The sequence below is a fragment of the Caulobacter sp. DWR1-3-2b1 genome (assembly GCF_049895765.1).
Classification (GTDB): domain Bacteria; phylum Pseudomonadota; class Alphaproteobacteria; order Caulobacterales; family Caulobacteraceae; genus Caulobacter.
Map to the genome: position 1 here is coordinate 54,971 of NZ_JAFCSZ010000010.1, position 90,970 is coordinate 145,940.

The 90,970-nt window shown below is 65.6% G+C and carries 88 protein-coding genes and 1 pseudogene (1 of these 89 only partly in view); 48 read left to right on the forward strand and 41 right to left on the reverse strand.

Going from position 1 to position 90,970, the window contains the following annotated elements; translation table 11 throughout:
- Together ACP69S_RS11330 and ACP69S_RS11335 are read left to right on the forward strand one after the other, a co-directional pair.
- A protein-coding gene (locus tag ACP69S_RS11330; protein ID WP_425997231.1) for a DEAD/DEAH box helicase crosses the window boundary here: on the forward strand, positions 1–1,325 show its 3' portion. 484 nt of this gene lie to the left of the window's left edge; 1,325 of the gene's 1,809 nt are visible here — the last part of the coding sequence; the start codon falls outside the window, past its left edge; its stop codon occupies positions 1,323–1,325.
- Positions 1,326–1,420: 95 nt separating this feature from the next.
- The gene (locus ACP69S_RS11335; RefSeq protein ID WP_425997233.1) at positions 1,421–1,711 is read left to right on the forward strand and encodes a hypothetical protein; all 291 of its coding nucleotides are present in this window, start codon (positions 1,421–1,423) and stop codon (positions 1,709–1,711) included.
- Positions 1,712–1,733: 22 nt separating this feature from the next.
- Here the strand turns inward: ACP69S_RS11335 and ACP69S_RS11340 are convergent, their stop codons facing one another.
- The gene (locus ACP69S_RS11340) at positions 1,734–3,191 is read right to left on the reverse strand and encodes a coniferyl aldehyde dehydrogenase (protein WP_425997235.1); all 1,458 of its coding nucleotides are present in this window, start codon (positions 3,189–3,191) and stop codon (positions 1,734–1,736) included.
- Between the two features lie 187 nt (positions 3,192–3,378).
- On the opposite strand from ACP69S_RS11340, the gene ACP69S_RS11345 reads away from it, so the two are divergent.
- Positions 3,379–4,440 carry a GGDEF domain-containing protein gene (locus ACP69S_RS11345; protein ID WP_425997237.1) on the forward strand — a complete coding sequence of 354 codons (1,062 nt, stop codon included), beginning with the start codon at positions 3,379–3,381 and terminating at the stop codon, positions 4,438–4,440.
- Positions 4,441–4,575: 135 nt separating this feature from the next.
- Positions 4,576–5,379 (forward strand): enoyl-CoA hydratase/isomerase, encoded by an 804-nt coding sequence (locus tag ACP69S_RS11350; protein WP_425997239.1) that lies wholly within the window; start codon positions 4,576–4,578, stop codon positions 5,377–5,379.
- Here ACP69S_RS11350 and ACP69S_RS11355 read toward each other — a convergent pair.
- Positions 5,376–5,771: a DUF6165 family protein gene (locus ACP69S_RS11355; protein WP_425997241.1), complete on the reverse strand. Its 396-nt coding sequence runs from the start codon at positions 5,769–5,771 to the stop codon at positions 5,376–5,378. The two genes, ACP69S_RS11350 and ACP69S_RS11355, sit on opposite strands and share 4 nt — an antisense overlap.
- Before the next feature lie 5 nt (positions 5,772–5,776).
- Positions 5,777–6,745, reverse strand: a complete 969-nt coding sequence (locus ACP69S_RS11360) for a glycosyltransferase family 9 protein (RefSeq protein WP_425997243.1) — start codon at positions 6,743–6,745, stop codon at positions 5,777–5,779.
- Between the two features lie 98 nt (positions 6,746–6,843).
- Here ACP69S_RS11360 and ACP69S_RS11365 point away from each other — a divergent pair, with 98 nt between their 5' ends.
- Both ACP69S_RS11365 and ACP69S_RS11370 read left to right on the forward strand, forming a co-directional pair.
- Positions 6,844–7,404, forward strand: a complete 561-nt coding sequence (locus ACP69S_RS11365; RefSeq protein ID WP_425997245.1) for a TetR/AcrR family transcriptional regulator — start codon at positions 6,844–6,846, stop codon at positions 7,402–7,404.
- Between the two features lie 13 nt (positions 7,405–7,417).
- Positions 7,418–8,209: a lysophospholipid acyltransferase family protein gene (locus ACP69S_RS11370; protein WP_425997246.1), complete on the forward strand. Its 792-nt coding sequence runs from the start codon at positions 7,418–7,420 to the stop codon at positions 8,207–8,209.
- On the opposite strand, the gene ACP69S_RS11375 is transcribed toward ACP69S_RS11370, so the two are convergent.
- Genes ACP69S_RS11375 through ACP69S_RS11425 form a run of 11 tightly spaced genes read right to left on the reverse strand, consistent with a single transcriptional unit; the run spans position 8,206 to position 15,947 of the window.
- Positions 8,206–8,430: a hypothetical protein gene (locus ACP69S_RS11375; protein WP_425997248.1), complete on the reverse strand. Its 225-nt coding sequence runs from the start codon at positions 8,428–8,430 to the stop codon at positions 8,206–8,208. The two genes, ACP69S_RS11370 and ACP69S_RS11375, sit on opposite strands and share 4 nt — an antisense overlap.
- Position 8,431: 1 nt before the next feature.
- Entirely contained in the window at positions 8,432–8,824 is a 393-nt protein-coding gene (locus ACP69S_RS11380) for a HesB/IscA family protein (RefSeq protein WP_425997250.1), read from the reverse strand.
- Positions 8,825–8,838: 14 nt separating this feature from the next.
- Positions 8,839–9,195: an SUF system Fe-S cluster assembly protein gene (locus ACP69S_RS11385; protein WP_425997252.1), complete on the reverse strand. Its 357-nt coding sequence runs from the start codon at positions 9,193–9,195 to the stop codon at positions 8,839–8,841.
- A gap of 7 nt (positions 9,196–9,202) precedes the next feature.
- A complete protein-coding gene (locus tag ACP69S_RS11390; protein WP_425997254.1) occupies positions 9,203–10,429 on the reverse strand; it encodes an aminotransferase class V-fold PLP-dependent enzyme in 1,227 nt (408 codons plus the stop codon).
- Positions 10,429–11,463 (reverse strand): Fe-S cluster assembly protein SufD, encoded by a 1,035-nt coding sequence (gene sufD, locus ACP69S_RS11395; protein WP_425997256.1) that lies wholly within the window; start codon positions 11,461–11,463, stop codon positions 10,429–10,431. The genes ACP69S_RS11390 and sufD overlap by 1 nt, the downstream gene beginning before the upstream one ends.
- Entirely contained in the window at positions 11,460–12,209 is a 750-nt protein-coding gene (sufC, locus tag ACP69S_RS11400) for a Fe-S cluster assembly ATPase SufC (protein WP_425997258.1), read from the reverse strand. Before sufC ends, sufD begins: the two co-directional genes overlap by 4 nt.
- Positions 12,202–12,504, reverse strand: a complete 303-nt coding sequence (locus tag ACP69S_RS11405) for a hypothetical protein (RefSeq protein WP_425997260.1) — start codon at positions 12,502–12,504, stop codon at positions 12,202–12,204. Before ACP69S_RS11405 ends, sufC begins: the two co-directional genes overlap by 8 nt.
- On the reverse strand, positions 12,501–12,863 hold the full coding sequence (locus ACP69S_RS11410) for a VOC family protein (RefSeq protein WP_425997262.1): 363 nt from the start codon (positions 12,861–12,863) through the stop codon (positions 12,501–12,503). Before ACP69S_RS11410 ends, ACP69S_RS11405 begins: the two co-directional genes overlap by 4 nt.
- Positions 12,863–14,332, reverse strand: a complete 1,470-nt coding sequence (sufB, locus tag ACP69S_RS11415; protein WP_425997264.1) for a Fe-S cluster assembly protein SufB — start codon at positions 14,330–14,332, stop codon at positions 12,863–12,865. The genes ACP69S_RS11410 and sufB overlap by 1 nt, the downstream gene beginning before the upstream one ends.
- The gene (locus ACP69S_RS11420; RefSeq protein ID WP_425997266.1) at positions 14,332–15,471 is read right to left on the reverse strand and encodes a cysteine desulfurase family protein; all 1,140 of its coding nucleotides are present in this window, start codon (positions 15,469–15,471) and stop codon (positions 14,332–14,334) included. The genes sufB and ACP69S_RS11420 overlap by 1 nt, the downstream gene beginning before the upstream one ends.
- A complete protein-coding gene (locus ACP69S_RS11425; RefSeq protein ID WP_425997267.1) occupies positions 15,468–15,947 on the reverse strand; it encodes an Rrf2 family transcriptional regulator in 480 nt (159 codons plus the stop codon). The genes ACP69S_RS11420 and ACP69S_RS11425 overlap by 4 nt, the downstream gene beginning before the upstream one ends.
- A gap of 185 nt (positions 15,948–16,132) precedes the next feature.
- On the opposite strand from ACP69S_RS11425, the gene ACP69S_RS11430 reads away from it, so the two are divergent.
- The gene (locus tag ACP69S_RS11430; RefSeq protein WP_035046771.1) at positions 16,133–16,783 is read left to right on the forward strand and encodes an alpha/beta hydrolase; all 651 of its coding nucleotides are present in this window, start codon (positions 16,133–16,135) and stop codon (positions 16,781–16,783) included.
- Positions 16,784–16,834: 51 nt separating this feature from the next.
- Here ACP69S_RS11430 and ACP69S_RS11435 read toward each other — a convergent pair whose 3' ends face one another.
- Positions 16,835–17,938, reverse strand: coding sequence for an anhydro-N-acetylmuramic acid kinase (locus ACP69S_RS11435; protein ID WP_425997270.1), 1,104 nt, complete (start codon positions 17,936–17,938; stop codon positions 16,835–16,837).
- A gap of 184 nt (positions 17,939–18,122) precedes the next feature.
- Here ACP69S_RS11435 and tyrS point away from each other — a divergent pair, with 184 nt between their 5' ends.
- The 4 genes from tyrS (at position 18,123) to ACP69S_RS11455 (ending at position 21,843) form a co-directional block, all read left to right on the forward strand.
- Positions 18,123–19,451, forward strand: a complete 1,329-nt coding sequence (tyrS, locus tag ACP69S_RS11440; protein ID WP_425997272.1) for a tyrosine--tRNA ligase — start codon at positions 18,123–18,125, stop codon at positions 19,449–19,451.
- A 67-nt stretch (positions 19,452–19,518) separates the two neighbouring features.
- The gene (locus ACP69S_RS11445; RefSeq protein WP_425997274.1) at positions 19,519–19,983 is read left to right on the forward strand and encodes a peroxiredoxin; all 465 of its coding nucleotides are present in this window, start codon (positions 19,519–19,521) and stop codon (positions 19,981–19,983) included.
- Between the two features lie 248 nt (positions 19,984–20,231).
- A complete protein-coding gene (locus ACP69S_RS11450; protein ID WP_425997276.1) occupies positions 20,232–21,383 on the forward strand; it encodes a peptidoglycan DD-metalloendopeptidase family protein in 1,152 nt (383 codons plus the stop codon).
- Complete coding sequence (locus tag ACP69S_RS11455) at positions 21,364–21,843, forward strand: bactofilin family protein (protein WP_425997278.1); 480 nt, start codon at positions 21,364–21,366, stop codon at positions 21,841–21,843. Before ACP69S_RS11450 ends, ACP69S_RS11455 begins: the two co-directional genes overlap by 20 nt.
- A 71-nt stretch (positions 21,844–21,914) precedes the next feature.
- On the opposite strand, the gene prfB is transcribed toward ACP69S_RS11455, so the two are convergent.
- The 3 genes from prfB to ACP69S_RS11470 form a co-directional block, all read right to left on the reverse strand.
- Positions 21,915–23,028, reverse strand: a protein-coding gene (prfB, locus tag ACP69S_RS11460) for a peptide chain release factor 2 (protein WP_425997280.1) whose coding sequence is annotated in 2 segments (ribosomal slippage) — positions 21,915–22,958 and positions 22,960–23,028 — 1,113 coding nt in all. Because the reading frame shifts where the segments join, the coding sequence is not laid out codon by codon here.
- 76 nt (positions 23,029–23,104) lie between these two features.
- On the reverse strand, positions 23,105–25,486 hold the full coding sequence (locus ACP69S_RS11465) for a penicillin-binding protein 1A (protein WP_425997282.1): 2,382 nt from the start codon (positions 25,484–25,486) through the stop codon (positions 23,105–23,107).
- 159 nt (positions 25,487–25,645) lie between these two features.
- A complete protein-coding gene (locus ACP69S_RS11470; RefSeq protein WP_425997284.1) occupies positions 25,646–26,833 on the reverse strand; it encodes an N-acetylmuramoyl-L-alanine amidase family protein in 1,188 nt (395 codons plus the stop codon).
- 373 nt (positions 26,834–27,206) lie between these two features.
- On the opposite strand from ACP69S_RS11470, the gene ACP69S_RS11475 reads away from it, so the two are divergent.
- The 4 genes from ACP69S_RS11475 (at position 27,207) to ACP69S_RS11490 (ending at position 32,381) form a co-directional block, all read left to right on the forward strand.
- Complete coding sequence (locus tag ACP69S_RS11475; RefSeq protein ID WP_425997286.1) at positions 27,207–27,425, forward strand: hypothetical protein; 219 nt, start codon at positions 27,207–27,209, stop codon at positions 27,423–27,425.
- Positions 27,349–30,054 carry an Rne/Rng family ribonuclease gene (locus tag ACP69S_RS11480; RefSeq protein WP_425997288.1) on the forward strand — a complete coding sequence of 902 codons (2,706 nt, stop codon included), beginning with the start codon at positions 27,349–27,351 and terminating at the stop codon, positions 30,052–30,054. The genes ACP69S_RS11475 and ACP69S_RS11480 overlap by 77 nt, the downstream gene beginning before the upstream one ends.
- Before the next feature lie 144 nt (positions 30,055–30,198).
- Positions 30,199–31,614: a M48 family metalloprotease gene (locus ACP69S_RS11485; protein WP_425997290.1), complete on the forward strand. Its 1,416-nt coding sequence runs from the start codon at positions 30,199–30,201 to the stop codon at positions 31,612–31,614.
- Between the two features lie 26 nt (positions 31,615–31,640).
- The gene (locus ACP69S_RS11490; protein ID WP_425997292.1) at positions 31,641–32,381 is read left to right on the forward strand and encodes a DsbA family protein; all 741 of its coding nucleotides are present in this window, start codon (positions 31,641–31,643) and stop codon (positions 32,379–32,381) included.
- On the opposite strand, the gene ACP69S_RS11495 is transcribed toward ACP69S_RS11490, so the two are convergent.
- On the reverse strand, positions 32,378–33,184 hold the full coding sequence (locus ACP69S_RS11495; RefSeq protein ID WP_425997294.1) for a thiazole synthase: 807 nt from the start codon (positions 33,182–33,184) through the stop codon (positions 32,378–32,380). The two genes, ACP69S_RS11490 and ACP69S_RS11495, sit on opposite strands and share 4 nt — an antisense overlap.
- A 98-nt stretch (positions 33,185–33,282) precedes the next feature.
- Positions 33,283–33,483, reverse strand: coding sequence for a sulfur carrier protein ThiS (gene thiS / locus ACP69S_RS11500; protein ID WP_425997296.1), 201 nt, complete (start codon positions 33,481–33,483; stop codon positions 33,283–33,285).
- A gap of 78 nt (positions 33,484–33,561) precedes the next feature.
- Here thiS and ACP69S_RS11505 point away from each other — a divergent pair, with 78 nt between their 5' ends.
- Genes ACP69S_RS11505 through aat form a run of 4 tightly spaced genes read left to right on the forward strand, consistent with a single transcriptional unit; the run spans position 33,562 to position 36,582 of the window.
- On the forward strand, positions 33,562–34,005 hold the full coding sequence (locus tag ACP69S_RS11505; RefSeq protein ID WP_425997298.1) for a type II 3-dehydroquinate dehydratase: 444 nt from the start codon (positions 33,562–33,564) through the stop codon (positions 34,003–34,005).
- Between the two features lie 53 nt (positions 34,006–34,058).
- The gene (gene accB / locus ACP69S_RS11510; protein WP_425997300.1) at positions 34,059–34,565 is read left to right on the forward strand and encodes an acetyl-CoA carboxylase biotin carboxyl carrier protein; all 507 of its coding nucleotides are present in this window, start codon (positions 34,059–34,061) and stop codon (positions 34,563–34,565) included.
- A gap of 5 nt (positions 34,566–34,570) precedes the next feature.
- The gene (accC, locus tag ACP69S_RS11515; protein ID WP_425997302.1) at positions 34,571–35,914 is read left to right on the forward strand and encodes an acetyl-CoA carboxylase biotin carboxylase subunit; all 1,344 of its coding nucleotides are present in this window, start codon (positions 34,571–34,573) and stop codon (positions 35,912–35,914) included.
- A 17-nt stretch (positions 35,915–35,931) separates the two neighbouring features.
- On the forward strand, positions 35,932–36,582 hold the full coding sequence (aat, locus tag ACP69S_RS11520) for a leucyl/phenylalanyl-tRNA--protein transferase (protein WP_425997304.1): 651 nt from the start codon (positions 35,932–35,934) through the stop codon (positions 36,580–36,582).
- Here aat and ACP69S_RS11525 read toward each other — a convergent pair.
- Both ACP69S_RS11525 and ACP69S_RS11530 read right to left on the reverse strand, forming a co-directional pair.
- Positions 36,519–37,154, reverse strand: coding sequence for a DUF2155 domain-containing protein (locus ACP69S_RS11525; RefSeq protein WP_425997306.1), 636 nt, complete (start codon positions 37,152–37,154; stop codon positions 36,519–36,521). The two genes, aat and ACP69S_RS11525, sit on opposite strands and share 64 nt — an antisense overlap.
- A 5-nt stretch (positions 37,155–37,159) precedes the next feature.
- Complete coding sequence (locus ACP69S_RS11530) at positions 37,160–37,555, reverse strand: NADH:ubiquinone oxidoreductase subunit NDUFA12 (protein ID WP_425997308.1); 396 nt, start codon at positions 37,553–37,555, stop codon at positions 37,160–37,162.
- Positions 37,556–37,772: 217 nt separating this feature from the next.
- Here ACP69S_RS11530 and ACP69S_RS11535 point away from each other — a divergent pair, with 217 nt between their 5' ends.
- From ACP69S_RS11535 to ACP69S_RS11545, 3 genes are all read left to right on the forward strand, one after another.
- Entirely contained in the window at positions 37,773–40,478 is a 2,706-nt protein-coding gene (locus ACP69S_RS11535; protein WP_425997309.1) for a ribonucleotide reductase, read from the forward strand.
- 71 nt (positions 40,479–40,549) lie between these two features.
- Complete coding sequence (locus ACP69S_RS11540; protein WP_425997311.1) at positions 40,550–41,056, forward strand: pentapeptide repeat-containing protein; 507 nt, start codon at positions 40,550–40,552, stop codon at positions 41,054–41,056.
- Positions 41,057–41,150: 94 nt separating this feature from the next.
- Positions 41,151–42,095 (forward strand): pentapeptide repeat-containing protein, encoded by a 945-nt coding sequence (locus tag ACP69S_RS11545; RefSeq protein WP_425997313.1) that lies wholly within the window; start codon positions 41,151–41,153, stop codon positions 42,093–42,095.
- A gap of 64 nt (positions 42,096–42,159) precedes the next feature.
- On the opposite strand, the gene aspS is transcribed toward ACP69S_RS11545, so the two are convergent.
- Positions 42,160–43,998, reverse strand: coding sequence for an aspartate--tRNA ligase (gene aspS / locus ACP69S_RS11550; RefSeq protein WP_425997315.1), 1,839 nt, complete (start codon positions 43,996–43,998; stop codon positions 42,160–42,162).
- Positions 43,999–44,913: 915 nt separating this feature from the next.
- The gene (locus ACP69S_RS11555) at positions 44,914–45,678 is read right to left on the reverse strand and encodes an EcsC family protein (RefSeq protein ID WP_425997317.1); all 765 of its coding nucleotides are present in this window, start codon (positions 45,676–45,678) and stop codon (positions 44,914–44,916) included.
- 9 nt (positions 45,679–45,687) lie between these two features.
- On the opposite strand from ACP69S_RS11555, the pseudogene ACP69S_RS11560 reads away from it, so the two are divergent.
- The 7 genes and pseudogenes from ACP69S_RS11560 to ACP69S_RS11590 all read left to right on the forward strand — a co-directional run bounded on the left by ACP69S_RS11560 (position 45,688) and on the right by ACP69S_RS11590 (position 52,656).
- Positions 45,688–45,923 (forward strand): annotated as a pseudogene (locus ACP69S_RS11560) (hypothetical protein).
- Between the two features lie 171 nt (positions 45,924–46,094).
- The gene (locus tag ACP69S_RS11565; RefSeq protein ID WP_425997319.1) at positions 46,095–46,964 is read left to right on the forward strand and encodes a hypothetical protein; all 870 of its coding nucleotides are present in this window, start codon (positions 46,095–46,097) and stop codon (positions 46,962–46,964) included.
- 171 nt (positions 46,965–47,135) lie between these two features.
- A complete protein-coding gene (locus tag ACP69S_RS11570; protein WP_425997321.1) occupies positions 47,136–47,828 on the forward strand; it encodes a chromosomal replication initiator DnaA in 693 nt (230 codons plus the stop codon).
- 220 nt (positions 47,829–48,048) lie between these two features.
- Complete coding sequence (locus ACP69S_RS11575) at positions 48,049–50,292, forward strand: RNA degradosome polyphosphate kinase (protein WP_425997322.1); 2,244 nt, start codon at positions 48,049–48,051, stop codon at positions 50,290–50,292.
- Between the two features lie 10 nt (positions 50,293–50,302).
- Positions 50,303–50,695 (forward strand): hypothetical protein, encoded by a 393-nt coding sequence (locus ACP69S_RS11580; RefSeq protein ID WP_425997324.1) that lies wholly within the window; start codon positions 50,303–50,305, stop codon positions 50,693–50,695.
- 64 nt (positions 50,696–50,759) lie between these two features.
- Positions 50,760–52,247 (forward strand): Ppx/GppA family phosphatase, encoded by a 1,488-nt coding sequence (locus ACP69S_RS11585; RefSeq protein WP_425997326.1) that lies wholly within the window; start codon positions 50,760–50,762, stop codon positions 52,245–52,247.
- A gap of 151 nt (positions 52,248–52,398) precedes the next feature.
- Complete coding sequence (locus tag ACP69S_RS11590; RefSeq protein WP_425997398.1) at positions 52,399–52,656, forward strand: hypothetical protein; 258 nt, start codon at positions 52,399–52,401, stop codon at positions 52,654–52,656.
- A gap of 348 nt (positions 52,657–53,004) precedes the next feature.
- On the opposite strand, the gene rnd is transcribed toward ACP69S_RS11590, so the two are convergent.
- On the reverse strand, positions 53,005–54,183 hold the full coding sequence (gene rnd, locus ACP69S_RS11595) for a ribonuclease D (protein ID WP_425997328.1): 1,179 nt from the start codon (positions 54,181–54,183) through the stop codon (positions 53,005–53,007).
- A 114-nt stretch (positions 54,184–54,297) separates the two neighbouring features.
- Between rnd and purM the strand changes: the two genes are divergently transcribed.
- The 3 genes from purM (at position 54,298) to ACP69S_RS11610 (ending at position 56,688) form a co-directional block, all read left to right on the forward strand.
- A complete protein-coding gene (gene purM, locus ACP69S_RS11600; protein WP_425997330.1) occupies positions 54,298–55,323 on the forward strand; it encodes a phosphoribosylformylglycinamidine cyclo-ligase in 1,026 nt (341 codons plus the stop codon).
- 44 nt (positions 55,324–55,367) lie between these two features.
- Positions 55,368–55,955 carry a phosphoribosylglycinamide formyltransferase gene (purN, locus tag ACP69S_RS11605; RefSeq protein ID WP_425997331.1) on the forward strand — a complete coding sequence of 196 codons (588 nt, stop codon included), beginning with the start codon at positions 55,368–55,370 and terminating at the stop codon, positions 55,953–55,955.
- A 94-nt stretch (positions 55,956–56,049) separates the two neighbouring features.
- Positions 56,050–56,688 (forward strand): DedA family protein, encoded by a 639-nt coding sequence (locus ACP69S_RS11610; protein ID WP_425997333.1) that lies wholly within the window; start codon positions 56,050–56,052, stop codon positions 56,686–56,688.
- 29 nt (positions 56,689–56,717) lie between these two features.
- Here the strand turns inward: ACP69S_RS11610 and ACP69S_RS11615 are convergent, their stop codons facing one another.
- Together ACP69S_RS11615 and ndk are read right to left on the reverse strand one after the other, a co-directional pair.
- The gene (locus tag ACP69S_RS11615; RefSeq protein ID WP_425997335.1) at positions 56,718–57,791 is read right to left on the reverse strand and encodes a sensor histidine kinase; all 1,074 of its coding nucleotides are present in this window, start codon (positions 57,789–57,791) and stop codon (positions 56,718–56,720) included.
- 165 nt (positions 57,792–57,956) lie between these two features.
- Positions 57,957–58,376 (reverse strand): nucleoside-diphosphate kinase, encoded by a 420-nt coding sequence (gene ndk, locus ACP69S_RS11620; RefSeq protein WP_425997336.1) that lies wholly within the window; start codon positions 58,374–58,376, stop codon positions 57,957–57,959.
- A gap of 96 nt (positions 58,377–58,472) precedes the next feature.
- Between ndk and ACP69S_RS11625 the strand changes: the two genes are divergently transcribed.
- A complete protein-coding gene (locus ACP69S_RS11625) occupies positions 58,473–60,344 on the forward strand; it encodes an ABC-F family ATP-binding cassette domain-containing protein (protein ID WP_425997338.1) in 1,872 nt (623 codons plus the stop codon).
- Between the two features lie 46 nt (positions 60,345–60,390).
- Positions 60,391–61,125, forward strand: a complete 735-nt coding sequence (locus ACP69S_RS11630) for a hypothetical protein (RefSeq protein ID WP_425997339.1) — start codon at positions 60,391–60,393, stop codon at positions 61,123–61,125.
- Here the strand turns inward: ACP69S_RS11630 and ACP69S_RS11635 are convergent.
- From ACP69S_RS11635 to ACP69S_RS11650, 4 genes are all read right to left on the reverse strand, one after another.
- Positions 61,052–63,481, reverse strand: coding sequence for an MASE1 domain-containing protein (locus tag ACP69S_RS11635; protein ID WP_425997341.1), 2,430 nt, complete (start codon positions 63,479–63,481; stop codon positions 61,052–61,054). The genes ACP69S_RS11630 and ACP69S_RS11635 overlap by 74 nt on opposite strands.
- Complete coding sequence (locus tag ACP69S_RS11640; protein ID WP_425997345.1) at positions 63,472–63,810, reverse strand: peptidase inhibitor I78; 339 nt, start codon at positions 63,808–63,810, stop codon at positions 63,472–63,474. The genes ACP69S_RS11635 and ACP69S_RS11640 overlap by 10 nt, the downstream gene beginning before the upstream one ends.
- Positions 63,807–64,268, reverse strand: a complete 462-nt coding sequence (locus ACP69S_RS11645; protein WP_425997347.1) for a DNA polymerase III subunit chi — start codon at positions 64,266–64,268, stop codon at positions 63,807–63,809. Before ACP69S_RS11645 ends, ACP69S_RS11640 begins: the two co-directional genes overlap by 4 nt.
- A 116-nt stretch (positions 64,269–64,384) precedes the next feature.
- On the reverse strand, positions 64,385–65,866 hold the full coding sequence (locus ACP69S_RS11650) for a leucyl aminopeptidase (RefSeq protein ID WP_425997349.1): 1,482 nt from the start codon (positions 65,864–65,866) through the stop codon (positions 64,385–64,387).
- Positions 65,867–66,109: 243 nt separating this feature from the next.
- Here ACP69S_RS11650 and lptF point away from each other — a divergent pair, with 243 nt between their 5' ends.
- The 6 genes from lptF (at position 66,110) to rsmA (ending at position 74,029) form a co-directional block, all read left to right on the forward strand.
- Positions 66,110–67,252: an LPS export ABC transporter permease LptF gene (gene lptF, locus ACP69S_RS11655; protein WP_425997351.1), complete on the forward strand. Its 1,143-nt coding sequence runs from the start codon at positions 66,110–66,112 to the stop codon at positions 67,250–67,252.
- Positions 67,249–68,355 carry an LPS export ABC transporter permease LptG gene (lptG, locus tag ACP69S_RS11660; RefSeq protein WP_425997352.1) on the forward strand — a complete coding sequence of 369 codons (1,107 nt, stop codon included), beginning with the start codon at positions 67,249–67,251 and terminating at the stop codon, positions 68,353–68,355. The genes lptF and lptG overlap by 4 nt, the downstream gene beginning before the upstream one ends.
- 22 nt (positions 68,356–68,377) lie before the next feature.
- The gene (locus ACP69S_RS11665) at positions 68,378–70,732 is read left to right on the forward strand and encodes an LPS-assembly protein LptD (protein WP_425997354.1); all 2,355 of its coding nucleotides are present in this window, start codon (positions 68,378–68,380) and stop codon (positions 70,730–70,732) included.
- Positions 70,733–70,812: 80 nt separating this feature from the next.
- A complete protein-coding gene (locus ACP69S_RS11670; protein ID WP_425997356.1) occupies positions 70,813–72,165 on the forward strand; it encodes a peptidylprolyl isomerase in 1,353 nt (450 codons plus the stop codon).
- Positions 72,162–73,163 (forward strand): 4-hydroxythreonine-4-phosphate dehydrogenase PdxA, encoded by a 1,002-nt coding sequence (pdxA, locus tag ACP69S_RS11675; RefSeq protein ID WP_425997358.1) that lies wholly within the window; start codon positions 72,162–72,164, stop codon positions 73,161–73,163. The genes ACP69S_RS11670 and pdxA overlap by 4 nt, the downstream gene beginning before the upstream one ends.
- Before the next feature lie 41 nt (positions 73,164–73,204).
- Positions 73,205–74,029 (forward strand): 16S rRNA (adenine(1518)-N(6)/adenine(1519)-N(6))-dimethyltransferase RsmA, encoded by an 825-nt coding sequence (gene rsmA / locus ACP69S_RS11680; RefSeq protein ID WP_425997360.1) that lies wholly within the window; start codon positions 73,205–73,207, stop codon positions 74,027–74,029.
- On the opposite strand, the gene ACP69S_RS11685 is transcribed toward rsmA, so the two are convergent.
- The 9 genes from ACP69S_RS11685 to fabD form a co-directional block, all read right to left on the reverse strand.
- Entirely contained in the window at positions 74,026–74,598 is a 573-nt protein-coding gene (locus ACP69S_RS11685; protein ID WP_425997362.1) for a DUF6886 family protein, read from the reverse strand. The genes rsmA and ACP69S_RS11685 overlap by 4 nt on opposite strands.
- 13 nt (positions 74,599–74,611) lie before the next feature.
- The gene (locus ACP69S_RS11690) at positions 74,612–74,773 is read right to left on the reverse strand and encodes a hypothetical protein (protein ID WP_425997364.1); all 162 of its coding nucleotides are present in this window, start codon (positions 74,771–74,773) and stop codon (positions 74,612–74,614) included.
- 87 nt (positions 74,774–74,860) lie between these two features.
- A complete protein-coding gene (gene gmk / locus ACP69S_RS11695) occupies positions 74,861–75,502 on the reverse strand; it encodes a guanylate kinase (RefSeq protein ID WP_425997365.1) in 642 nt (213 codons plus the stop codon).
- Positions 75,495–76,376, reverse strand: coding sequence for a YicC/YloC family endoribonuclease (locus tag ACP69S_RS11700; protein ID WP_425997367.1), 882 nt, complete (start codon positions 76,374–76,376; stop codon positions 75,495–75,497). Before ACP69S_RS11700 ends, gmk begins: the two co-directional genes overlap by 8 nt.
- Before the next feature lies 1 nt (position 76,377).
- On the reverse strand, positions 76,378–77,454 hold the full coding sequence (gene mltG / locus ACP69S_RS11705; RefSeq protein ID WP_425997369.1) for an endolytic transglycosylase MltG: 1,077 nt from the start codon (positions 77,452–77,454) through the stop codon (positions 76,378–76,380).
- Positions 77,451–78,731 carry a beta-ketoacyl-ACP synthase II gene (gene fabF, locus ACP69S_RS11710; protein ID WP_425997371.1) on the reverse strand — a complete coding sequence of 427 codons (1,281 nt, stop codon included), beginning with the start codon at positions 78,729–78,731 and terminating at the stop codon, positions 77,451–77,453. The genes mltG and fabF overlap by 4 nt, the downstream gene beginning before the upstream one ends.
- Positions 78,732–78,902: 171 nt before the next feature.
- Positions 78,903–79,142 carry an acyl carrier protein gene (locus ACP69S_RS11715; RefSeq protein ID WP_007672577.1) on the reverse strand — a complete coding sequence of 80 codons (240 nt, stop codon included), beginning with the start codon at positions 79,140–79,142 and terminating at the stop codon, positions 78,903–78,905.
- A gap of 230 nt (positions 79,143–79,372) precedes the next feature.
- Complete coding sequence (gene fabG, locus ACP69S_RS11720; protein WP_425997374.1) at positions 79,373–80,113, reverse strand: 3-oxoacyl-[acyl-carrier-protein] reductase; 741 nt, start codon at positions 80,111–80,113, stop codon at positions 79,373–79,375.
- Positions 80,114–80,231: 118 nt separating this feature from the next.
- Positions 80,232–81,176: an ACP S-malonyltransferase gene (fabD, locus tag ACP69S_RS11725; RefSeq protein ID WP_425997376.1), complete on the reverse strand. Its 945-nt coding sequence runs from the start codon at positions 81,174–81,176 to the stop codon at positions 80,232–80,234.
- Positions 81,177–81,344: 168 nt separating this feature from the next.
- Between fabD and ACP69S_RS11730 the strand changes: the two genes are divergently transcribed.
- The 3 genes from ACP69S_RS11730 (at position 81,345) to ACP69S_RS11740 (ending at position 83,943) form a co-directional block, all read left to right on the forward strand.
- Positions 81,345–81,887, forward strand: a complete 543-nt coding sequence (locus tag ACP69S_RS11730) for a peroxiredoxin (protein WP_425997378.1) — start codon at positions 81,345–81,347, stop codon at positions 81,885–81,887.
- A gap of 67 nt (positions 81,888–81,954) precedes the next feature.
- The gene (locus ACP69S_RS11735; protein ID WP_425997380.1) at positions 81,955–83,070 is read left to right on the forward strand and encodes a helix-turn-helix domain-containing protein; all 1,116 of its coding nucleotides are present in this window, start codon (positions 81,955–81,957) and stop codon (positions 83,068–83,070) included.
- Positions 83,071–83,139: 69 nt separating this feature from the next.
- Positions 83,140–83,943, forward strand: a complete 804-nt coding sequence (locus ACP69S_RS11740) for a sterol desaturase family protein (protein WP_425997382.1) — start codon at positions 83,140–83,142, stop codon at positions 83,941–83,943.
- Here the strand turns inward: ACP69S_RS11740 and ACP69S_RS11745 are convergent.
- A complete protein-coding gene (locus ACP69S_RS11745) occupies positions 83,918–84,589 on the reverse strand; it encodes a hypothetical protein (RefSeq protein ID WP_425997384.1) in 672 nt (223 codons plus the stop codon). The genes ACP69S_RS11740 and ACP69S_RS11745 overlap by 26 nt on opposite strands.
- Before the next feature lie 278 nt (positions 84,590–84,867).
- Between ACP69S_RS11745 and rpsF the strand changes: the two genes are divergently transcribed.
- The 5 genes from rpsF (at position 84,868) to ACP69S_RS11770 (ending at position 90,456) form a co-directional block, all read left to right on the forward strand.
- Positions 84,868–85,263: a 30S ribosomal protein S6 gene (gene rpsF, locus ACP69S_RS11750; protein ID WP_425997386.1), complete on the forward strand. Its 396-nt coding sequence runs from the start codon at positions 84,868–84,870 to the stop codon at positions 85,261–85,263.
- Between the two features lie 15 nt (positions 85,264–85,278).
- Entirely contained in the window at positions 85,279–85,557 is a 279-nt protein-coding gene (rpsR, locus tag ACP69S_RS11755; protein ID WP_425997388.1) for a 30S ribosomal protein S18, read from the forward strand.
- Between the two features lie 13 nt (positions 85,558–85,570).
- Positions 85,571–86,155, forward strand: a complete 585-nt coding sequence (rplI, locus tag ACP69S_RS11760; protein WP_425997390.1) for a 50S ribosomal protein L9 — start codon at positions 85,571–85,573, stop codon at positions 86,153–86,155.
- Positions 86,156–86,355: 200 nt separating this feature from the next.
- On the forward strand, positions 86,356–88,782 hold the full coding sequence (locus tag ACP69S_RS11765) for a TonB-dependent receptor plug domain-containing protein (RefSeq protein ID WP_425997392.1): 2,427 nt from the start codon (positions 86,356–86,358) through the stop codon (positions 88,780–88,782).
- Positions 88,783–88,935: 153 nt separating this feature from the next.
- A complete protein-coding gene (locus ACP69S_RS11770) occupies positions 88,936–90,456 on the forward strand; it encodes a replicative DNA helicase (protein ID WP_425997394.1) in 1,521 nt (506 codons plus the stop codon).
- Positions 90,457–90,970: the final 514 nt, after the last annotated feature.

Genomic DNA, 90,970 nt, shown 5'->3' on the forward strand with positions numbered 1-90,970 from the left:
TGGGCTTCATCCCGGACATCGAGCGCATCTTCAAGATGACGCCGCCCAAGAAGCAGACCCTGTTCTTCTCGGCGACCATGCCGCCGGAAATCACCCGCCTGACCAAGCAGTTCCTCAAGGATCCCGTGCGGATCGAGGCGACACGTCCGGCGACGACCAACGTCAACATCACCCAGCTGCTGGTGAAGGTCCCCTCCTCCGATCCCAAGGCCAAGCGACTTGCTTTACGGGCTTTGATCGAGAAGGCCCAGATCGAAACCGGCATCGTGTTCTGCAACCGCAAGACCGAGGTCGATGTGGTCGCCAAGTCGCTGCGCTCGCACGGCTTCGACGCTGCAGCCATCCACGGCGATCTGGACCAGAGCCAGCGCATGAAGACCCTCGCGGCCTTTCGCGACGGCTCGCTGAAGATCCTGGTGGCCTCCGACGTCGCCGCGCGCGGCCTGGACATCCCGGCCGTCAGCCACGTTTTCAACTATGACGTCCCGCACCATGCCGATGACTATGTGCACCGCATTGGTCGCACCGGCCGGGCCGGTCGTTCGGGCATCACCTACATGCTGGTGACGCCGGGCGACGACAAGGGCTTCGACAAGGTCGTCAAGCTGATCGGCTCGACGCCCGACGAAGAGAAGCTTGACCTCGACTACTCGCAGGCCGTTACCGTCCATCGCGACGGCGACAAGAAGCGCGGCGGCCGTGGCGCGCCCAGCCGTGATCGTGGCGGTGAGCGCGAAGTCGGCGAACGTTCGGCCCGTGGTGGTCGCGGCGCTCGGACCCGCGACGCCGAGGCTGCTCCGGTCGGAGCCGTCGTTCCTGTCGAAGGTGCGGTCGAAGTCGCGCCTGTGGAAGCCCGCGGAGATCGTCCCGCCCGCAGCCGTAGCGAGCGCAAGCCTCGCGAACGTAGCCCCCGCGCTGATCGTCCCGAACGCGCCGCCGGGCCGGAAGCGGCCGAGGCCGTTGTCCAGGTCGAAGTTGAAGCAGAAACCGCAGCGCCTCCGGCGCGTGAGCGCAGTCGCGACCGTGGTCGTGGTCGCTCGGAAGGCGGTCCGCGCCCAGAACGCGTCGAAGCCGCTCCCGAAGTCGAATCCGAAGCTCCGCGCGAACGCGGTCGTGACCGGAGCCGCCCCGAGCGAGCCGCCGCGCCCGAGCGTGCAACTCCTCTTGAACGCGAAGCCCGCCCGGCTTCGCCCGTGCGCGGCGTTCAGCCGGTTCGTGGTCGTGAAGACGAAGACGACCGCCGGGTCGTGGGCTTCGGCTCCGACACACCGGCCTTCCTGATGCGCGCCCCGCCCCGCCTCCCCAAGGTCTCTTCCGACGACTGATAGGGACGGCGGCACCAAAGCTTTGCCATTCCTTTGAAAAAAGTGCATGATAGCGGCGTTCTCGGCTCTGGCCGGGGCGCCGTTCACGCGACGCCGTGGCCGATCCGAGCCCCTCGAAGGTCTTTGGCATGCAATTCGGGAACGACCCTGAAATCTCACGGGACCTTTTAGCCCACGAGCGCACTTTCCACGCGTTCAACATGCTGCTGCGCTGGTCGATGCTCGGCCTGGCAACCGGCCTGACGATGCTGACCATTTGGTTCGCCACGCCGATCGGTTTCTTCGGCGCGCTGATCACCGGGATCATCGTCTGGCTCGCGGGGTATTACGGGCTCGTTCGCCATGAGGCGCGGCAGCCGCTGGATCCCTGGGCGATGGGACGCTGAACCGCCATCGCCTCGGTTCTGATCAGCGCTTGATCTGACCTGCCAGATACTTGCGGATGCCCTCGCCATAGGGCGGCCGCAGGCCCAGCATCGGCGCGATGTCTTTCTTCAGCTGCTGAAACACAGCCTTCCTGTGGCTGAACTCCAGGAAGCCGTCATATCCATGATAGGCGCCCATGCCGGCCGGTCCAATGCCGCCGAACGGCAGCTCTTCCTGGGCGACGTGAAAGATCACGTCATTGACCGTAACCCCGCCGCTGGTGGTGCGCTCCAGCACCCGGTCCTTCTCGGCCTCGTCGGTTCCAAACCAGTAGAGCGCCAGCGGCCGGTCGTGGGCGTTGATGTAATCCACGGCCTCCTCGACCCGCTGATAGGTCTTCACCGGCAGCACCGGGCCGAAGATTTCCTCACGCATCACTGCCATGTCGTCGGTGGGATTGAGGATCAGGGTCGGGGCGATCTTGCGATGCGGCTGCTGCGACAAATCTTCGCTGGCCGGATTGATCTCGATGATCGTGGCGCCCTTGGCGCGGGCATCCTCGACATAGCCGGTGATCCGGTCGAAGTGGCGCTGAGCGACCACGGCGGTGTAGTCGGGATTGTCCTTCAGGGTCGGAAAATAGCGGCCGACGGCGGCCTTGGCCTCGGCCACGAAGCTGTCGACCTGATCGGCCGGCGCGAAGACATAGTCTGGCGCCAGGCAGATCTGGCCGGCGTTCAGGGTCTTGCCGTTCATGATCCGGGCGGCGGCGGTGGCCATGTCGGCTCCGCGCGACAGGATGACCGGGCTCTTGCCGCCTAGTTCCAGCGTCACGGGCACTAGGTTTTCGGCCGCCGCACGCATCACGTGCCTGGCCACTGAGGTTGCTCCCGTGAAGACCAGGTGGTCGAAGGCCAGGCCCGAGAAAGCCTGTCCAGCCTCGGCGCCGCCGACGAACACCGCGACCTCTTCTTCGGTGAAAGCCTTGGCGAACATCGCCTTCATCAGATCAGACGTCGCCGGTGTGAATTCGGACGGCTTGATCATCGCCCGATTGCCGGCCGCGAGAATGCCGGCCAGGGGCGCGAAAGTCAGGTTGACCGGGAAGTTCCAGGGACTGATCACTCCGACCACGCCCTTGGGCTGATACTGCACGCTGGCCTTGGCGCCGAACAGGCCCAGGATGGCCGGCGTCGTCTTGCGCTTCTGCGGCTTCATCCACTTGGTCAGATTGTCGCGCGCGAACTTCAACGGCCCGATGGAGCCGGCCACGTCGGTCAATGCGGTGGCTTCAGGCGAGCGAGACCCAAAATCGGTACTGATGGTTTTTGCGATCTCGGCCTGATGGCCGACCAGCAGATCGATGCAGCGGTTCAGACGCTCGATGCGTTGGCCGGCGGACCAAGGTCCATCGCGCAAATGCGCCGCCTTCTGGCATTCAAGCACGTGATTCATCTCGAACTTGTGGGCGTCGAGCGTCAGATTCGTGGTTGCGTTCATGGTCGCGATCCTCCCCGGCGGCCCGCTGCGGGGCTCATCTTATCACTGTTCACAATGATCGGCCGAGAAGCGAAGCGCAAGAGAACCTTGTTCGCTCTTAACGCCTCGTTCGAACTCTCCGGGCTAGAGTGTTTCTCCAAGCGGTCGGCATTCTCGCTACGAGAACACGCCGGCGGGGGAAGAAAAGATGTCGGACGTCGAAACCACGCTGCGCGGCCCCGAGGCCTACAAGATCGCCAAGCGCGCTCTGGAACTGATGGAGCGCCATCAGGTTTGGCCCACTGCGCTGAATTTCGAACTCTGGACGCACTATGTCGCCGATCCTGAAGGCGCGCTGGCGCGCGAACTCACTCGGCTGATCTCGCTCGGCGAACCGATGACCGAAATGGTCAGCGAGGAACTGGCCGCGGCGTACCTGCCCAAGGCCAAGCTGAACGAACAGATTCGCGACGCCGGCGACCTGCTGAGCAAGGAACTGGAATCGGTTTCCAAGGCCATCCAGAACGCCCAGAAGACCAACGCCGCCTTCGGAAAACAGCTGGACGGTGTCACAAAAGATCTCGGCGCGGACGCCGACGTCGCCACCATCAAGTCGGTTGTCACCAACCTGGCTCAGGCCACCCGCCGCGTTCACAAGGAAAACCAGTCGCTGGAAACCCGCCTGGCCGAATCGACCGCCGAGGTTGATCGCCTGCGCGAACACCTTGAGCAGGTTCGCCGCGACGCGACGACCGACGGCCTGACCAATCTCGCCAACCGCAAGGCCTTCGACGAAGAGCTGGACCGCGCCTGCTCGGAAGGCGACGAGGCCGGCACCAGCCTCTGCCTAGCTGTGCTGGACATCGACCATTTCAAGGGCTTCAACGACACTTGGGGCCACCAGACGGGCGACCAGGTCATTCGTTACGTCGCTTCGGTCATCGGGCGCGTCGCCGCCATGCCCCGCTTCGCCGCCCGCTACGGCGGCGAAGAGTTCGCGATGATCTTCCCCAGAGAATCCTCGGCCATCGTCGCCGGTTGCCTGGAAGAGATCCGCGTCGAGGTATCATCGCGCATGCTCAAGCGTCGCTCGACAAATGAAGACCTGGGCACGATCACCATCTCGTCTGGTTTCGCTGAGCGCGCCAAGGCCGAAAGCAGCCACTCGCTGATGGAACGCGCCGACGCTGCGCTCTACGCTTCCAAACGCGGTGGCCGCAACAAGGTCAGCTCCGCCGAGGGCAAGCCGGCTTCGGCCAACGCCGCCTAGGCTTTTGGTTTCAAGACTATCGAGCGCCGCCGTTTTCGCAAACGGCGGCGTTTTCGTACGAAAAACCTTCTGGCCTTCCCCAGGGTTAGCGGCGCCTAGCTACTCACCAAGAGCGCCAAGCCTTGGGAGGACGCCATGGACTATGAAAAAATCCGCCTGACCGCCGAGGACGGCGTCGCGACCATCACCCTAGCCGATCCGACCACCCTCAACGCCGCTAGCCCCGCCGTGGCCAACGAAATTCGCCACGCCTTGGCGTCCATCGCCTTGGGCAAGGTGGAGGCCCGCGCCTTGATCCTAACTGGCGAAGGTCGCGGCTTCTGCTCCGGCGCCAATCTCTCGGGCGGGGGGGCCTCGACGCGCGACATGGACGTCGACGGCAAACCCGACGCCGGCGCGGCCCTCGAAGCGATCTACAATCCGATGATGACAGCGCTCAGGGACTTTCCCTATCCGATCGTCACCGCCGTCAATGGCGTAGCGGCGGGCATTGGCTGTCCCCTCGCCTTGATGGGCGACATGATCGTGGCGGGCGAAAGCGCCTATTTCCTGCAGGCCTTTCGCCGGATCGGCCTGGCTCCGGACGGCGGCTCCTCCTATCTGCTGCCGCGTCTGGTGGGCAAGGCGCGGGCCATGGAAATGATGCTGCTGGGGGAAAAGATCCCGGCCGCCAAGGCCGTGGAATGGGGCCTGATCAACCGCTGCGTCCCCGACGCGGACCTGCTGGGTGTCGCGACGACCCTGGCCAGGGAACTGGCCAAGGGTCCCGCCTCGCTGGGGGCGATCCGCAAGCTGGTCTGGGAGAGCCTCGACGCCGACTGGAACGGTCAGCTGCATGCCGAGCGCAAGGCGCAGAAGATGGCTGGCAAGACCGAGGACTTCATCGAGGGCGTCAGCGCCTTCCTTCAAAAGCGCGTCGCGGCGTTCAAGGGGCGCTAGCCGGCCAGATACGGCTTGTAGCTCTTCTCCTCGACGATATCGGAACCGGCCGCCGCGTTGATCGCCCGCTTGATCGCGGCGCGCTGGTCGTTCTCGATATAGACGCGGCGGGCCAGGGCCACGAAGTCGGACCCGAAGTCCTGGCGGCGCTCGCAACCGCGCTTGCCGTCCTCGACGTCCCAGAGGGCCGCGTTTACGGCAGTCAGCTCGGCGGTCAGGCGGTCCATGTCGGCGCTAGGCGAGATGTGCGAGAGCGCGGTGGCTTCCAGAAGGGCCAGTTCCTTTCGGACATTGGCTTCCTTAACCGGATCGCCGATGCGCTGAGCCTTTACGCGCAGGATGGTGATCTTGTCGATCAGTTCACCGGCGGAGATGGGCGCCAGAATAGGCATTCAGTTTACTCCGACATCAGGCGAGCAAGCGCCGCCTCGACCGCTTCGCTGGGCAAGGCGGCCATGACATCTCCGTAGTCGCCAGCGACCAGCATCTCAAGTCGCACGGCGGCCGGGCGGAATTTGACGGCCTTCCGGGCGTCCTTCTGAAGCGACAGCAATGGCGCCCCGCCCGCGGCCATCATGTGGCCCGGGCCAGCGTCGTTGGCGACGGCCGCGCTCAGCCGGCTAGCCAGGGCGATGACGAGAAGCGGGCCCTTCACGTGCGGATAGGCGTCGCGGCGGTCATGTTCCGGGAAGCGCGCGGCTGGAACCTCGCGCCGCGTTCGGGCGGCGTCCTCGACTTCATCGGGACCAAAGAAGAACACCGGCGTCGCCCCGGTCTTCTCCACGTGATGAGCCAGGGCGATGTAGCGCTCCAGCGGCCAGCGCTTGTCCTGCCCGCCCGCGCCTGGCGCCAGCCCAACATAGGTCGGCCCCTCAGGCAGCAGGGTCCTGGCCGCTTCGAAGGCGTCAGGATTGGCCAGGATGATCGGCTTCGGCGCGCCCTGCCCGTTCGACGCCAGCGCTAGCAACCTGGCCAGCCTGTCGGTGACGGCCTCCGGCCAATCCTTGACCCGCGCCAGAGCCGCAGCCGAGACGAACGCGCCAGTCGTCGCGCGACGGGCCACGGCGCTGCGGCGCAGGTTTTCCTGGGTGTCGATGACCAGGTCGAAGCGCCGCCCCCCGAATGGCTGGACCCAAGGCAGAATGTCGAAGGCGCCGGCGCCGGTCGGCCTCACGGTCAGGATCTCGTCGACATAGCCTTCAATCACCGCCTTCAGCGCCCCCGCATAGACTGTCTCGCCCTTGGCCGCGCACCAAGTAATCCGGGTGTCCGGAAAGGCCGCGCGCAGGCCGGCGATGAAAGGCAGCTTGATCAACCCATCGCCGATCACCTCGCCCATCGAATAGACCAGAACGGTTTTGACCATGGGCTGGATTAGGCCGGCGGAAAGGACCCGGTCAATGTTCACGAAAATGTATGTGAGCGTTCACTTGCAAAAACATGGTCCTGGGGTAACGTCGCCTCATGAGCGCCAAACCTCGCATCGAGCGCGCCGCCCTCGAAGTCTTCGTCAGCGAAGGCGTCGATGCGGCGACCACCAAGGCCATAGCCGCCAAGGCCGGGGTGTCAGAAGGCGCGATCTACCGCCATTGGAAGAGCAAGGATGCACTGGCCCTGGGCCTGTTCCTGGCCACGCACCGCCGGCTGTCGGACCTGATCGCGACCAACGCCGAAGCCAGTCGGTGCGTTCACGCCAAGGCCGCCGCGCTCGTATCGGCCTATTGCACGGTAGCAGACGAGGACTGGCTTCTGTTCTCGTTCCATCTGCTGCACCTGCACCACTTCCTGCCCTACTATCAGGAAGACGGGCAGGACCCGGTGACCTTGGTTGAGGGCGTCATCAAGCGCGCCATGCTGGCCACTGAACTGCCGCCGGGCGATCCGCGCGTCATCGCCGCCATGGCGATCGGGGTGATCGCTCAGACCGCCCAGAACAAGGCCTATGGCCGGCTTGGCGACGACGCCCTTTCTGCCCACGCCCCCCTGATGACCGCGGCCGTCCAGGCCGTGCTCTTCGCCCGCTAGAGGATCGCAAGACATGCGCAGCGCGCTGTTCAACGCCTACTACTGGGTTCTCTCGATCTTTTACGGCCTGTCAGCGGCCCTCTCCGCCCTGCTTCCGGGCCGCCGGCCGGTCGCCTTCGCCCTGCGCCTGTACAGCCAGCGAATGCTATGGGCGCTGCGGACCTTCGCCGGTATCAGGATCGACCTGAAGGGCCAGGAGAACCTGCCCAAGGGCGCCTTCATCATCGCCGCCAAGCATCATAGCTGGGGCGATGGCTTCGTGATGTTCGCCAATGTCGAGAACCTCAGTTTCGTAACCGGCGACCACCTGGAGAAGTTTCCGCTGGTCGGCGCGATCCTGAAAAAGCTCGGCGCCATCGTGGTCGACAGCTGCGGCGGTCCCGAAGCCCGCAAGGCCCTGTCCGAAAACGCCGCCCAAGTCGCCGCCGAAGGCCGCCGCATCCTGATCTATCCGGAAGGCCGCCTGGCCGCGCCCGGCGAGCGGTTCCGCTACCGCACCGGCGTCTACTATATGAGCCAGGACTTCAACCTGCCGGTCGTGCCGGTGGCGACCAATCTGGGCTGCTTCTGGAAGCAGCAGGAAAAAGCCAAGACCCCCGGCCAAGCGACCATCGAATTCCTGCCGCCGATCATGCCGGGGCTCGCCAAGGAAGCATTCATGGAGCGGCTCGAGGATGTGATCGAGACGCGAACCAACGAACTCATCGCTCAGGCGACCGGTAAACCCGTAAGGACTTCGGCTCTGGTGGAGTGGAACGGACGCGACAACGTGGCGGCGACCGCTGTCGAGCTCCCCGCGACCTAAGCCTCGACTTCGACCGGACAATCCAGCGGAATGGCGATGTAGCTTCGGTCGGCCTTGCGCTTGCGGAAATGCTCCGACGCGCAGCCCACCGAGCACAGGATCCCCCGATCCGACCAATAGGCCGGCCCGTGCTCGCGAATGCCCGCATGCGCCGTGAAGGCCGGCGAGGTCCCCGGCAGACCACATTCCAGACAGACGGCCTTGGGCGTGCGGGCCAGCACGTCAGTGCTCGGTCTCAATAGCGGGCTGGATCGTAACGCTCTCGCCGCAGCCGCAGGCGTCGGTTTCGTTGGGATTGTTGAACACGAACTTCGACGACAGTTTGGTGGTTTCGTAGTCGATCGTTGTGCCGATCAGAAAAAGCACCGCCTTGGGGTCGATCAGGATCGTGACGTCCTTGTCCTCGACCACCTCGTCCAGCGGGTTTTGCTCGGCGGCATACTCGAAAATGTACTCCGAACCGGCGCAGCCGCCGTTCTTCACGCCGACGCGCAAGCCCGCATAGGGCTTGTCGGCGCGCGCCATGATCTCCTTCACGCGCGCGGCCGCTGCGTCGGTCAAGGTGACGACCTTGGGACGGGGGCGGCGGGCGCGGGGCGTGAGGGCGATGTCCATGGCGTTTGAACCGATCAGAACATGTTCAGTTGCAGCTTGGCCTCGTCGCTCATGCGCGAGGCGTCCCACGGCGGTTCGAACACGAGGTCGACCGTGCAGGACTTCAGGCCAGGAATCTCCATGATCGCATCCTTGACCCAGCCCGGCATCTCGCCGGCCACCGGGCAGCCGGGAGCGGTCAGGGTCATGTCGATGGCGATGTCCTTTTCGTCGGAGACATCGACCTTGTAGATCAGGCCCAGCTCATAGATGTCGACCGGGATCTCAGGGTCATAGACCGACTTCAGCTTCTCGATCAGCAGATCGGTCAGCTTGGCCAGCTCTTCCTTCGGAAGAGCTGAAACGGTCTCGGGAACGGCGGCGTCGGTCATTGCGGGCTCAACTGAAGAAACTGCGGGCCTTGGCCAGCGCGTCCACGAACGCGTCGGCTTCAGCCTCGGTATTATATAGGGCGAACGAAGCGCGAGCGCTCGACGTCACGCCAAAGCGTCGCATCAGGGGTTCGGCGCAGTGGGTCCCGGCGCGCACCGCGACGCCGTAGCGATCCAGCACTTGGGCGATGTCGTGGGCGTGAGCCCCCTCGACGGTGAAAGACAGCACCGCGCCCTTGCCGGGCGCCTCGCCGAGGATCCGCAGCCCTTTGACCCCGCGCAAGCACTCGGCGACCCGCTCATAGAGGGCGTGCTCGTGGGCGAAGACAGCGTCGCGATCCAGGCCGTTCAGCCACTCGATCGCCGCGCCCAGGCCGACGGCTTCCAGGATCGCCGGAGTGCCGGCCTCGAACCGATGCGGCGGGTCGGCATAGGTAATGGCGTCCATCGACACCGACCCGATCATCTCACCGCCGCCTTGGTAGGGCGGCAAGGCGGCAAGACGCTCGGCCTTGCCGTAGAGCACGCCGATGCCAGTCGGGCCGTAGAGCTTGTGGCCGGAGAAGACGTAGAAATCGACGTCCATGGCCTTCACGTCGACCTTGGAGTGCACGATGGCTTGGCAGCCGTCGAGCAGCACCTGCGCACCGGCCGCGTGGGCCAGGCGGACGATCTCGGCCACGTCGTTGACCGTACCCAGTACGTTCGACATGTGGGTGATGGCGACCATCTTGGTCTTCTCGGACAGCAGGCCCTTGAAGGCCTCCATGTCGAGCCGGCCGTCGTTGGTTACCGGCACGAACTTCAGGACCACGCCCTTGCGCTCGCGCAGGAAGTGCCACGGCACGATATTGGCGTGGTGCTCCATCTCGGAGATGACGATCTCGTCGCCAGCGTTCAGCGATTGGCCGAACGTTGCGGCGACCAGATTGACGGCTTCCGTCGCGCTCTTGGTCCAGACGATTTCGCTCGGCTCGGCGTTGATGAAACGCGCGACGGTTTCCCTCGCCTTTTCATAGGCTTCCGTCGTTTCGTTCGCCAGCGTGTGAAGGCCACGATGGACGTTGGCGTAGGAGGTGCGGGCCAAACCCGTCATAGCGTCCAGCACCGCGTCGGGCTTCTGGGCGCTGGCGGCGCTGTCCAGATAGATCAGCGGCTTGCCGTGCACCGTCCGTTGCAGGATCGGGAACTGGGCGCGGATCGCCTCGACATCGAAGGGCGCGTCGAAAGCCATCAGATGGCGCTCCGTCCGAGGCGCTGGGCGACCCAGGCGCGGGCAACCCCGCGGGCGGCGTCGTGTTCGATGCGCTCCACCACTTCGCCGACGAAGGCCTCGGTCAGCATGGCGCGGGCTTCCAGCTCGGGAATGCCGCGCTGGCGGGCATAGAAGATCGCCTGCTCGTCCAGGGCGCCGATGGTGTTGCCGTGGGCGCAGGAGACGTCGTCGGCGAAGATCAGCAGCTCGGGCTTGGCGTCGACCTCGGCCCTGTCCGACATGATCAGGGCGTGGTGGCCCATGCGGGCGTCGGTCTGATCCGCGCCGGGCTGGACGATGATCCGGCCCTGGAACACGCCGCGCGCCTGATCGGCGACCATGCCCTTGGTCAGTTGCGAGGTCGTCCCATCGACACCGCCGTGGGTGACCTGGGTGGTCAGGTCGGCATGGCGCTGCTTGTCGAGCAGATAGATCCCGTCGAGGCGCAGGTCGGCATGGGCGCCCGGGTGGGCGACCCGGGTCTCGATGCGCTGGCGGCGCGCGCCAGTGGTCAGGATGGTTTGGGCGTACTTCGCGCCGGCCGCCAGGACCACCTCGGCGTCGACTACCGAGACGGCGTCGGCGGTGTCGGAGGCCAGCACGACGCGCTCGACGACGGCGTTGTTGGCCAAGCGGATGTCCAGCGCGATCTCGGACAGATAACCGTCGGCCTGGCCTTCGTGGCTTTCCAGCAGGGTCAGGCGCGCGCCCTCGCCCACCATGATCCTGACGCGACCGGCATGGGCCGTAGTCGCGGTGGATGAGATCAGGCGCAGAGCGACCACGCGGGTTTCGCCAGCGTTGATCGTCAGATCGATCGCGCCCTGGCCGTTCACCACGGTCAGGGTCTCGTCGGTCAAGAACGGTCCGGCGCCGACCTCGCCCTCAAACCTGGGCGAGACCGGCGGCAGAGTCCGGATCAGCCCGCGCAGGTCGGTCCAGCGCCAGTCCTCGTCACGGCGCGAGGGCAGCTCGGTCAGGTCGCCGGTCTTGAGGGCGGAGGCCAGGCTCATGCCGCAGCGCCCGCATATTTGTCGTAGCCTTCGGCTTCCAGTTGCAGCGCCAGTTCCGGACCGCCCGAGGCGACGATGCGGCCGACGGCCAGCACATGGACGCGGTCAGGTTTGATGTAGTCCAGCAGGCGCTGATAGTGGGTGATCACCAGCATGCCGCGCTCGGGCGAGCGCAGGGCGTTGACGCCTTCGGAGACGATCTTCAGGGCGTCGATATCCAGGCCGCTGTCGGTTTCATCAAGGATGAGAAACTTCGGCGAAAGCATCGCCATTTGAAAGATTTCCATCCGTTTCTTCTCGCCGCCCGAGAAGCCGACGTTAAGGCCGCGCTTGAGCATCTCGAAGTCGATCTTCAGCGAGGCGGCCTTCTCACGGGCCAGCTTGAGGAAGGCCGGGGCGGCGACCTCGTCCTCGCCCCGCGCGCGGCGCTGGGCGTTAAGGGCAGTGCGGATGAAGGTCAGGGCCGGAACGCCCGGAATTTCAAGCGGATACTGGAACGACAGGAACAGGCCGCTGGCCGCGCGCTCGTTGGCGTCCAGCGCCAGCAGGTCCTCGCCGTTCAAGCTGGCCGAACCCTCGGTGACCTCGTAACCGCCGCGGCCGGTCAGCACGTAGGACAGAGTCGACTTGCCCGCGCCGTTCGGTCCCATGATGGCGTGGACCTCGCCGGCCGGCACGTCGAGCGTGACGCCCTTCAAGATGGCCTTGTCTTCGACGCGGGCGTGCAGGTTTTGGATATTAAGCATTGAAAGCCGTGATCTTTTCGAGCGTCTGGATAGCGAACGTGGTCGGCTTGCCGGTCAGGGCCGGCGCCTCCCATTCATGTTCTGGGCTGTAGGCGGCGAGTTTCAGCAGTTCCGTCAGCAGGGCGCGCTCGGCGGCCGCGTCGGCATTGCCGCCCGACAGCAGCTTGGCGCTGCGGTCGATCAGCGGGGCTTCGTCGCCATAGGGATTGATCCACGTGCCATGCGCCGCCTGATAGGCTAGCTGGCGGGCGTATTTGTATTCCTTGTCGTTCAGCCCGAAGCGGACAGGGATCATGTCACGGGCTCCATCAGCTCGAGCCGGTTGCCGAAAGGGTCGTCCACATAGATCCGGTCGTAGCCTTCAAGCGGTTCATCGTCCCGCAGCGAACAGCCGCCGTCCATAAGCGCAGCCGTGAGCGCCCCCAAGTTGGAGACCAACAGGCCCGGGTGCGCCTTGCGCGCCGGCCGAAAATCGCTCTCGACGCCGAGATGGATTTTCAGCGCGCCGCGCTCGAACCAGCAGCCGCCTCGCTTGGCGAGATGTGGCGGCTTGGGCGTTTCCGGCAGGCCAAGGAGGTCGCCGTAGAATCTGCGAGCGGCGGCCTCACCGCCAGCCGGCATGGCCAACTGTATGTGGTCGATCGCCAGCAACATCAGCCCACCGAGCCTTCCAGACTGATAGCCACCAGCTTCTGGGCCTCGACGGCGAACTCCATCGGCAGCTTTTGCAGCACGTCGCGGACAAAGCCGTTGACCAGCAGGGCCACTGCCTCTTCCTGCGAGAGACCGCGCTGCTGGCAATAGAACAGCTGGTCGTCCGACAGGCGGGTGGTGGTGGCCTCATGCTCGAATACAGACTGGCCGTTGCGGGCCTCGATATAGGGGATGGTGTGGGCCGCGCAGGTCTTGCCGATCAGCAGGCTATCGCACTGGGTGAAATTGCGCGCGCCCTTGGCCTTGGGGTGGGCCGAGACCAGGCCGCGATAGGTGCTGGTCGACTTGCCGGCGCTGATGCCCTTGGCGACGATCCGCGAGCGGGTGTTGGCGCCCAGGTGAATCATCTTGGTGCCGGTGTCGGCCTGCTGGTGACCGTTGGTCACGGCGATCGAATAGAACTCGCCCGAGCTCCCCTCACCGCGCAGCACGCAAGACGGATATTTCCAGGTCACGGCTGAGCCTGTTTCCACCTGCGTCCAGCTGACCTTTGAACGGTCGCCCCGGCAGTCGGCGCGCTTGGTGACGAAGTTGAAGATGCCGCCCTTGCCGGTTACGGGATCGCCCGGATACCAGTTCTGGACGGTCGAATATTTGATCTCGGCGTCGTCCAGCAGGATCAGCTCGACCACGGCCGCATGCAGTTGGTTTTCGTCGCGCATCGGGGCCGTGCAGCCCTCAAGATAGGAGCAGTAGGCGCCCTTGTCGGCGATGATCAGGGTGCGCTCGAACTGACCGCTGTCCTTGGCGTTGATGCGGAAATAGGTCGACAGCTCCATGGGGCAGCGCACGCCCGGCGGAATGTAGACGAACGACCCGTCGCTGAAGACTGCGCTGTTGAGGCAGGCGAAATAGTTGTCCGAGGTCGGTACCACGGTGCCCAGATACTGCTTCACCAGATCGCCGTGCTCGCGGATCGCCTCGCTCATCGAGCAGAAGATCACCCCAACCGCCGCCAGCTCTTTCTTGAAGGTAGTGACGACGCTGACGCTGTCGAACACCGCGTCCACGGCGTAGCGCGGCGCGCCCTCGACGCCGGCCAGGACCTCCTGCTCGCGCAGCGGAATGCCCAGCTTGGCGTAGACGGCCAGGATGTCGGGATCGACCTCGTCGAGGCTCTTGGGCCCCTCCTTGGTCTTGGGCGCGGCGTAGTAGTAGGAGTCCTGGTAGTCGATCTTGGGATAATTGACCTTGGCCCAGTCGGGTTCTTCCAGCTCAAGCCAGCGGCGATAGGCGTCCAGACGCCAGTCCAGCATCCACTGGGGCTCGTCCTTTTTGGCCGAGATGAAGCGCACGATGTCCTCGGAGAGACCCTTGGGGGCGAACTCCTGGTCGATATCAGTCGTAAAGCCGTGCTCGTACTTCTCGAGCGCCGCTACGGTTTCGACAGTTTCCTTGACCGCGGCCATTACGCCATCTCCCGACGCCGAGCGTCGATACGCTTCCAGGCGGCGATCCAGGCGTCGCCGCATTTAATCCAGTCGTCTTCCGTGCTCGCCCAACCCCCGCTGACCCGCAGGGCAAAGGGGGCTAGATCAGACCGACCCATGGCCTCCACCACCCGGCTGGCCTTGACCTTGCCCGACGAGCACGCGCTGCCGGCGCTGGCCATCACGCCCGCCAGATCCAGGTTCATCACCTGGATCTCGGAGCCGAAGCCCATCCCGGCGAAGCATAGGGTCTGGGGCAGGCGATCAGCGCCCTCCCCGAGCACGACCGCGCCTTCCGCCATGACGCGTTCCGCGAGGGAGTCGCGCCAAAGGCCCAGTTTCGCCATCGAGGCAAGATCGCGGACGGCCGCATCGGCCGCCGCACCGAAGGCGGCGATGCCCGCGACGTTCTCCGTGCCGGCTCGGCGCCCGCGCTCCTGACCGCCGCCGTGTTGGCGACGATGCAGGGTCGCGCGCGTGCCGGCAACGAGAGCACCGACGCCCTGAGGGCCGCCCAGCTTGTGGGCAGATAGGGCCATGGTGTCTGCGCCGAGGGCGGAGAAATCGATAGCGATCTTGCCGCCCGCCTGCACCGCATCGACATGCAGCCAGCCGTCGGCGGCGCGAACCAAGGCGGAAGTCTCGGCGACAGGCTGAATGACGCCGGTCTCGTTATTGGCCAGCATTAGGCACACCAGCGCGCGGCCAGGGGCCTTCAAGTCGGCTTCCAGCCAGGCCAGATGCGCGACGCCGCTGGCGTCGACGGGCCAGGTCTCGACCGGCAGACCGCTGGCCTTGGCCGTCTCGATCACGGCGTCATGCTCGGTGGCGCCGACCACAATGCGAGAAAATCCAGCGGCTTTGGCGCTCTCGATGGCCAAGGCGTTGGCTTCGGTGCCGCCGCTGACGAAGGTCACCGAACCCGCCGCGACGCCGACCAAGGCAGCGACCTGAGCGCGAGCTTTCTCAACCACGTCACGCCCGGCACGACCGGCGGCATGAACCGACGACGGATTGGCCGGAGCCTCCAGGGCGCGCAGCAGCGCGTCGCGCGCTTCCGGACGGATCGGTGCGGTGGCGTTGTAGTCGAGATAGGCGGAAACGCGGGACATGGTCACTCCGCCGCGATCTCCAGAGCCTTGGACCCCAAGGCCGGAGATTGGGGACGCAGACGGCCTTGCAACACGTCGGCGACGGAGACCGACGCCAGATAGCCATGGATCTGACGGCCCATCTCTTCCCAGAGGTCGTGGGTCATGCAGCGCTCGCCGCCGGCCATGCAGCCCTTGGGACCGCCCTTGGTCAGGCCGCACCGGGTGGCCCGCAGGGGCTCATCCACCGCCAGCACGATATCGGAGATCAGGGTCTTTTCGGCGTCCATTGCGAGGCGATAGCCGCCGCCGGGCCCACGGGCGCTCTTGACCAGACCCTTGCGGCGCAGGCGCGCGAAAAGCTGCTCGAGGTAGGACAAGGATATCTGCTGGCGGGCCGCGATCTCGGCCAAGGCCACGGCGCGGCCCTCCCCGCCGTCCTGGCATTTAGCCAAGTCGGTCATGGCCATGACGGCGTATCGTCCCTTGGTGCTCAGGCGCATGCGCCTTACTCCTTGCAGATTCCGCGCGCATCGGCTTTTGCGTGTGCTACAAGCCGCGACTTCGCGCCGGACCCCAGGGTCCGCGTCGCTTGTTGCGATTTAGGAAGACCAAGCGCAGCGGTCAAGTATTCTGTCGGTCGAAAGGCCCGGAATCGTCCGCCGCTTCGAAAACCGATGGGGACGATATGCCTGATGTGATTTTGACCGGCGCGTCCGGGCGGATCGAAGGTCGCTACTCGCCGGGCAAGACCGAGACGGCGCCGATCGCGCTGATCCTGCACCCGCATCCGAAGGCCGGCGGGCACATGAACCACCCGGTCTCGGTGCAGCTCTACCACCTGTTCATGAAGCGGGGCTTTGCGACGCTGCGCTTCAATTTCCGCGGCGTAGGCCGCAGCCAGGGCGAGTTCGACGCCGGCATCGGCGAGTTGGCCGACGCCGCGACGGCGCTGGACTGGCTGCAGACGTCCAACCCGGCCGCCAGCCAGACCTGGGTCGCCGGTTTCGACTTCGGCGCCTATATCGGCATGCAGCTTTTGATGCGTCGCCCGGAAACGGACGGCTTCATCAGCGTTTCGCCGCCCACCAACATGTACGATTTCAGCTTTCTGGCGCCCTGCCCGGCCTCGGGCCTGTTCCTGACCGGCTCGGCCGACAGCATCACCCCGCCGGTCGAAGTCGAGCGCGTGGTCTCCAAGCTGCGCACTCAGAAGGGCATCGTCATCGACTACGAAGTCATCGACAAGGCCAGCCACTTCTGGACCGAGCATCTGCCCTTCGTGGAAAAGAGCGTCGGCGACTATCTGGACAAGCGGATCGAGATGAACCCGATCTAGCCTTCCCGATCCGCACGTTGAAAGGCCTCCCTTCGGGGAGGCCTTTTTCGTTCAGGGATAGGCGATCCGCCCGCCCGTCATCGGCGCGGCCACGCCGGTGGTTCCCGGGAAGCTGATCGGGAGAGCCTTGGCGGTGCGCGCCGCCAGGTAGGCGAAGGCCTCGGCCTCGATGGCGTCGCCGCGCCAGCCATAGTCCTCGGCAGTCTTGACCGGCACCGGCGCGCGTTCCGCGAGGGCGCGCATGATCTGCGGGTTGTGCCGCCCGCCGCCGCAGACAATCAGGGCGGCCGGAAGCGCGCCAAGCTCGAACGCCTTGACGACGGCCTCGGCGGTGAAGGCCACCAGGGTGGCGGCGGCGTCCTCGGCCGACAGGGATTCCACCAGATCGAGGGGGAAATCGTAGCGGTCCAGCGACTTGGGCGCGGGGCCGGCGAAATAGGCGCTGGCCAGAAACACGTCGAGCACCGTCTGGTCGACAGTCCCGGCGGCGGCGAGACGCCCCTTGTCATCGAAACGCCCGAGGCCGCGCGACTGCAACATCAGGTCAATCATGCCGTTGCCCGGGCCGGTGTCGAAGGCCAGGAGGTCGTCGCCCTCGCCGATCAGAGTGATATTGGCCACGCCGCCGATATTCAGCGCGGCCACCGGCGCGGCGAGGCCTGAAGCACGGGCCCGCGCCGCGTGGTAGATCGGAGCCAGAGGCGCGCCCTGCCCGCCGGCCGCCACGTCGGCGGTGCGAAAGTCGAAGGCGACGGGCCGGCCGCAGGCGCGGGCCAGACGTTCGGCATCAAGCAGTTGCACCGTGCGGCCGATGCGGCCGGGCTCGGGCCGTTCGTGCAGCACGGTCTGGCCATGGACGCCCAACAGGTCGAACTCCGACCACGACAGCCCATGCTCGGCCAGGAAGCTCTCGGCGGCGTTGAAGTGCTCGTCGGCCACGGCTTGGGCGGCTTCAGCAAAAATGTCCGGAGCCGGCTTGTCACGCGGCCAGCCTCGGGCGACCTCGGTGGCGACCAGCAACAGGTCGCGCGTCTCCTCGCGCAGCTTGCGCTCGCCCGCCGGGCCAAAGGCCTGGATGTCTTCGCCGTCGGTCTCCAGCACCGCCATGTCGACGGCGTCGAGCGAGGTGCCAGTCATGAATCCCAGTATGCGCATGAGCGTTGACTGCCATGCTCGCGGGCCTGTAGCTAGGTCCCATGATCGACGCTCGTTTCCTCGTCCGCGCTCATTACCGCCCGCTCAAATAGCGGGAGGCCGGCCTGACACGTCGATACGCCCCCGTCCTGCCGGGTCGCGTCTCACCAGATCAAGCGCTCCGGCCCCTCCGGAGACCGCGCTTATGAAACCCTCGCCACATCCGCGCCTGCCCGTGCTAGACGCCGCATCGTCCAATTCAGAAAGTCGATCCATGTCCGCGCCCGCCTCGTTCAAGTCGGAATTCCTGCAAACCCTGCAGGCGCGCGGCTACATCCACCAGGTCACGCATCCGGACGAGCTGGACGCGGCGGCGGCCGGCGGCGTGGTCACGGCCTATGTCGGCTTCGACGCCACGGCCTCGTCCCTACACGTCGGCAATCTGATCTCGATCATGATGCTTCGTCGATTGCAGCAGACCGGCCACAAGCCGATCGTTCTGATGGGCGGCGGCACCACCAAGGTGGGCGATCCTTCCGGCAAGGACGAGAGCCGCAAGATGCTGACCGAGGATGGTATTAAGGCCAACATCGCCAGCATCAAGCGCGCCTTCGAGAACTTCCTGACCTTCGGCGACGGCCCCACCGATGCGGTGATGGTCGACAACGACGAATGGCTGAGCAAGCTCGGCTACATCGAATTCCTGCGCGAATACGGCACTCACTTCACGGTCAATCGCATGCTGGCGTTCGACTCGGTCAAGTTACGGCTGGATCGCGAACAGCCGCTGACCTTCCTCGAATTCAACTACATGCTGATGCAGGCGACCGACTTCCTGGAGCTCAACCGCAAGCGCGGCTGCGTGCTGCAGATGGGCGGCTCGGACCAGTGGGGCAACATCCTCAATGGCGTGGAATTGATCCGTCGAGTCGATCAGAAGCCCGCCTTCGGCCTAACCACACCGCTGCTGACGACTGCGTCTGGCGCCAAGATGGGGAAGACGGCCGCCGGCGCCGTTTGGCTGAACGCCGACGCCCTGAGCCCCTACGACTACTGGCAATTCTGGCGCAACACCGAGGACGCCGATGTCGGACGCTTCCTGAAGCTGTTCACCGACCTGCCCTTGGATGAGGTCGCCCGCCTGGAAGCGCTACCCGGCGCCCAGATCAACGACGCCAAGAAGGTGCTGGCCGACGAGGCTACCCGCATGGCTCACGGTCAGGATGCCGCCAAGACCGCGCGCGACGCGGCCGAGAAGGCATTCGAGCAAGGGGTGACCTCGGCTGACTTGCCGACGTTCGAAGTTCCGGCCGCGGATCTGAAGGCCGGGATCATTCTTGCCAACCTGTTCGCCGACGCCGGCTTGGCCGCTTCGCGCGGCGAAGCCCGTCGCCTGGCTCAGGGCGGCGGCGTGAAGCTCAACGACAGGGCCGAGGCCGACGCCAACCGCGTCGTCACCGAAGCCGATCTGATTGATGGCGTGGTCAAACTGTCAGCCGGCAAGAAGAAGATCGTTTTGGTCAAACCGGTCTAAACTAAACGTCGTCCCGACTCGGAGCCGCGCTCTGGTCGGGATGCACTGCGAGTTGAGGAGAGAGACCATGCTTCAAGCCGGCGACAAGGCTCCCGCGTTCGACCTGCCGACCGACACCGGCCGGGTCAGCCTCGCGAGCCTCAAGGGCAAGAAGATCGTCCTCTATTTCTATCCCAAGGACGACACCTCGGGCTGCACGTCCCAGGCGCTGCAGTTTTCGTCCGAGGTCGAGGAGTTCGCCAAGATGGGCGCCGTGATCGTCGGCGTCTCCAAGGACAGCGCCGCGTCTCACGCCAAGTTTCGCCTCAAGCACGACATCACCGTTGAACTGGCGGCCGACACCACCGGCGAGATCGTCGAGACCTACGGCGCCTGGGTCGAAAAAAGCATGTATGGCCGCAAATACATGGGCATCGACCGCTCGACGTTCCTGATCGACGCCGAAGGCATGGTCCGCGAGGTCTGGCGCAAGGTAAAGGTGCCCGGGCATATCAAGGCGGTGCTCACCGCGACCAAGGCCCTAAAGAACTAGACGGGCCAATTTTCGCCAAAGGCGCGGAACAAGCCGTGCGCGGTGGTGTTGTATTTGCGCCGCGTCCTAGGCCCAACTGGCGTCTACCCGACTCTCGGCCTTGCCGATCACGTTCAGGTGGCGTTAACGCTTGTGGCCGCATGCTCAGTTTCCTCGAATCGCGCTCCCTTCGGGCGGGAAGAGCCTTGCGCGACTGCGTAAAGTCGTTGCATATCCCCGGTGTTCTGAAAACGGGGGTTTCGTGAGCAATGGCGATCAAACGCTTCAAGCGACTGAGGCAATCCCTCGAAGGTCTTTTTCCTGAAAGGCATCTCTATATCCGTTCCGGCGGCGAGATGCGGGGCTACGTTTTCTCCACCAACAAGCAACTGCTGGCCGCCACCGTCGTGGGTTGCGCGGCCCTGTGGATGGGCGTCTGCACCGCCGCCATGATGGTCAACGCCCTCGCCGTCAGCTCGACAGACCAGCAGGTCATCAAGCAGCGAGCCTACTACGAGCGCCTCAACGCCGACCGCCAGGCGCGCCTGAACAGCGCCGTCGCCCAGCTGTCGGCAACCAACGGCTCGCTCGACGAGCTGGCCGCCTCGGTTGAAAAGCGCCATTCCGCCCTGGCCATGTTGGTCAGCGACTTCAAGGGCGTGCCCGGCGCCGCCGACGCCCTGAAGACCGACTCGCCTCGCCTGCTTGCGGCGTCGCCCGTTCAGCGCATCCAGGCGACCCGGATGGATCAGGAGCGCCTGATCGACAATGCCGAGACCTTCGCCAAGAGCCGCGCCGAACGCCTTCGCCTGGCCATGCGCATGGCCGGCCTCGACGCCGGAAACTATACCGGTCGCGGCGCTTCGCTGGGCGGCCCCCTGATCGAGGCCAAGGATCCTCGCGCCCTCGCCGCCGTGCTGGACGTCGATGAAGAATTCGCCACCCGTATCCATCGCGCGGCCACCGACATGTCGGACATGCGCTCGCTGAACGCCGCAGCTCAAAAGCTCCCCTTCTTCCGCCCGACCAGCAACCCGGCGATGAGCAGCAGCTACGGCGTCCGCTTCGACCCGTTCACGCGCCGCCCCGCCTTCCACTCAGGCCTGGATTTCCCGGGTGCGTTCCACACGCCGATCATGTCGACGGCGCCGGGCGTGGTGTCGTTCACCGGGGTGCGTTCGGGCTACGGCAGCACCATCGAGATCGACCACGGCGGCGGCTTCAAGACGCGTTATGCGCACCTTCAAGCGATTTCAGTGCGCGTTGGCGAACGGGTCGCGATTGGTCAACGCGTCGGTGCAATGGGCTCGACGGGCCGTTCCACCGGTCCGCACCTGCACTACGAAGTCTGGGCCAATGGTAGGGCCCAGAACCCAAATCGCTTTTTGAAGGCTGGTGAGTATGTTCAGCAAGCAAACTAAGGCTCCGGCTCGCGGTCCGGCCAAGATCGAACCCCTGCCTACCCCCGTCGCTTCCATCGATCAGACGCGCAAGACGCCACCAAAGGTCGCCTCGCTGATTTCGTCCGACATCACGATCGAAGGCAATGTCACAGGCGACGGCGAGCTGCAGGTCGACGGCGTGGTTCGCGGCGATGTCCGAGTGGGTCGCCTGACCGTCGGTGAAACCGGCCATATTGAAGGCTCGGTCTTCGCCGAGGCCGTCGAGGTTCGCGGCCGGGTGGTTGGCGCCATTACCTCCAAGCAGGTCCGCCTCTACGGCACCTCCTATATCGATGGCGACATCACCCACGAGCAGTTGGCGATGGAAACCGGCGCCTTCTTCCAGGGCCGTAGTCTGAAATTCCAGCGCCCGGCGCAGCAGCAGACCCCGACGCCCGTTCTGGCGGCTCCAACAGAGGCCCAGGCCAAGCCGGCCTGATCCTAGCGACAGCGAGACAGAGAAAAACGCCCCGGATCGCTCCGGGGCGTTTTTCGATTCAGCGCACCCTGTCAGGCGTCGCGCGTGGCCCCGACCCGCTGAGCCAGGGAAGCCCCCATGAACGCGTCCAGATCACCGTCCAGCACCCCTTGGGTGTCGGAGGTCTCGACGCTGGTCCGCAGGTCCTTGACCATCTGGTAGGGCTGCAGGACGTAGCTGCGGATCTGGTGGCCCCAGCCGATGTCGGTCTTCTGGTCTTCCAGCGCCTGCTGGGCGGCTTCCCGCTTTTGCAGTTCGGCTTCGTAGAGCCGGGCGCGCAGCATCTTCCATGCTTCCTCGCGGTTCTGGTGCTGCGAACGGCCGGCCTGACAGGCCACCGCAATGCCGGTCGGAATGTGCGTCAGACGAACGGCCGAGTCGGTCTTGTTGATGTGCTGACCACCAGCGCCGCTGGCGCGGTAGGTGTCCGTCCGCACGTCGGAAGGATTGATCTCGATCTCTATGGTGTCGTCTACCACCGGATAGACCCATGCCGAGGCGAAGCTGGTGTGACGCTTGGCGGCCGCGTCATAGGGGCTGATGCGCACCAGACGGTGGACCCCGGCCTCAGTCTTCAACCAGCCATAGGCGTTTTGGCCCTTGATCAGCAGGGTGGCCGACTTGATCCCGACCTGATCGCCCGACGTCTCTTCGACCAGCTCGACGCTCATCTTATGGGCGTTGGCCCAGCGCGAATACATGCGCAGCAGCATGCCCGCCCAGTCGCAAGACTCGGTGCCGCCGGCGCCGGAATTGATTTCGACATAGCAGTCATTGCCGTCAGCCTCACCGGACAGCAGGGCTTCAAGCTCGGCGCGGCCGGCACGGTCCTTCAAGTCCTTCAGCTGGGCGCGGGCGTCCTCCAGCAGGGCGTCGTCGCCCTCCATGTCGGCCAGCTCGGCATATTCCAGAGCATCCTTGAGACCCTGGTCGAGCGCCTGCACCGCCTCGACGCGCGCCGACAGGCTGGCGCGCTCCCGAGAGACGGCCTGGGCCTCGGCGGGTTTGTCCCAAAGGGTCGGGTCTTCGACCCGGGCGTTCAGCTCATCGAGCTTTCGAAGTGCGGCATCCCAGTCAAAGACGCCTCCTGAGCAGTCCAACGGACTGCTCGATGTCGGCCGCGGAGGCCTCAACATCCGGTCGCATCACGTTACTCCGTGACAATAAAGAAAGGGCGCGGGAGATACCCCGCGTCGGCTACCGGCGCAACGCCGATGATGGATCAGTAGAGCCCGCTCAGCGGATCGGGCGCCCTGGGCGGCGGCTTGGCGGCTTCGGCGGCGTTGGGAGCGCCCGTGGGCACGCCATTCGGCCAGGCGTTCGAATAGGGCTGCGGACCCGCAGGAGCGGCAGGCGCTGAGACCTTGGGCTCAGTCCCCGGACGGAAAGCTTCGCGGATGCCGCGCACCGAGGCGAACTTGGCCGTCTTGGGTGGCTTGAAGTCGACTACGGGCTGGCCCTTCAGCGCTTCGCGCATGAAGTCCATGAACACCGGCACTGCGTCCGTGGCTCCGGTCTCGCCCTCGCCCAGCGAGCGGTTGTCGTCGAAGCCGACGAAGACCCCGACCACCAGGTTCGGCGAATAACCCACGAACCAGGCGCTGCGATACTCGTTGGTCGTGCCGGTCTTGCCCGCCAAGGGGCGGCCGAGGGAGCTGACCGACGCGGCGGTGCCGCGCTGGACCACGCCCTGCAACATCGAGGTGATCTGATAGGCGGTGACCGGATCCATGACCTGTTCGCCCGGCGCGTCAAAGCGTGGGCTTTCATCGCCATTGAAACCTGCGGTACACCGCACGCAGTCGCGCTTGTCGGCGCGGAAGATCACCTTGCCCTCGCGGTCTTGAACCAGCTCGATAAGGTGAGGCTCGACCCGGCGGCCGCCGTTTACGAAGGGAGCGTAGGCCGAGGTCAGCTTGAAAGGCGTGGTCTCCCCCGCCCCCAGCGCCATGGCCAGCACCGGCTGCATGTCGCGCACGACCCCGGTGCGCTTGGAGAATTCGATGATCTTCTTCATGCCGACGCTTTGGGCCAGACGTACAGTCATGGCGTTGATCGACTGTTCCAGGCCCCGACGCAGCGGCTGGGCTCCGTAGAACTCCTTGTGATAGTTCTCCGGGCTCCAGTCCTCGCCGTTCGCGCCCTTGAAGGTGATGGCGCTATCGACGACCACGCTGGCTGGCGTGTAGCCATTTTCTAGGGCGGCGGCGTAGACGAACGGCTTGAAGGCCGACCCCGGCTGACGCATCGCTTGGGTGGCGCGATTGAAGTTTGACAGCGAGAAGCTGTAGCCGCCGACGAGGGCGACGACGCGGCCGCTATAGGGCTCGATGGCCACCAGCGCGCCGTTGACGGCGGGCACCTGGCGCAGGCGATAGGTGGACGCACCCTCGACCTTCTCGACGAAGATCAGGTCGCCGGGCTTCAGACCCTTGCCCGCGCGGGCCCAAGCCACGTCTTCGCCAACGATGGCGCCCTCGCCCTCGTTCTTGATCAGACGGACTTGGCCATCCGTCGAAATAACAACGGCGGCGCGCCAATCTTGGCGTTCGGATGGCGGGCTTTTGGCGCGCGCGGCTTTTTCCCAATCGGCGTCGTTGGCCTCGACATGGCCCCAGGCGCCGCGCCAGCCGTGGCGGCGGTCGTAGTGCTCAAGACCATCCATCAGCGCCACACGGGCGGCGGTTTGCATGCGAGGGTCGAGCGTCGTGCGCATGTAATAGCCGCCTTCGCTCAGGCGGGGGCCAAGGGTGGCGACGCCGCGCTGGCGCACTTCCTCGACGAAATAGTCGGCGTCGCGATACGAGGCCCGTTTGGGGGCGGCCTGGACCACAAGGTCCTCGGCGATGGCCTTGTCGGCGTCAGCCTTGGACACCCAGCCCAGGTCGGCCATCTGGCCCAGAATCCAGTCGCGACGGGCCTTGGCCTTCGCCTTATTCCGGATCGGATGATAGTTGTCGGGTCCCTTGGGCAGAGCCGCGAGATAGGCGCTTTCAGCCAGGGTCAGCTCGGGCAGGGACTTGCCGAAATAGTTGTACGAGGCCGCGCCGACGCCGAACGAGCGATAGCCGAGCCAGATTTCGTTCAGGTACAGTTCAAGGATCTGCTGCTTGTCGAGCGACTGCTCCAGGCGGTGCGCCAGGATCGCTTCCTTGAACTTTCGACCGACCGTGGCGTCGCTGGTCAGCAAGACGTTCTTGGCGACCTGCTGGGTAATGGTCGAACCGCCCTCAAGGCGGCGCCCCCGCGCGGCATTGCTAACGTTCTTGACCATTGCGCGCGAGAAGCCGCCGACATCGACGCCGCTGTGGCGGAAGAAGTTGCGATCCTCGGCGGCCATGAAGGCCTGGGCCAGCTGAGGCGGGATCTGGTCGTAGGGAACGAAGATCCGGCGTTCCTTGGAATACTCACCGATCAGGGTGCCGTCCCACGCATAGACGCGCGTCGCCGTCGGCGGACGATAGTCCTGAAGCTCGCCTGCATCGGGCATGTCGTGGAACAGCCACGCGGCATAGATCGCGATCGCGAAGCCCGCCACGGCGATCGCGGAAAGCACCGCCACGCCTGCGATGGCCATCCATCGTTCGGTGGGTTTCAGATCCACGCGGCCTCCGTCGGACGACGCACACTCGCCCGCCCCTGCACTCATCCTCTAGAGCCCGTTCCACAAAAGTGTAAGCGGTTTTGCGGTCGCACCGTCGCGCCCGGGCTCTACCTCAAGCCTCTAACCTGCATCGCCGCAGGCGCCAACGGCGCGCACGTCTCAGGATTTTCGGACCTGGGTGGCGAAGTAAGATTCGATGGCGTCGCCAACCGCATTGACCACCCGGCCACGGCTGCCGGCATTGCTCAACAGGCGCTCATCCTCGACATTAGTGATGAAGCCCATCTCCAGAAGTACGGCCGGAACATCTGGTGCCAGCAGCACGATGAAGCCCCCGTCGCGATGGCTACGGCGCAGCAGTGGCGTCTCCTCGCCTACCCGTTCCAGAAGCAGTTGGGCAAAGGCGGCCGACCGGTTCTTGGTGGCGCGCTGGGAGAGGTCTAGGAGGATCTGGCTGACGGCGCGATCACGGCCCGGCAGACTGGCTTTCATCAGCCAGTCGTCCTTTTCCAGCACGCGAGCCACGCGCTCGGCGCCCTTTTCCGACAGCGTGTAGACGCTGGCCCCGCGCGTCGCGACATCAGGACCCGAGTCGGCGTGCATGGAGATAAAAAGGTCGGCATCGGCGCGACGGGCGATCTGCACACGCGCTTCCAACGGAATGAAGGTGTCGGTCTCGCGAGTCATCACGACCTGATAGCGACCGGATTTCTCCAGGCGAGCCTTCAGGGCTTTGGCCGCGAGCAGGGTGACGTCCTTTTCGTAAACAGACGCGCCCAGCGAGCCGGGATCCTTGCCGCCGTGGCCGGCGTCGATGACGATCACTTTCTTCAAGCGCAACGGCGAGGCTTTGACCGGGCTGGAGACCAGAGTCAGTCTCGGCGCGGGCGCTGGCGTGGCGCTATCGGTCGCCTTGAGGTCGATGACATAGCGATAGGCCGTCGCGCCGTCGCCCGGCGGCAACAGGAAGCGTCGGCGGACCTCTGCACGGGCGGAAAGGTCGAGGCGGAGGCGGGCGCCGCCGCCAGCCTCGTCGATGACCCAGCGCTTGACCAGACCCTGGCCAGCGCCCTGCAGGTCGCCGGAGACCGAAACATTGGGCAGGCCGATCACCACGCGCTGATCCAGAGAGCCATCGGCGATCAGCCGGCCTACGGCCGCGCGGTCCAGATCGATGACGACACGGGTTTCGGAGCGATCGCCGCCAAAGCGGACTTTCTGAACGCCGGCTGCTGGAGCGGGCCCCTGAGCAGTAGCCACAGCGACGCCAGCCACGGTCAAGCCGCCGACGATCAACGCCGCCTTTAACCAGCCTGTTCGAGCTAACCCGATGAGAACTCTACGCATCCCTCGCCCAAGCATTCCGGAGCCGGTGAACCGGCCGTCAATATCCGCCAGGCGCGGTAGCGAAAGCGTTAAATCTGACCTTGTTGTCGAGCGCTTTCCTTTTGCCTCGCGATGTTGCTACAATTCCGATGCGTGCGAGCGACGTTATCGTCATGGAAGCTCGCGCGGGCGTCTCGCGCCGAAGGAAGCCTTGCGCCTCTTTCGTCTCATGGGTCGCAGACTAGATAGTGATCAAGGACCAATCCTTCGTCCGCAGGCCTGACGCCTGCCTCGATAGCGGTCCGAGGAGCCCGCGTCGGGCTCTGCGCCTTCCCGGCGACGACGCGCCATCCGATCCGCGCCACTCCGGCGCGACAAGGAAAACCGAAACCTCATGGGCTGCGCCGCACCCGTCCGCCATTGGCATCCGACCTCTCGCAACCGCACTGGCGGAGCGACGGACGGTGACGCGCGCGCCTGTCTTTCATATCGGCGACCGGGCCAAGAGCCCGCCGTGCGCCGTGGAGATTCCCTTAATGTCGAAGAAGATGCTGATCGACGCAGCGCACGCCGAAGAGACGCGTGTGGTCGTCGTGGACGGAACCCGGGTTGAAGAATTCGATTTCGAAAGCCAGACCCGCAAACAGCTTCGCGGAAATATCTATCTCGCCAAGGTGACCCGTGTTGAACCCAGCCTCCAGGCTGCGTTCATCGAGTATGGCGGCAACCGCCACGGGTTCCTCGCCTTCAACGAGATCCATCCCGACTATTATCAGATCCCGGTCGCCGACCGCGAAGCGCTGATGCGCGACGATTCGCACGATGACGAGGACGACCACGTCGCCACGCGTCGCGGCGATGACGACGACGGTGATCACGTCGATGACGAGGAAGACGCCGTCGAGGAAGAGCTGGCGCGCCGCAAGCGTCGCCTGATGCGCAAGTACAAGATCCAGGAAGTGATACGCCGCCGGCAGATCATGCTGGTTCAGGTCGTCAAGGAAGAGCGCGGCAACAAGGGCGCGGCCCTGACCACCTATCTTTCGCTGGCTGGCCGCTATGGCGTCCTGATGCCAAACACCGCCCGTGGCGGCGGCATCAGCCGCAAGATCACCACGGTGACCGACCGCAAGCGTCTCAAAAGCGTCGTCCAGAGCCTGGACGTGCCGCAAGGCATGGGTCTGATCATCCGCACGGCCGGCGCCAAACGCACCAAGGCCGAGGTCAAGCGCGACTACGACTACCTGCTGCGCCTTTGGGAAAACATCCGCGAGACCACCCTGCATTCGGTGGCCCCGGCGCTGATCTACGAGGAAGAAGACCTCGTAAAGCGCGCTATCCGCGACATGTACGACAAGGAGCTGGAAGGCATCTGGGTCGAAGGCGAGGCCGGCTTCAAGGAAGCGCGCGACTTCATGCGCATGCTGATGCCCAGCCAGGCCAAGAAGGTCTTCCACTATCGCGAGCCGGCGCCGCTGTTCGTCAAGCACCGCATCGAAGACCACCTGGCGCAGATCTATTCGCCGGTCGTGCCTCTGCGTTCCGGCGGCTATCTGGTGATCAACCAGACCGAGGCGCTGGTCGCCATCGACGTCAATTCGGGCAAGGCGACGCGCGAGCGCAATATCGAAGCGACCGCGCTGAAGACCAACACCGAAGCCGCCGAGGAAGCCGCGCGCCAGCTGCGCCTGCGCGATCTGGCCGGCCTGATCGTCATCGACTTCATCGACATGGATGAAGGCAAGAACAACCGCGCCGTCGAGAAGGTCCTCAAGGACGCTCTGAAGGATGATCGCGCCCGCATCCAGATGGGCAAGATCAGCGGTTTCGGCCTGATGGAAATCAGCCGCCAGCGTCGCCGCACCGGCGTGCTGGAAGGCACCACCCACGTCTGCGAACATTGCGAAGGCACCGGCCGGGTTCGCTCGGTCGAGTCCAGCGCCCTGGCGGCCCTGCGTGCTGTCGAGGTGGAAGCCCTCAAGGGCAGCGGCGCGATCACCCTGAAGGTCTCGCGCGCCGTCGGCATCTACATCCTCAACGAAAAGCGCGCCTATCTGGTGCGTCTGCAACAGACCCATGGTCTGTTCGTGACGGTGCTGGTTGATGAGAGCCTGCACGCCGCCGAGAACGAGATCGAGCGCACCGAGCTGGGCGAACGCATCGCCACCACGGCGCCGCCAGTGTCGGACGACGACTTCGAAGACGAGGTCTATGACGACGAGGATGAGGACGAAGACGAGGAGATCCTCGACGACGAGGCCCTCGAACGCGAAGACACCGACGACGACGCCTCGGCCGTCCGCGCCGCGCCACGTGGCAAGCCACGCGCTGAAGCTTTGGAAGACGAAGGCGATCGCAATCGCAAACGCAAACGCCGCCGTCGCGGACGCCGCGATGACGTCGACGCCGCGCCGGAGGGCGAAGCTGTCGACGAAGCCGAAAGCGACGAGGACGGTGACGCCGATCGCGGCGACTTCCCTGCCCTCGAAGGCGAAGACGAGGAAGCCCGCCGCCGCCGCCGCCGCCGTGGACGTCGCGGCGGGCGCCGTGGTGGTCGCGAGGATGGCGATCGTCCGGCCGACGCCTTCGTCTGGACCCGTCCCCGAGTCCCGTTTGGCGACAGCGCCTTTGCCTGGCACGACCCGGCCGCACTGGATGGTCGCGGCGGCGAGCCGCGCCGTCCCGCGCCCGAACCGGTTGCCTCGACGCCGCAAGCCGAGCGCCCGGAACGCGCCGAACGACCCGAGCGGGCCGAACGGCCCGACCGGTCGGAAGGACGTTCGAGCCGCAGCCGTGGTCGCGGCCGAGGCGAGCGTGAAGCTCGTCCCGCGCCAGTAGAGGCCTTGGCCGATGTCGCGCTGCCCCCTATCCCGGCAGTGGCGGCTGAAGCTCCGCCCAGCGACATCTGGGTCGAATTGCCGGCCCCTGGCGACGAAGCTCCCAAAAAGGCTCGCCGTCCCCGGACACGCGGTCGCAAGGGTGACGCTCCGGCCACCGACGCGGTGATCGAACCCGCCGTCGAGGAAGCCGCCGTCCCTGAAATGGTCGCCGAACCGGTTGCGGTCGAAGCGCCCATTGAGATGGAGGTCGTCGCGCCTGCGCCGGTCGTTGTCTCCAAGCCTCAGCCCGCTCCCGAGCCGGAACCGGTCGCGGAAACGCTCTTGGCGCCCGCCGAACCCGATCCGGCCGAGATCACCGCTCCGCCGACCAAGCCGCGCGGCGGCTGGTGGCGCCGAGGCTGATAATAGATCGTGGACGGTCGGCCTCTGGTCCGGCCGTCCACGACGCCTATATGCAGATGGAGCCCGATGACGGCGGTGGTTCACACGCCGCCAGGTTCCACGCTACACTTGCCTGGACTGCGGGGGCGGGACTGGAGACGTTCGATGACCTCCCGCACGCGGTGGGCTGAAAAAAGGTTTCGCGCCTTCTGCTCCGTGACCGTGGTCGCGGCGCTCAGCCTTTCAACATTGATCCCTGCTGCCGCCCAGGAGGGCGCGTCGCTCATTCGCGACACCGAGATCGAGGAAATCCTCCTCAAGGACTCCACGCCGATTTTTCAGGCCGCCGGTCTCGATCCAAAATCCGTGCGTATCCTTCTGGTCGGCAGCAAAGATCTGCAGGCCTTCGCCGCGCCCGGCACCATGGGCATCTATACCGGCCTGATCCGTCAGTCCGAAAACCCGAACCAACTGCGCGGCGTCATCGCCCACGAAGTCGGCCACCTGCAGGCTGGCCACTCGTTTCGTTCCGGCGACATGATGAGGGCTGGCCTGAAGCCCATGATCCTGACCATGGGCCTGGGCGTCCTGGCTGCCTTGGCCGGCGCGCCAGACGCGGGCGCGGTATTGCTGGGCAACGCCAGCTATTTCGGCCAACTTGGCGCATTGGGCTACAGCCGCGAACAGGAAGGCCGCGCCGACCAGGCAGGCGCCACCCTGCTGGAAGCGACAGGCCAGTCAGGCCGAGGTCTGGTTGAGTTTTTCGATAACTTCCGTTACCAGGAGGTCTTCGATCAATCGCGGCGCTTCGCTTATTTCCGCAGCCATCCGCTTTCATCGGAGCGGATCGAGACTTTACGTAGCCGGGTGGAGCGACTCCCCAACTATGAGCAGGTTGATAGCCCAGACGACCTGGCCCAGCACGAAATCATGAAAGCCAAGCTGGAGGGTTTCATGAACCCTCAGTCGGCTCTCATCAAATACAAGGAAAACGATCGCAGCTATCCGGCCCGTTACGCCCGCGCCATCGCCTACTACCAGATGAAGGAACCAGATCGGGCCCTCAGCCAGATCGACGCCCTTCTGACTGAACAGCCGGACAATCCATACCTGTGGGAGTTGAAGGGCCAGATTCTGTTTGAGTTCAACCGCGTTCATCTGGCCGAGGAACCTCAGCGTCGCTCGGTGGCGCTCAAGCCCGACGCTCCGTTGCTGCGGATCAATCTGGGCCAGACCTTGATTGGCCAGAAAGAGCCCGCCAAGGTCGAGGAAGGCGTGCGCGAACTGAAGCGCGCGCTGTTGAACGATACCGACAACGCCGTTACCTGGCGCTTGCTCGCCCAGGCTTATGACCAGCAGGGCAAGGATGGCGACGCCCGTCTGGCTACGGCCGAGCAGTATTTCTCCATGGGCGCGGCCCAGGAAGCGCGGGTCTTCGCCATGCGCGCTCGTGAGCTTCTGACCAAGGACACGCCTGAATGGCGGCGCGCCACCGACATCGTCCTGGCCTCGCGTCCCAGCAACCAGGACCTCAAAGATTTGGCCAAGGAGGGCGCGACCCAGTCCGTCTTCCGTCGCTGATTCAGCACCCCGATTTCGAGACAGTCATGACTCTGCACCGCCGCGCTGGCGCTCTCGCCGTTTCGCTCGCCCTGTCGGGTATCCTCTTGGGCGCCTGCTCGCCTGCCAAGCCTGATAAGGAATTTGGCGAAAAGGTCCGCGCCTATCTGCTGGAGCACCCCGAGGTGCTGCTGGAAGTCAGCGCCAAGCTCGAGCAGAAGCAGGCGGCCAAAACGGCGGAGACCGGGCGCAAGGTCATCGGCCAATACCGCCAGGCCATCGAGCGGGATCCGCGCGACTTCGTCGCCAATCCCAACGGCTCGGTCACCGTCACCGAGTTCTTCGACTACAAATGCGGCTATTGCCGCGTCGCCACGCCCGAGTTGCTCAAGCTGATCGCCGAGAACCCGGACGTGCGCTTCGTGTTCAAGGAGTTCGTGATCTTCGGCCGCGATTCCGAAGCCGCAGCGCGACTGATGTTGGGCTCCAGGGAACAGGGCAAGACGCTGCAACTGCACCAGGCGCTCATGGCTGAGAAGAGCCTGGACGAAGCCGGGGCGTATCGCATAGCCGCAGGGCTTGGCGTCGACGTGGCAAAGGCTCGCGCCGTCGGGGCGTCAGCCGCCGTCACGCAGCATCTGGCCGACACCCATGACCTTGCGCAGTCGTTGTCCATCGAGGGCACGCCAGCCTTCATCGTCGGCGACACCATGATTCCCGGCGCCGATATGCAGGCTCTGAAGCTGGCCATCGCCAACACCAGGGCGGCGGCGCTCAAGAAAAGCTAGATCAGCCCCGCCAGTGGCGAGCTGGGATCGGCGTACATCCGCTTGGGCATTCGACCGGCGAGATAGGCCTCCCGGCCCGCGATGACCGCATGTTTCATTGCCCGGGCCATGCGGATCGGATCCTTGGCCTCGGCGATGGCAGTGTTCATCAGGATGGCGTCGCAACCCAATTCCATGCCGATCGCGGCGTCCGATGCCGTGCCGACGCCAGCGTCGACCAGGACCGGCACCTTGGCGTTCTCGATGATGATCCGCAGATTCACACGGTTCTGGATGCCGAGGCCCGAGCCGATCGGCGCGCCCAGCGGCATGATCGCCACGGCGCCGGCTTCTTCCAGCTTGCGACAATAGACCGGATCGTCCGAGCAATAGACCATCACCTGGAAGCCCTCGGTCACCAGCAGCTTCAGCGAGCGCAGGGTCTCTTCCATATCGGGATAGAGGGTCTTGGGGTCGGACAGCACTTCCAGCTTCACCAGGTCCCAGCCGCCGGCCTCACGGGCCAGGCGGAGGGTCCGCACGGCGTCCTCACCGGTAAAGCAGCCCGCCGTGTTGGGCAGATAGGTAAAGCGGTCCTGCTTGATATAATCGACCAGCAGCGGCTGTGTCGGATCGGTCAGGTTCACGCGGCGCACGGCCACGGTGACGATCTCGGCCCCGGCGGCTTCCGCGGCGGCGGCGTTGGTCGCGTAGTCCTTGTATTTGCCCGTGCCGACGATCAGCCGCGAGCGGAAGGTGCGGCCCGCGACGGTCCAGCTATCGTCGGACGTCAGGGCGGGGTCGGGGGAAACGTGCGCGTTCATAAGGTTGGTTTACGCCCCGTCCGGCGCAGTTTCAAACCCGTAAGAGCCTCAATACGCCCTTCGCGACTGGGCGATGTCTCGCGCTCCAGGCAACGAGACTAGCCGCCACCGATAAATGTCACGATCTCGATGCGGTCGCCGTCGACCAGAACCGTATCGGCATAGGTCGAGCGCGGCACGATCTCCAGATTGCGTTCGACGGCTACCTTGCGCGAGTCGAGGCCCAGCGCGGACACCAGATCGGCGACGCTGGAGACATCGGCGATCTCCCGCTCATCGCCATTCAATAAAAGCCTCATCTCACCTCCTGAGCGAGCGCTGCTTGTGACCCGGCGGAACCGGCTATACAAGACTTTCGGAATCGACGGCGGAGCCGAATGGTAAACCCGATCCATGTGCTGAGCGGCCCCAATCTCAACCTGTTGGGAACGCGTGAGCCCGAGATCTATGGCAAGGACACGCTGGACGATGTCCGGGCGCGCTGCGATGCGCGTGCGGCTTTGCATGGCCACTCCGTGGTCTTCCGGCAGTCCAACCATGAAGGCGAGCTGATCGATTGGGTGCAGGAGGCGCGTGTGTCTGCTTCCGCTCTGATCATCAACCCGGCCGGCTACGGCCACACCTCGATCGCCCTGCTGGACGCGCTCAAGACCCTGAGCATTCCAGTGATCGAGTGCCACCTGTCCAACCCGGCTGCGCGGGAGGAATTCCGCCGCCACACCTACGTCTCGCTGGCGGCCACGGGGATCGTCTCCGGCTTCGGCGCGGCGAGTTATGAACTGGCGATCGAGGCCGCTATCGGCCTGATCGGCGCGAACTAGGTCCAGCCCGCTGGCGTTTCAACGCCGCGAGCCAAGAGAACAAGGTAGCTTCAATGTCCAATCCCAAGGCTTCCGCCGATCCGGTCGAGACCCCGTCGATCGACGCCCGCCTGGTCCGCAAACTCGCGGACATCCTGAAGGACACCGGCCTGAGTGAAATCGAGGTCGAACACGCAGGCCTGAAGATCCGCGTCGCCCGCGAACTGACCCTGACCGCTGCCGCCACCACCTATGTTCAGGCCCCGCAGGCCTACGCGCCACAAGAGCCCGCTCCCGCTGCCCCTCCGGTCGTCGAAGCCGCCGCCGCTCCGGCCGCGCGCGCCGCTGGCGACATCGTCAAGTCGCCGATGGTCGGCACCGTCTACATGTCGCCCCAGCCCGGCGCCGACAACTTCGTGAAGGTCGGCGACACAGTGGCTGCGGGTCAGACCCTGCTGATCGTCGAAGCCATGAAGACCATGAACCCGATCGCGGCCACCAAGGCCGGTAAGGTCGTTGAAATTCTCGTCGGTGACGCCCAGCCCGTCGAGTTCGGCGAGCCGCTCGTCGTCATCGAGTAATGATCATGTTTGACAAGATCCTGATCGCGAACCGGGGCGAGATCGCGCTGCGGGTTCACCGGGCCTGCAAGGAAATGGGCATCGCCACCGTTGCGGTCCATTCCGAGGCCGACTCCAACTCCATGTGGGTCCGACTGGCCGACGAAAGCGTCTGCATCGGCCCCGCCCCCGCCGCCAAGAGCTACCTGAACATCCCGTCGATCATCGCGGCCTGCGAGATCACCGGCGCCCAGGCGGTTCACCCCGGCTACGGCTTCCTTTCGGAAAACGCCCGCTTCGCCGAGATCGTAAACGCCCACGGCTTCACCTTCATCGGTCCCAAGCCCGAACATATCCGCCTGATGGGCGACAAGATCACCGCCAAGCAGGCCGTCAAGGAAGCCGGCATTCCGGTGGTTCCCGGTTCGGATGGCGGACTGGCCACCGAAGAAGAAGCCTTCGCGGCCGCCGACGTCATCGGCTTCCCCGTGCTGATCAAGGCCGCGTCCGGCGGCGGCGGTCGCGGCATGAAGGTGGCCCAGACGCGCGAGGATCTGGCCGAGGCCGTCTCGACGGCGCGCTCGGAAGCCCGCGCGGCTTTCGGCGACGACACGGTCTATATGGAGCGCTACCTCCAGAAGCCGCGCCATATCGAAATCCAGGTCATCGCCGACAGCCACGGCAACGTGGTGCATCTGGGCGAGCGCGACTGCTCGCTGCAGCGTCGACACCAGAAGGTGCTGGAAGAGGCCCCCTCGCCCGCCCTCGGCGCCGCTGATCGCGCCAAGATCGGCAGGATCGTCGTCGATGCCGTCAAGGCCATCGGCTATCTCGGCGTCGGCACCATCGAGTTCCTGTGGGAGAACGGCGAGTTCTTCTTCATCGAGATGAACACCCGGCTGCAGGTCGAACATCCGGTCACCGAGGCTATCACCGGCATCGATCTGGTGCGCGAGCAGATCCGCATCGCCGCCGGCCTGCCCCTGTCGTTCACGCAAGCCGAGGTGGTTTTCGAAGGCCACGCGATCGAATGTCGGATCAACGCCGAGAACGCGCGGACCTTCACGCCCTCACCCGGCACGATCACCGACTTCCACGCTCCCGGCGGCCTGGGCGTTCGCCTGGATTCGGCGATCTACACCGGCTACGCGATCCCGCCCTATTACGACAGCCTGATCGGCAAGCTGATCGTCCACGGTCGCGACCGCCAGGAGTGCATCGCGCGCCTGAAGCGCTGCCTGGGCGAGATGGTTGTCGGCGGTATCGAGACCACGATCCCGCTGTTCCAAGACCTGCTGGTCCAGCCCGACATCCTGGCCGGCGACTACGACATCCACTGGCTGGAACGCTGGATCAAGGCGCAGGGCTAAGCTGGGCGGAGGCGCGGATGGACGCCTTCACGGTTGACGATTTGATCGCCTGCTATCAGCGCGGGGTCTTCCCGATGGCCGATGCGCGCCACGATGAGAGCGTCTTCCTGATCGATCCCGAACGACGGGGGGTGTTGCCGCTGGAAAGCGTCCACATCTCCCGCCGACTGTCTCGCACCGTTCGTTCCGACATCTTCCAGGTTCGCATAGACAGCGCCTTTGACGCCGTGGTCGAGGCTTGCGCGACCTCACGGCCCGGCCGTCTGGAAACCTGGATCAACGCGCCGATCCAGCAACTGTACGGCGAACTCTTCGCGCGGGGACTAGCCCACTCGGTCGAATGCTGGCGCGATGGTCAAATGGTTGGCGGCCTCTACGGCGTCTCCCTGGGCGCGGCGTTCTTCGGCGAAAGCATGTTCTCCACCGAACGCGACGCAAGCAAGGTCGCGTTGGCCCATCTGGTCGGACGGCTAAGGTTCGGCGACTACCGACTACTCGACACCCAGTTCATCACCGATCATCTGCTGCAATTCGGGGCTGTCGAAATAACGCGCTCCGACTACCGGCGCCGGCTGGTCAAGGCTTGGCCGGCTCAAGCCGATTTCTATCGCTTCTCAGCCGGAGCCACCGGAGCGGACGTCTTGCAGGCGATCAACCAAGCGTCATAGACCGGGTGCTGTAGCGGGTTCATGCCCGGCGAATTGGCGTACATCCAGCCCTTGTAGACCTGACGTCCCGGAGGCGCGACGCGGCCGGCTACGGCCTTGGGCTGGGTATCGACCACGAGATACGCCGTGGACTCGGGCGCGACCTCATCTACCGCTGAGGTTTCGCAGGCCCTCACGGTGAAGATCAGGGTTTTGTAACGGATGGGCTGACCAACCGGCGCCTCGAAGCGCATCGTCTCGGTAGTCACCTTGTCGAGCGCCTGGATGATGGCTACGGAGGAACGGCCGCGCTTGGCCGGTTCTGCCGGCTTTGCAGGTGTCGTAGCCTTGGCCGGCGCCGGCTTGGCCACAGGTTTCTCAACCGCTGGCGCAGGTTCTGGAACCGGTGTCGCAACGCGGGGCTGAGGCGTAGGTGTCGTAGTGCGAGGCTGCTGTGTTTCGGGCGCCGGCGCAACCGGGGCCGTTGGCGGCTGCGGAGCGACCGGGGCTGTAGATTGCCGCGCGGACGCAACGCCAACCATCGTCAGACCGATGGCCAGCACCGACACGGTGGTGATCACTCGGCAACGCATCAGGCCTATTCCGGCTTCCAGGGCTGGTAATCGCTGGTCGCGACAGCGCGTTCACCGCCTCGAGCCAGAGAGCCTTTCGGACGCCAGGCGTGAACCGTACCGGTCAGGTTGGGGATGTGGTCCTTTTCCCAGCTGCGACGCGGCAGCGGGTTGGTGGTCGGCGGCTCGTCGAACGTATAGTGCAGCCAGCCGCTCCACTCGGCTGGAACCTTCGAGGCCTCGGCATAGCCGTCATAGATCACCCAGCGGCGCTTGTGGGCGTCGTAGCTATCGCTGGCGTCGCGAGCTTCGAAATAGCGATTGCCGAAATCGTCCTGGCCCACGAATACGCCGCGACGGCCGATGTGGAACCGCTGACCCAAGGTCGCGCCGTTCCACCACGTGAAGATCGCTTTCAGCACTACGTTTGCACCCGAATTTGCAAGCACTTCCCGGTCGCGAAGAGCGCGACGAAGCAGCCGGACTATAGGGCGGCCGGTCCTTAGCGTCCAGCATCTGCCCGGCGATCGGAATTCAACATCTTGTGGACCATATGGCCCGAGGCCCCAACATCTATTGAAGGGCGGTTGGGGGCGATCTAGATTAGTCGTCTCTTGGCGCTTAGCCGCGGAATCGCCCATGCGCAGTCAGTCCGGATATGTCGATCAGCCCCCCGGGGCGGAACGACGCGAACTCGAGCGCAGCAACGCCGTCGTCGAGGTCCTGGCCCCGCCGACCTGGACGGATGCGCGCGTCGAGTCCTGGCTGGACTGGGCCGGCGAGTCACTCGACCCCGAATCGTTGCTTGGCGGCGGTCCCGCTCGCTATGCTGATCGCTTGGCCAAGGCCGGACTGGCCAAGGGTCTGTTCGCCGATGCCACTGATGCGGGCGCTTTCCGCGACGCGCTACTCGCGACAATGTTGACCGGCGTCGCTACGCCGACGGGATCGCGGCCAGCGCTGGATCATCTGCCCGACATCGCCGAGATTGAATTCCGCCAAGTCGTCAAGGGTCAATTGGGCCGTCGGCGCAGCCATGCGCTAGCCAGCAAGGCCGCCTCTCGCCTGGACGCCGCTCTGGCTCAGGTTTCAGACGCTGTCCAACGTTGCCATGGCGACGCCAAGGCCTGCGCCGATCCCCGCAAGAACAGCGCCTTGGCCCGGGCCGCCCGTCGTGCTCGCGATCTGGGCGCTGACGATCGGATGATCTCGGACGCTATCGCTCTGGCCGGTGCGCCTCGCACCCCGCTGATCGACAGCATCGCCACCCCGGCCACCGCCATGGTCGCCTCGGGCTCGCGAGCGACCGTGTCGGCCGGCGACGACAACGCCAGTTTCGCGGCTCAGGTCGGCTGGGAGACCAGCGCTCTAACCGTCACACTATCGCCTGAGGACGCCGAAGCGCTTTCCCGGGGCGGGGCAGTGGGCGCGGCTATCGACGCTTCCGCTTTCCAGTCCGAAGACGCCTTCGACGTTCAGGGTTTCACCTACGCTGTACATATCTGGGCGACTGCCCTTGACATCGAGCGCGGCGACCAGCCCGCCACTATCGGTCTGGCCGGCGTGGGCGACTGGCTGCTCGCCCAAGGCCTGTCGCTCACCAGCAGCGACGGGCGCGACGGCGCCTCGGCGCTATGGGCCCTCACCGTCGGCTCGGCGCTGGCCGCCAGCGCCGAGGCCGCGGCCACCTTGGGCGCGGGGGCCGTTTTTACCCAGGACCGTCAAACGGTGCTGCGTAGCCTGGCCGAACGTCGCGTGCGCGCCGCCGCCTTGCGATCCCCCTTGGCCTCCGAGGCCGCCACGGCCTTGGCCATGGCTCACGGCTTGGCCAAGAAGCACGGCCTGCGATCCAGCGCCTTGGTCGCCGCCTTCGACGACCCGGAAGCCGCCCTTCGGCTCGGCGGACGGCCGATGGGCTGGGCCGGCGCCGCTTCCCCGGTTTCGACGGTCCAGACGGCCGACGGTCTGTTGGTGCCTTCGTTCAGCGCCGCAGCGTTCAGTTGCCTGTCGAGCGCAAAGTGCGAGATCGACGCCGCCCGTCGCCACGCGCTCGGCCACGGCTCGCTGACCGACGCACCCGCTATCGACCACGCCGTCCTGCATGCCCGAGGCTTTACCGCTCACGAGATCGAACAGGTGGAGGACGTGCTGCGCTCGGCCAAAAGTCTGCGCCAGGCTTTCGCCCCGGCTGTTGTCGGCGCCGGGTTCCTCAGCGACGTGCTCGGCGCGCCGTCCAAGGCTTTGTCCCAACCCGATTTCGACACCTTGGCCTTCGCCGGCTTCTCCCCCTCCGAGATCCTAGCGGCAGAGCAGCATGCTTTGGGAACGGGCCTGCTCTCTGATTGCGGGGCCCTGAGCGCCGAGGTTCGGACCGTGTTCCTGTCGGTCGAGGCGCCGGTCCTAGCTGACCGCTTGGCGATGATCGCCGCGGTCGAGACCTTCACCTGCCTGCCGGTTCCCGTCGTTCTGCCCTTGCCGTTCGATGCCCGGCCGGTGGATGGAACCCGCTTGCAAGCCGCCGCGGCCCGGGCCGGAGTGCGCGCCCTGCGCCTGCACCGCGCCGATCCGCCGGCCGGGTTCCGTCTGGACCTGCCAGAGCAACCTGCCGAGGCGCCGCGCCAGCCGATCCGTGAACCCGTCATCACCGAACGGGTGATTGAGAAGATCGTTGAGCGCGACCGTTCGCGCCGCAAACTGCCGGACCGCCGCAAGGGCTACATCCAGAAGGCCGCGGTAGGGGGGCACAAAGTCTATCTGCACACGGGCGAATATGACGACGGCGAGGTCGGTGAGATCTTCATCGACATGCACAAGGAGGGCGCCGCCTTCCGCAGTCTGATGAACAATTTCGCTATCGCCGTATCGCTTGGCCTGCAGCACGGCGTGCCGCTGGACGAGTTCGTCGACGCCTTCGTCTTCACCCGTTTCGAGCCGGCCGGGCCGGTGACGGGCAACGACTCGATCAAGTCGGCGACCTCGATCCTCGACTATGTGTTCCGCGAGCTGGGCGTCTCGTATCTGGGCCGCGACGACCTGGCCAACGCCGACCCGCAGGAGTTCAACGCCGATGGCTTGGGCCACGGCAAGGCCGATGCGCCCGGCGTCGAGCCCGAGCCCCTGCCCGCCAGCAAGTTCATCTCCAAGGGCTTCTCGCGCGGCGCGGCGACCGACAATCTGGTGTTCCTGCCGTTCGGCGGCCGCAAGACCGAGGACGCAGTGCAGATCGCCAGCAGCCAGGCAGACTTCTGCCCGGCCTGCGGCGACATCGCCCTGACCCAGCGTGGAGCCATAACCGTCTGTGACAGCTGCGGCGTGCAGTCCCACCGCTCCGAGCCCGCGACCTGACGTCGTTCGTCTGGCCTTAAACTTCCGGTGTCACCCTGCTGGCGTCGATATTCGCCAGGATGCGTTTCAGAATGACCCCGACCGCCCGCTTCGCCGCCCTGGCCTTGAGCTTCGCCGTACTGGCGAGCGCCGCGCCGGCTCTGGCCCAGAGCGCCGGCCAGATCGCCCGCGTTCGAGGCGGCGCCAGCTGCCCGGGGTGCAACCTCTTTCAGGCTGACCTGTCCAGCCTGACCCTGCGCAGCGGCCTTAACCTGTCGAAAGCGCGCCTCCGCCAAGCGGATATGTCGACGGTGGTGATGAACCGCGCCAGCTTCGCCGGCGGCGATCTGCGCGACGTCAACGCCTATGGCGGCGTGTTCGGCGGCGCCAGCTTCGCGCGGGCCGACCTGACCAATGCCAGCTTCGTTGGCGCCTTCCTCGAAGGGGCCAATTTCGCCGGAGCCAATCTGACCGGCGTGAACTTTTCGGGGGCCGAAATGGACCGCGCCGCCGGCCTGTCGCAAGGTCAGCTGAACCGGGCTTGCGGGGACGATTCCACGCGTTTGCCGCGCGGGCTCTCCATCCCTGGTTGCCGTTAAGTTCCTGTCATTACCGCGATTTAAGTGGCGCCCTGCGGCTCGCGGGGCCAAATCGTAACTCGTGCAGTCGCGTATTGGCTGGTAGGAGATTTCGATGTCCCGCATGGGCGTTTCACTCGCGGTTCTGACGCTGGCCCTGACGGCCCTGGCCGGACAGGCCCAGGCCGGTCCCGAGGACAAGGACGTCGCCCGCCTGGTGTCGTTCGGCGGCATGTGCGTCAACTGCGAGCTGTCGGGCCGCAAGCTGACGGGCGCCAAGTTCACCGGCGCCAATTTCGACCGCGCCGTCCTGATCGGCGCCGACCTGCGGGGCGCGGCCTTCTATGGCTCCAACTTCTCCAGCGCCGACCTGACCCGCGCCGATCTGCGGGGCGCCGAGATGCGCGGCGCCAATTTCGTCAACGCCAATTTCACCGACGCCCGTCTGTCGGGTGTCGAGAGCAGCGGCGCCAATCTGGCCAACGCCAATCTGACCCGCGCCGACTTCTCATCGTCCGAGCTGCACGGCGCCAACATGGTCGGGGCCAATCTGAGCAAGGCCAATTTCTCCAACGCCGAGCTGACCGGCTCGAACCTGATCTCGGTCAACGCCCGGGGCGCCGACTTCCGTAACGCCGAGCTGAATCACGCCAACCTGACCGGCGCGCGGTTCGACCAGGCCAATATGCGCAATGCGGAGCTGACCGGCGCCACCCTGCGCGGCGCGATCTTCCACGGCGCCGACTTCAACGGCGCCGACCTGTCGGGCGCCGTGCTCGGCGGGGTCGACCTGTCGAACGTCCGGGGCCTGGACCAGGACCAGCTGGACGAGGCCTGCGGCGACAGCTCCACCCGCCTGCCGCGCGGCCTGACGGTTCGGTCCTGCCACGGCGACCGTCGCCAGATCCGCGTGGACATCGATTTCCACCGCGCCCAGGCCGAGGCCCATCGCGTGGCCGCCGAAGCCCGGGCCGCCGCCCACGCCAGCGTTCCCAGGCCGCCAAAGCCGCCCAAGGCCCCGCCAGCGCCGCCGGCCCCGCCCAAGCCGCCGAAATACTAGTCTCGACGCGTACCCTGAAAACTTCAAAGGCCCCGGTCGCGAGACCGGGGCCTTTTTCTGTGTCCTAGACCTTGATCGGAGGCGCCGAGCGGATGTGCAGTTCTTTGTACTGTCGCTCTGCGGCCTCGGCCGGAGCGTTCATCAGCAGGTCCTGGCCCTGCTGGTTCAGCGGGAAGGCGATGACCTCGCGGATGGCGACCTGCTCGGCCAGCAGCATGACGATCCGGTCGATGCCGGGGGCCAGACCGCCGTGCGGCGGGGCGCCGAAGCGGAAAGCGTTCAGCATGCCGCCGAACTGCTCTTCCACCACCTCGGCGCCATAGCCGGCCACTTCGAAGGCCTTGAGCATGATCTCGGGCTTGTGGTTCCGGATCGCGCCCGAGCACAGCTCATAGCCGTTGCAGACGATGTCGTACTGATAGGCGCGGATGGTCAGCGGGTCCTGGGTCTCCAGGGCCTCCAGACCGCCCTGCGGCATCGAGAACGGGTTGTGCGAGAAGTCGACGCGCTTTTCGTCCTCGTTCCACTCGAACATCGGGAAGTCGACGATCCAGCAGAACTTGAACTGGTTCTCGTCGATCAGCTTCAGCTCGGTGCCGACGCGGGTGCGGGCCAGGCCTGCGAACTTGGCGAACACGGCCGGGTCGCCGGCCACGAAGAAGGCGGCGTCGCCGGAGCCCAGGCCCAGCGATTCCATCAAGCCTTGCGTCGGCTCGCCCAGGTTCTTGGCGATCGGGCCGCCCCACGCGCCCTGGTCTTCGCTCCAGAACACATAACCCAGACCCGGCTGGCCTTCGCCCTGGGCCCAGCTGTTCATGCGATCGCAGAACGCCCGCGAGCCGCCCGTCGGCGCGGGGATGGCCCACACCTTGTTCTTGGGGTCGCTGCCGAGGATCTTGGCGAACAGGCCAAAGCCGCCGTCACGGAAGTGCTCGGAGACGTCGGCCATCTTGATCGGGTTGCGGGTGTCGGGCTTGTCGCTGCCGTACCACTTCATCGACTGGGCGTAGGTCAGGCGCTCGAAACCTGCGTGTTCCTGCGTCGCACCGAAATCGTTGGTGAAGGTGTGGGCGCCCGAAATCGGCGAAACCGGCTTGCCGCCCGAAAACTCCTCGAACACCCCGTGCATCACCGGCTCGATGGCCGCGAACACGTCTTCCTGGGTGACGAAGCTCATCTCGACGTCGAGCTGGTAGAATTCGAGGCTGCGGTCGGCGCGCAGGTCTTCGTCGCGGAAGCACGGGGCGATCTGGAAATAGCGGTCGAAGCCCGACACCATCAGCAGCTGCTTGAACTGCTGCGGGGCCTGGGGCAGCGCATAGAACTTGCCCTGATGCAGGCGCGACGGCACCAGGAAGTCGCGGGCGCCCTCCGGCGAGGAGGCCGTCAGGATCGGGGTCTGGTATTCCAGGAAGCCCTGCTCGACCATCCGGTGACGGATCGAGTGGATCACCCGCGAGCGCAGCACGATGTTCTTGTGCAGGGTCTCGCGGCGCAGATCCAGATAGCGGTGCTTGAGGCGGATTTCCTCAGGATAGTCGGGCTCGCCGAACACCGGCAGCGGCAGTTCGGCGGCTTCGCTCAGCACCTCAACGGCGGTGACGTGGATCTCGATGGCGCCGGTCGGCAGGTTGGGGTTCACGGCCGCGGCGTCGCGGGCCAGCACCTTGCCGTCCACCTTGATCACGCTCTCGGCCCGCAGGCGTTCGACAATGTCGAAGCCGGGGGTCTCGGGGTGCAGCACCAGCTGGGTCAGACCATAGTGGTCGCGCAGGTCGATGAAGACCAGGCCGCCGTGGTCGCGCTTGCGGTGAATCCAGCCCGAAACCCGGACATCGGCGCCGGTGTCGGAGGCGCGAAGGGCGCCGCAGGTATGGGTGCGGTAGGCGTGCATCGTGGTCATGACAAAGTCTTCGAAAATCGCGGGAACGCGTTGATTTGCAAGGCGCGGAAAGGCGCATGGGGGGGCGGCTATGTCAAGGATTCTGCGGTTGAGATCCTCCCCCTGAAGGGGGAGGCGGTCCGAAGGACCGGAGGGGGAAGCGTGCCTATCCGGCGAGGTCACGCCCCCCTCCGTCGTCCCTTCGGGCCGACACCTCCCCCGCTAGAGCCCTTTCCGACCTGATGGCTTCATCAGGGTCGGGCGAAAAGGGCTCTAAATCAGAAGTTTAGAGCATTTTTCGATCCGATAACCGTTTCACACTTATCGGAAAATGCTCTAGGGAGAGGATTTTGGTCACGACTTCGCCCCCTCGCGCTTTCGCTGCGAGGGTGATGGAAAGGGTCGCGGAGCGTCCGGACCACGTCCGGATGTGTGAGTAGCAAATACCGTTTCGACGAAGCCGTCCGCTCCGCGTCATCGTTATCCGTCGGCGTCCCGTCGGGTGGCCCTGTTGAGGCCTTACCGGGAGCCAAGCCGCTCCGTTTCCGGAACCGCTCGGCGGTCGAGGCGGGCGAGCCTGAAGGCTAAATCACACCCGTCTATCCTCATCCACGCCAACGGCGGGCGGGTCCTGCAACGCCAGGATCCCCGGACTGGTCGAGTATCCCCCTCGACCCCAGCCCCGCTCGATCACACCCCGCCGCCGCATCGGTCGCTGGCCTGGCGCCCTTTCCTCGCGACGAGGTGGGACGAGAATACGGGAGGTTTGAGCGCGGAGGATAAGTTTGCTGGACGCCCGTCTAGATCCTCCCCCTAGCGGGGGAGGTGTCGGCGAAGCCGACGGAGGGGGAAGTTCTGCTGAATCAATGCGGTCTTCCCCCTCCGGCCCCCATTGTCATGGGGACCACCTCCCCCGCTGGGGGGAGGATCTAGGGCTCAATCCCCATGCCTGTCCGGGGACGGCGCGATCGCAATCCCCATAGTTGGCCCCGTGGTCGCCCCCTCCTCCCGCATCCGGTAGGCCATCACCGCCGTCTGCCCCAGGCTTTCGACCAGCCGCCAGTTGACGATGGCCCCGACCGGCGCGCCGATCACGGGCAGCATCTGGGCGAGCTTCGCCAGGTCGATATGGTCGCGGTACTGCTGCTGGAAGGCCCGCCAGTCGAAGGCCTCCAGCGTATCGGGACGCTCGGCGCGGCGGGCGTCCCAGTTGTCCATGGCCGCCAGCACCCGGGCCCGATGGCCGGCGTCCGAGAAGGCCAGCTCGAAGATGTGCAGGATATAGAGCCGCTCATCCAGGTCGGTCCCGTCATGGCCGAAGATGGCGGCGATCTCGAACAATAGCTTGATCTTGAAGCTCATCAGCAGCGGGAAGTCGGCCGCCGCCAGCAGGAAGCCCCCGGCCCCGGCCACGCCGCCCTCGACGCTGGCGGTCTTCTTCCAGCCGTCGATGGCGGCGGCGGCCTTGGCGCGCTTCTCGTCCAGGCTCAGGCCGCGCTGGGGAGAGCCGGTGGCGAAGTCGGCGCCGGTCAGAATGCCCCGCGTCAGGCCCTCCATGGCCGTGGTGATCGCCGCGTGGATCTTCTCGGGGATGATCTGGTTGATCCTGACCTGCGCCTTGCGCGCGAGGCCGCCGAGGGGGCCCGCGGGCTTGGTCATTGCAGCGCGCCAGGCGGCTAGGTCGGGGGGTGGTGAGGTCATGGCCCTGAGATAACCCTTCTCCCCTTGCGGGAGAAGGTGGCGGCCGCAGGCCGACGGATGAGGGGTCGCACGGGCGGCGCCCCATCAGCCCGACCGCCCGTCGCGGCGGCCCTCGTCTTCAACCCCTCATCCGACCCCGGACTGCGCCGGGACCACCTTCTCCCGCAAGGGGAGAAGGAGCGCTAAACCGCCTCCGGCCTCAAATGCCCCCTGACCGCCATCGCCGTGAAGTACGGAGCGACTAAGGATGGCGCTTACGACACATTCCTGCCCAAGCGGGTCACGCGGTGGAGGTTCGCGGTGTTCGGGCCGGTGATCTTGCTGGGGTTTGGGTTGTTGGCGGTGCGGTGGGCCTTGCCATCGTAGGAAAACACAACAGTTACCGCTAAGCTTGCGCAGCGAAGGCGGGCGGCTCAATGGACGATATTGCTGAATCAACGATGGAGCCGTTCAAGCCCATTGAGCAGGAGATCATTGTCCTCAAAGCGGCCTGGGGGTTGATCTACGAGATGGTAAACTTCGAGATGTTCACGCCTATCAAGGCGGGCGCTGTGGAGGTTCACCCAACCGATAGCGTACACCAACGATTGTTCAACATTCTACTCATCGATTTTCTGGACAAACCAGGTGCGGAGACGTTCGACTTAATTAAGCCGACGAAGAGCAGCTCCGATGATTTCATATCCCATTTGAGTTATCTGCAGCAAATTGCGGACAGACCGATGATGAACACCGAGAACCCCGATCTACTGCGTAGACCTGTTACCGCCTTCAATGATTGGCTCAACACTGAGTTCACGGTTAGAGACGTGTGGCTTTCGACTATCGAGCGGAAAACTGATTTAACGCTACGTCGGGTCGAATACATCAAAATCTGCGGCAACATCGCTAAACACGGCTTCTCACGGCTCTCGTGGGACGTATCGATCATGCGAAAAATCCTGAAACGCAACGACGTGGCAATAGACCGCGATCAGGCATACATGGCGCTTCCGGACTTCTATGCTTGGTTCCACGACAATATCTTCAACTACCACATTGGTCAGATAGCTGCGCACCTCAACGATATCCGCTGGGGCATCTATGATTACCTCGCACCGATGTTCGCATGGGCTTACATGAAGCAGCCGCATCCAAGCATCCCCGATTGGTACGAGTATCGCTACCCGCCTGCCGTTACCCGTCTCCTGGCAAGATCGATGTTTTGGGACCTCATGAACGACGTGCGCTCTGAGCCATTCGTCCCGCGCTTCCACATCCATCCAATCCTGACGCAGAGGTACTAACGACCTCACTGCCCACTAGGAAATTCAGTCCCCCACAAGAGACTTGAGGACACAGCCCATCCACACCTCACCACCGCTAATCCCCACCTTCCCTCACCCGCACCGCTCGCGCTGACGCCCCACCCGGCCTATATCCTCACCAACCCAGTAACCACGCCGGACGCCGCCGACTTGTCCCGTCAGTTCAGACTGCCGCTGCACAGCCCGCCGTCGTTCGCGCGCGAGCACTTCGCGGCCTCGCCGACCAATGCCCAGGCGCTGGAAGCCCTCGACGCCTGGCCGCGCTGGGTGGATGGGCGCCTCGCCGTGGTCGGAACCGCCGGGGCGGGCAAGACCCATCTGGCGCGCGACTGGGCCCTGAAGTCGGGCGCCGTCGTGGTCGAGGCCGCCAATCCTCTTGAAAAGCCGCTCGACCTGCCGGCCCTGCGCGGCCGCGCGGTGCTGATCGACGACGCCGACCGGCGGGCGCAGGGCGGGCATCTGGACGACGAGACCCTGTTCCACCTGATCAACATGGCCGGGGTCGACGGCGGTACGCTGCTGCTCACCGGGCGCTCCGCGCCGGTGGCCTGGGACTGCGCGGTGGCTGATCTTCGCTCGCGGCTCAACGCCCTGCCCGTGGCCGTGATCGACGAGCCCGACGACATCGTGCTGGAGGCCGTGCTGAGGCGGGCTTTTGCTGAGCGCGCCATGACCCCGGCCGAGGAGGTTTATCCCTACCTGCTACGCCGCATCCCCCGCTCGTCGCTGGAGGCCATAGCGGCGGTGGACCTGCTGGACGAGGCCGCGGCGGCCCAGGGCCGGGCGATTACCCGGCTGCTGGCGGGGGAGGTTCTGGCGTTTGGGGAGGATGGCGAGGACTGAGGTCCTTCTCCCCCTGCGGGAGAAGGTGGCGCGAAGCGCCGGATGAGGGGTCGCGCCGACATATGACGCCGTTCGCGGCTGGTCCTGCCTTCAACCCCTCATCCGAGCCGCTGGCGCGGCCCACCTTCTCCCGCAAGGGGAGAAGGACGCTCACCTGTCTTGCCCCTGTCACCCGCTGCGTTCACCATGCGAGAACATAGTTCGCCTACGGTTGCTCCCCATGACTGACACCGCCACCCTGCCCGTTCCCGCCAATGAGGGGCCCGCCAACCAAGCCGCCGCCCCCGAGGGGTCGCGCGACGCGACCTGCCGCCTGGACAAGGCGTTGCTGGCCTCGCCCGAGCGGTTCATCAATCGTGAGCTGTCGTGGCTGGCCTTCAATGAGCGGGTGCTGGAGGAGAGCAGCAATCCGCGCCATCCGCTGCTGGAGCGCCTGCGGTTCCTGTCGATCTCGGCCAACAATCTCGACGAATTCTACATGGTGCGCGTGGCCGGCCTGAAGGGCCAGGTGCGCGAGGGCGTGCGGGTGGTCAGCCAGGATGGCCTGACGCCCGGCGAGCAGCTGGCGCGGATCAACGCCTCGGCCTTCGACCTGATGGTGGAGCAGCAGAAGATCTGGCGCGAGGTGCGGGCCGAGTTGTGGGCCGAGGGCCTGAAGCTGCTGGACGCCAAGGACATGGAGGGCGAGGACAAGGTCAAGGCCGAGGAGCTGTTCCTGACCCGGATGTTCCCGGTGCTGACGCCCCTGGCCATCGACCCGGCCCACCCGTTCCCGTTCATCCCGAACCTGGGCTTCTGCCTGGCCCTGAAGCTGCGCCGGATCGCCGACGACAAGCAACTGTATGCTCTGGTGCCGGTGCCCAGCCAGGTGCAGCGGTTCTGGGAGATCGGCTCGGTGACCACGCGCGGCAAGAAGCGCGAGCGACGGATTATGGCGCTGGAGAGCTTCATCATCCTGTTTTTGGGGCACCTGTTCCCCGGCTACGAGGTGGAGGGCCGCGGCCTGTTCCGCCTGATCCGCGACAGTGACCTGGAGATCGAAGAAGAGGCCGAAGACCTGGTGCGCGAGTTCGAGGCGCGGCTGAAGAAGCGTCGCCTGGGCCAGGTGGTGCGGGTCAAGATCCAGACCACCATGCCCCAGGACCTGCGCGACTTCATCGTGGAGGGCCTGCGCGCCGAGCCCGAGGACGTGATCCTGGTGGATGGCAAGCTGGGTTTGGCCCAGATGAACGAGCTGATCCCGCCCGACCGTCCGGACCTGAAGTTCAAGCCCTACAACGCCCGCTTCCCCGAGCGGGTGCGCGACCACGGCGGCGACTGCTTCGCGGCGATCCGCGAGAAGGACATCCTGGTCCACCACCCGTTCGAGAGCTTCGATGTGGTGGTGCAGTTCCTGCGACAGGCGGCGCGCGATCCCAATGTGCTGGCGATCAAGCAGACCCTGTATCGCACCAGCAAGGACAGCCCGATCGTGGCGGCCCTGATCGAGGCGGCCGAGAATGGCAAGAACGTCACCGCCCTGGTCGAGATCAAGGCGCGGTTTGACGAAGAGAACAACCTGAAATGGGCCCGCGATCTGGAACGCGCCGGCGTCCACGTGGTGTTCGGCTTCGTCGACTGGAAGACCCACGCCAAACTGTCGGTGGTGGTGCGTCGCGAGGGCGAGGCCCTGCGCACCTATTGCCACTTCGGCACCGGCAACTATCACCCGCAGACCGCGCGGGTTTATACCGATCTTTCCTTGTTTACGTGTGACGGCCCGCTGGGCCGCGACGGCGGCAAGCTGTTCAACTTCATCACCGGCTACGCCCAGCCGCACGGACTGGAAAAGCTCAGCTTTTCGCCAGAGACGCTGAAGCCCGACCTGCTGAAGATGATCAGCCTTGAGGCCGCAAATGCTCGCGCCGGCAAGCCTGCGGGGATCTGGGCCAAGATGAACTCGGTGGTCGATCCCCAGATCATCGACGCGCTCTATGCCGCCAGCCAGGCCGGGGTGATGATCAATCTGGTGGTGCGCGGCATCTGCTGCCTGCGGCCGGGCGTGAAGGGCCTGTCGGAGAATATCCGGGTGAAAAGCATCGTCGGACGGTTCCTGGAGCACGCCCGCATCGTCGCCTTCGCCAATGGCGCCGCCCTGCCCAGCCCCCAGACGCGGGTCTTTATCAGCTCGGCCGACTGGATGCCGCGCAACCTGGACCGCCGGGTGGAAACCCTGGTGCCCGTCGAGAACCCGACCGTGCATCAGCAGGTGCTGAGCCAGATCATGGTGGCCAACCTCAATGACGAGGCCCAGAGCTGGAACCTCGACAGCGAGGGCGGCTACACGCGCGATCCGGCCTGGGAGAGCAAGGGCGCCTTCTCGGCCCACGACTATTTCATGACCAATCCCAGCCTGTCGGGCCGCGGCCACAAGGTGAAAGACCTGCCGATGGCTTTCGATCACGTCGGTCCTCGTCGCACCTGATGGGCAGGGGTTGAGGCGCCTCGCGTTTCTGGTGGTTCTCGCGCTGGCCGGCTGCGGGCCGAGCGCCGCCGAGCAGGCCGAGATCTGCGCGATCCTGGCCCAGCCCGGCGCGCCCGGCGTCGACCGGATCGGCGACGCGGCGGGCCTCGCGCCGGTGGATCGGCAACTGCAGGCCAGCGGGCGGATCTACGGCCCGGGCCTGCGGCTGGGGCAGATCCGCTCCTGGGGCTCGTGCCCCAAACACGCCCCCAGCGTCGAGATGCTTCTGCTCGACGGCGACCACGCGGCGACCAAGGGCGGCCTTCGTGCGAACGGGGGTCAAAAGACTTTCGGCACCTGCTTTTATGTGAGGACCGAAACAGGCTGGCGCTTGCTGGCCTGCCGGATTAATGGCGCGTCCTGACGCCCCGCAACGATTCTCGTCCGGCCCCGCTTTCTCCCGCGTCCGAATAGGCTAAACCAAGCTCATGCCCTTTTCGGCGCCGCGCGACGCGGCCGTGATCGATATCGGATCCAACTCGGTGCGCCTCGTGGTGTACCGGCTGGAAGGCCGCGCCATCTGGACCGTGTTCAACGAGAAGGTGCTGGCGGGGCTGGGCCGCGACCTTGGCGACAATGGCCGGCTGTCGCCTGACGGCGTGCTGCAGACCCTGGCGGCCCTCAAGCGCTTCCGCGCCGTGCTGGAGGCCGTGGCCCCGGCCGAGACCTTTGTGGTCGCCACCGCCGCTGCACGCGAAGCCACCGACGGTCCAGCCTTCATGGCCCGGGTCAAGGCCGAGACCGGCCTGACCGTGCGGGTGCTGACCGGCGAGGAAGAAGCCCGCTACGCCGCTCTGGGCGTGCTGGCCGGCGCGCCGCACGCCACGGGCGTCGTGGGCGACCTTGGCGGCGCCAGCCTCGAGCTGATCCGCCTCGAAAGCACCGGCGCCGGCATCGGTGTCACCCTGCCCCTGGGGCCGTTCAGTCTAGGCCTGTCGGAGGGCTTCGACGCCGAGCACGTGCGCCGCCTGTGCGCCCAGCGCCTGGCGCCCGTGGCCAGCGCGTTCAGGACAGACAGCTTCCACGCCGTGGGCGGCGCCTGGCGCAACCTGGCTTTGCTACACATGCGCCTGTCGGGCTATCCGCTGCACGTCGTCCACCAATACGAGATCACCGCCAGCGAGGCGCTGGACGCCGCGCGGCTGGTCTCGCACCAGTCAAAGGCTTCGCTCGAGCGCATCGAGGGCATGAGCAAGAAGCGCTCCGAGACCCTGCCCTACGCCGCCGTGGTGCTGGAAAGCCTGATCGAGAGTCTGGCCCTCAAGCGCATCGAGATCTCGGCCTATGGCGTGCGCGAGGGCCTGCTGTTCGAGGCCATGCCGCCCCGCATACGGGGCCTGGATCCGCTGATCGAAGGCTGCGCCTCGCTGGGCGCCCGTCAGGGCGTCGCCGACGACCTTGGGGCGGGCCTGGAGGCCTGGATCGCCCCAGCCTTCGCCACCCTGCCTTCGCTGTTCGGCGAGCGCGATCCGGTCCTGACCGCCGCCGCCTGCCGTCTGGCCGATCTGGGCGCACGCCTGCACCCCGACCATCGGGCCGACCTGGTGTTCGAGCAGGTCCTGCGCGCACCGATCGCCGGCCAGGGCCATGACGAGCGCGCTTTCCTGGCCACCGCCGCCTACGCCCGTCACTCGACGGCGTTCAATCCGCCGGAGCTTGAGGTTCTGGAACGCCTGCTGACCCCTGCCCGCCTCAAACGCGCCCGGGCCCTGGGCGCCGCGATCCGACTGGGCTGCGACCTGTCGGGCCGCAGTGCGCCTCTGCTGGGCCGCTCGCGCCTGACCATCGACAAGACCCAGCTGAGCCTGACCGCCGAGCCCGGCTATGCCGACATGTTGCTCGGCGAACAGACCAGCAAGCGCGCCGGCACGGTGGCCCAACTGCTGGGCCTGAAACTGAAGGTCTCGACATCCTAAACGAGATGTTGTTCAGGCATAGACATGCTTAATCTAGTCTAAATCCACCCGGTTTGAGCTTGAGATTAAATCTCTCGGCCATAACGACGCTCGACGAGCACAGTTTGTTAGCTTGATCACTCTAGTGTCCTTTGAACACACAAGGGGGTCACTGATGCAACAGCGTAAAGTGGACTATCTGGACGCCATCGCGCCGAACACGCGCAAGCGCCCGGCTCTTCGTCTCGCCAATGACAATGACGCGCCGGTGCAGAGCGCCGCGCACAGCCTGCAATACGAGATCAACCGCGTCTTCGCCCAGGAAAACACCTGGTCGGTGCGCCGCACGGTGGCGATCGGCATCGTCTTCCATCTGGGCGTCTTCTGCGCGCTCGGCCTGGCGGCCAGCGGCGCGATCCTGCCTCACTAAACCAGCCGCCCTCGCCCTTTCCCCCAGAAGGGAAAGGGCCTGAGCTCCGTACCCATAGGGCTGGCAGCAGAACGGCCGCGCTCTCGCGCGGCCGTCTGTTTTCAGCGATGGTCGTTGAGCCTAGAGCATTTTCCGATAAGTGTGAAACGGTTATCGGATCGAAAAATGCTCTAAACTTATGATTTAGAGCCCTTTTCGCCCGACCCTGATGAAGCCATCAGGTCGGAAAGGGCTCTAGAGCATTTTCCGATAAGTGTGAAACGGTTATCGGATCGAAAAATGCTCTAAACTTCTGATTTAGAGCCCTTTTCGCCCGACCCTGATGAAGCCATCAGGTCGGAAAGGGCTCTAGATCTCGGCGTCAGCCTTGGGCGCGCGACGAACCTCGACCACCCGAACCCGCGCGCCGTCCAGCACCAGGGCCAGTTCGCCGCGCTTGATCTTCAGGGCGTCGGCCCCGAAGGCGTCGCGACGCCAGCCGGTCAAAGCGGGTGTGCTGGCGTTGTCGTCGGCGGCGATCTTTTCCAGGTCCGAGACCGTGGCGATCAACTTGGAAGCCACGCCCGCTTCTTCGGCCCGCGCCTTCAGCAAGACCTTGAGCAGTTCGACCACGGCGCCGGCCGAAGCCGGCGGAGGAGGACCGGCCTTTTCCAGCACCGGCGCATACGCCTCCGGGTCGGCCAGGGCCGCCTTGATGGCCGCCAGCAGGTCGGGACCAAACTTGCTGCCGCCAAAGCCCTTGGGCACGCCGCGCAGGGTGTTGAGGGCGTCGACCGTGGTCGGGGCCTGGGTGGCCAGCTCGTCGATGGCCTCGTCCTTCAGGATGCGGCCACGCGGCTGATCGCGCTGCTGGGCGGTGCGCTCGCGCCAGGCCGCCACGGCCTGGAACACGGCGAGGTATTTTTGCGCCGTCTTGCGCGGACGCAGGCGACGCCAGGCCTTTTCCGGATCGACGTCGTAGAACGCCGGGTCGCAGAGCGCCTGCATCTCTTCCTCGACCCACGGCAGGCGACCGGCGTCGGCCAGCCGCTGGCGCAGCATCGGGAACAGCGAGGCCAGGTGGGTGACATCGGCCAGGGCATAGGTCAGCTGGGCCTCGGACAGCGGGCGACGGGCCCAGTCGGTGAACCGGCTGGACTTGTCGAGCTCGATCTTGAGCATCTGTCGGACCAGGGCGTCATAGGCGATCTGCTCGCCAAAGCCGGCGGCCATGCCGGCGACCTGGGTGTCGAACAACGGCCGGGGCATGGCGCCCAGGTTGTTGAAGATTTCGACATCCTGGCGGGCGGCGTGGAACACCTTCAGCACGCGCTCGTCGCGCATCAGATCCAGCAGCGGAGTCATGTCCAGGCCATCCGCGAGCGGATCGATAACAGCCTCGACATTGGGCGCGCCAACCTGGATCAGGCAGAGCTTGGGCCAGTAGGTCGTCTCGCGCATGAACTCAGTGTCCACGGCGACGAAGGGCTGGCCCTGCAACTCATTACAAAACGCCGCCAGTTCGGCGGTAGTGGTTATCGGCTTCATCGGCTGCTAATAGCCTCGCGCACCCCCGAGTCTGCAAGCGTCAAGCGGCGCCGGGGCGCAGATTTCCGCGAGTTGAAGGCGCGATTGCGTCCTCAAATAGACCAGAGCGAGCCAATGAGCGAACTGCAGAGCGGCCTCACCTATGCCGAGGCGGGCGTTGACATCGATGCCGGCAACGCCCTGGTCGAAGCGATCAAGCCCTTGGCCAAGGCCACCAGGCGCCCCGGCGCCGATGGCGGTCTGGGCGGTTTCGGCGCCCTGTTCGACCTGAAGGCGGCCGGCTACGACGACCCCTTGCTGGTCTCCACCACCGACGGCGTCGGCACCAAGCTGCGCATCGCCATCGACGCCAAGATGCACGCCACTGTCGGGATCGACCTGGTGGCCATGTGCGTCAACGACCTCTTGGCCCAGGGCGCGGAACCCCTGCTGTTCCTCGACTATTTCGCCACCGGCAAGCTGGACCTGGAGATCGCCAAGAGCGTGGTCACGGGTATCGCCGAAGGCTGCAAAATGGCCGGCGCGGCCCTGGTGGGCGGCGAGACCGCCGAAATGCCGGGCATGTACAGCGACGGCGAATACGACCTGGCCGGCTTCTCGGTCGGCGCGGTCGAGCGCGACGGCGTGCTGCCCAAGCTGGACAAGCAGCGGGCAGGCGACATCATCATCGGCGTCGGCTCTTCGGGTCCGCACTCCAACGGCTATTCGCTGGTGCGCCGCGTGGTCGAGCGCTCGGGCCTAGCCTGGGACGCCCCTGCTCCGTTCGCGCCCGGTCTGACCCTGGCCGAAGCCCTGATGGCCCCGACTCGCATCTATGTGAAGTCGGTCCTGCCGCTCCTTCAGTCGGGTCGGGTCAAGGGCGGCGCCCACATCACCGGCGGCGGCCTGATCGAGAACCCGCCACGCTGCATCGCGGCAGGCCTGGTTCCCGAGTTCGACTGGAACGCCTGGCCTCTACCGCCGGTATTCGCCTGGATGCAGGAAGTGGGCGGCATCTCCGACCACGAACTGCGCCGCACCTTCAACTGCGGCGTGGGCTTTATCCTGGTGGTCGGCTCCAGCGACGCCGAACCGGTGCTGGCCGCCCTGCTCAACGCCGGCGAGGACGCCTTCATCTGCGGCCAGCTGGTCGCGGGCTAGGAATTGTCCTTCTCCCGCATGGGGAGAAGGATTGGGTGGATCTGATGACCTCTAAGACCAAGGTGGCTGTCTTCATTTCCGGCCGCGGCTCCAACATGGAAGCCTTGGTCCGCGCCGCTCAGACCCCCGACTGCCCTTTCGAAATCGCCCTCGTTCTGGCCAACAAGCCTGAGGCCGGCGGCCTCGCCACCGCACAAGCGGCCGGCATCGAGGCGCTGTGCGTAGACCAGAAGCCGTTCGGCAAGGACCGCGAAGCCCATGAGCGGGCCATCGACGGCGCGCTGCGCGAACGCGGCATCCAAGTCATAGCCCTGGCTGGTTACATGCGGATCCTCACGCCGTTCTTGGTCGATGCCTGGGAAGGTCGGATGCTCAACATCCACCCGTCCCTGCTACCCGCCTATCCTAGCCTCGACACCCATTCCCGGGCCCTGACGGCGGGCGAGACAGAGGCTGGTTGCACGGTGCATCTGGTGACGGCCGGTGTCGATGAAGGCCCGATCCTTGGCCAGGCGCGCGTGCCGATCCTGCCGGGCGACGACGAACACGCTCTGTCCACGCGCGTTCTGGAGCAGGAGCACAGGCTCTATCCGGAAACCCTGGCCACCTTCTGTCGCGCTCTGCGCAGCTAAACAGGCGCGTTTCGGGCGGGACCGATTGTCGCGCCCAAAGAAATAACCATAGCAGGTCAGGGTCCTGTCACTTTTCACAGGCATTTTGCAATCCATGGAATCACTACTGCCGCAAATCACCGAGACGATCGCCCAGAACAGCCTCTGGGCGGGCCTGGCGCTGTTCGCCCTGACCCTGCTGGAAGCTCTGCTTCTGGTAGGGCTGTTGATCCCGATCGTGGCCGTGATGTTGATGGCCGGCGCTCTGGTGGCGCAGGGCGCCCTGCATCCGGCCGAGGCCATCCTGTGGTGCAGCGCCGGCGCGGTGGCGGGCGACGCCCTCTCCTACCTGCTCGGTCGAGGCATGGGCGCAAGACGCCTCTCCAGCGGCCTCCTGGCCGGACATCGCCGCCTGTTCGCCCGAGCCCGCCTGCTGTCGCGCAAGCACGGCGTGATCGCCATTGCGGCAGCGCGCTTCATGGGACCGGTACGGCCCTTCATTCCGATCGTCGCCGGCATGTCGCGCTCGCGCCCCTGGGCGTTCCAGGCGGCCAGCGCCCTGACGGCGCCTCTATGGGTGATCTCGCTGCTGGCCCCCGGCTATCTCGCCGCCCGCAACCTGCATCTTCTGCAGGCCGATCCGGTAACCGGCGCGGTCCTGGCGTTTGGCGCAGCGGTCCTCGGGATTGCAGGCTATGTGGGCTGGAAGCGCTTTAGACCCTTGTCAGCTCGTCCCGCTCGCCTGGCGGTTTGAGCCAGAAACTTGGCTGACAAGGCCCGAGTTCAGGCGGCCGGCAAGGCGTTGGCGCGCGTGAAGAAGATGGTCACTCGCATGCCACCTCCAGGCTCCGCGCCAACCTCGACCTTTGCGTGGGCGTTCTGGCGCAGCGACTGGACGATCATGTTGCTAAGCTTCCCGGGCCTGGGCCAGGCATGGGCCGGCTGTAGGCCGATGCCGTCGTCAGCAACCACCACCCGACACCCCTCGTGATCGACCAGGCTGTGCAAGGTGATCGTACCGCCCTCACGCCCCTTGAAGGCGTGCTTGAGGGCGTTGGTCAGCAGTTCATTGACGACCAAGCCTGTCGGCATCGCCACATTGATCGAGACCGGCCACGTATCGACCTGAAGATTGAGGTGGATGCCCTCCACCGCATGGGCCCGCATCACGGCTGAGGCGATCTCGCTGAGATAGACCCCCAGGTCGACGGTCTCGGCCTGCCCTTCTTCGGACAGCGAGCGATAGAGCAGGCCCAGGGCCTCCACCCGGCCGGCGAGCCGGCTGAACCGTTCGTCCTTGGCGTCCTCGGGCACATTGCGGGCCTCGATGCGGATCAGGGCCGTGATCATCTGCAGATTGTTGGCAACGCGGTGCTGCAGTTCGCGGAGCAGGACGTCCTTGTCGAGGATGCGCTGCTCGAATTCGCTGCGATCGGCGTCGCGGCTGGTCGCGCCGACCAGGGCCAGCATGCGAAACACTGGAGCGCCGGCTGCGTCCTGGATGATGTTCGACCAGGCGTCTACGGCCTCCCCGCCCTGGCTGTGGGCGAAGGAGAAGGCGCCGATATAGTCCTGATCTCCGACCACCGCGTCGCTCAGCGCGCCGTCGTCTTCCGCGTCCGCTGAACGGCCGAGCAAGGCCCTCCAGGACTTGCCCTCCAGATCCGCGCCCGTCTGGCCGCTAAGCCGTTCGAACTCGAGATTGGCGTAGACGATGCGCTCGACCGGGTGCAGCTCCGACACGGCGATGGCGATAGGCACCTGATCGAGGAACTGTCGAAAGTCGTCGCTTTCGAGGACACCGGCCAAATCTGGGGTATTGAGCAGTTGATCGATCTGCTCGACGTTTTCGCTCACGTGATGTGTACTCCGCCCTTTCGGTCTCCAGACGACGCCGGAAGAGCGGAAGACAGGCCTGTATACGCTGAAAGAGTGCTTCGGCATAAGAAAAGCGGCGTGACCTTGAGCCACACCGCTTCTCAAAACTTGTTCGGACCAGCCAAGCTTGCCGGGCCGAAGCCTTTAGCCGACGATGTCTTCATCCTTGAAGAACTGGGCGATTTCGATCGCGGCGTTCTCAAGGCTATCCGAACCGTGGACCGAGTTTTCGCCGATCGACAGGGCGAACAGCTTGCGGATCGTGCCTTCGGCGGCGTCCTTCGGGTTGGTGGCGCCCATGACGTCGCGGTACTTGGCCACGGCGCCTTCGGCTTCCAGGACCTGCACGACGACCGGCTCGGCGATCATCTGGCCGACCAGTTCGCCGTAGAACGGGCGCTCGGCGTGGACTTCATAGAACGTCTTGGCTTGGGCTTCAGTCAGCTTGACGCGGCGCTGGGCGACGATGCGAAGGCCGGCGGCCTCGATCACCGCATTGATGGCGCCGGTCAGGTTGCGACGCGTAGCGTCCGGCTTGAGGATCGAGAAGGTGCGTTCGGTCACGAAGATATCTCACACATAAAGTTGTGAATTGGGAGGTTGCGGGCTTATAGCCGGGCGCTTCCTCCCCGCCAACCCGCCGCGTAGTCGTCCTTTCAAATGCTCCAGATCAAAGACCTGACCTTCAACGCCTGGGGACGGAAGTTCTTCGACCGGGCCAGCGCCAGCCTGCCGCCCGGCGCCAAGGTTGGCCTGATCGGCCGTAACGGCGTGGGCAAGTCCACCCTGTTCAAGCTGATCCTTGGCCAGCTGCACGCCGGCGATGACGAGATCAGCCTGCCCAAGTCGGCCCGCATCGGCTCGGTCGACCAGGAACACCCCGCCACGCCCGTCAGCCTGCTGGACACAGTCCTTGAGGCCGACGAGGAGCGCCACAACCTGCTGACGCGTCTGGAAGACGCCGATCCCGAGGACATGGGCGAGATCTGGGCCAGGCTGATCGAGATCGACGCCGACGCCGCGCCGTCGCGCGCATCGGAAATTCTGTCCGGTCTGGGCTTCAGCCAAGAAGATCTGGCCCGCCCAATGGCTGAGTTCTCCGGCGGTTGGCGCATGCGCGTCGCCCTCGCCGCCGCCCTGTTCGCCGAGCCCGACATGCTGCTGCTCGATGAACCGACCAACTATCTCGATCTGGAAGGCGCACTGTGGCTGGAGGCTCGCCTCCAGAAATACCCGCACACCGCCCTGATCGTCAGCCACGACCGCGAGCTGCTCAACAACAGCTGCACCCACATGCTGCACCTGGCGGGCGGCAAGCTGGAACTCTATACCGGCGGCTACGACGACTTCGAGCAGCGTCGCGCCGAGAAGGCCCGCCTGCAGCTTTCGGCCAAGGCCAAGCAAGACGCCGAGCGCGCCCATCTGCAAGCCTTCGTCGATCGCTTCAAGGCCAAGGCCTCCAAAGCTGCTCAGGCCCAGTCCCGCATGAAGCGTCTGGCCAAGATGCAGCCGGTGGCCACCACGATCGAGGAGCGCGTCGCGCCCTTCACCCTGCCCTCGCCGCCGCGCCCCCTGGCCCCACCCCTGATCAGGCTGGAGCGGGCCAATGTAGGCTATGAGGAGGGTCGCCCGATCCTCAAGAACCTCAACCTGCGGATGGACCTGGACGACCGCATCGGCCTGCTGGGCGTCAACGGCGCGGGCAAGTCGACCTTCGCCAAGATGATCGCCGGCGCGCTGGGCGTGCAGTCGGGCGAATTCCACCGCGATCGGAAGATCAGGGTCGGCTGGTTCCACCAGCACCAGATCGAGGCGATGGACCCCGACGACACCCCGCTGGAGATCATCCGCCGGGCCTTGCCGGACGCGTCGGAATCCTCGCGTCGCTCGAAGCTCGCCCAGTTTGGCCTCGGCTTCGACAAGCAGGAGACCACGGTCGCCAACCTGTCGGGCGGTGAGCGGGCGCGCCTGCTGCTGAACATGGTGGCGATGGACGCGCCGCACATGCTGATCCTCGACGAGCCGACCAACCACCTGGACATCGACAGCCGCCGCGCCCTGCTGGACGCCCTCAACGACTACCAGGGCGCGGTGATCCTGATCACCCACGACCGCTCGCTGATGGAACTGGTCGCCGACCGCCTGTGGCTGGCCGCCGATGGCACCGTGAAGCCGTTCGACGGCGACATGGACGACTATGCCAAGTTCGTGCTGGACCGCGCCAAGCAGTCGGTGAAGCCGACCCAGGTGGCTCGCGAGCCGGCCAAGGCCGAAACCCCTGCTCCTGCGCCGCGCAAGACCGTCGCCATCGAGCCCCTGAAGCGCAAGATCGAGGCCGCCGAGCAGGTCGTCACCCGCACCACGCGTCAGGTGGCCGAGCTGGAAACCCAGCTGGCCGATCCGCAGCTTTACAAAAACCCGACCAAGGTCGCCGAGCTGACCAAGCGCCGCGACGCGGCCAAGGCCAAGCTCGACGAGGCCGAGGCCACGTGGATGGGGCTTGCGGAAGAGCTGGCGGCGGCGCAGGCCTAGGAGCCGCTCAGGCTTCTCTGCGTTCTCTCCCACGCCGACGGTCATCGTGAGCGCCGTCAGCGCGGGGGAGTGCATGTCTGGGTCGAAACTGAAGGTCGGCGTCGATGTTCCCTGGGTGACAAGCTGGAGCGACGAGGAAGTGCTCGGCGTGCGCCCCTGCCCCAGCATCAATGGCCGCCTCGCCGTTTGCCAGGCTGAGCGACCCGGCCAGGGTCGACCGCAATACTCGATGAACCACTTCCGTCGCCAGCGGGAGACCGTACGCCACATGCTGTGCCCGATGTGCGGCGAGCCGACGCCCGATGGCGATCGTTGGACCCAGATCGCCAAGCGAACAGCGGTCGGCGCGCTGCGAGCCAAGGGACTGAACGCCGCCTTTTCAGCCGACACGCGAGACGACCAGGTCGTGATCGACGCGGGCTCGATCGCGCCACTGCACGAAGCCTGTGTCAGACGTTCGCTCGAGCACTGCCCTCACCTGCGAGCCCATCCCGGCGTCGAGGTCATGGCCTTTCCCGCGCGCTGGATCGTCGCGCCGCTGATGGTGCGCGCGGCGCCGCCCGCCAGTGCGCTGGCGATCCTGGCCGCGCCCGGCATGCAAGAGGTCGCGGTCGTGACGTTCCTGCAGATTTTTGGCGTGACCGAAGAACGCGACAAGCGGTGGCGCCGGCTGACGCGCGCCGCTGTCTCCACCCGGAATGAATTGATCAGGCCGGCAGCAACTTCGAAATCGCGCCGATCAGCGATTCTACCGTCATCGGCTTTGACACCGAGCCGTTGAACACAGCGCCCGGCGATCCGGAACTGACATCGGCCGAGAAGGCGACAATCGGCGCGCCGGCGCTGGGTCCCTGCCCGGCCCGGATGCGCTGGGCCGCCTGCACGCCGTCCAGGCGCGGCATGCGCAGGTCCATCAGGATGATGTCGAACTGCTCGGCCTCGGCCGCGATCACCCCTTCTTCGCCATCGACCGCTTCGGAAACGTGAGCGTCGAAAGCCTCCAGCACAGTGCGCACCAGTTCGCGGTTGGCGGCATTGTCATCGACCACCAGCACCCGGCAACCGGTCGGCAGGCTGGGCGGCGGAGCCTGGTCTTCGGCCACATCCAGGGCACGGATCGGCGCGTACAGGTCGAAGAAGAACCGCGCGCCCTGGCCCGCCTGACTTTCGACGCCGATCTCGCCGCCCATGGCCTCTACCAGGCTCTTGGAAATGGCCAGGCCAAGACCCGTACCGCCATGCTGGCGACGGATCGTGGCGTCCACCTGAGAGAACCGCATGAACAGCAGCGTGCGGTCTTCCTCGGCGATGCCCTGACCAGTGTCGATAACGGCGACCCCGAGGCGTTCTCCGGCCGTGTCATAGGTCAGGCCGACGGTCACGCCCCCGGTCTCGGTAAATTTGACCGCGTTACCGATCAGGTTCAGCAGCACCTGACGCACGCGCTCCGGATCGAGCCACAGATTGGAGGGCAGGCAATCCAGCCCCTGACTGTTCAGGGTCAGGCCCTTGGCGGCGGCCTGCAGCGTGAACATGTCCAGGACATCGCGCACCAGATCGGCGACATTGACATGGCGCGGCCGGATTTCCATGTGACCGGCGTCGAGCTTGGAAAAGTCCAGGATGTCGTTGATCGTCGCCAACAGCGAGCGACCGCCATCGACGATCCGGCCGACATGGCGGCGGGTGTCCGCGGCCAGTTCCGGCTGGTTATCGACCAGATTGGCGAAACCGATCACCGCCGTGAGCGGCGTGCGCAGTTCGTGGCTCATATTGGCCAGGAATTCGCCCTTGGCGGCGGCGGCGGCTTCGGCGGTGGCGCGAGCCTCGCGAAGCTCCTGCTCCAGCACCTTGCGGGCGGTAATATCGCGGACCACGTCGGTGAGGCCGACCTTCTCGCCGCTGACGGGGTCCAGGGCCAGCGTCGGTCGCGACTCCAGCCAGATCAGCGAGCGATCCTTGCGATAGGCCAGATATTCGACGCGGTCGTGGAAATGGTCGCCCTGGCCGCTGACCTGAGCCTGGCTGATGGCGACCACCGCAGCCACATAGTCTGGATGGACGAATTCGACGGGACGTTCGCCCGTAAGCTCTTCGGCCGCATAGCCCAGCACAGCGAAAACGGACGGCGAGATATAGGTCACCCGGCCCTTGAGGTCGCTGTGCACGATGACATCCAGGGCGTTCTCGGTCAGCAGGCGATAGCGGGCCTCGCTGCGCGCCGCCGATTCGCTGGCTTGGGCCATTTGCGCGAGGATGTATCGCCTCTGTCGCTGGAAGGCGGCCACGGGCAGGCTGACGAAGATCGACACCGCCAGGAAGGTCTGCAGGACGATCGACTGTTCGGTCGCGGAACCCTCGATCAAGTGGATGGGACCGCGTCCCGCCATTGTGAAGAGCAGGACGATGGTCGCGACAAGCGCCGCGCCAACGACGCCGCCCAGAACTTCCTGTCGCGAGGCGACCAGCAGCATCATCGGCGGCACCAGGAACATCAGCGGATAGCGGTTTTGGCCAAACACCGCCGTCGTCACGACCAACAATCCAAGCAGGGAAAGCAGCCCGTCGCGTGTCGGGCCGCGCTCGGCCAGATAGGTCTTGGCCTTGACCAGCACCAGGAGGCACGGCGTCACCGTCAGGACGCCCAGGATGTCGCCAAGCACCCAGACCGTCATGTTGGCCCAAGGGTCTCCGCCCCGGATCGCGGTATGGAACAGCGAGGAGACCACACCCGTTACTAGGGGCGCGGCGAACCCGGCCAGGCCGACAAGGGCGACAATGTGCTTGGGTCGGCCCAGATCGATCTCGCGACCCAGGACCCGTCGCGTGGACCAGGCGCAAAGCCAGATCTGGAGAATATTGCCGGGCGTCAGCACGAAGTTGACCAGTACCGAGTCGCCCGCATGCGCGCCCGCCAACAGACCGCCCACCAGCGAAGCCGACAATATCCAGGACCAGCGCCGCGTATCGACGGCCAGCAGGCAGGCCACGACGAAGCCGTTGGACAGCCAGATCGGCGTTACCTGGTTATAGGCGCGGGGAATTTCGACGCAGACATAGGCCAGAAGGGCAAAGCCCAGCCCCGCGATCAGCGAGGCTAGCGCGGTGCGTGCGATGTCTTGCCGTTCTAGCCGCACTTGACCTCTTTCACCGTACCGGTGTCGGCATCGAACAATATGTTCAGGCGATCGGGTCGGAAGTCCATGGTCACCGGACACGTGGTGCAAGCGACGCGCCAACGGGTGGGATCGACGGCAGCGGGCAATTGAGTACGGTTCTTGCCGACATAGGCCCTGGCCTCGTCCATGCCGCACTGGTCTTTCGGTTGCGACGGGGCGATGGCCACGGGTGGCGGCGCGACGGGCGTTTCAGGCGCCGGCAAGGGGGCCGGCGGTGGCGTGCTGGAGCAGGAAACCACCAGAACGGCCGCGGCCAGCGCCGCGCCTGCTACGATCAGCGTCTTCATGCCTGTTTCTCCCATCCGCGTTCGGCGCCCTGGCGCCAGTACGACACCGGATGCCCGGCCTTTTTGAAACCCGCCCAACGACCGCGCGCCTGGGCCAGCGCCGACTCATCGCGGCCGTCGAACAATAGGACACAACGCGAGAAGCCGGCCAGATCGCCGGGCTCGGCGCCATCCAACAGGAACAGCGCGTCCCTGCCGGTCATAGTGTCCAGCGTGTCGGTGAGGAGCACCGGTTGCCGCTCAGCCATCGGTTCACTAGCCAGCCCGTGCGGCAGAAAGCTGTCGTCCCGATAGGTCCACAGGTGGCTATCCAGGCCTTCAAGCCGGCCCGGATCGCCGCCGCGCACCAGCGCTTTCCAGCCTCGCCCCAGGGTCTTCTCCAGCAGTTCGGGCAGCACCTGATCGGCGCTGCTTCGCTCCAGATGGTAGAACCAGACCTCGCAGGGCGCGGTGGTCATCTAAAACTCCCTGTCATCCCGGGCGAAGCGTAGCGAAGACCCAGGACCGCCGGAAGCACCGGCGTTCGCGGCGGTCCCGGCTCGGCGCGCCACGCGCTTGGCCGGGATGACAGTCACTAGGATTCGTAGGCGTCGGCGACCAGACGGTTGAGCAGGCGCACGCCAAAGCCCACCGCGCCGTCCGGCACGGTCGGGTCGGTCGATGGCTTGCGCCATGCCACAGCGGCGATGTCCAGGTGAGCCCACGGCACACCGTTGACGAACTTCTGCAGGAACAGGCCGGCTGTGATCGAACCGGCGGGGCGACCGCCGATATTCTTCATGTCAGCGATGGGGCTGTCGATCATCTTCTCGTAGGCCACCGGTAGCGGGAGACGCCACAGGTTCTCGCGTTCAGCCTTGCCCGCCGCAAGAAGCTTCTCGGACAAACCATCGTTATTGCTGAACAAACCCGCATAGTCATGACCAAGAGAGATAATGATCGCGCCGGTCAGGGTGGCCAGGTCGATCATGAACTGCGGCTTGAAGCGTTCCTGCGTGTACCAGAGGGCGTCAGCCAGCACGAGGCGGCCCTCGGCGTCGGTGTTGATGACCTCAATGGTCTGGCCCGACATCGAGGTGACCACGTCGCCAGGACGCTGGGCGTTGCCGTCGGGCATGTTCTCGACCAGGCCCAGAACGCCGATGGCGTTGACCCTGGCCTTGCGCCCGGCCAGGGCGTGCATGAGGCCGGTCACGGCCGCCGCGCCGCCCATGTCCCACTTCATGTCTTCCATGCCGTCAGCCGGCTTGATGCTGATACCGCCGGTGTCGAAGGTGACGCCCTTGCCGACGAAGGCGATGGGTTGGGCGGTTTTATCGGCCGCGCCGTTCCAGCGCATGATCACCAGCTGGCTCTCGCGAACGCTGCCCTGGCCCACGCCCAGCAGGCTGCCCATGCCCAACTCGGCCATCTGGGCCTCGCCGAGAATCTCGACCTCCAGGCCCAGGCTCTCCAGGCTCTTGGCGCGCGCGGCGAATTCTTCCGGGTGCAGGATATTGGCGGGCTCGGAGACCAGATCGCGGCTGAACAATATGCCCTCGGCCAGGGCATCGAGGCTCTCGTACACCTTGGCGGCCTTGACCGGATCGGCGGCGGCGACCTTCACGACCGTGACCGAAGGCTTCTTCTCGGCCTTCTCGGTCGTGCGGTACTTGTCGAAACGATAGGCGGCCAGCTTGACGCCGAAGGCGGCGCGGGCGGCGGTCTCGGCGTCGGCGCCCAGCTTCAGGACCAGTTCAGTGACGCCCGACGCCTTCACCGCGTGGAAGGCATGGGCGGCGGCGGCTTCGACAGCCTCGGGCTCGACCGCGCCGACGCCATCGACGCCGACCAGCACGACCCGCGCGGCTTCCAGGCCATGCGGCGCCACCAGATCGAGGATCTGGCCCTTGGCGCCCGTGAACCGCCCGCCGGCGATGGCGCGGGCCAGGGCGCCGCCGGTGGCCTCGTCGATCACCCGGGCTTCGGGCGAAAGGGCTGCGGCCTCGTAGGCCAGGACCGCCACGGCGGCCGTGGCGCCGGCATGAAGATCGGCGGGGACGAACTCGATACGCATCGCACGCTCCTAAATTGGCTTGGCGCCTTAACGTCCCGAATCGCATGCGACTCGGGACGCGGCCCTTCGACCGACCGCCTCGCCTTGATCAGGCGGCATAGTCCAACCCTCGTCGAGAGAAAAGGCTTCCGGCGTCGCACCCGGCGCGGTCTTCGGTTGTGCGGTGGCGAAGCGCCCGTGTAGAACAGCCCTCTTCCCCGGGGTTCGCCGTTTTCGAATCCGCTCGCCCGAACCCCCTTTTTAATGCGCCTGATCGAACGCTATCTCTTCCGCCAATTGCTGGGTCCGACGCTCTTTGCGGCGGCGGCCCTGGCGGCGCTTGCGCTCCTGGCCCGTAGCCTGTCGGAGTTCGATATCCTGGTGACCCAGCGCCAGAGCGCGTTGGTTTTTCTCAAGATTATCATGCTGGCCCTGCCCCAGCTGCTCAACATCGTCCTGCCCATCGCCCTGTTCGTGGCCGCCCTGGTGGCCCTCAACCGGCTGCATACCGAGCAGGAGATCGTGGTCTGTTTCTCGGGCGGCATGAGTCGCTGGCGGGTAATCTCGCCGGCCATGCGACTGGCGGTGTTCGCGGCCCTGTTCTCGCTGTTTCTGGGACTATGGGTGCAACCTTGGGCCGCCCGTCAAATTCGCGAGACCGCCTTCGCGGTGAAGACGGACGTGGCCTCCACCCTGGTCCAGCCCGGACAGTTCACCGAGCCGGGACCCGGCCTGACTGTCTACGCCCAGTCGATCGATCAGGATAACCTGATCCACAACCTGTTCATCCACCAGGAACGGCCGGACGGCGGCGCCTCGACCTATTCGTCGCGTCAGGCCGTAATCGCCACCCGCAACGGCGCGCCCGTGCTGATCATGCTCAAGGGCTCTAACCAGCAATTTTCGACCTCGGGCGTCCTGCAATACACCTCGTTCGAGGAATATACATTCGACCTGTCGTCGCTATTCCAGAGCGACGAGCTGCTGCACTACAAGATCGCCGACCGCTATCTGCACGAGCTGTTCTACCCCGACATGACCCAGGAATGGGAGCAGAAGAACCGCGTCGGCCTCATTGCCGAGGCCCATTCGCGCTTCGCCAGCCCCCTCTACAACATCGCCCTGATGGCCATGGCCCTGGCGGCCGTGATCGGCGGACAGTTCAGCCGCATGGGCTATGGCAAGCGCATCGCCGCCGTCGGCGCCGCCGCCGCCGTGGTCCGCATTGTCGGCTTCGGCGTCCAGGCGGCGTGCGAGGACAACGCCTGGCTCAACATCTTGCAGTACGCGGTGCCCCTGGCCGCCCTTTGGTGGGGCATGGCCCAGATTTTCCGCCAGAAGGTGTCACGCCACGTCGCCATCAGTCGCCGCAAGGCCGCCTACGCCGTCCACGCAGGTGCGGCATGAGCTTTGGCGTCGGCATGGTCGAACGCTACGTCCTGAAGCAGACGATGGCCTCGCTGGGCGCGGCTCTGGCCGTGCTCGGCTCGATGGTGATGCTGATCGCCTTTGTCGACATCGCCCGCAATGTCGGCACCCGCGCCGATGTCGACTTCTTCCAGCTGCTGTACCTGACCATCCTGCAGGCGCCAGCCACCATACTGGTGCTGACGCCTTTCATCTTCCTGTTTGGCACCCTGGGCGCCTTCGTCGGCCTGAACCGGCGCAGCGAGCTGATCGCCATGCGCGCGGCCGGCGTCTCTGCCTGGAGGTTCATCCTGCCGGCGGCCGTCGCGGCTTTCGTGATCGGGGGCCTGACCATCACCCTGCTCAATCCGCTGAGCACGGCCATGACGGCGCAGTACGAGACCTCGCGCGACGCGATGATGGAGAACTATCTGAAGGCCGCGCCCAAAGGCACATGGCTGCGCCAGGGCGACGACAAGACTCAGATCGTCATCCGAGCCCGGGCTCGCGACCAGATCGACGGCTCAGTGCGCCTGCGGGGTGTGTCGCTGTTCGTCTACACGCTCAACAACAAGGGCGTGATGGACTTCTCGCGCCGGATCGAGGCGAATGAGGCCCGGCTCGAGCCCGGCTTCTGGCGCCTGCTCGGCGTGCGCGAAGCCACCCCCGGCGCCGGAGCGATTCGCTCCGAGAGCCTGTCGATCCCGTCAAATCTCGACGACCGCACCGCCTCGGAGCGTTTTAACTCGCCCCAGGCCGTGGCCTTGTGGCGCCTGCCGACCACGATCAAGCGAACCGAGGACGCCGGCTTCTCGGCCACGCCGTTCCGCCTTCGCTATCACCAGATCCTGGCCACCCCGCTGCTATTTGCCGCCATGTCGGTGCTGGCGGCGGCGTTTTCTCTGCGCCTGATGCGCCTGGGGGGGCTTGCCGCCCTCGCCGGATCGGGCGTCGCATTGGGTTTCGGATTTTTCTTCTTCAACGAGCTATGCAGCGCGCTCGCGAAAGCCGACGTTCTGCACCCGGCGGTCGCCGCCTGGACTCCCCCGCTCGTCGCGCTTTTGGCGGGCTTCACTCTGCTTTGCTATACCGAGGATGGTTGAGTCCGTGTTTCCGAGGTCGTTCATGAAGGATCAGCGTCAAGGCGCGTCGTCCCTGCCGGGTCGTTTGCGTCTGCTCGCCGGTGTCGCCTCGCTGGTGCTGGCCGCCACGACAGCGCACGCTCAGCAGCCGCTGGCCAGCGTCCCGTCCGTGCCAGTGGTCAAGGCCCCGCCGTCCGACGGTCTTGGGGAAGAAGGCTATTATCTCGAATCAGACCTGCTGATCCGCGACGACAAGAGCGAGATCCTGACCGCGCGCGGCGACGTGGAGGCCCGCTATCAGGGCCGTACCCTGCGCGCCGACGAAGTCGTCTATGACACCAAGGCTGGCGTCATCAACGCCAAGGGCCACGTCCAGCTGATCAACGGCGACGGCACGGCCCAGTTCGCCGACGAGATGACCCTCGACAAGGACCTGAAGGCCGGCTTCGCCCTGGGCTTCTCGGCCCGCATGGACAAGAACGTCAAGATCGCCGCGGTCTCGGCCATCCGACGCAACGACAACATCCAGGAGCTCAATCAGGCGATCTATACGCCGTGCGAGATCTGCGCCGAAAAGCCGACCCCGACCTGGTCCGTCGCCGCCGACAAGGTGGTTCAGGATAAGGACCGTCAGCTCGTCTACTACAAGAACGCGGTCATTCGCCTGTGGGGCGCGCCGCTGATGTATCTGCCGGTGTTCTGGCACCCGGACCCGCAGGCGACCCGTAGCTCCGGCTTCCTGACGCCCAAGCTGGGCGCGTCCAAGCGGCGCGGGATGTCTTATCAGCAGCCTTATCTGTACGTGATCTCGCCATCTCAGGATATCGTCCTAAGTCCCCAGATTAACTCAAGTGTTAACCCGTTTCTGAACGTCCACTGGCGCAAGCGCTTCTATTCCGGCAGCGCTGAGGTACGGGCGGGATTTACCTACGAAAAGGACATCGACGACCGCGGCGAGCGCTTCGGCGAGTCCACCCCGCGCAGCTACATCCTGGCCAGGGGCCTGTTCGACATCAACGACAAGTGGAAGTGGGGCTTCAGCGCTGAGCGAACCTCCGACAAGCTGTTGTTCGACAACTACACGATCAACGATGTCTACCAGCAGCGAGGCCTGTTCACGAGCGAGGACCGCCGTCTCAGCTCGCAGATCTACACCACCCGCCAGGACAAGCTGTCCTACCTGTCGCTTTCGGCCGTATCCGTCCAGGGCCTGCGGGTTTCGGGCATTGATGCGGTCACGGGCCTGGCCAGCTTCGAAAATAGCGACGTCTTCCCGCTGATCGGTCCGCTCGTGGAAGGCCGCTGGCAACCGGAAGCGCCGGTGCTGGGCGGACGCCTGCGCCTGCAGGGCTCCGGCGTCGTCCTGACCCGCGCCGAGTCGCCTTATGGGGCGACCCTGGACGGAGTGGACAGCCAGCGCGGCAGCCTGAACGCCGACTGGCGCTCGACCCTGACCCTGAAGTCGGGCGTGCGGGTCTCGCCCTTCGTCCAGGCGCGCGGCGACGCCTATCGCGTCTCCGACCTGCCTGGGACCGACGACAGCCAGACCTATTCGCGCGCCTTGGGCGTGACGGGCGTCGATTTCAGCTACCCCTTTTTCAAGGCGCTCAAGGGCGGCACGGTCGTGCTGGAGCCCCTGGCCCAGGTTGCCGCCGGCTCTGAAAGCCGGCGCGTGCCTATCGTGGTCGGAACCAGCGGGGCGACGACCTATCTTTATAACGAGGACAGCACCTCGTTCGAGTTCGACGAGACCAACCTCTTCCGCGCCAACAAGTCGCCTGGTTTCGACCTCTACGAGGGCGGCCAGCGATTGAATGTCGGCGCGCGCGCCACCGTCAAATACAATGACACCCGGGGCGCCAGCATCCTGGTTGGCCGCAGCTTCCGCTCCGAATTCGATCCCCTGCTGCCCGCCCGTTCCGGCCTTCAGAAGAAGTCGTCGGACTGGATCGTGGCGGCGACGGTCACGCCGGTGCGCGGCGTCAACGCCTTCGTCCGCACGCGTTACGCGCCGGATCTGGCCAGCAACAAGTTCCGCCGCATCGAGGCGGGCCTCGACGCCTTCCACAAGGTCGCCAATGGCTCGGTTCGCTATATCAAGGACCAGCAGGACGCTGGCGGCTTCCCGCTGGAAACCTTCGAAATGCGGGGCCAGTTGAACCTGACCAAGAAGTGGGGCGTCACAGCCTATGGCCAGCAGGATCTGGTGGCCGGCGTCTGGCGCCGTCGCGATCTGGGCGTGGTCTATGCCGATGACTGCATCCGCATCGACGTTATTTACCAGAACGAAGACCGTTTCAGCCAAGCCTCAACTGGCGGCCTAAAGCTGCAGGCCGACGAGTCTATCGTGTTTCGCCTAACCCTCGCCACATTGGGCGATACAGGGTACAGCCAGTAAATTGATCCCGCGCCGCCACCGGTGCGCGTGATTTTCGCGCGCGTGATCGGCACGTCGCGCCTAAAGGAACGACCCTACCCATGCGGCCTGCGCGTAGCGTGAAGACCCTTGCCGCGGCTGGAGCCGCGTCCCTTATCGCCCTGGCCACGGCGAGCTTTGGCGCGTCCGCCTTCGCTCAAGACGCAGCGCCCGCCCAAGCCGCCCCGCCTCGTGTGCCGATGGCCCCGCGTGGCCTGTCGGAAAGCGTCGCGGCGGTGGTCAATGACGACATCGTTTCCAGCTACGACCTGATGCAGCGCATGCGCCTGCTGATGGTCAGCTCCGGCGTGCAGCCGACCGAGGAAAACCTGCCCCAGCTGGAGCAGGAAGCCCTCCGTTCACTGATCGACGAGCACGTCCAGCTGCAGGAACTGCGCCGGGTCGAAAAAGCCCAGAAGATCACGATCATCTCGACCGACAAGGAAGTCGACGAGCAGATCGACGAGATCGCCAAGGGCAATAACGCCAACATGACTGGCGCCCAGCTGCTGGCCCAGCTGTCCGCGCAAGGCGTCGGCGCCGAGACCTTCCGCTCGCAAATCCGTATCGACAGCAGCTGGCAGAACTGGATCAGCGGTCGCTATGGCTCGCGCCTGCGGGTCGGCGAAGACCAGATCAAGGCCTTCCAGCGCCGCGCGGCCGAATCGGCCAGCAAGCCGCAGTATCAGGTCAGCGAAGTGTTCATCGACGCCACCCGCGTCGGCGGCATGGAAACGGCCGTCAGTGGCGCGACCCAGCTAGTCGCCCAGATGCAACAAGGCGCGCCCTTCCCGGCGGTCGCCCGTCAGTTCTCGTCGGCGGCCACGGCGGCCAATGGCGGCGACGCCGGCTGGATCGGCCCGGGCGAAATGCCGCCCGAGGTCGACGCGGCGCTCGAAGAGCTGCGCCCCGGCCAGCTATCGCGTCCGATCCCGGTTCGCGACGGCGTCTATATCATCTACCTGCGCGAGAAGCGCTCGGGCGCCAAGACGGCCCTGGTCGACCTCAAGCAGGTGGCCTATCCGCTGGCCGCCGACGCGACGGCCCAGCAGATCCAGGCCGCCAACAGCGCCCTGCTGGCGCTGAAGCCGCAAATCACCAGTTGCTCGACCCTGGAAGCCGCCGCCGGCAAGGTAGACGGGCTGGTCGCGGGCGACCTCGGCGAGGCCGAGATCACCGACCTGGCGCCGGCCTTCCAGGCCGCCGCCACGGCCCTGGATATCGGCCAGGTTTCGGATCCGATCCGCACCGAAGCCGGCCTTCACTTGATCGCCGTCTGCGGCAAGCGTCAGTCGGGCGGCGGCGCGCCGTCGCACGACCAGATCGAGAACCGCTTGCGCGGTCAGCAACTGGCCCTGATCTCTAAGCGCTACCTGCGCGACCTCCGCAACTCGGCGACCATAGAAACCCGTTGAAGACAAAGCCCCTGGCCCTGAGCGCCGGCGATCCCGCCGGCGTTGGGGCCGAGATCATCGCCAAGGCCTGGGCGGCGCTCCGATGGGAGGGGCCGCCCTTCATGGTCGTGGGCGATGCGCGGTTGCTGGCCTCGGCGGGCTCGGGCGTCAAGGTCAAGACCGTCACCGGTCCGGTCGAGGCCCTCGACGTCTTCCCCACCGCTCTCCCCGTGCTCGATCTTCCGCTGCTGAGCCCCGTCGTCTCGGGCCAGCCTTCCAGCGCCCACGCCGCCCAGATCGTCCGATGCATCGAGACCGGCGCCGGCCTGGCGCTATCGGGCGCAGTATCGGGCCTCGTCACGGCGCCCATCGCCAAGGCGCCGCTCTACGACGCCGGCTTCACCTTTCCGGGCCATACCGAATTCCTGGCCGAACTGACCGCCGGAGCGCCTCAAGAGGGCGTTCGCGGCCCGGTGATGATGCTGACGGCCGGCGGCCTGCGCGCCACCCTGGTGACGATCCACAAGGCCCTGAGCGACGTGTCGGCCGCCCTGTCGGTCGAGGCCATCGTCACGGCCGGAATGGTGACCAACCAGGCCCTGAAGCGCGACTTTGGCGTCGCCCGGCCTCGCCTGGCGCTGGCCGCCCTCAACCCCCACGCGGGCGAAAGCGGGGCGCTAGGTCGAGAAGAGATCGAGATCATTGAACCAGCCGCCCGAGTGCTGCGCGATCTGGGCGTCGATGTTCTGGGGCCATCGCCCGCCGACACCCTGTTCCATGTCGAGGCCCGCGCCCGCTACGACGCGGTGCTGTGCATGTATCACGACCAGGCCTTGATTCCGGTCAAGATGCTCGACTTCTGGGGTGGGGTGAACGTCACCCTGGGCCTTCCCATCGTCCGCACCTCTCCCGACCACGGCACCGGCTTCGACATCGCTGGACGGGGCCTTGCCCGAGCCGATAGCTTGATCGCCGCCATCAAGCTGGCGGCACAGATCGCCGCCCGCCGCGCGGCCTAAATCTTTAGTCTAAAGAACCGCCCCTTTCGAGACCGACGACCATGAGCCTGGCCGACATGCCGCCGCTGCGCGACGCCCTGGAGCGTCACGACCTTCTGGCCCGCAAGAGCTTTGGTCAGCACTTCCTGCTGGACCTCAACATCACCCGCAAGATCGCGCGGCTGGCCGGCATAGGACCCGAAGACGTGGTGGTCGAGGTCGGTCCCGGCCCCGGCGGCCTGACCCGCGCCCTGCTGGAGACCGGCGCCCGCGTCGTGGCCATCGAGATGGACACCCGGTTCATGCCGATCCTGGCCGAGCTTTCCGAAGCCGCTGAGCAGCGGCTGGAGGTCGTGCAGGGCGATGCGCTGAAGGTCGATGCATCAAAGGCTGTCGGCGGCGTCCCGGCTCACATAGTGGCCAACCTGCCCTACAATGTCGGCACCCAGTTACTGATCAACTGGCTGACCGGCCCGTTTCTGCCCGTCTCGATGACCCTGATGTTTCAGAAAGAGGTCGCCGAGCGCATCGCCGCCCGGGTCAATGACGACGCCTATGGCCGCCTGGCGGTGATCTCCCAGACGGTCTGCGAGGCCAAGGTCATCATGGACCTGCCGGCCCGCGCCTTCACACCGCCGCCCAAGGTCAATTCGGCCGTGATCCGCCTGATCCCCCGCGCCGTCATCCCGCCGGCCAACGAACTGGCCGCCCTTGAGCGCGTGACGGCGGCCGCCTTCGGCCAACGCCGCAAGATGTTGCGGTCCAGCCTCAAGGCGCTGGGCGGCGGAACGCTTTGCGAGAAGGCGGGGATCAGCCCCGACATCCGCGCCGAAAACGTGCCGATCGAGGGGTTCTTGGCGCTGGCGCGGGCGACGCTGACCGGTTAGGCGCCGCCGGCGGGCACCGAGTGCGGCCAGCCCGGTTCTCCCCAGCCCACGGCGTTCCGAAGCCGGACGCCGCTAGCGTGAAGGGTCGAGTTCCAAATCGGCCTCAGGCTCGTCAGCCTCTCCAAAGGACGAAGTTCGACGTCGTGCTCGGCAAGCTGCGCCGGAAGATTAGCCAATGCCTCGACGCCAGATGGCCGGACAGCACTTCTGGAAGCCCACATTCCAATCTCGCGAGTATCCTCAAAGCCATCTGGCGGCATGGCATAGCGGTGGATCACCGCCCTTTTAAGGCGATCCATCCAACTACTCTCCACATAGGCTACGGCCTGCGCACAGGTCTCGCCCATCCAAGTCAGACGGTCCTCCTCGGTTGTCTCCGGCGTCGGCCAGACGACTATGCGAGGGCACTCTCGCGGAAAGAGGTAGAGAATGCGATGGGGCTGATCGATCGCCCAGACGAGCGGACCGTTTAACCAATCCTGGCCAACAGGCCGATCCACGGCGACGCGCACCGGGCGCGGTTCGAAGAGCCCGATATTCGGATCATCGCTGAAGTGAGCAAGTTGCACTGCGCGGCCAAACCTATACGCGGCCTTCGACGTTTCCTTGCCGTCGCGCTTCGGCGAGAAGATCGCTCATCGAGTGAGTTCCCGCTTCACCGGCCAAGGCTGCATCGACCAGCCGTTGCATGGCGCTGATCTTCTCCAACCGCTCCTGCGGGAGCGGGACATTGATCATCACCATCGAATTCTCTCCCGCCAGTCGCCTCACAGAGCGGCGCCGAGTATCAATCTTCAACCACGAACGCCGAAATCGCGAAGAACGCCTCGCCTAGATTTCTTCCGCCAGCAGATCCTGCACCAGTCCGCCGATCCACGGGTTGCGCACCCGCTTCTGGCGCTCGGCGTGGTAGATGTGGGCCAGGTCCGAATAGGCGCGGTCGAAGTCGTCATTGAGGATGACATAGTCGAACTGCTCCCAGGCGGCGACCTCGTCCTTGGCGCGGGCCAGGCGGCGGTGGATGACGTCTTCGCTGTCCTGGCTGCGGGCGTGCAGGCGCCGGCTCATCTCGGCCAGGGACGGCGGCAGGATATAGACCAGCACGCTGTCGGCGCCGGCCTGCCTGTGGACCTTCATCGCGCCCTGGAAGTCGATGTCGAACAGCACGCTCTCGCCGCGATCCAGCGCCTCCATGATCGGGGCGCGCGGACTGCCATAGTGATTGCCATAGACCTCGGCCCATTCGAGGAAGGCGTCTTCCCCGATCATGCCCTGGAACCTGGCGTGATCGACGAAGTGATAGTCGCGGCCGTCGTGCTCGCCCGGACGCGGCTCGCGCGTGGTGGCGCTGATCGACAGGTGCAGATCGCCGTGGTCGGCGACGAGGCGGCGGGTCAGCGAGGTCTTGCCGACGCCCGAGGGCGCGACGACCATCAGCAGCAAGCCTCGGGTCTTGTGGTTGGGCTTATTCAACGTTCTGAACCTGTTCGCGGAACTGCTCGATCGTGGCCTTCATCTCCAGGCCGATCGTGGTCAGGCTGCTGAGCGCCGATTTCGAGCAGAGGGTATTGGATTCGCGCATGAATTCCTGGGACAGGAAATCCAGACGACGGCCGGCGGCGGCTTCGCCGGTCAGCAAGGTGCGGGCGGCGGCGACGTGGCCGGCGAGCCGGTCGAGTTCCTCGCGGACATCGGCCTTCACGGCCATGGCGGCGGCTTCCTGAACGATGCGCTCGTCCGAGGCCGCCTCGCCCAGCAGTTCGGTCATGCGGCGCGCAAAACGGTCCTTCAGCACGGCTGGCTGACCGGCGGCCTCGACGCCCGCCTCGGTCGTCAGGCGCTCGATGGTATCGACCTGGCCGTTGAGCACCGGTGTCAGAGAAGTCCCCTCTTCCAACCGAGCAATCTTAAGGGCGTCGAGCGCCTGGCTGATCGAAACGGCCATGGCGGCCTCGACAGCGGCGCGGGTCTCGGCGTCATCATCTTCCTCGCGGACCTCGATGACGCCGCGAAGGGCCAGCAGGCCGTCGAGGGTGGGCTTGGCGACCATGCCGGTGGCGACATAGGCGCTGCCGGCCTTCAGATAGCGCTCCAGGGTCTCGACGCTGACCTGGGTCTGGCCCAGGGCCTCGGCGCGCTTGCCTTGGACGTTGAGCGTCAGCTGGCCGCGCTGGAAGCGGGTCTGGGCGCCGTCGCGGGCCACGCGGTCCAGGCTGTCGAAGCCTGGCGGGCCGCGAAAGCGGGTCTCCAGGTTGCGGCCATTGACACTGCGGGCCTCCACGGCCCAGGACCAGGCCCCGTGCGCGCCCTCGACGCGTGCGAAGCCCGTCATGCCCGACAACGCCACCTCAGCCCCCGCTCAGCGGAGCGGCGGCCGGCTTCTTGGCCGCGCGGCTACGCTCGACTTGCCGCCATTTGACGACATTGGCGTTGTGCTCTTCCAGGGTGCGGGCGAACACGTGGCCACCGGTGCCGTCGGCGACGAAATAGAGCTCGTCGGTCTTGGGCGGATCCAGAACGGCGGCGATAGCGGCGCGGCCTGGATTGGCGATGGGCGTCGGCGGCAGCCCGTCGATCAGATAGGTGTTGTAGGCCGTCTGGCGCTGCAGCTCCGACAGCAGGATGCCGCGGCCCAGCGGACGGCCCCGGGTCAGGCCGTAGATGATGGTCGGGTCGCTGCCCAGGCGCATGCCGGTGCGCAGGCGGTTGACGAACACGGCGGCGACGCGCGGACGTTCGGAGGCGATGCCCGTTTCCTTCTCGACGATGGAGGCCAGGGTCATGGCCTCGTTCCGGGTCGAGAACGGCAGGCCCTTCTGACGTTGCGGCCACAACTCGTCGAGCAACTGATCGCGATCGTCCATCATCCGCTGCAGGACGGCGGAACGGTCCTCGCCGCGTTCGACCTGATAGGTCTCGGGCAGGATTGCGCCCTCCGGCGGGGTCGGGGCCACGCCGGTCAGGATGGGCGAGCGCATGAGGATCTCGATGGCCATGTCCGAGGTGACGCCCTCGGGAACGGTCACGAAGTGGCGAACCACCTTGCCCTTGCGGATGGCGTCGAGCACCTCGGCCATTGAGGCTCGGTTCTTGAACTCGTATTCGCCGGCCTTCAGCGACCGCGCCGCGCCGGTGACTTGGGCCGCGGTCATGAAGATCGAGGACGAGCGGATCACGCCGCCGCTTTCAAGACTGGCGGCGATCTCGGGCACGCTGGCGCCCCGGCGCAGGACCACGGAGGTAATGTCGCCGCTCTTGGCCGCCGGACCTGGCCCTTGATAGAGCCAGATCGCGCCGAACACGAACACCATGCCAATGACGACCAGGGTGGCGCCGGCGGCGAAGATCATGGCGATCAACCGACGTCCGATGGACGCCAACTCGGGCTTGCGAGCCTTGCGCGGCGGGGCGGCTTTGCGGCTCACGAGATTTTACGGAATACGACGGAGGCGTTGGTGCCGCCGAAGCCAAAGCTGTTGGAGACGGCGACGTCGATCTTCATCGGCACGGCCTTGTGAGGCGCCAGGTTCATGGCGACGTCCACATTGGAATTGTCGAGATTGATGGTCGGCGGGGCGATCTGGTCGCGGATGGCCAGGATCGAGAAGATGCCCTCGATGGCGCCGGCGGCGCCCAGCAGATGTCCGGTCATCGACTTGGTCGAAGACATCACCACGTTCTTGGCGTGATCGCCCAGGAAGCGCTCGACGGCCTTGGCCTCAATGCCGTCGGCCATGGTCGAGGTGCCGTGGGCGTTGATGTAGTCGATGTCCGAGGGCTGCAGGCCAGCGTCCTTGACGGCCGCCGACAGGGCCCGGAAGCCGCCGTCACCGTCCTCGGAAGGCGCGGTGATGTGATAGGCGTCGCCCGACAGACCATAGCCTACGACCTCGGCATAGATCTTTGCGCCGCGCGCCTTGGCGTGCTCGTACTCTTCCAGAACCAGGGCGCCGGCGCCCTCTCCCATCACGAAGCCGTCGCGGTCCTGGTCATAGGGGCGCGAGGCCTTTTCAGGCGTGTCGTTGAAATCGGTCGAGACGGCGCGGCAGGCAATGAAGCCGGCGATACCGACCTTGCAGACGGCCGCTTCGGCGCCGCCGGCCACCATCACGTCGGCGTCGCCATACTTGATCAGGCGAGCGGCGTCGCCGATGGCGTGGGCGCCCGTGGCGCAGGCCGTAACCACCGAGTGGTTGGGTCCCTTGAAGCCATAGCGGATCGAGACCTGACCGGAGATCAGGTTGATCAGGGCCGAAGAGATGAAGAACGGGCTGACCTTGCGCGGGCCCTTGGCCTCAAGCTCCAGCGCGGTGTCGGCGATGGTCGACAGGCCGCCGATGCCCGAGCCCATGATCACGCCGGTGCGGTACTTGTCTTCCTCGGTTTCCGGAACCCAGCCCGAGTCCTTCACGGCCTCATCGGCGGCGGCGATGCCGTACAGAATGAAGTCGTCGACGCGCTTCTGGTCGCGCGGGCTCATGGTCAGGTCGGGGTTGAAGGCGCCTTCGACATCAGGGCCGCCGCCGCCACGTCCATCGACGCGCGGAACCTCGCAGGCCACCTTGCAGGCGTATTCGGTAGGATCGAAGGCCGAGATGCGGTTTGCGCCGGATTTGCCGGCGAGGATATTCTTCCAGGATATCTCGACGCCCTGACCCAGCGGGGTCAGCAGGCCAAGTCCGGTGACGACAACTCTACGCATGGATCACTCCCAACCTTCGTAGTCGCGGACATATGGGGATGAGCGGACAGATCCGACGCCTCCCCAGGCCGCGACTCTCGGCCACATACGAAAACCGCCGCGCGCACGAAGGCAAGAGCCCGTGCTGCGCGGCGGTGATAGCCTGTTCGCCTCGGAGGCGAACCTGACGCCTTAGGCGCCGGTCTTTTCCGTGATGAACTTCACGGCGTCGCCAACCGTCTGGATGTGTTCGGCGGCGTCGTCCGGAATTTCGATGTCGAACTCTTCTTCGAACGCCATCACCAGCTCGACATTGTCGAGGCTGTCGGCGCCCAGGTCATCGATGAAGCTGGCCTTCTCGGTGACCTTCTCGGGATCGGCATCCAGGTGCTCGATGACGATCTTACGCACGCGCTCGAGAATGTCGGACATTCTGTTAGTCCCTCAGTTTTGAATCTGTTGTCCGCCAACGGTTTGGCCGAGGCCTCGCCATTCACGGGAATTGTCGGGCCACCGCCTATCACGTTCTTTTTCGGGTGACCAGCGGGTCGCCCTTGAAGAAACGCGAGGCCCCCGAGCCTTTCCGAATGGAAAGGCTCAAGACTTATATGATGGCGCGCCTCCTTGTCGCCAAACCGGTTTCCACTTTGGCGGGAGGCGCGCTAGATCATGGCCATGCCGCCGTTCACGTGCAAGGTCTGGCCAGTCACATAGGCGCCCTCGTCGCTGGCCAGGTAAACACATGCAGCGGCGATATCGCTACCTTCGCCGAGACGGCCGGCCGGAATATTGGCCAGGATGCCGGCCTTCTGGGACTCGTTCAGGGCGTCGGTCATCGGGCTGGCGATGAAGCCGGGCGCAACGCAGTTGACCGTGACGTTGCGGCTGGCCAGTTCCTGGGCCAAGGCCTTGGAAAACCCGATCATTCCGGCCTTTGAGGCCGCATAATTGGTCTGGCCGGGGTTGCCGGTCACACCGACCACCGAGGTGATGCCGATGATCCGACCCGAGCGGCGCTTCATCATGCCCTTGGCGGCGGCGCGCGACAGGCGGAAATAGCCCTCCAGGTTCACCTTGATGACGGTGTCCCAGTCCTCGTCCTTCATCCGCACGATCAGGCCGTCGCGAGTGATGCCGGCATTGGCGATCACGATGTCCAACGGCGCGCCGGCTGCCTCCTCGGCCTTGGCGACCAGTCCGTCGACGGCTGCGGCGTCTGAAAGATTGGCCGCCACGGTCGAGACGCGCTCGCCGAACTGGGCCTTCAGCTCGGCCAGGGCCGATTCGCGGGTGCCGGAGAGCACGACATGAGCGCCTCGCGCATGCAGGGCCTTGGCGATGGCGCCGCCGATGCCGCCCGTAGCGCCGGTGACGAGAGCAGTCTTGCCGGTGAGATCGAACATGGTTGGGTCTCCCAATCCAGATTTGTCATCCCGGCCGGAGAGCCGGGACCGCCGGACATGCCGGCGCTTGTTGTGGTCCCGGGTCGGCGCCCTGCGCGCTTGCCCGGGATGACAGCCTTTAAAGAGACTTGGCGAAGGCTTCGAGGTCAGCCGGGCTGTTCAGCGGCGTCGCCTCGGCGTCGGGCGCGATACGCTTGGCCATGCCCGACAGAACCTTGCCGGCCCCGGCCTCGGCGAAGCGGGTGACACCGCCCTCGCCGGCCAGCCAGATCATGCTTTCGCGCCAACGGACTCGGCCGGTGACTTGCTCCACCAGCAGGCCGCGAATGATGTCGGGATCGTGGACCGGACCGGCGGTGATATTGGCCACCAGCGGCGCGCGCGGCGAGACGATTGTGGTGCGGGCCAGGGCCTCGGCCATCTCGTCAGCTGCCGGCCGCATCAGCGGGCAATGGAACGGCGCCGAAACGTTCAGCGGAATGGCGCGCGCGCCCAGTTCCTTGGCCTTCTCGATGGCCTTGTCGACGGCGGCCTTGTCGCCCGAGATCACCACATTGCCGTTGTTGTTGTCGTTAGCCACGACGCAGACGCCGACTTCCGAGCCGGCGGCGGCGGCGGCTTCGGCAAGCGCCAGGTCGGTCTTGGGGCCGATCAGCGACGCCATCGCGCCCTCGCCCACCGGCACGGCCCGCTGCATGGCCTGGCCGCGCAGCTTCAGCAGGCGCGCGGTGTCGGCCAGGGTGATCGAGCCGGCCGCGGCCAAGGCCGAATATTCGCCCAGCGAATGGCCGGCGACGAAGGCGGCGCGGTCGATGCCGATTCCGAATTCCTTTTCCAGCACGCGGGCAACCGCCAAGCTGACGGCCATCAGGGCCGGCTGGGCGTTTTCGGTGAGGGTGAGGTCGCTTTCGGGACCTTCCTTCATCAAGGCGAAAAGCTTCTGGCCCAAGGCGTCGTCGACCTCCTGGAAGACCTCGCGGGCGGCGGCGAAGGCCTGCGCGAGATCGGCGCCCATGCCGACCGACTGGCTGCCCTGTCCGGGGAAAATGAAGGCGATGCTCATTGGAAGCTCGCTCCGTGCTAGAGATTCAATGCCGTACTTGGGGCCGGAGCGTTAGGGGAAAGCCCCCTGACGGGCAAGAGCGACAGCGCTTTGCTTGCATTCCCGCAGAGTGCGTCCAAATTGCAGACCAACCCGTAGCTCGGGCGACGAAAACCGATGGAGTCTTTCATGAATCGCCTGACCGCCGGCCTCGCGGCTATCGCCGTACTCGCCGCCTCGCCCGCCTTTGCCGCGCTTAAGCCGGGCGCCAAGGCCCCAGACTTCACCGCCCCCGCCGCCCTGGCCGGCAAGGACTTCAGCTTCACCCTGTCAAAGGCGCTGAAGAAGGGTCCCGTGGTGCTCTACTTTTTCCCGGCCGCCTACACCGCCGGCTGCACAGCCGAGGCTCACGAGTTCGCCGAAGCGACCCCGGACTTTGAAAAGCTGGGCGCGACCGTGATCGGCGTGACGGCCGGCAATGTCGACAAGATCAAGGCCTTCTCCAAGGAGCACTGCCGCGACAAGTTCGCCGTGGCCGCTGCGCCGGACGGTCTGGTCAAGACCTATGATGTCGCCCTGCCCATGCCCGGCGGCTGGTCCAACCGCACATCCTATGTGATCGCCCCCAACGGCAAGATCCTGATGGCCTATACCGATGGCAACTTCGCCGGCCATGTCACCAAGACCATGGACGCCGTGAAGGCCTACAAGGCCTACAAGGCCAAGAAGTAGCGAGACCTTTACGGTTTCGGCCAGCCTCGCGGCTTGAGGGTTGCGAGGCTGGCGAGGATTATCGGCCATGACCGATCCATCGCAACTCGAGGCCGTCGTCCGGGGCGTCGCCATCGGCGGCTTCGCGGCGGCGGGCCTGGCTCTCGCGGCCACGCCGCGCCCCACCCCGACCCGCTGGCTGGGCGCGATCTTTTTCATCTGCGCCATCGCCCATGTCGTCACGGGCTGGCGGCCTGAACTGCAGAGGTTTGATCCGGTCTGGGCGGCCTCGGTCGTGGGAACGGGTCTTTTCTGGATGTTCGCCCTCGACTTGCTGGAAGACGCTCCACATCCCCCGGCCTGGCGACTGATCGCGCCGGTCGGCGCGTTTCTGTTTTGGCTGGCAGCCCAGGTCGCGCCGAAGGCGTGGTGCCCGCCGATCTGGTCCGTCTACATCTTTCTCCAGATCCTGCTGGTCGGACATCTGCTGGTGGTGGCCTGGCGCGGCTGGCGCGGCGACCTGGTGGCCCAGCGACGGCGCCTGCGACCGCTGCTTGCCGCCTCGGCCGGCGGCTATGTGCTGGTGGTCGCGGCCAAGGACATGGGCTGGCTGCCCTTTCTGCCAACCGGGACGATGGGCGTCGTCCAAGCCGGCGCCTTGGCGATCCTGGCTCTCGGCACGACTCTGGCGCTGCTGCGCGCTGAACCACAGCTTGTCGAGGCCCAGGCTGACACCTCCGCCGCGACCGCGTCGGCGCCACCGTCGATGGATCTCGGCCCCGCCGATCGTTTGGTTCTTGTGCGCCTCGAGCGAGCCATGACCGAGAACGAGGTCTGGCGCGGTGAGGACCTGTCGATTGGCGCCCTCGCCGCCCTGGTCGGCGCGCCCGAGCATCGTCTGCGCAAGCTGATCAACGGCGTGCTGAGCCATCGCAACTTCGCCGACTACGTCAATAGCCACCGTATCGCCGCGGCCAAGGTCGCGCTGGCCGACCCCGAACAGGCCCTGAAGTCGGTATCCGCCATCGCCTTCGATCTCGGCTTCGCCTCCCTGGGTCCGTTCAACCGCGCCTTCCGGGCCGAGACCGACTCGACCCCGACCGCCTGGCGCCAGCGGGCCTGCGCCGCCGCCCCCTCGAACAGCCCTCGCCTCCGGCTGGTCGAAACCGGTGATACGCTGCCGAATTCGAACAAGTCGGCCTGAATTCCAGTTTCGGCGCGACCACGCTGTGGCTACAGGCTCTCCTGCCCCCGTCAAAACGAGGAGCACCCCATGGACCTTCAGATCATCCAACCCTTCCTGGACAGCTGGTTGCAGGCCACCCGGGTCGATGTCGCTCGCTACGTGACCTTCGCCGTCGGCGTATGGTTCACCCTGTGGGTGCTGCTGGCCGCCCCCCTCGCCAGCCGCAAGATCCGCGGCGAGCGGCCTCCCGCCCGCCAACTTCTGATGGAATTCGCCTGCTCGATCCGTTCCATCATGATCTTCTCGACCGTGGGCCTTCTGACCTTCAGCCTGTTTCGCGCCGGTTTGATGCCAGGCCCCTACATCGCGCGAGAACTTGGGCCTGTCTGGTTCTGGAGCAGCCTTGTCCTGATGATCATCGGCCACGACGCCTGGTTCTACTGGACCCATCGCCTGATCCATGACCGCCGACTGTTCCGAGCCTTTCACCGGCGGCACCACCGGTCGCACAACCCGTCGCCCTTTACAGCCTACAGCTTCGATCTGGGCGAGGCCGCGATCAACGCCCTGTTCGTGCCGTTGTGGATGATGATCGTCCCGACCCAGTGGCCGGTGGCGGGCCTGTTCATGCTGCACCAGATCGTCCGCAATACTCTTGGCCACAGCGGCTACGAGCTGTTCCCCGCTCGCAAGGACGGCCGGCCGCTGCTGCCTTGGCTGACGACCGTAACCCACCACGACCTGCACCACGCCCAGGCGGGCTATAATTACGGGCTCTATTTCACCTGGTGGGATCGCCTGATGGGCACCGAGCACCCGGATTATCTGGCGAAGTTCGCTGCCGTGACGGCTCGCAAGCAGAGGGCTACCAGCTCGCCTTCACCAGCTTGACCATGACGCGACTATCTTGGACGCGCCAGTCTTCGCCGCCATTGGTCGCGGCGGCGCGCAGGCTGACAGTGAACTCGGCGGGGATGTCGAAAGGGCGCGTGAAGCTGACATCGACACCCTCGTCGCCCATCGAGCCGCCGCCCAAGGCGATGGAACCGACCGGCTTGCCGTCCAGCGTCAGGGCCGAGCGCAGATTGGCTCGCGCCACCGGGATCTGGCCCGGAATGGCGATGGCGCGGCTTGCGTCCATATCCATCGAGACGCTGACATAGTTGGCGCGCGGCAGCAGACCGAAACCGAACGCCCTGGACAGCGACGAGCGCAACCTGGCCTCACGATCGTTCCACGATGCGCCCAGAGCCATGGATCGCTTGCCGAAGCGCTCGGCGTCCGGCTTGCGGATCAGGTTGAAATCAAGATCGTAGGTGGGGTTCTCAAGCGAACCCGCCACCTTGGCGGTCAGCCTGGCGGCCTCGGTATCGGTCGAGACGTCGAGTGGTAGGGTCGCCGAATAACCGGTGAAATGGCCGTCATTGGCCGAAACCGACAGGTCCGGCTTCTGAATGGCCTGGGCCGCGCCTGAGCCGGCGAAGGTCACCGACAGCGCGAAGGCCCCAAGGGCGCTTATGACAGCGCTAGACTTCATGTAAGAGTTACCTAGCACGGCCTGCCGTTGCGGCAAGGCAAAGCTAGTCGCTTCGCGCGACGGTTTCCGCAGGCCCGCGCCGGCGCCGAAAAATGCGGCGCTGGCAAAGCATTCTTGCTTCTCAGGCCCTTCTCCTGTACTAGCGCGCGCTCTCACGGATGGCGGTCTTTGGCGCAGCCCCTCAGGGGTCGGGATTTCCCGGTCGCGCTCAGGATCCATCGGGGATGTCGGACTTCCGCCGACGTTCACGCCGCCCTCCAAGCCGGAAGAAGGAAAACATGGCGTTCTACGAACACGTGGTCATCGCGCGGCAGGATATCTCGCCGCAACAGGCCGAAGCTCTGAATGAGCAAATCAAAGCCCTGATCGAAGAAGGCGGCGGTCACATCGCCAAGATCGAATACTGGGGCCTGCGTAACCTCACCTACCGCATCAAGAAGAACCGCAAGGGCCACTATTCCCTGCTCGCCATCGACGCTCCGGCGCCGGCGATCAAGGAAGTCGAGCGCCAGCTGCTGATCAATGAAGACGTTCTGCGCTTCATGACGATCCGCGTTGAAGAGCTGGACCTGGAACTGTCGCCGGTTCTGGCCCGTCGCGACCGCGAACGTAGCGACCGTCCCGAGCGTTCGGACCGTCCTGATCGTCCCCGTGACGAATTCGCAGCCGCGTAAGGGAGAAGAGAGATCATGACCGATACCACTGCTCCCGAAGCCGCAGCCGGCGCGCCCGCCGCTGGCGGCGCCCGCCGCCCCTTCTTCCGTCGTCGCAAGGTTTGCCCGTTCTCCGGCGCCGGCGCTCCGAAGATCGACTACAAGGACGTCAAGCTCCTGCAACGCTACGTTTCCGAGCGCGGCAAGATCGTTCCGTCGCGCATCACCGCGGTGTCGGCCAAGAAGCAACGCGAACTGGCCAAGGCCATCAAGCGCGCCCGCTTCCTGGCTCTGCTCCCCTACGTCGTGAAGTAAGGGAGACACCACGATGAAAGTTATCCTGCTCGAACGCGTTGAAGGCACTGGCACCCTCGGCGACGAAGTCACCGTGAAGGACGGCTTCGCCCGTAACTTCCTGCTGCCGCGTCACAAGGCCCTGCGCGCCAACGCTGCCAACCGGAAGTCCTTCGAAGTTCAGCGTGCTGAAATCGAAGTGCGCAACGTGAAGAACCGCGAGACCGCCGGCGCTGTCGGCGAGACCCTCGACGGCACGCAATACGTGATGATCCGTCAGGCTGGCGAAAGCGGCCAGCTGTACGGTTCGGTCGCGGGTCGCGACGTCGCCGACGCTATCAAGGCCGAAGGCGGCAAGGTCGATCGCTCGATGATCGTCCTGGACAAGCCCATCAAGAACCTGGGCGTCCACGAAGTGAAGGTGAAGCTGCATGCTGAAGTGACCGTTACGGTCACCCTCAACATCGCGCGCAGCGCCGACGAAGCCGAGCGTCAAGCGCGCGGCGAAAACGTCATCGCCGCTCAATTCGAAGAAGACCGCGCGGCTGACGCCGAAGCGGCCTCGGACATGGCCGCCGGTGGCGCCGGTTCGTTCGAAGGCGATCACTACGAGTCCTGATCTCTTCGAGATCGGTGATTTATCGAGAAACGGCGCGGAGCAATCCGCGCCGTTTTTTTCTGCATTCCAGCCAAGAAATGTTCAACTTGTAGGCAGCCCAGAACGCGACCATGGTTCTCCCGAGGGGTGAAAAAACCTCCGCTTCCGGACCAAGCTGGCCTCGCGCCGGTCCCGGTAATCGTAACGAGGGGAACTACAGTATGACGCTTCGCACCGCGCTTTTCGCCGCCGTCTCGCTTGCCGCCATCGCGGGATCGGCCCAGGCCCAGACAGCTTCCGCCCCCGACGACACCGCCGTAGAACAGGTCGTCGTCACCGGCACACGCACCGCCGGCCGCACCCGGCTCGACACCATCGCGCCCGTCGATGTGATTACCAACCAGGCGCTCGCCCGCCAGGGCAGCGGCGCTGAACTGGCCCAGGCGCTGTCGAATCTGACGCCCGCCATCGACTTCCCGCGCCCCGCCATCACCGATGGCACCGACCACGTTCGTCCTGCCACCCTGCGCGGCCTCGCGCCCGACCAGACCCTGGTCTTGATCAATGGCATGCGCGGCCACGTCGGCGCGCTGGTCAACATCAACGGCTCGATCGGCCGCGGCTCGACCGCCTTCGACCTCAACTCCATCCCGACCGTCGCCGTCGACCGCGTCGAGGTCCTGCGCGACGGCGCCTCGGCCCAGTACGGCGCCGACGCCATCGCCGGCGTCATCAACCTGCGCCTTCGCGAAGCCCGCAGCGGCGGCGGGGCGACCATCAACTGGGGCAACTACGACACCAAGGTGAAGACTGCGCGCGGCACCCGCGACGCCAATGACGGCATGACCCTGTCGGTGTCAGGCTGGCAGGGCTTACCGCTGGGTCCGGAAGGCTTCCTGACGGTGTCGGCCGAATATGTGAACCGCCACCCGACCAACCGTTCGGACTATGTCAATCTCGCCTCCGCGCCCAACTATGGCCGCCCGATCGTCCTGGGACGCTACGGCGATCCCAAGCTGGAAAGCAAAGCGCTCTATCTGAACGCCGGCGTCCCGGTGAACGAGATCTGGTCGATATACGGCTATGGCGGCTATCAACACCGCGACACCGAAGCGGCCGCCACAGCGCGCACCTACAACAACCCCAACAACGTCATCGCGGTCTATCCTGGCGGCTTCCTGCCGATCATCGCCACCAAGATCGACGACTACAATCTGGCCGGCGGCATCAAGGGCGAGTTGGGCGGCTTCACCACCGACCTCGGCGTCACCTACGGCAAGAACTCGCTCGAATACACGATCAAGAACACGATCAACTCGACCTTCGGCGCCGCCTCGCCTCGCAACTTCAAGGCCGGCGGCCTCGACTACGACCAGTTCCTCGTCAACTTGAACGTGACCAAGGGCTATGACCTCGGTCTGGTTGAGCCCACGAACCTCGCTTTCGGGCTGGAATACCGCAAGGAGACCTTCCAGGTTCACCAGGGCGAGCCGGCCTCGTACACCAAGGGTCCGCTGCCCGGCGCGCCGTTGTCCCAGGGCTTTGGCGGCTTCCGTCCCAGCAACGAGGTCGATGTCGAGCGCAACAACGTCTCGGCCTATGTCGATCTCGAAGGCAAGCTGACCGAGCGCCTGTCGTTCGACGCCGCCGCCCGCTACGAGGACTATTCGGACTTCGGCTCGAAGGTCACCGGCAAGCTGGCGGCGCGTTTCGACATCGACGAGGCCCTGGCCATCCGCGGCGCGATCTCGAGCGGCGTGAAGTCGCCCGCCCTGCAGCAGCAATATTTCAGCTACACGGCGACCAATAACGTGGCGACGCCGACGGGCTCGATCCTGGTCGAGTCGGGCACCTTCACGGTCAACAGCCCGATCGCCATCGCCCTGGGCGCCAAGCCGCTCAAGCCCGAAAAGTCGATCAACTTCTCGGCTGGCATCGTTTTCCGAACGGGCGCCTTCGAACTGACCGCCGACGCCTATCGCATCGAGATCGAAGACCGCATCGTGCTGTCGGAGAACCTGCCCAACCCGTCGACCCCGGCGGCGACCGCGGCGGTGATCAACGCCCTGCTCGCGCCCTATGGCGTCAGCGCGGCGCGGTTCTTCCTCAACGGCGTCGAGACCACGACCATGGGGGTCGACATCGTCGGCCGCTATCGCCTCGATACCGAAGCGGCCGGTCGCTTCGACATGACCCTGGCGGCCAACTTCAATGGCACCGATGTGACCAAGACGCCCGGTTTGCCGAGCATCACCTCGGTCAGCCAGCCGCCGTTCCTGTTCGACCGCGGCAACGTCAAGACCTACGAGCAGGGCACGCCGGAACGGAAGTTCGTCTTCAACACTGACTGGAGCCTGGGCAATTTCGGCGCGACAGTGAAGGCGACCTATTACGACAGTGTTCTGGTGCCCAACAACAACCCGGCGCTGGACTATGAGACCGGCCATCGCACGGTGGTCGACGCGGAAGGACGCTACAAGCTTGGACCGGCGGGTCTGGCTCTGGGCGTCAACAACCTGTTCGACCAGTATCCGCGCGAGACGCCGGCCCTGATCAACTCGCCCAGCGGGTCGATCGGCTTCCCCAGCTACTCGCCGTTCGGCTTCAACGGTCGGTTTGTGTACGCCCGCGTCAGCTACAACTGGTAGGCTGGACCTACGTCACTTTCGGACGGCGCGGCGAGCGATCGCCGCGCCTTTTCCTTGCGCGGCGCCCGTCTCAGAACATACACAAAACATCCCCGTTCATCTTGAGCGCGCGCCCTCTCGACACGCGCGCAAGAAGGGCCCGCACGTTAACTAGTGACCATGTCTCTCGTCCCCGCCCTGGATCTGCGTCCGCCTCATTCGGACGTCGTCATCGCTGTCGCGCCGCACAATCTGGAAGCTGAGCAGGCGCTGCTCGGCGTGCTGCTCTATGATAACGCGGCTTATGAGCGGCTGACCGACGCCCTGAACGGCCGTCACTTCTACGAGCCCTTCCACCAGCGGCTGTTCCAGTCGATCGAGACCCATATCCGCAAGGGCCAGCTGGCCGAGCCGATCCTGCTGGCTGACGAGTTCAAGAAGGACCCGGCCTTCGACGAGCTGGGCGGCCTGCGCTATCTGGCCGACCTCGTGGACCGCGCCCCGCCGGCGGCCAATGTCGGCGACTACGCCCGCGCCGTCTTCGACCTGGCGCTGCGCCGGGACCTGATCCGCATCGGCGGCGAAATCTCGACCTCCGCTCACGGCGGCGGCGACGAAATCCGGCCCGCTCGCGACCAAATCGAGGCGGCCGAGCAGCAGCTCTACACCCTGGCCGAAAGCGGGACAGCGTCGTCTGGCTTCATCACCTTCGGAGACGCCCTGCGCGGCGCGGTCGAGATGACCGCCGAGGCCTATAGCCGTGACGGCGGCATGTCCGGCGTCGCCACCGACCTGACCGACCTCGACCAGAAGATCGGCGGCCTGCACCCCTCCGACCTGATCGTCCTGGCCGGCCGTCCGTCGATGGGCAAGACCGCGCTGGCGACCAACATCGCCTTCAATGTCGCCCGCAAATACGCCTACGAGATCCAGCCGGACGGCACGAAGAAGACCGTCCAAGGCGGCGTCGTGGCCTTCTATTCGCTGGAAATGAGCGCCGAGCAACTGGCCCTGCGGATGCTGGCCGACGCCTCGGGCGTCTCGGGCGACCGGCTCCGCAAGGGCGAGATCGACGCCTCCGAGTTTGGCCGGGTCCGCGACGCGGCCATGGATCTGCAGGAAGCGCCGCTCTATATCGACGCCACCGGTGGTATCTCCATCGCCAAGCTGACCGCCCGGGCCAGGCGCCTGAAGCGGCAGGTGGGCCTGGATCTCGTGGTCGTCGACTATCTGCAGCTGGTCACAGGGTCAGACCTCGGCTCCAACGCCAACCGCGTGCAGGAAGTCAGCCAGATCACCATGGGTCTCAAGACCCTGGCCAAGGAACTCGGCTGCCCGGTCATTGCTCTCTCGCAGCTGTCGCGTCAGGTCGAGCAGCGCGAGGACAAGCGCCCGCAGCTCTCCGACCTTCGTGAATCCGGCTCGATCGAGCAGGACGCCGACATGGTCTGGTTCGTCTATCGCGAGAGCTACTATGTCGGCCGCGCCGAGCCTCGCGAGGGCACGCCCGAGCACCTGACCTGGCAGGAAGACATGGACCGACTGCAAGGCCTGGCCGAAGTGATCATCGCCAAGCAGCGTCACGGTCCCATCGGCACCGTGCGTCTCTCGTTCAACAGCGACACCACCCGCTTCGGTAACCTGGCCCGCGACCACTATTTCGCCCAGGCGCGGAATATTCCGTCGGACGAATAGTCTCGTTAGAGTGTTGATATCGTTGGGGATTTCGAATTCTGCGTTAAGCGCTGTGCTACGCTACAGATCCGATGATTATCGATAGCTTTCGTCGGACTTTGACGCAAGTCTCTATGGTAAGAAATTCGCCCCGACTGTGTGCCAAGGGCCCAGCGGCTGCGCTGGATATCCGAAAACTTCCAAGCGCCGAAAGTCTGCTAAGCTGAGCTTTACTTAGCGGGCGCTGCAGATGAACGGATTGCGCGCCTTTTGGGATGCCGGGGCGGCGCGTTGGGTCTCCACGGCGTACAAAGTCACCTGCAGCCCGATCGGCGCGTCGACCCTCGAACATCGGCGCTTGCAGCACCGCAAAATCGCCGCCTAGATGTTTGGTCCCGGACTTTGATGGTGCACTGTTTTCCGATGGTTGGAAGGATGCGTTATGGGGCAGGTACACCACGGGAGCGCCACAACGACAGCGGCGGTCCGTCGAGCGATACAGCATAGTCAAGAGAGCCTGAGGGGCCTGGCGAAG

Excerpts from the sequence above, each read along its gene's own strand:
- ACP69S_RS11340 (WP_425997235.1), bottom strand. The coding sequence starts at position 3,191 with ATGAACGCAACCACGAATCTGACGCTCGACGCCCACAAGTTCGAGATG.
- ACP69S_RS11345 (WP_425997237.1), top strand. The coding sequence starts at position 3,379 with ATGTCGGACGTCGAAACCACGCTGCGCGGCCCCGAGGCCTACAAGATC.
- ACP69S_RS11350 (WP_425997239.1), top strand. The coding sequence starts at position 4,576 with ATGGACTATGAAAAAATCCGCCTGACCGCCGAGGACGGCGTCGCGACC.
- ACP69S_RS11355 (WP_425997241.1), bottom strand. The coding sequence starts at position 5,771 with ATGCCTATTCTGGCGCCCATCTCCGCCGGTGAACTGATCGACAAGATC.
- ACP69S_RS11360 (WP_425997243.1), bottom strand. The coding sequence starts at position 6,745 with ATGGTCAAAACCGTTCTGGTCTATTCGATGGGCGAGGTGATCGGCGAT.
- ACP69S_RS11365 (WP_425997245.1), top strand. The coding sequence starts at position 6,844 with ATGAGCGCCAAACCTCGCATCGAGCGCGCCGCCCTCGAAGTCTTCGTC.
- ACP69S_RS11370 (WP_425997246.1), top strand. The coding sequence starts at position 7,418 with ATGCGCAGCGCGCTGTTCAACGCCTACTACTGGGTTCTCTCGATCTTT.
- ACP69S_RS11380 (WP_425997250.1), bottom strand. The coding sequence starts at position 8,824 with ATGGACATCGCCCTCACGCCCCGCGCCCGCCGCCCCCGTCCCAAGGTC.
- ACP69S_RS11385 (WP_425997252.1), bottom strand. The coding sequence starts at position 9,195 with ATGACCGACGCCGCCGTTCCCGAGACCGTTTCAGCTCTTCCGAAGGAA.
- ACP69S_RS11390 (WP_425997254.1), bottom strand. The coding sequence starts at position 10,429 with ATGGCTTTCGACGCGCCCTTCGATGTCGAGGCGATCCGCGCCCAGTTC.
- sufD (WP_425997256.1), bottom strand. The coding sequence starts at position 11,463 with ATGAGCCTGGCCTCCGCCCTCAAGACCGGCGACCTGACCGAGCTGCCC.
- sufC (WP_425997258.1), bottom strand. The coding sequence starts at position 12,209 with ATGCTTAATATCCAAAACCTGCACGCCCGCGTCGAAGACAAGGCCATC.
- ACP69S_RS11405 (WP_425997260.1), bottom strand. The coding sequence starts at position 12,504 with ATGATCCCTGTCCGCTTCGGGCTGAACGACAAGGAATACAAATACGCC.
- ACP69S_RS11410 (WP_425997262.1), bottom strand. The coding sequence starts at position 12,863 with ATGTTGCTGGCGATCGACCACATACAGTTGGCCATGCCGGCTGGCGGT.
- sufB (WP_425997264.1), bottom strand. The coding sequence starts at position 14,332 with ATGGCCGCGGTCAAGGAAACTGTCGAAACCGTAGCGGCGCTCGAGAAG.
- ACP69S_RS11425 (WP_425997267.1), bottom strand. The coding sequence starts at position 15,947 with ATGCGCCTGAGCACCAAGGGACGATACGCCGTCATGGCCATGACCGAC.
- ACP69S_RS11430 (WP_035046771.1), top strand. The coding sequence starts at position 16,133 with ATGCCTGATGTGATTTTGACCGGCGCGTCCGGGCGGATCGAAGGTCGC.
- ACP69S_RS11435 (WP_425997270.1), bottom strand. The coding sequence starts at position 17,938 with ATGCGCATACTGGGATTCATGACTGGCACCTCGCTCGACGCCGTCGAC.
- tyrS (WP_425997272.1), top strand. The coding sequence starts at position 18,123 with ATGAAACCCTCGCCACATCCGCGCCTGCCCGTGCTAGACGCCGCATCG.
- ACP69S_RS11445 (WP_425997274.1), top strand. The coding sequence starts at position 19,519 with ATGCTTCAAGCCGGCGACAAGGCTCCCGCGTTCGACCTGCCGACCGAC.
- ACP69S_RS11450 (WP_425997276.1), top strand. The coding sequence starts at position 20,232 with ATGGCGATCAAACGCTTCAAGCGACTGAGGCAATCCCTCGAAGGTCTT.
- ACP69S_RS11455 (WP_425997278.1), top strand. The coding sequence starts at position 21,364 with ATGTTCAGCAAGCAAACTAAGGCTCCGGCTCGCGGTCCGGCCAAGATC.
- ACP69S_RS11470 (WP_425997284.1), bottom strand. The coding sequence starts at position 26,833 with ATGCGTAGAGTTCTCATCGGGTTAGCTCGAACAGGCTGGTTAAAGGCG.
- ACP69S_RS11475 (WP_425997286.1), top strand. The coding sequence starts at position 27,207 with ATGGGCTGCGCCGCACCCGTCCGCCATTGGCATCCGACCTCTCGCAAC.
- ACP69S_RS11480 (WP_425997288.1), top strand. The coding sequence starts at position 27,349 with ATGTCGAAGAAGATGCTGATCGACGCAGCGCACGCCGAAGAGACGCGT.
- ACP69S_RS11485 (WP_425997290.1), top strand. The coding sequence starts at position 30,199 with ATGACCTCCCGCACGCGGTGGGCTGAAAAAAGGTTTCGCGCCTTCTGC.
- ACP69S_RS11490 (WP_425997292.1), top strand. The coding sequence starts at position 31,641 with ATGACTCTGCACCGCCGCGCTGGCGCTCTCGCCGTTTCGCTCGCCCTG.
- ACP69S_RS11495 (WP_425997294.1), bottom strand. The coding sequence starts at position 33,184 with ATGAACGCGCACGTTTCCCCCGACCCCGCCCTGACGTCCGACGATAGC.
- thiS (WP_425997296.1), bottom strand. The coding sequence starts at position 33,483 with ATGAGGCTTTTATTGAATGGCGATGAGCGGGAGATCGCCGATGTCTCC.
- ACP69S_RS11505 (WP_425997298.1), top strand. The coding sequence starts at position 33,562 with ATGGTAAACCCGATCCATGTGCTGAGCGGCCCCAATCTCAACCTGTTG.
- accB (WP_425997300.1), top strand. The coding sequence starts at position 34,059 with ATGTCCAATCCCAAGGCTTCCGCCGATCCGGTCGAGACCCCGTCGATC.
- accC (WP_425997302.1), top strand. The coding sequence starts at position 34,571 with ATGTTTGACAAGATCCTGATCGCGAACCGGGGCGAGATCGCGCTGCGG.
- aat (WP_425997304.1), top strand. The coding sequence starts at position 35,932 with ATGGACGCCTTCACGGTTGACGATTTGATCGCCTGCTATCAGCGCGGG.
- ACP69S_RS11525 (WP_425997306.1), bottom strand. The coding sequence starts at position 37,154 with ATGCGTTGCCGAGTGATCACCACCGTGTCGGTGCTGGCCATCGGTCTG.
- ACP69S_RS11535 (WP_425997309.1), top strand. The coding sequence starts at position 37,773 with ATGCGCAGTCAGTCCGGATATGTCGATCAGCCCCCCGGGGCGGAACGA.
- ACP69S_RS11540 (WP_425997311.1), top strand. The coding sequence starts at position 40,550 with ATGACCCCGACCGCCCGCTTCGCCGCCCTGGCCTTGAGCTTCGCCGTA.
- ACP69S_RS11545 (WP_425997313.1), top strand. The coding sequence starts at position 41,151 with ATGTCCCGCATGGGCGTTTCACTCGCGGTTCTGACGCTGGCCCTGACG.
- aspS (WP_425997315.1), bottom strand. The coding sequence starts at position 43,998 with ATGACCACGATGCACGCCTACCGCACCCATACCTGCGGCGCCCTTCGC.
- ACP69S_RS11555 (WP_425997317.1), bottom strand. The coding sequence starts at position 45,678 with ATGACCTCACCACCCCCCGACCTAGCCGCCTGGCGCGCTGCAATGACC.
- ACP69S_RS11565 (WP_425997319.1), top strand. The coding sequence starts at position 46,095 with ATGGACGATATTGCTGAATCAACGATGGAGCCGTTCAAGCCCATTGAG.
- ACP69S_RS11575 (WP_425997322.1), top strand. The coding sequence starts at position 48,049 with ATGACTGACACCGCCACCCTGCCCGTTCCCGCCAATGAGGGGCCCGCC.
- ACP69S_RS11585 (WP_425997326.1), top strand. The coding sequence starts at position 50,760 with ATGCCCTTTTCGGCGCCGCGCGACGCGGCCGTGATCGATATCGGATCC.
- rnd (WP_425997328.1), bottom strand. The coding sequence starts at position 54,183 with ATGAAGCCGATAACCACTACCGCCGAACTGGCGGCGTTTTGTAATGAG.
- purM (WP_425997330.1), top strand. The coding sequence starts at position 54,298 with ATGAGCGAACTGCAGAGCGGCCTCACCTATGCCGAGGCGGGCGTTGAC.
- purN (WP_425997331.1), top strand. The coding sequence starts at position 55,368 with ATGACCTCTAAGACCAAGGTGGCTGTCTTCATTTCCGGCCGCGGCTCC.
- ACP69S_RS11610 (WP_425997333.1), top strand. The coding sequence starts at position 56,050 with ATGGAATCACTACTGCCGCAAATCACCGAGACGATCGCCCAGAACAGC.
- ACP69S_RS11625 (WP_425997338.1), top strand. The coding sequence starts at position 58,473 with ATGCTCCAGATCAAAGACCTGACCTTCAACGCCTGGGGACGGAAGTTC.
- ACP69S_RS11640 (WP_425997345.1), bottom strand. The coding sequence starts at position 63,810 with ATGAAGACGCTGATCGTAGCAGGCGCGGCGCTGGCCGCGGCCGTTCTG.
- ACP69S_RS11645 (WP_425997347.1), bottom strand. The coding sequence starts at position 64,268 with ATGACCACCGCGCCCTGCGAGGTCTGGTTCTACCATCTGGAGCGAAGC.
- ACP69S_RS11650 (WP_425997349.1), bottom strand. The coding sequence starts at position 65,866 with ATGCGTATCGAGTTCGTCCCCGCCGATCTTCATGCCGGCGCCACGGCC.
- lptF (WP_425997351.1), top strand. The coding sequence starts at position 66,110 with ATGCGCCTGATCGAACGCTATCTCTTCCGCCAATTGCTGGGTCCGACG.
- lptG (WP_425997352.1), top strand. The coding sequence starts at position 67,249 with ATGAGCTTTGGCGTCGGCATGGTCGAACGCTACGTCCTGAAGCAGACG.
- ACP69S_RS11665 (WP_425997354.1), top strand. The coding sequence starts at position 68,378 with ATGAAGGATCAGCGTCAAGGCGCGTCGTCCCTGCCGGGTCGTTTGCGT.
- ACP69S_RS11670 (WP_425997356.1), top strand. The coding sequence starts at position 70,813 with ATGCGGCCTGCGCGTAGCGTGAAGACCCTTGCCGCGGCTGGAGCCGCG.
- rsmA (WP_425997360.1), top strand. The coding sequence starts at position 73,205 with ATGAGCCTGGCCGACATGCCGCCGCTGCGCGACGCCCTGGAGCGTCAC.
- ACP69S_RS11690 (WP_425997364.1), bottom strand. The coding sequence starts at position 74,773 with ATGGTGATGATCAATGTCCCGCTCCCGCAGGAGCGGTTGGAGAAGATC.
- fabF (WP_425997371.1), bottom strand. The coding sequence starts at position 78,731 with ATGCGTAGAGTTGTCGTCACCGGACTTGGCCTGCTGACCCCGCTGGGT.
- ACP69S_RS11715 (WP_007672577.1), bottom strand. The coding sequence starts at position 79,142 with ATGTCCGACATTCTCGAGCGCGTGCGTAAGATCGTCATCGAGCACCTG.
- fabG (WP_425997374.1), bottom strand. The coding sequence starts at position 80,113 with ATGTTCGATCTCACCGGCAAGACTGCTCTCGTCACCGGCGCTACGGGC.
- fabD (WP_425997376.1), bottom strand. The coding sequence starts at position 81,176 with ATGAGCATCGCCTTCATTTTCCCCGGACAGGGCAGCCAGTCGGTCGGC.
- ACP69S_RS11730 (WP_425997378.1), top strand. The coding sequence starts at position 81,345 with ATGAATCGCCTGACCGCCGGCCTCGCGGCTATCGCCGTACTCGCCGCC.
- ACP69S_RS11735 (WP_425997380.1), top strand. The coding sequence starts at position 81,955 with ATGACCGATCCATCGCAACTCGAGGCCGTCGTCCGGGGCGTCGCCATC.
- ACP69S_RS11740 (WP_425997382.1), top strand. The coding sequence starts at position 83,140 with ATGGACCTTCAGATCATCCAACCCTTCCTGGACAGCTGGTTGCAGGCC.
- ACP69S_RS11745 (WP_425997384.1), bottom strand. The coding sequence starts at position 84,589 with ATGAAGTCTAGCGCTGTCATAAGCGCCCTTGGGGCCTTCGCGCTGTCG.
- rpsF (WP_425997386.1), top strand. The coding sequence starts at position 84,868 with ATGGCGTTCTACGAACACGTGGTCATCGCGCGGCAGGATATCTCGCCG.
- rpsR (WP_425997388.1), top strand. The coding sequence starts at position 85,279 with ATGACCGATACCACTGCTCCCGAAGCCGCAGCCGGCGCGCCCGCCGCT.
- rplI (WP_425997390.1), top strand. The coding sequence starts at position 85,571 with ATGAAAGTTATCCTGCTCGAACGCGTTGAAGGCACTGGCACCCTCGGC.
- ACP69S_RS11765 (WP_425997392.1), top strand. The coding sequence starts at position 86,356 with ATGACGCTTCGCACCGCGCTTTTCGCCGCCGTCTCGCTTGCCGCCATC.